Source organism: Micromonospora sp. NPDC127501, assembly GCF_040302185.1.
Classification (GTDB): Bacteria; Actinomycetota; Actinomycetes; order Mycobacteriales; family Micromonosporaceae; genus Micromonospora.
The window spans coordinates 55,944-171,286 of sequence record NZ_JBEORJ010000002.1 but is presented as its reverse complement, the minus strand read 5'-3'; the positions used below and the strand labels follow the sequence as shown (position 1 = coordinate 171,286).

General features: G+C 70.9%; 102 protein-coding genes, 1 tRNA gene and 1 pseudogene (2 of these 104 cut by a window edge). 68 read left to right on the top strand and 36 right to left on the bottom strand.

Going from position 1 to position 115,343, the window contains the following annotated elements:
- Together ABTW72_RS04735 and ABTW72_RS04730 are read right to left on the bottom strand one after the other, a co-directional pair.
- A protein-coding gene (locus ABTW72_RS04735; RefSeq protein ID WP_350854329.1) for a HelD family protein crosses the window boundary here: on the bottom strand, window positions 1-1,402 show its 5' portion. 869 nt of this gene lie to the left of the window's left edge; the window shows 1,402 of its 2,271 coding nt (coding positions 1-1,402); the start codon lies at window positions 1,400-1,402; the stop codon falls past the left edge of the window.
- A 660-nt stretch (window positions 1,403-2,062) separates the two neighbouring features.
- Complete coding sequence (locus tag ABTW72_RS04730; RefSeq protein WP_350854326.1) at window positions 2,063-3,313, bottom strand: HNH endonuclease signature motif containing protein; 1,251 nt, start codon at window positions 3,311-3,313, stop codon at window positions 2,063-2,065.
- A gap of 600 nt (window positions 3,314-3,913) precedes the next feature.
- On the opposite strand from ABTW72_RS04730, the gene ABTW72_RS04725 reads away from it, so the two are divergent.
- The 3 genes from ABTW72_RS04725 to ABTW72_RS04715 are packed head-to-tail and all read left to right on the top strand — an operon-like array spanning window position 3,914 to window position 6,741.
- Window positions 3,914-4,498, top strand: coding sequence for a winged helix-turn-helix domain-containing protein (locus ABTW72_RS04725; protein WP_124860830.1), 585 nt, complete (start codon window positions 3,914-3,916; stop codon window positions 4,496-4,498).
- 42 nt (window positions 4,499-4,540) lie between these two features.
- Entirely contained in the window at window positions 4,541-5,938 is a 1,398-nt protein-coding gene (locus ABTW72_RS04720) for an MFS transporter (RefSeq protein WP_350854322.1), read from the top strand.
- Window positions 5,890-6,741, top strand: a complete 852-nt coding sequence (locus ABTW72_RS04715; protein WP_350854319.1) for a menaquinone biosynthetic enzyme MqnA/MqnD family protein — start codon at window positions 5,890-5,892, stop codon at window positions 6,739-6,741. The genes ABTW72_RS04720 and ABTW72_RS04715 overlap by 49 nt, the downstream gene beginning before the upstream one ends.
- 123 nt (window positions 6,742-6,864) lie before the next feature.
- On the opposite strand, the gene ABTW72_RS04710 is transcribed toward ABTW72_RS04715, so the two are convergent.
- Window positions 6,865-7,827, bottom strand: a complete 963-nt coding sequence (locus tag ABTW72_RS04710) for a serine hydrolase (RefSeq protein ID WP_350854316.1) — start codon at window positions 7,825-7,827, stop codon at window positions 6,865-6,867.
- Complete coding sequence (locus tag ABTW72_RS04705; protein ID WP_350854313.1) at window positions 7,827-8,816, bottom strand: serine hydrolase; 990 nt, start codon at window positions 8,814-8,816, stop codon at window positions 7,827-7,829. The genes ABTW72_RS04710 and ABTW72_RS04705 overlap by 1 nt, the downstream gene beginning before the upstream one ends.
- Window positions 8,817-9,187: 371 nt before the next feature.
- Between ABTW72_RS04705 and paaA the strand changes: the two genes are divergently transcribed.
- The 26 genes and pseudogenes from paaA to ABTW72_RS04575 all read left to right on the top strand — a co-directional run bounded on the left by paaA (window position 9,188) and on the right by ABTW72_RS04575 (window position 37,854).
- Window positions 9,188-10,264: a 1,2-phenylacetyl-CoA epoxidase subunit PaaA gene (gene paaA, locus ABTW72_RS04700; protein ID WP_350854310.1), complete on the top strand. Its 1,077-nt coding sequence runs from the start codon at window positions 9,188-9,190 to the stop codon at window positions 10,262-10,264.
- Window positions 10,261-10,545: a 1,2-phenylacetyl-CoA epoxidase subunit PaaB gene (gene paaB, locus ABTW72_RS04695; protein WP_091395615.1), complete on the top strand. Its 285-nt coding sequence runs from the start codon at window positions 10,261-10,263 to the stop codon at window positions 10,543-10,545. Before paaA ends, paaB begins: the two co-directional genes overlap by 4 nt.
- 43 nt (window positions 10,546-10,588) lie before the next feature.
- A complete protein-coding gene (paaC, locus tag ABTW72_RS04690) occupies window positions 10,589-11,314 on the top strand; it encodes a 1,2-phenylacetyl-CoA epoxidase subunit PaaC (protein ID WP_350854306.1) in 726 nt (241 codons plus the stop codon).
- A gap of 23 nt (window positions 11,315-11,337) precedes the next feature.
- Window positions 11,338-11,832: a 1,2-phenylacetyl-CoA epoxidase subunit PaaD gene (gene paaD / locus ABTW72_RS04685; protein WP_350855397.1), complete on the top strand. Its 495-nt coding sequence runs from the start codon at window positions 11,338-11,340 to the stop codon at window positions 11,830-11,832.
- On the top strand, window positions 11,829-12,938 hold the full coding sequence (paaE, locus tag ABTW72_RS04680) for a 1,2-phenylacetyl-CoA epoxidase subunit PaaE (protein ID WP_350854303.1): 1,110 nt from the start codon (window positions 11,829-11,831) through the stop codon (window positions 12,936-12,938). Before paaD ends, paaE begins: the two co-directional genes overlap by 4 nt.
- Window positions 12,939-13,095: 157 nt before the next feature.
- Window positions 13,096-14,286 carry a cyclic dehypoxanthinyl futalosine synthase gene (gene mqnC / locus ABTW72_RS04675; RefSeq protein WP_350854300.1) on the top strand — a complete coding sequence of 397 codons (1,191 nt, stop codon included), beginning with the start codon at window positions 13,096-13,098 and terminating at the stop codon, window positions 14,284-14,286.
- Window positions 14,287-14,526: 240 nt separating this feature from the next.
- Window positions 14,527-15,762 carry a hypothetical protein gene (locus tag ABTW72_RS04670; RefSeq protein WP_350854297.1) on the top strand — a complete coding sequence of 412 codons (1,236 nt, stop codon included), beginning with the start codon at window positions 14,527-14,529 and terminating at the stop codon, window positions 15,760-15,762.
- A gap of 201 nt (window positions 15,763-15,963) precedes the next feature.
- A pseudogene (locus tag ABTW72_RS04665) lies at window positions 15,964-17,019 on the top strand (cell wall anchor protein); the annotation flags it as partial.
- A 790-nt stretch (window positions 17,020-17,809) separates the two neighbouring features.
- Window positions 17,810-18,520 (top strand): demethylmenaquinone methyltransferase, encoded by a 711-nt coding sequence (locus ABTW72_RS04660; protein WP_091395591.1) that lies wholly within the window; start codon window positions 17,810-17,812, stop codon window positions 18,518-18,520.
- Between the two features lie 87 nt (window positions 18,521-18,607).
- On the top strand, window positions 18,608-18,832 hold the full coding sequence (locus ABTW72_RS04655; protein ID WP_091395588.1) for a hypothetical protein: 225 nt from the start codon (window positions 18,608-18,610) through the stop codon (window positions 18,830-18,832).
- Between the two features lie 139 nt (window positions 18,833-18,971).
- On the top strand, window positions 18,972-20,249 hold the full coding sequence (locus tag ABTW72_RS04650) for a geranylgeranyl reductase family protein (RefSeq protein ID WP_112585680.1): 1,278 nt from the start codon (window positions 18,972-18,974) through the stop codon (window positions 20,247-20,249).
- A 135-nt stretch (window positions 20,250-20,384) separates the two neighbouring features.
- Window positions 20,385-20,750: an NADH-quinone oxidoreductase subunit A gene (locus ABTW72_RS04645; RefSeq protein WP_007454588.1), complete on the top strand. Its 366-nt coding sequence runs from the start codon at window positions 20,385-20,387 to the stop codon at window positions 20,748-20,750.
- Window positions 20,751-20,764: 14 nt separating this feature from the next.
- Window positions 20,765-21,442 (top strand): NuoB/complex I 20 kDa subunit family protein, encoded by a 678-nt coding sequence (locus tag ABTW72_RS04640; RefSeq protein ID WP_030486262.1) that lies wholly within the window; start codon window positions 20,765-20,767, stop codon window positions 21,440-21,442.
- Window positions 21,439-22,176, top strand: coding sequence for an NADH-quinone oxidoreductase subunit C (locus tag ABTW72_RS04635; protein WP_350854291.1), 738 nt, complete (start codon window positions 21,439-21,441; stop codon window positions 22,174-22,176). The genes ABTW72_RS04640 and ABTW72_RS04635 overlap by 4 nt, the downstream gene beginning before the upstream one ends.
- Window positions 22,173-23,498 (top strand): NADH-quinone oxidoreductase subunit D, encoded by a 1,326-nt coding sequence (locus ABTW72_RS04630; RefSeq protein ID WP_112638717.1) that lies wholly within the window; start codon window positions 22,173-22,175, stop codon window positions 23,496-23,498. The genes ABTW72_RS04635 and ABTW72_RS04630 overlap by 4 nt, the downstream gene beginning before the upstream one ends.
- Window positions 23,495-24,694, top strand: a complete 1,200-nt coding sequence (nuoE, locus tag ABTW72_RS04625; protein WP_350854288.1) for an NADH-quinone oxidoreductase subunit NuoE — start codon at window positions 23,495-23,497, stop codon at window positions 24,692-24,694. The genes ABTW72_RS04630 and nuoE overlap by 4 nt, the downstream gene beginning before the upstream one ends.
- Window positions 24,691-26,007, top strand: a complete 1,317-nt coding sequence (gene nuoF / locus ABTW72_RS04620; protein WP_112585688.1) for an NADH-quinone oxidoreductase subunit NuoF — start codon at window positions 24,691-24,693, stop codon at window positions 26,005-26,007. The genes nuoE and nuoF overlap by 4 nt, the downstream gene beginning before the upstream one ends.
- On the top strand, window positions 26,007-28,514 hold the full coding sequence (locus tag ABTW72_RS04615) for an NADH-quinone oxidoreductase subunit G (RefSeq protein WP_091395568.1): 2,508 nt from the start codon (window positions 26,007-26,009) through the stop codon (window positions 28,512-28,514). Before nuoF ends, ABTW72_RS04615 begins: the two co-directional genes overlap by 1 nt.
- Window positions 28,511-29,863, top strand: a complete 1,353-nt coding sequence (nuoH, locus tag ABTW72_RS04610; protein ID WP_350854283.1) for an NADH-quinone oxidoreductase subunit NuoH — start codon at window positions 28,511-28,513, stop codon at window positions 29,861-29,863. Before ABTW72_RS04615 ends, nuoH begins: the two co-directional genes overlap by 4 nt.
- 1 nt (window position 29,864) lies before the next feature.
- Complete coding sequence (nuoI, locus tag ABTW72_RS04605; protein ID WP_112585694.1) at window positions 29,865-30,506, top strand: NADH-quinone oxidoreductase subunit NuoI; 642 nt, start codon at window positions 29,865-29,867, stop codon at window positions 30,504-30,506.
- A complete protein-coding gene (locus ABTW72_RS04600) occupies window positions 30,503-31,273 on the top strand; it encodes an NADH-quinone oxidoreductase subunit J (RefSeq protein WP_350854280.1) in 771 nt (256 codons plus the stop codon). Before nuoI ends, ABTW72_RS04600 begins: the two co-directional genes overlap by 4 nt.
- Window positions 31,273-31,590, top strand: coding sequence for an NADH-quinone oxidoreductase subunit NuoK (nuoK, locus tag ABTW72_RS04595; protein WP_091395556.1), 318 nt, complete (start codon window positions 31,273-31,275; stop codon window positions 31,588-31,590). The genes ABTW72_RS04600 and nuoK overlap by 1 nt, the downstream gene beginning before the upstream one ends.
- A 12-nt stretch (window positions 31,591-31,602) precedes the next feature.
- Window positions 31,603-33,528, top strand: coding sequence for an NADH-quinone oxidoreductase subunit L (gene nuoL / locus ABTW72_RS04590; RefSeq protein WP_238679890.1), 1,926 nt, complete (start codon window positions 31,603-31,605; stop codon window positions 33,526-33,528).
- 64 nt (window positions 33,529-33,592) lie between these two features.
- Window positions 33,593-35,128, top strand: a complete 1,536-nt coding sequence (locus tag ABTW72_RS04585; protein WP_112585696.1) for an NADH-quinone oxidoreductase subunit M — start codon at window positions 33,593-33,595, stop codon at window positions 35,126-35,128.
- Window positions 35,125-36,678 (top strand): NADH-quinone oxidoreductase subunit NuoN, encoded by a 1,554-nt coding sequence (gene nuoN / locus ABTW72_RS04580; RefSeq protein ID WP_210785495.1) that lies wholly within the window; start codon window positions 35,125-35,127, stop codon window positions 36,676-36,678. Before ABTW72_RS04585 ends, nuoN begins: the two co-directional genes overlap by 4 nt.
- Before the next feature lie 90 nt (window positions 36,679-36,768).
- Entirely contained in the window at window positions 36,769-37,854 is a 1,086-nt protein-coding gene (locus ABTW72_RS04575) for a polyprenyl synthetase family protein (RefSeq protein ID WP_350854275.1), read from the top strand.
- On the opposite strand, the gene ABTW72_RS04570 is transcribed toward ABTW72_RS04575, so the two are convergent.
- A complete protein-coding gene (locus ABTW72_RS04570) occupies window positions 37,830-39,059 on the bottom strand; it encodes an MFS transporter (RefSeq protein ID WP_350854272.1) in 1,230 nt (409 codons plus the stop codon). The two genes, ABTW72_RS04575 and ABTW72_RS04570, sit on opposite strands and share 25 nt — an antisense overlap.
- A 154-nt stretch (window positions 39,060-39,213) precedes the next feature.
- Here ABTW72_RS04570 and ABTW72_RS04565 point away from each other — a divergent pair, with 154 nt between their 5' ends.
- Window positions 39,214-39,996, top strand: a complete 783-nt coding sequence (locus ABTW72_RS04565) for an IclR family transcriptional regulator (RefSeq protein WP_124821331.1) — start codon at window positions 39,214-39,216, stop codon at window positions 39,994-39,996.
- Between the two features lie 102 nt (window positions 39,997-40,098).
- Here the strand turns inward: ABTW72_RS04565 and ABTW72_RS04560 are convergent, their stop codons facing one another.
- Entirely contained in the window at window positions 40,099-42,225 is a 2,127-nt protein-coding gene (locus ABTW72_RS04560) for a PhoX family protein (RefSeq protein WP_350854269.1), read from the bottom strand.
- Window positions 42,226-42,452: 227 nt separating this feature from the next.
- On the opposite strand from ABTW72_RS04560, the gene ABTW72_RS04555 reads away from it, so the two are divergent.
- The gene (locus tag ABTW72_RS04555; RefSeq protein WP_091395533.1) at window positions 42,453-42,968 is read left to right on the top strand and encodes a sigma-70 family RNA polymerase sigma factor; all 516 of its coding nucleotides are present in this window, start codon (window positions 42,453-42,455) and stop codon (window positions 42,966-42,968) included.
- Window positions 42,965-43,681, top strand: coding sequence for an anti-sigma factor family protein (locus ABTW72_RS04550; RefSeq protein WP_350854267.1), 717 nt, complete (start codon window positions 42,965-42,967; stop codon window positions 43,679-43,681). The genes ABTW72_RS04555 and ABTW72_RS04550 overlap by 4 nt, the downstream gene beginning before the upstream one ends.
- Window positions 43,682-43,791: 110 nt before the next feature.
- Here the strand turns inward: ABTW72_RS04550 and rarD are convergent, their stop codons facing one another.
- From rarD to eccE, 4 genes are all read right to left on the bottom strand, one after another.
- Entirely contained in the window at window positions 43,792-44,718 is a 927-nt protein-coding gene (gene rarD / locus ABTW72_RS04545; protein ID WP_350854264.1) for an EamA family transporter RarD, read from the bottom strand.
- The gene (locus ABTW72_RS04540; RefSeq protein ID WP_350854261.1) at window positions 44,715-45,212 is read right to left on the bottom strand and encodes a GNAT family N-acetyltransferase; all 498 of its coding nucleotides are present in this window, start codon (window positions 45,210-45,212) and stop codon (window positions 44,715-44,717) included. Before ABTW72_RS04540 ends, rarD begins: the two co-directional genes overlap by 4 nt.
- Window positions 45,213-45,339: 127 nt before the next feature.
- On the bottom strand, window positions 45,340-45,726 hold the full coding sequence (locus ABTW72_RS04535; RefSeq protein ID WP_091395522.1) for a phage holin family protein: 387 nt from the start codon (window positions 45,724-45,726) through the stop codon (window positions 45,340-45,342).
- A 62-nt stretch (window positions 45,727-45,788) separates the two neighbouring features.
- Window positions 45,789-47,750: a type VII secretion protein EccE gene (gene eccE, locus ABTW72_RS04530; RefSeq protein ID WP_350854258.1), complete on the bottom strand. Its 1,962-nt coding sequence runs from the start codon at window positions 47,748-47,750 to the stop codon at window positions 45,789-45,791.
- A gap of 290 nt (window positions 47,751-48,040) precedes the next feature.
- Here eccE and ABTW72_RS04525 point away from each other — a divergent pair, with 290 nt between their 5' ends.
- Window positions 48,041-48,361, top strand: a complete 321-nt coding sequence (locus tag ABTW72_RS04525; protein ID WP_091395516.1) for a WXG100 family type VII secretion target — start codon at window positions 48,041-48,043, stop codon at window positions 48,359-48,361.
- Between the two features lie 21 nt (window positions 48,362-48,382).
- Window positions 48,383-48,676 carry a WXG100 family type VII secretion target gene (locus ABTW72_RS04520; RefSeq protein WP_112585712.1) on the top strand — a complete coding sequence of 98 codons (294 nt, stop codon included), beginning with the start codon at window positions 48,383-48,385 and terminating at the stop codon, window positions 48,674-48,676.
- A 106-nt stretch (window positions 48,677-48,782) separates the two neighbouring features.
- Here ABTW72_RS04520 and mycP read toward each other — a convergent pair whose 3' ends face one another.
- Window positions 48,783-50,006, bottom strand: a complete 1,224-nt coding sequence (gene mycP / locus ABTW72_RS04515) for a type VII secretion-associated serine protease mycosin (protein ID WP_350854253.1) — start codon at window positions 50,004-50,006, stop codon at window positions 48,783-48,785.
- A 152-nt stretch (window positions 50,007-50,158) separates the two neighbouring features.
- Here mycP and ABTW72_RS04510 point away from each other — a divergent pair, with 152 nt between their 5' ends.
- Window positions 50,159-53,020 (top strand): SseB family protein, encoded by a 2,862-nt coding sequence (locus tag ABTW72_RS04510; protein ID WP_350854250.1) that lies wholly within the window; start codon window positions 50,159-50,161, stop codon window positions 53,018-53,020.
- The gene (locus ABTW72_RS04505; RefSeq protein WP_030334177.1) at window positions 53,017-53,382 is read left to right on the top strand and encodes a UCP033725 family protein; all 366 of its coding nucleotides are present in this window, start codon (window positions 53,017-53,019) and stop codon (window positions 53,380-53,382) included. Before ABTW72_RS04510 ends, ABTW72_RS04505 begins: the two co-directional genes overlap by 4 nt.
- Before the next feature lie 4 nt (window positions 53,383-53,386).
- Here the strand turns inward: ABTW72_RS04505 and ABTW72_RS04500 are convergent, their stop codons facing one another.
- From ABTW72_RS04500 to acs, 4 genes are all read right to left on the bottom strand, one after another.
- Window positions 53,387-54,319, bottom strand: a complete 933-nt coding sequence (locus ABTW72_RS04500) for an alpha/beta fold hydrolase (protein ID WP_112585718.1) — start codon at window positions 54,317-54,319, stop codon at window positions 53,387-53,389.
- A gap of 200 nt (window positions 54,320-54,519) precedes the next feature.
- The gene (locus ABTW72_RS04495) at window positions 54,520-56,973 is read right to left on the bottom strand and encodes an immune inhibitor A domain-containing protein (protein ID WP_350855394.1); all 2,454 of its coding nucleotides are present in this window, start codon (window positions 56,971-56,973) and stop codon (window positions 54,520-54,522) included.
- Between the two features lie 333 nt (window positions 56,974-57,306).
- Window positions 57,307-60,102, bottom strand: coding sequence for an immune inhibitor A domain-containing protein (locus ABTW72_RS04490; RefSeq protein WP_350854246.1), 2,796 nt, complete (start codon window positions 60,100-60,102; stop codon window positions 57,307-57,309).
- 267 nt (window positions 60,103-60,369) lie between these two features.
- The gene (gene acs, locus ABTW72_RS04485; protein WP_350854244.1) at window positions 60,370-62,334 is read right to left on the bottom strand and encodes an acetate--CoA ligase; all 1,965 of its coding nucleotides are present in this window, start codon (window positions 62,332-62,334) and stop codon (window positions 60,370-60,372) included.
- A gap of 558 nt (window positions 62,335-62,892) precedes the next feature.
- Here acs and ABTW72_RS04480 point away from each other — a divergent pair.
- Window positions 62,893-63,639 carry a Fic family protein gene (locus tag ABTW72_RS04480; protein ID WP_350854241.1) on the top strand — a complete coding sequence of 249 codons (747 nt, stop codon included), beginning with the start codon at window positions 62,893-62,895 and terminating at the stop codon, window positions 63,637-63,639.
- A 143-nt stretch (window positions 63,640-63,782) separates the two neighbouring features.
- Here the strand turns inward: ABTW72_RS04480 and ABTW72_RS04475 are convergent, their stop codons facing one another.
- Window positions 63,783-64,586 (bottom strand): HAD family hydrolase, encoded by an 804-nt coding sequence (locus tag ABTW72_RS04475; protein WP_350854238.1) that lies wholly within the window; start codon window positions 64,584-64,586, stop codon window positions 63,783-63,785.
- A gap of 539 nt (window positions 64,587-65,125) precedes the next feature.
- Here ABTW72_RS04475 and ABTW72_RS04470 point away from each other — a divergent pair.
- The 8 genes from ABTW72_RS04470 to ABTW72_RS04435 all read left to right on the top strand — a co-directional run bounded on the left by ABTW72_RS04470 (window position 65,126) and on the right by ABTW72_RS04435 (window position 71,995).
- Window positions 65,126-66,316, top strand: a complete 1,191-nt coding sequence (locus tag ABTW72_RS04470) for a serine hydrolase domain-containing protein (protein ID WP_350854235.1) — start codon at window positions 65,126-65,128, stop codon at window positions 66,314-66,316.
- 235 nt (window positions 66,317-66,551) lie between these two features.
- Window positions 66,552-67,655 (top strand): septum site-determining protein Ssd, encoded by a 1,104-nt coding sequence (gene ssd / locus ABTW72_RS04465; protein WP_350854232.1) that lies wholly within the window; start codon window positions 66,552-66,554, stop codon window positions 67,653-67,655.
- Complete coding sequence (locus ABTW72_RS04460) at window positions 67,652-68,863, top strand: TadA family conjugal transfer-associated ATPase (RefSeq protein ID WP_350854229.1); 1,212 nt, start codon at window positions 67,652-67,654, stop codon at window positions 68,861-68,863. Before ssd ends, ABTW72_RS04460 begins: the two co-directional genes overlap by 4 nt.
- Complete coding sequence (locus tag ABTW72_RS04455; protein ID WP_350854226.1) at window positions 68,860-70,143, top strand: type II secretion system F family protein; 1,284 nt, start codon at window positions 68,860-68,862, stop codon at window positions 70,141-70,143. Before ABTW72_RS04460 ends, ABTW72_RS04455 begins: the two co-directional genes overlap by 4 nt.
- Before the next feature lie 218 nt (window positions 70,144-70,361).
- Window positions 70,362-70,943, top strand: a complete 582-nt coding sequence (locus ABTW72_RS04450; RefSeq protein ID WP_350855392.1) for a type II secretion system F family protein — start codon at window positions 70,362-70,364, stop codon at window positions 70,941-70,943.
- 22 nt (window positions 70,944-70,965) lie between these two features.
- On the top strand, window positions 70,966-71,133 hold the full coding sequence (locus tag ABTW72_RS04445; protein ID WP_081883916.1) for a DUF4244 domain-containing protein: 168 nt from the start codon (window positions 70,966-70,968) through the stop codon (window positions 71,131-71,133).
- Window positions 71,134-71,186: 53 nt separating this feature from the next.
- Window positions 71,187-71,576, top strand: coding sequence for a TadE family type IV pilus minor pilin (locus ABTW72_RS04440; protein WP_350855389.1), 390 nt, complete (start codon window positions 71,187-71,189; stop codon window positions 71,574-71,576).
- Window positions 71,576-71,995 (top strand): Rv3654c family TadE-like protein, encoded by a 420-nt coding sequence (locus tag ABTW72_RS04435; protein ID WP_502892156.1) that lies wholly within the window; start codon window positions 71,576-71,578, stop codon window positions 71,993-71,995. The genes ABTW72_RS04440 and ABTW72_RS04435 overlap by 1 nt, the downstream gene beginning before the upstream one ends.
- A 132-nt stretch (window positions 71,996-72,127) precedes the next feature.
- On the opposite strand, the gene ABTW72_RS04430 is transcribed toward ABTW72_RS04435, so the two are convergent.
- The 3 genes from ABTW72_RS04430 to ABTW72_RS04420 form a co-directional block, all read right to left on the bottom strand.
- A complete protein-coding gene (locus tag ABTW72_RS04430) occupies window positions 72,128-72,706 on the bottom strand; it encodes an LURP-one-related family protein (protein WP_350854223.1) in 579 nt (192 codons plus the stop codon).
- A gap of 168 nt (window positions 72,707-72,874) precedes the next feature.
- Entirely contained in the window at window positions 72,875-73,084 is a 210-nt protein-coding gene (locus ABTW72_RS04425) for a hypothetical protein (RefSeq protein WP_328651309.1), read from the bottom strand.
- A 99-nt stretch (window positions 73,085-73,183) separates the two neighbouring features.
- A complete protein-coding gene (locus ABTW72_RS04420; protein WP_502892166.1) occupies window positions 73,184-75,556 on the bottom strand; it encodes a DEAD/DEAH box helicase in 2,373 nt (790 codons plus the stop codon).
- Between the two features lie 188 nt (window positions 75,557-75,744).
- On the opposite strand from ABTW72_RS04420, the gene ABTW72_RS04415 reads away from it, so the two are divergent.
- The 9 genes from ABTW72_RS04415 to ABTW72_RS04375 all read left to right on the top strand — a co-directional run bounded on the left by ABTW72_RS04415 (window position 75,745) and on the right by ABTW72_RS04375 (window position 86,081).
- Window positions 75,745-76,101 carry an STAS domain-containing protein gene (locus tag ABTW72_RS04415; protein ID WP_091395433.1) on the top strand — a complete coding sequence of 119 codons (357 nt, stop codon included), beginning with the start codon at window positions 75,745-75,747 and terminating at the stop codon, window positions 76,099-76,101.
- Window positions 76,098-76,535: an ATP-binding protein gene (locus ABTW72_RS04410; protein WP_030334228.1), complete on the top strand. Its 438-nt coding sequence runs from the start codon at window positions 76,098-76,100 to the stop codon at window positions 76,533-76,535. Before ABTW72_RS04415 ends, ABTW72_RS04410 begins: the two co-directional genes overlap by 4 nt.
- A 316-nt stretch (window positions 76,536-76,851) precedes the next feature.
- Entirely contained in the window at window positions 76,852-79,212 is a 2,361-nt protein-coding gene (locus tag ABTW72_RS04405) for a sodium-translocating pyrophosphatase (protein WP_350854217.1), read from the top strand.
- A 103-nt stretch (window positions 79,213-79,315) separates the two neighbouring features.
- Window positions 79,316-79,855 carry a hypothetical protein gene (locus tag ABTW72_RS04400; protein ID WP_091395429.1) on the top strand — a complete coding sequence of 180 codons (540 nt, stop codon included), beginning with the start codon at window positions 79,316-79,318 and terminating at the stop codon, window positions 79,853-79,855.
- Window positions 79,852-80,580: a hypothetical protein gene (locus ABTW72_RS04395; protein ID WP_502892165.1), complete on the top strand. Its 729-nt coding sequence runs from the start codon at window positions 79,852-79,854 to the stop codon at window positions 80,578-80,580. Before ABTW72_RS04400 ends, ABTW72_RS04395 begins: the two co-directional genes overlap by 4 nt.
- 440 nt (window positions 80,581-81,020) lie before the next feature.
- Window positions 81,021-83,852, top strand: a complete 2,832-nt coding sequence (topA, locus tag ABTW72_RS04390; RefSeq protein ID WP_350854214.1) for a type I DNA topoisomerase — start codon at window positions 81,021-81,023, stop codon at window positions 83,850-83,852.
- A gap of 206 nt (window positions 83,853-84,058) precedes the next feature.
- Window positions 84,059-84,688 carry a TetR/AcrR family transcriptional regulator gene (locus ABTW72_RS04385; RefSeq protein ID WP_350854211.1) on the top strand — a complete coding sequence of 210 codons (630 nt, stop codon included), beginning with the start codon at window positions 84,059-84,061 and terminating at the stop codon, window positions 84,686-84,688.
- Window positions 84,685-84,984: a hypothetical protein gene (locus ABTW72_RS04380; RefSeq protein ID WP_350854208.1), complete on the top strand. Its 300-nt coding sequence runs from the start codon at window positions 84,685-84,687 to the stop codon at window positions 84,982-84,984. The genes ABTW72_RS04385 and ABTW72_RS04380 overlap by 4 nt, the downstream gene beginning before the upstream one ends.
- A complete protein-coding gene (locus tag ABTW72_RS04375) occupies window positions 84,981-86,081 on the top strand; it encodes a GDSL-type esterase/lipase family protein (RefSeq protein ID WP_350854205.1) in 1,101 nt (366 codons plus the stop codon). The genes ABTW72_RS04380 and ABTW72_RS04375 overlap by 4 nt, the downstream gene beginning before the upstream one ends.
- Window positions 86,082-86,118: 37 nt before the next feature.
- Here the strand turns inward: ABTW72_RS04375 and ABTW72_RS04370 are convergent, their stop codons facing one another.
- Complete coding sequence (locus ABTW72_RS04370; RefSeq protein ID WP_350854202.1) at window positions 86,119-87,435, bottom strand: D-arabinono-1,4-lactone oxidase; 1,317 nt, start codon at window positions 87,433-87,435, stop codon at window positions 86,119-86,121.
- Between the two features lie 226 nt (window positions 87,436-87,661).
- Here ABTW72_RS04370 and ABTW72_RS04365 point away from each other — a divergent pair, with 226 nt between their 5' ends.
- Complete coding sequence (locus ABTW72_RS04365) at window positions 87,662-88,267, top strand: TetR/AcrR family transcriptional regulator (RefSeq protein ID WP_350854199.1); 606 nt, start codon at window positions 87,662-87,664, stop codon at window positions 88,265-88,267.
- A 50-nt stretch (window positions 88,268-88,317) separates the two neighbouring features.
- Here the strand turns inward: ABTW72_RS04365 and ABTW72_RS04360 are convergent, their stop codons facing one another.
- On the bottom strand, window positions 88,318-89,526 hold the full coding sequence (locus ABTW72_RS04360; RefSeq protein WP_350854196.1) for an amino acid deaminase/aldolase: 1,209 nt from the start codon (window positions 89,524-89,526) through the stop codon (window positions 88,318-88,320).
- Between the two features lie 307 nt (window positions 89,527-89,833).
- Between ABTW72_RS04360 and tmk the strand changes: the two genes are divergently transcribed.
- The 6 genes from tmk (at window position 89,834) to ABTW72_RS04330 (ending at window position 95,781) form a co-directional block, all read left to right on the top strand.
- Window positions 89,834-91,933 carry a dTMP kinase gene (gene tmk, locus ABTW72_RS04355; protein WP_350855380.1) on the top strand — a complete coding sequence of 700 codons (2,100 nt, stop codon included), beginning with the start codon at window positions 89,834-89,836 and terminating at the stop codon, window positions 91,931-91,933.
- The gene (locus ABTW72_RS04350) at window positions 91,933-93,195 is read left to right on the top strand and encodes a DNA polymerase III subunit delta' (protein ID WP_350854193.1); all 1,263 of its coding nucleotides are present in this window, start codon (window positions 91,933-91,935) and stop codon (window positions 93,193-93,195) included. Before tmk ends, ABTW72_RS04350 begins: the two co-directional genes overlap by 1 nt.
- A 122-nt stretch (window positions 93,196-93,317) precedes the next feature.
- A complete protein-coding gene (locus tag ABTW72_RS04345; protein WP_007454690.1) occupies window positions 93,318-93,647 on the top strand; it encodes a YbaB/EbfC family nucleoid-associated protein in 330 nt (109 codons plus the stop codon).
- A gap of 1 nt (window position 93,648) precedes the next feature.
- Window positions 93,649-93,954 carry a type VII secretion target gene (locus ABTW72_RS04340; RefSeq protein ID WP_112725261.1) on the top strand — a complete coding sequence of 102 codons (306 nt, stop codon included), beginning with the start codon at window positions 93,649-93,651 and terminating at the stop codon, window positions 93,952-93,954.
- Window positions 93,954-94,634 carry a hypothetical protein gene (locus tag ABTW72_RS04335; RefSeq protein WP_350854185.1) on the top strand — a complete coding sequence of 227 codons (681 nt, stop codon included), beginning with the start codon at window positions 93,954-93,956 and terminating at the stop codon, window positions 94,632-94,634. The genes ABTW72_RS04340 and ABTW72_RS04335 overlap by 1 nt, the downstream gene beginning before the upstream one ends.
- Before the next feature lie 307 nt (window positions 94,635-94,941).
- Entirely contained in the window at window positions 94,942-95,781 is an 840-nt protein-coding gene (locus ABTW72_RS04330; RefSeq protein ID WP_350854182.1) for a PSP1 domain-containing protein, read from the top strand.
- 150 nt (window positions 95,782-95,931) lie between these two features.
- Here the strand turns inward: ABTW72_RS04330 and ABTW72_RS04325 are convergent, their stop codons facing one another.
- Window positions 95,932-97,686, bottom strand: a complete 1,755-nt coding sequence (locus ABTW72_RS04325) for a metallophosphoesterase family protein (RefSeq protein WP_350854179.1) — start codon at window positions 97,684-97,686, stop codon at window positions 95,932-95,934.
- A gap of 144 nt (window positions 97,687-97,830) precedes the next feature.
- On the opposite strand from ABTW72_RS04325, the gene ABTW72_RS04320 reads away from it, so the two are divergent.
- A tRNA-Thr gene (locus tag ABTW72_RS04320) sits at window positions 97,831-97,904 on the top strand.
- Window positions 97,905-97,921: 17 nt separating this feature from the next.
- Here the strand turns inward: ABTW72_RS04320 and ABTW72_RS04315 are convergent.
- From ABTW72_RS04315 to ABTW72_RS04305, 3 genes are all read right to left on the bottom strand, one after another.
- Window positions 97,922-98,572 carry a tyrosine-type recombinase/integrase gene (locus tag ABTW72_RS04315; RefSeq protein ID WP_350854176.1) on the bottom strand — a complete coding sequence of 217 codons (651 nt, stop codon included), beginning with the start codon at window positions 98,570-98,572 and terminating at the stop codon, window positions 97,922-97,924.
- Window positions 98,573-98,675: 103 nt separating this feature from the next.
- A complete protein-coding gene (locus ABTW72_RS04310; protein ID WP_350854173.1) occupies window positions 98,676-99,125 on the bottom strand; it encodes a pyridoxamine 5'-phosphate oxidase family protein in 450 nt (149 codons plus the stop codon).
- Between the two features lie 310 nt (window positions 99,126-99,435).
- Entirely contained in the window at window positions 99,436-99,696 is a 261-nt protein-coding gene (locus ABTW72_RS04305; RefSeq protein WP_350854170.1) for a tyrosine-type recombinase/integrase, read from the bottom strand.
- A gap of 751 nt (window positions 99,697-100,447) precedes the next feature.
- Here ABTW72_RS04305 and ABTW72_RS04300 point away from each other — a divergent pair.
- Window positions 100,448-100,939 carry a hypothetical protein gene (locus tag ABTW72_RS04300; protein ID WP_350854167.1) on the top strand — a complete coding sequence of 164 codons (492 nt, stop codon included), beginning with the start codon at window positions 100,448-100,450 and terminating at the stop codon, window positions 100,937-100,939.
- 170 nt (window positions 100,940-101,109) lie between these two features.
- Here ABTW72_RS04300 and ABTW72_RS04295 read toward each other — a convergent pair whose 3' ends face one another.
- Together ABTW72_RS04295 and ABTW72_RS04290 are read right to left on the bottom strand one after the other, a co-directional pair.
- Window positions 101,110-101,412 carry a hypothetical protein gene (locus tag ABTW72_RS04295; RefSeq protein WP_350854164.1) on the bottom strand — a complete coding sequence of 101 codons (303 nt, stop codon included), beginning with the start codon at window positions 101,410-101,412 and terminating at the stop codon, window positions 101,110-101,112.
- A 376-nt stretch (window positions 101,413-101,788) separates the two neighbouring features.
- On the bottom strand, window positions 101,789-102,007 hold the full coding sequence (locus tag ABTW72_RS04290; protein WP_350854162.1) for a hypothetical protein: 219 nt from the start codon (window positions 102,005-102,007) through the stop codon (window positions 101,789-101,791).
- 128 nt (window positions 102,008-102,135) lie between these two features.
- On the opposite strand from ABTW72_RS04290, the gene ABTW72_RS04285 reads away from it, so the two are divergent.
- The gene (locus tag ABTW72_RS04285; protein ID WP_350854159.1) at window positions 102,136-102,378 is read left to right on the top strand and encodes a hypothetical protein; all 243 of its coding nucleotides are present in this window, start codon (window positions 102,136-102,138) and stop codon (window positions 102,376-102,378) included.
- Window positions 102,379-102,484: 106 nt separating this feature from the next.
- On the opposite strand, the gene ABTW72_RS04280 is transcribed toward ABTW72_RS04285, so the two are convergent.
- The 5 genes from ABTW72_RS04280 to ABTW72_RS04260 form a co-directional block, all read right to left on the bottom strand.
- On the bottom strand, window positions 102,485-103,729 hold the full coding sequence (locus tag ABTW72_RS04280; protein ID WP_350854156.1) for a glycosyltransferase: 1,245 nt from the start codon (window positions 103,727-103,729) through the stop codon (window positions 102,485-102,487).
- A gap of 29 nt (window positions 103,730-103,758) precedes the next feature.
- Window positions 103,759-104,370, bottom strand: coding sequence for a tetratricopeptide repeat protein (locus ABTW72_RS04275; protein ID WP_350854154.1), 612 nt, complete (start codon window positions 104,368-104,370; stop codon window positions 103,759-103,761).
- Complete coding sequence (locus ABTW72_RS04270; protein WP_350854151.1) at window positions 104,370-104,762, bottom strand: hypothetical protein; 393 nt, start codon at window positions 104,760-104,762, stop codon at window positions 104,370-104,372. The genes ABTW72_RS04275 and ABTW72_RS04270 overlap by 1 nt, the downstream gene beginning before the upstream one ends.
- A 1,871-nt stretch (window positions 104,763-106,633) precedes the next feature.
- Window positions 106,634-107,509: a patatin-like phospholipase family protein gene (locus ABTW72_RS04265; protein ID WP_350854149.1), complete on the bottom strand. Its 876-nt coding sequence runs from the start codon at window positions 107,507-107,509 to the stop codon at window positions 106,634-106,636.
- Window positions 107,510-107,590: 81 nt separating this feature from the next.
- Window positions 107,591-108,235, bottom strand: a complete 645-nt coding sequence (locus ABTW72_RS04260; RefSeq protein ID WP_350854146.1) for a class I SAM-dependent DNA methyltransferase — start codon at window positions 108,233-108,235, stop codon at window positions 107,591-107,593.
- A gap of 97 nt (window positions 108,236-108,332) precedes the next feature.
- Between ABTW72_RS04260 and ABTW72_RS04255 the strand changes: the two genes are divergently transcribed.
- Window positions 108,333-108,890 carry a DUF4240 domain-containing protein gene (locus ABTW72_RS04255; protein ID WP_350854143.1) on the top strand — a complete coding sequence of 186 codons (558 nt, stop codon included), beginning with the start codon at window positions 108,333-108,335 and terminating at the stop codon, window positions 108,888-108,890.
- 94 nt (window positions 108,891-108,984) lie between these two features.
- On the opposite strand, the gene ABTW72_RS04250 is transcribed toward ABTW72_RS04255, so the two are convergent.
- The gene (locus ABTW72_RS04250) at window positions 108,985-109,869 is read right to left on the bottom strand and encodes a class I SAM-dependent methyltransferase (protein WP_350854140.1); all 885 of its coding nucleotides are present in this window, start codon (window positions 109,867-109,869) and stop codon (window positions 108,985-108,987) included.
- A 100-nt stretch (window positions 109,870-109,969) separates the two neighbouring features.
- Entirely contained in the window at window positions 109,970-110,587 is a 618-nt protein-coding gene (locus ABTW72_RS04245; RefSeq protein WP_350854137.1) for a pyridoxamine 5'-phosphate oxidase family protein, read from the bottom strand.
- A 167-nt stretch (window positions 110,588-110,754) separates the two neighbouring features.
- Here ABTW72_RS04245 and ABTW72_RS04240 point away from each other — a divergent pair, with 167 nt between their 5' ends.
- Genes ABTW72_RS04240 through ABTW72_RS04230 form a run of 3 tightly spaced genes read left to right on the top strand, consistent with a single transcriptional unit; the run spans window position 110,755 to window position 112,924 of the window.
- Entirely contained in the window at window positions 110,755-111,258 is a 504-nt protein-coding gene (locus ABTW72_RS04240; protein WP_350854134.1) for a DUF2231 domain-containing protein, read from the top strand.
- Window positions 111,258-111,809 carry an Hsp20/alpha crystallin family protein gene (locus tag ABTW72_RS04235; RefSeq protein ID WP_350854131.1) on the top strand — a complete coding sequence of 184 codons (552 nt, stop codon included), beginning with the start codon at window positions 111,258-111,260 and terminating at the stop codon, window positions 111,807-111,809. The genes ABTW72_RS04240 and ABTW72_RS04235 overlap by 1 nt, the downstream gene beginning before the upstream one ends.
- An 8-nt stretch (window positions 111,810-111,817) precedes the next feature.
- Complete coding sequence (locus ABTW72_RS04230; RefSeq protein WP_350854128.1) at window positions 111,818-112,924, top strand: glycosyltransferase family 9 protein; 1,107 nt, start codon at window positions 111,818-111,820, stop codon at window positions 112,922-112,924.
- 1 nt (window position 112,925) lies between these two features.
- Here the strand turns inward: ABTW72_RS04230 and ABTW72_RS04225 are convergent, their stop codons facing one another.
- The gene (locus tag ABTW72_RS04225; protein WP_350854125.1) at window positions 112,926-113,804 is read right to left on the bottom strand and encodes a glycosyltransferase family 2 protein; all 879 of its coding nucleotides are present in this window, start codon (window positions 113,802-113,804) and stop codon (window positions 112,926-112,928) included.
- Window positions 113,801-115,343, bottom strand: partial view of a D-glycero-beta-D-manno-heptose 1-phosphate adenylyltransferase gene (gene rfaE2 / locus ABTW72_RS04220; RefSeq protein ID WP_350854123.1) — the 3' portion only. Its footprint extends 293 nt past the window's final position; the window shows 1,543 of its 1,836 coding nt (coding positions 294-1,836); its start codon lies beyond the right edge, outside the window; it ends in the stop codon at window positions 113,801-113,803. The genes ABTW72_RS04225 and rfaE2 overlap by 4 nt, the downstream gene beginning before the upstream one ends.

The window sequence follows — 115,343 nt, the reverse complement described above, 5'->3', positions numbered from 1 at the left end:
CTTCCGGGGTGAGCGCCGGCCAGACCGCGTCCAGGAAATCGAGCACCGGCCGGCAGCGGCTCATCCGGCGCAGCCAGGCATCGCTGGGCGACTCCGCACGCCGCGCCTCGGCCTGCCGTTGCAGCAGGCTCACCACCCGTGCCTGGACACGTTCCCGACCCGTCCCGTACGGCAGCCCCTCCCGACGGGTCTCCTCGACGATCCGGTGCAACGGCTCCACCCCGATCCGCCAGCGGAACGAGCCGTCCGACACGGTGATCGACTCGGTCGGAGTGCCGATCTGCCCCTGCACCGCGCGCCGCAGCACGCTCGCCATCCGTACGTCGTGTTTGAGCGCGGCCACCTCCGGCGCCTCGACCGCCCGAACCTCCACCCGGGAGATCAACTCCTCCACCGTGGCCTGCTCGACCTCGACCTCACCGAGCGCCGGCAGCACCGCCGCGATGTACGACAGGAACGCCCTGTTCGGCCCGACGATCAGCACACCCGCCCGCCGCAACCGCTCCCGATGCAGGTAGAGCAGGTAGGCGGCCCGGTGCAGGCCCACCGCCGTCTTCCCCGTACCCGGCGCGCCCTGCACACAGATCGAGTCCGCGAGGTCAGCCCGGACCAGCTCGTCCTGCTCCGGCTGGATCGTGGCGACGATGTCCCGCATCGGCCCGACGCGCGGACGCTCGATCTCGGCGGTGAGGATTCGACTGGTCGTACCGAGCTCTTCGCCCCGATCCAGCCGCTCATCCTCGAAGCTGGTCAGCACACCGTTGCTGAACCCGAACCGCCGCCGAACCGCCACCCCCTGCGGATCCCGCACGCTGGCCCGGTAGAACGAGCGGGAAACCGGTGCCCGCCAGTCCAGCACCAACGGCTCGCCACGCTCATCGGTGACATGCCGCCGCCCCACGTGATACCGCCGACCGTGATGATCGCCGCTGGCGTCGGGTGCGGCAGGGTCGTCGGTGGGCCTGCTGCCTGTGGGCCTGTCACTCGTGGTGCCGCTGCTCGTGGTGCCGCTGCTCGTGGTGCTGGTGTCGGTGGTGCTGTTGTTCGTGGTGCCGCTGCTCGTGGTGCCGCTGCTCGTGGTGCTGGTGTCGGTGGTGCTGTTGCTCGGGGCGCCGGCGAAGTCGAGGCGGCCGAAGAAGAGCGGAGTGGTCGGGTCGTCGGCCAGCTCGGCGACCCGCCGGGCCAGGGTGCGGCCGAGCGTTTCGGCCGCGTACGCGTCGCCGGCCACCTGGTCACCGGTCGCGAAGAGAGACTCGGCCCGCTCGCGCATCCGACCCAGCGCAGCCCGCGAGGTGGTGAGGTGTGCACGCTCGGCGGCCAGGTCCGCGTCGAGGTCGAGGTCGGTGGCGGTGGCGGTGTCGGCGTCGGTGTCGAGCTGGGTGTCGAGGTCAAGTGCGGGCATGCTGACGTCCCATCGTTCACATCTGCTGCGCGCTCGCGTGTCCGGGGGCGGATGGCCGGCCGCCCGGCGCGAAGACGTCCGTTCCGGTGCAGCTCACCTCGGCCGTCAAGCGGCCTGCAACCCTACGCTCCCCAGCCCGACGCATCCAGCGAATTACCGACGCGAGCACCCATCCGAGACGGCGTGTTGCCTGCCCGGGTGCCGCCGGGCGATCACGCCCCGCCTCGCGCAGTGCTTTCTCATGCCGTGACCACCGCGACGCCGGTGATCGGCTCGGCTTTCAGGAAGTCGCGGTGTCTGGGCCGGTGCGACGCTCGGTTTCCAGGAAGCCGAGTCGATCAGCGGGAGACGCGGCTTGCTGCGGCAGAGACAGCAGGATGTCGCCGGTCGCCGGTCGCCGGTCGCCGGCCGCCGGTCGTGGTGCCGGGCCGGTGGCGTCGTGGTGGCGGTCGTGGTGCCAGGGTCCGTCGTGGTGGCGTCGTGGTGCGGGGCCGGTCGTGGTGGGGGGCCGGTCGTGGTGGCGGTCGTGGTGCCGCGCCGGTCGTGGTGGCGTCGCGGTGCCGGGTCCCGTCGTAGTGGCGTCGTGGTGCCGGGGCCCGCCGCGGTGACGGGGGCGGTCGTACGGCGCGGTCGCGGGCGGCGTGGGCATGGTTGGCGGCATCAGCAGCGCAGGTGGTAGAGGTTGCGACGCGGGGTGCGCAGCGGGTCGAGCCAGCTGGGCGGGAGGAATTCAGGTCGACCGTCCGCTGCGAGACGGACCCTCCAGTCGCCGCGATGGATGAACCGGTGGTGGTAGCCGCAGAGCAGCACCGCATTGCCGAGCGCCGTCACCCCACCGTCGGCCCAGTGTCGGATGTGGTGACCGTCGCACCATCTCGGCGGTCGATCACAACCAGGGAAGGCGCAACCGCCGTCCCGCAGGACCAGCGCGCGCCGCAACGGACCCGTGAAGAGCCGGCGCTGCCGGCCGACGTCCAGGACCTGACTGTTGCCGTCCAGTACGACCGGCAACACGCCCGCATCGCAGGCCAGGCGGCGCACCGCACCGGGGGTGAGGCGCGTGCCGGTTTCCAGTGTTGCGGCGCGTACGCCGTTGACCAGTTCCTCCAGCGAAACGGTCACCACCAGCTGAGGACGGTCGCCGCCGTTGTCGGGCAGCTGACCGGTGCGTAGCGCCAGTCGGCAGATCTCACCCAACGCATCGGCGCGGCGCTGACCAGGACTGCGGTCATCGTGCTCACCGGCTGGGGCGCAGAGCGGATCGATCGCCTCGCGCAGCAGGCTCGCGGTTTCGGTGTCGAGGTTGCCGCTGAGGCGTACCTGGCCGTTCTGTTGCTCGGAGAGCGTGACGTGCCGGCGGGCCTCGGCCCGCTCGGTAGCCCGCTCCAGAGCCTTCAACTCAGCCTGGTCGGCCAACTCCGGGGCGACGTGCGCGAGGACGCGCTCGCCGAGCCGGCTCAGGCTTGTCGGATCGAAACGGTCGGCCCAGGTGATCAGTAGTTGGGTGGCCTTGTCCGCCACCTCGGGACCGGCTTCGGCCGGGAGGGCGGCGACCGTCTCGGCCACCACCCGGCCCTGCTCGACGGTGAGGGCACCGCTGAGCAGCGCGTCGCGCACCGCTGGCGGGGCGGCGTCGATGGTGGTGGCGAGCTGGACCAGTTGGCGTGCGCTGCGACCCGAGAGCCGCAGCCGCTCCCGAAGCCAGACGGCGGTGGACGAGGCGCCCTGGGCGATCGCCACCCCGCGACCGTCCAACTCGCGAACCAGGCCGAGCTGAACGGCGGCCAACCGCTGTGCCAGCACCTGAGTCGCATCGAGAGAAGCAAGCAGCACGTCATCCGAGAGCGCCCAGAGCGCGGTCTCGGCGCAGTCGTCAACTGCACCGCCCACCTGCGCCAACGCCTCCAACATGCAACCAGAATAGAACTGGTGTACGACACTTTGGAGTCATCCTGATCAATGAGCGGAACTACATTTCGTCGATCATTGGGAGCTCGCTTGCCGCGCCTCGCTTGCCGCGCCTCGCTTGCCGCGCCGGCTCGCGCGTCCGCCGAAGCCGTCCGCCACGCCCTGCCGCCGCGCCCTGCCGCCGCGCCGTGAAGCCGCCGCGCCGCGTCGCCACGCCGCGTCGCCACGCCGCGTCGCCGCGCCGCGTCGCCATGCCGTGAAGCCGCGGCGCATCGCCATGCCGTGAAGCCCCGCCGCATCGCCACGCCGTGAAGCCGCGCAGCGTCGCCGCGCCGCGCCATGAAGCCGCCACGTCGCCGTAGAGCCGCCGCGCCGTGAAGCCGCCACGCCGCCGTGAAGCCGCGCCGCGCCACGAAGCCGCGCCACGAAGCCGCGCCGCCGCGCCGCCATGCCGCGCTCGCCGTTCAGGCCACATCGCCGAGCCGTGCCTGCCGTCAAATCCGCCTGCTCGCTGCCGAAGGTAAGGGCGTGGCCGACGCGCGGTGGTCCGAGCGGGACGCGGGGGTGATGGCAGGTTGGGGTGCCTGCCGGGATCATGGGCCTATGACCGAGGCCCGCTCCGATTCGCGCCGGATGACGATCAGCGACCCCCAGGTGATGCGGGCGATGGCCCATCCGGCTCGTATCGCGATCATGGAGTACCTGAACAGTCGCGAGAGTGGTGGGACTGCCACCGAGTGCGCCGAGATCGTTGGGCTGTCGCCGAGCGCAACCAGTTATCACCTTCGGGCGCTGGCGAAGTTCGGCCTGGTTGAGCAGGCGCCGAGCCGGGGGGACGCGCGCGAGCGGTTGTGGCGTGTGCCGAGTGTGAGTGTGCTGGTCGAGGCGGGTCGTGATGCCGGGCCCGAGGCGCGTGCGGCCGAGCAGGCGCTGGTGGAGGCGCATGCGGTCCGGGCCATGGAGCGGACCCGGGACTGGTTGCGGCGCGCCGGGGACGAGCCGGCCGAGTGGTACGACACGGCCCTGTTCACCGACACGCTGTTGCTGCTCACCGCCGACGAGTTGGCCGAGTTGAACGAGGCGGTGCTGGCGCTGCTCCGGCCGTATCACCCGCGGCGGCGGCAGGGTGACCCTCCGCCGGGCGCGCGCACGGTAGCGGTGCAGTACCGGACGGTGCCGCTGGCATAGCCAGGCTTGCATGAATCAGTTGTGAAGGATTATTTTCGAAGCATGTCCTTCATAACTGACGAGTCGCGCTGGTCGGACGTCTGGATCGCCGCCGCCGCTCGAGGCACCACGATCTGCGGCGACTTCCTCGCTGCGACCGCGCTGGCGCTGGCGCTGCAGGGTGCCGGTGCCGGCGGCCTGGCCGTGTCGGGGCTGCTGCTGGCCGCCACCCTGCCCCTGGTGGTACTCGCCCCACTCGCGGGCCGACTCGCCGACCGGACGGACAGCCGTACCCTGCTGGTGACCATCGGGTTCGGGCAGGCCGCAATCTGTGCGCTTCTCGCCGTCGTCGAGCAACCAATCCTGGTGGTCGGGCTCGTCGCCCTGCTGGCTTGCGGGCTCGCGGTGACCCAACCCTGCCTGGCCGCGCTGCTGCCGGCGATGGTCCGCCCGGCCGACCTGCCGCGAGCCAGCGCGATCAGTCAGACCGCCGTCTCGCTCGGTGCGCTCGGCGGCCCGGTGCTGGCCGGCCTGCTGGTGGGACAGTTCGGCACCCGCGTACCGCTGCTTCTCGATGCCGTGACGTACCTGGCGCTCGTGGTTGCGGGTCTGCTGCTGCGGACCCGACGCGGCGGCCGGCGGCCCGCCGCGAGCAGCGAGGTCGCCGCGAGCAGCGAGGTCGCCGCCAGGCAGGCCACCGCAGCGAACGGCCCGGCCGTCTCGGGCGGCGTGGCAACCCCGGGGGGTACGGAGGTCGGCTGGCGGCTGCGCCGCGATCCGTTGATGCTCGTCATGGTGGTGAGCACTGCCGTGGTGATTGCGGCGATCGGCGGCATCAACGTGATCGAGGTCTTCTTCATCCGGGAGACGTTGCAGGGCTCGGCGACCACGTACGGCCTGGTCAGTGCCGCATGGATGGCCGGCATGCTGCCGGGGACCTGGCTCGCCGTACGAGTTGCCAGGCGGCTCGGCGACGACGGCGCGTTGGTACGCGGGGTGCTGGCCACTCTGGCCGTGTGCAGCCTGATGGTGTTGCTGGCGGCGACGGTGCCGGCGGCAGGTGTGTTGGTGCCGCTCTGGCTGGTGGGCGGTGCGGCCAACGGTGGCGAGAACGTCTTCGCCAACCTGCTCACCGCTCGGCGGGTACCGGAGGCGATGCGCGCCCGGGCGTACGCCAGCTACGGCGCGGCGGTGCAGGGTGGCTCGATGGCGGGCTTCCTGATCGGCGGGGCGTTGCTCGCGGTCGTTCCGCCTCGGCCACTGATCGCCGGTGCCGGTGTGGTCGGGCTGCTGGTGGTGCTGGCCTTCGTGCCGTTCGTAACCGCTGCGGCACGACGGGCGTCAAGTGCGGGCTTGGCCACTCCGAGCCGGCCCGCCGAGCCGGAGCCAGCCGCCGGGGATACGGTCGGGCCATGGCTGAGCGCATCGCACGCCCGCGGGTCGGGCACATCCAGTTCCTGAACTGCCTGCCGATCTACTGGGGTCTGATGCGCTCCGGTGCCCTGCTCGACGTCGACCTGCACAAGGACTCGCCGGACCGGTTGAGCGCGGCGCTGGTCGCCGGCGACCTCGACATCGGCCCGATCACGCTCTTGGAGTATTTGAAGCACGCCGACGAGCTGCTGCTCCTGCCGGACCTGGCGGTGGGCAGCGACGGGCCGGTGCTCTCGGTCAACATGGTCTCCACTCGACCCCTCGGCGAGTTGGACGGCGCCCGGGTGGCGCTCGGCTCGACCTCGCGGACCGGCGTCATGCTGGCTCAGCTGCTGCTCGCCGAGCAGTACAACGTGCGGCCCGAGTACTTCCGCTGCCCGCCGGACCTGACCCAGATGCTGCTGGAGGCCGACGCCGCCGTGCTGATCGGGGACGTGGCGCTGCGGGCGTACTACGAGGCACCGCAAAAGGGCCTCACGGTCACCGACCTCGGGCAGGCGTGGCGGGAGTGGACCGGGCTGCCGATGGTCTTCGCCGTCTGGGCGGTCCGGCGCGACTTCGCCGCCGCCCATCCGGGCCTGGTGAAGGAGGTGCACGAGGCCTTCCTGCGCTCGCGGGATCTCTGCCTGGCGGAGTTGGACCAGGTCGCCGAGGCGGCTGCCCGCTGGGAGACCTTCGACGCGGAGACGCTGGCCACGTACTTCCGTACCCTCGACTTCTCCCTCGGCGACCGGCAGGTCGCCGGGCTGCGCGAGTGGGCCCGACGGGCCGCCGCCATCGGCGAGGCCCCGGCGCTGCCGGAAGGCGGCCCGGAGTTCTTCGCCGGCTGACCGCCACCGCCGGGCCCGCCACCGCCGGGCCCGTCAGTGTGCCGGCCCGTCAGTACGCCGGGCCGGCACAATCCAGGCCACCAAAAACCTCTGCCCAGAGCGGCCGGCGTCAGCCTGAGGGGCTCAGGTGCCGGGGCGGAGCAGTGCCTCGGTGATCTTCTCGCAGTTCTTCATGCCGTAGTCGTAGCCCATGTTGATCGGGTACTTGACCATCACGCCCATCGTCCAGGTGTCACCGATGGCCAGGCAGTTGATGTGCATCTCCTGCTCCCTGGTCCGGTCGATCCACCCGTTCTTGATGGCGATCTTCTTCTGCTCGGCCGCCGGGAAGGCCTTGCGGATCCCGAAGTCGCCGGCACCGCGAACCAGCTTCATCTCGTTGAGCAGCCACTTGGTCCACTTCGGCCCGGCGGCGGTGCCGGTGACGATGCAGTTGCCCATCCGCGCGGTGTCCCGGGGTGAGAGCGCCGTCCGGCTCCAGCCGCCGTCGGGGGCCACGCTGCTGTCGGTCAGCTTGCACATGGAGATGAGCCGCTTGATCGAGGCGTCCCGGCCGACCTGGTTGTAGAACTGTTCGGCCCGCGTGTTGTCGCTGTCCCGGATGATCCGCGTCGCGTCGGCGAGCTTCGCGTCGCTCGGGGTCTGGCCGGCGTCGGCGGCGCGCCGCAGGTAGTCGGCGACGATCCAGGCCTTGATCATCGAGGCGGTCGTGCTGGTCTCGCCCATGTTCTTCGAACCGATGATCTTTCCGGTTCGGCGGTCGAGGACGCTCCAGGAGTACCAGCCCTCGATGTCCAGATCGAGGTTCCTGGCCACGAAGGGCAGCGGCTCCAGCGACGGGCTGGGGCTCGGTGACGGCGAGGACGGCTGGCGGGCGCTGCGGTCGGTGCCGGCGCCGGTGGGGCGGTCGCTGGAGCCGGAGCCCGCGTCGCCCCACTTGGCCGCGGCGGACGACTCGAACGGCGACCCGGGCAGCAGCCGCAGCGACACCAGGACCAGCCCGATCAGGATGACCGCGATGGCGATCAGCCGAATCGGGGAGGCCTCGCCGCCGTTGCGGCGGTCGACCCGACGGTTGCCGGCCATCAGAGCTTTCCGACCGGCTGCTGCGGCACCTTGAGGGCGGCGCCCGGCTGCGGGGTGACCAGTTGGGTGGCCACACTGGCGCAGACCTTCGCGCCGTAGTCCAGACCGGTCCTGATCGGGTAGCGCAGCATCACGGCGAGACTCCACTTGCTGGTGACGGCGAGGCAGTTGACGTGCCAGTTGCCGTCGCCGTAGATCGGGGTCCAGCCGTTCTTCATGCTGACCGGCCCCTGGGAGGTGATCGATTTGGGTAGACCGTCGATGATCCCCCAGCGGCCACCACCGGATGAGACCCGCTGGTCCTTGGCCGCGGTGGTGCCCTTGACCTTGCTCATCTGGTCCAGCACCCACTTGGTCCACTTCGGGCCGGCAGCCTTGCCGTCGGCGATGCAGTCGCCGACCCGAACCGCGTCGCGGGGGGACATCCTGGTGAAGCTCCAGTAGCCGGTGTACGGCTTGACGTTGCCGCGCTTGGTGTCGGTCAGCCCGCAGATCTTGATCGCCCGCTGGATCACCGCGTCGGGGACGCTGCTCGACGAGGGCTTGTAGGAGCCACCCGCAGCGGCGTGGATCTTGTTGGCCGCTCCGTCGTTGCTGTCGACGATGGCGAGCCGAGCCATCTCCTTCATCGCTGCGGGGGGCTCCCTGTCACCGAGCTGTCGCAGGTAGTCGGAGACGATCCACGCCTTGATCATCGACTCGGTGGAGCTAGTCGCTGTCATGTTCGGCGACCCGGAGATCTTGCCCGTCTTCCGATCCAACAGAGCCCACGAGAAGAACTCACCCTTGAAGCTCACCGACACCGGGCCGGCGGCCAGAGTGGGCGGCGGTGGTGGGGTGGGCGCGGGCGCGGCGACGCTCGACGTGCCGCCTCCGCCGCCTCCGCCGCTGTTGTCGCTGGCGAGTCGGGCGTACGCGGTGGGCACCAGTAGGACGCCGCCGAGCACGACCGCCGTGATGGCGAGCACCAGGGTCACGCGAGATCGCATGAGTGGGTGAACTCCAGGTGTCAGGGCCGGGGGGACCGGCTTGTCGTCGGGACGAATCGGGTGCGATCGCCGAGGCCGGGGGAGGTGGCCTCTGTGGAGATGTCGATGTCGGCAGCCGATCGGTTGTCCGGCAGAAGTCTACGTCCGGACCGGCGGACCGCCAGGGTTCGACACTAGGCAACCTGCGATAAAGGCGAGTTATGGGGCCGCTATGAGGTTTTTGCAGGGATTCACCTTTGTTTCGTGGGCTAGGTCACGGCGATATCACGGTGTCCAAGTAGCGCAAAGCACTCATCCGCTCACAGATGGGATGCCCGGATTCCTGTTACACCCCCTGGTGCAACGCGGCGCAAGCTGTAACACTTAGCCTCATGTATGGCAACGACTTCTCCGCCCCGGACGGCGCCACCGACGAGGCGCCCGGCGGCCTGCTGGGCGAGGTCGAGGCCGCCGAGGCCGAGCTGCGGGCAGCCGCGGCGCGCGGGCGGCGCGGCGGGCCCGCGCCGGACGAGGACCTGGCGGCGTACTTCGCCGAGGTGGTCGACGCCGAGCAGAAGATCGAGCCCCGCGACTGGATGCCCGACGCGTACCGGCGGACGCTGATCCGGCAGATCGCCCAGCACGCCCACTCCGAGATCATCGGCATGCAGCCGGAGGGAAACTGGATCAGTCGGGCGCCGTCACTCAAGCGCAAGGCGATCCTGCTGGCCAAGGTGCAGGACGAGGCGGGTCACGGCCTCTACCTCTACGCCGCCGCCGAGACCCTCGGCATCAGCCGCGACGAGCTGGTCCAACTGCTGCTCGACGGCCGCCAGAAGTACAGCTCGATCTTCAACTACCCCACCCTCAGCTGGGCCGACGTGGGCGCCATCGGGTGGCTGGTGGACGGCGCGGCGATCGTCAACCAGGTCCCGCTCTGCCGCTGCTCGTACGGGCCGTACGCCCGCGCCATGATCCGGGTCTGCAAGGAGGAGTCGTTCCACCAGCGGCAGGGCTACGAGATCCTGCACACCCTGGCGCACGGCACCCCCGCGCAGCAGGCGATGGCCCAGGACGCGGTGGACCGTTGGTGGTACCCGTCGCTGGCCATGTTCGGCCCGCCGGACGGCGACTCCACGCACTCCGCCCAGTCGATGGCCTGGAAGATCAAGCGCTTCTCGAATGACGACCTGCGTCAACGCTTCGTCGACATGTGCGTCCAGCAGGCCGAGATCCTCGGGCTGCGCATCCCCGACGCGGACCTGCGCTGGAACGACGAGCGGCAGGCGTACGACTACACCCAGCCGGACTATGCCGAGCTGATGCAGGTGATCTCGGGCGACGGGCCGTGCAACAGGGAGCGGATGGCCCACCGCCGGGCCGCGCACGCCGACGGCACCTGGGTACGCGAGGCCGCCGCGGCATACGCCGCGAAGCGGGCGGGACAGAAGGAGACGGTCGCAGCATGACGCAACACACCCCGCTCTGGGAGGTCTTCGTGCGGGCCCGGCGCGGGCTGTCGCACACGCACGTCGGCAGCCTGCACGCCCCCGACGCCGAGCTTGCCCTGCGCAACGCCCGCGACCTCTACACCCGTCGCCAGGAGGGCGTGTCGATCTGGGTGGTGCCGGCCGGTGCGATCACCGCGTCCAGCCCGGACGAGAAGGACGCCTTCTTCGACCCGGCCGCCGACAAGGTCTACCGCCATCCCACGTTCTACGAGGTGCCGGACGGGGTGGCCCACCTGTGAGCGAGCGGAGCGGACTAACCAGCCAGCGCAGCGAGGTGACGGCGTGAACGGGCCCTTCGACTTCACCCTCGCTCTCGCCGACGACGCGTTGATCGCGGCCCAGCGGCTGGCCGAGTGGACCACCCGCGCGCCGGAGATGGAAGAGGACATCGCGCTGGCCAACATCGCCCTCGACCAGCTCGGCGCGGCACGCCTGCTGCTGTCGTACGCGGGCGAGCTGGAGGGCGCCGGCCGCGACGAGGACGCGCTGGCGTACCTGCGTGACGACCGCGAGTTCCGCAACGCGCTACTGGTCGAGCTGCCCAACGACGACTTCGCGGTGACGATGGCGAAGCTGTTCTTCCTGGCGGCGTACCAACTGCCGTTGTACACGGCACTGGCCGGCTGCGCGGACGAGCGGTTGGCCGCGATCGGCGCGAAGGCGCGCAAGGAGTCGGCGTACCACCTGGACCACGGCGCGCTGTGGGTGAAGCGGCTCGGTGACGGCACCGAGGAGTCGCACCGTCGGATGCAGGCGGCCGTCGACCAGGTGTGGCCGTACACCCACGAGTTGTTCACCGCGGACCCGGCGGCGCCGGTCGACCCGGCCACCCTGCGGCCGGCGTTCGACGAGGTCGTCGGCCCGGTGCTGGCCGAGGCGACGCTCACCCGGCCGGACAGTGCCTGGGCCCCGGCCGGTGGGCGGGCCGGTGTGCACACCGAGCACCTGGCCTACCTGCTCGCCGAGATGCAGGTGCTGCACCGCGCCCACCCCGGAGCGAAGTGGTGAGCGCGAGGAGCGCGAGTCCCACGATCGCGAACGTCACCGGCGGGGCGAGCGCACGGGAGGCCGCCGCGAGCGTCGTGGACCCGGAGATCCGGGTCATCACCATCGACGAGCTGGGCATCCTGCGGGCGGTCGAGGAGGATCCGGCCAGTGGCCGGGTCACCGTCACCATCACCCCGACCTATACCGGCTGCCCGGCGATGGATGTGATCCGGGCCGACATCCGTCGCGCGCTCACCGCTGCCGGCCACCCGGACGCTGAGGTCCGGACCGTCTACAGCCCACCGTGGAGCACCGACTGGATCTCCGAGGGTGGGCGGGCCAAGCTCGCCGCCGCCGGGATCGCCCCGCCGTCCCCGGTGCCCACCCCCGGCGTCGTGTCGCTGACGCTCGCGGTCCGCTGCCCGCAGTGCGGTTCGCCGGAGACCGAGCAGGTCAGCCGGTTCGGCTCCACCGCGTGCAAGGCGTTGTGGCGGTGCCGTTCCTGCTCCGAACCCTTCGACCACCTGAAGGCGCTGTGACTGTCACCATCACCCGCCCGGTTCGCCGCCGGCCGGTCTTCCACCCGCTGTCCGTCGCCGCCGTCGATCGGCTCACCGACGACTCCGTGGTGGTCACCTTCGCCGTACCCGAGGAACTGCGGGAGACCTTCGCGTTCCGCGCCGGTCAGCACCTCACCGTGCGGCGAGCTGCGGAGGACGGCACGGACGTGCGCCGGTCGTACTCGATCTGCTCCACCCCCGACGACCTGGCCCGGCACGGCCGGTTGCGGATCGGGGTGCGGGAGATCCCCGGCGGTGCCTTCTCGGCGTTCGCGTGCGGGGCGCTGCGCGGTGGCGACACCGTCGAGGTGCTGCCGCCGTTGGGCACCTTCACCACGGCGTTCGCGCCGGACCGGGTGCGGCACTACGGCGCGGTCGTCGCCGGCTCCGGCATCACGCCGGTGCTCGGGCTGGTCGCGACCGCTCTGGCCGTAGAGCCGGCCAGCACCTTCACACTGGTGTACGGCAACCGCACGGCGAACACGGTGATGTTCGCCGAGGAGTTGGCCGACCTTAAGGACCGTCACCCCACCCGGCTGCACCTGGTGCATGTCCTCTCCCGGGAACAGGGCGAGTCGCCGCTGCTCTCCGGTCGGATCGACGCCGAGCGGCTGGGCCGGTTGCTGGGCACCATCGTGCCGGGCGACCTGATCGAGGAGTGGTTCCTCTGCGGCCCGTACGGCATGGTGGTCGACGTCCGGGACGTGCTGACCGCACGCGGGCTGCCCGAGTCGGCGGTGCACACCGAGCTGTTCCACGTCGACACGCCACCGGAGCCGGTGCGCCGACCCGTCGACCAGGTGGGCGCCGGGGCCGAGGTCACCATCGTCCTGGACGGCCGGTCGTCGAGCTTCACCATGGGCCGCGAGGAACGGGTGCTGGACGCCGCGCTGAAGGTCCGGGGTGAGCTGCCGTACGCCTGCAAGGGTGGCGTCTGCTCGACCTGCAAGGCGAAGGTCGTCGACGGCGCGGTCACGATGGCCCGCAACTACGCGCTGGAGCCCGACGAACTGGCCGCCAGCTACGTGCTGACCTGCCAGTCCAGCCCGACCACCGACAAGCTCACTGTCGACTACGACGCCTGATCAAGCACCCATATCGCAGATCTTGGACACTTTCCGTCACGCCTGAACGGAAACTGTCCAAGATCTCGGCCGGTCAGGCCGGACGTCGAACTGGGGTGCTCGTCACCGGCAACGGAGGGGCGCGTCGGCCGCCGAGCGGGCGACGTAGGCTCGGGGTGTGACGGTGAGCCGGGAGATCGACGACATCCTGCAGCGCGGCGCGGACGGCGGGCGGATCACGCCCGAGGAGGCGCTGCTGCTCTACACCGAGGCGCCCTTCCACGCGTTGGGCGAGGCGGCGGACGCGGTGCGTCGGCGACGCTACCCGGACAACGTCGTCACCTACCTGATCGACCGCAACATCAACTACACGAACGTCTGCGTGACGGCGTGCAAGTTCTGCGCGTTCTACCGGGCGCCCAAGCACAAGGAAGGGTGGACCCACCCGACCGAGGAGATCCTGCGCCGCTGCGGCGAGGCGGTCGAGTTGGGTGCCACCCAGGTGATGCTCCAGGGCGGGCACCACCCGGACTACGGCGTGGAGTACTACGAGGAGCTGTTCTCCTCGGTCAAGCAGGCGTACCCGCAGCTGGTCATCCACTCGATCGGCCCCAGCGAGATCCTGCACATGGCCAAGGTCTCCGGGGTGAGCCTCGACGAGGCCATCGCCCGGATCAAGACCGCCGGCCTGGACTCGATCGCCGGCGCCGGTGCGGAGATGCTGCCCGAGCGGCCCCGCAGGGCGATCGCTCCCCTCAAGGAGTCGGGCGAGCGCTGGCTGGAGGTCATGGAGCTGGCCCACCGGCAGGGCATCGAGTCGACCGCCACCATGATGATGGGCACCGGCGAGACGCACGCCGAGCGGATCGAGCACCTGCGCATGATCCGTGACGTGCAGGACCGCACCCGCGGTTTCCGGTCCTTCATCCCGTGGACGTACCAGCCGGAGAACAACCACCTGAAGGGCCGCACCCAGGCGACCACCTTGGAATACCTGCGCCTGGTCGCGGTGGCCCGGCTCTTCTTCGAGACCGTGCCGCACCTGCAGGCGTCCTGGTTGACCACCGGCAAGGACGTCGGGCAGCTCGCGCTGCACATGGGCGTGGACGACCTCGGCTCGATCATGCTGGAGGAGAACGTCATCTCCTCCGCCGGTGCCCGGCACCGCTCCAACCTGCACGAGCTGATCGGCATGATCCGCTCGGCGGACCGGATCCCGGCGCAACGCGACACCCTCTACAACCGGCTCGCCGTGCACCACACGCCGGCCGACGACCCGACCGACGAGCGGGTGGTGTCGCACTTCTCCTCGATCGCGCTGCCCGGCGGTGGCGCGGGGAAGTCCCTGCCGCTGGTGGACGCGCACTGACCGCTCGACTCCGCGACCTCCGACGGCCCGCCAGCTGAACGGTCACCCACGGATGCCGATTCGGTGATTCTTGCGCCGGCGGCCACTGTCGATCCGGTACAACAACCGCCATCAATCCGGACAATCCTCGAGTCACTCGCATCATCCCGGCCGGCTTCGCCCAGGTCGGGGCTGGCGGGAGTGATCGAGGCCCGCTAACGTCCCCGCCCGTACCTTTTCTCTAGCCTGCGGGGGCCTTTCATGATCTTTCGTAACCGGCCGCTGGCGCGGCTCGGCGCGGTCGCGCTGCTTGCTGGCGGCCTGTGCGCGATGGCTGCCACGCCAGCCACTGCCGCACCCGACGGTGCCGACCTCTCGATCAAGGCCGTCGTCGGCACGAAGGTCGCCGAGGGACAGCAGGTCAAGACGGCGTTCGCCAAGGTCACGAACAGTGGCCCGGGCACGCCGAGCGCACTGGTGGTCAAGGCCGACACGTCGCAGATCGATTGGGACACGATGGCGGTCTTCCCGGCCGGCGGCGACTGTAGCGGCGAGGGCGCCGGCAAACCCGTGCTCTGGACCTGTGTCGTGGCACCGGAGGACATCCCCGGGCCAGGGGAGACCGTTGAGCTGCCGATCGTGCTGATCAAGCGGACGGTGGCAGTCGACGAGCCGTACTCCGCGCCGATCACCGTGACCATCGAGTCGCCGAGCGACACCACACCGGGCAACAACTCGGCCACCGCTCGCATCGAGGTCAGCGACGAGAGCGGCGTCGACGTGGGCGTGATCGCGACCGACGTCAAGACCGCGCTCCGCCTGGTCGACGGCGTGATGACGGAACAGGCTCCGCTGTACGCGGGTGACAACGCCGTCTTCGTCGGTGAGATCGTCAACCAGGGCGACAGGATCGCCAAGGGTCTCGAGTTCACTGTGCAACTGCCGAAGGACGTCACCTTCACCGAGCAGTACGAGGCCTGCGAGTACTCCGCCGACAAGCGCACCGCGACCTGCACCGACAAGGAATTCCTGTTCGGCGAGGCCGTCGGAGCGCTGATCACCTTCCCGATCGTTGTGGCGGCGGGCGTGACGGCTCCGGCCGCGCTGCCGGACGGCTCGCTGGCCGCCAAGGCGCTCGGCGTAGCCCCGGTCGGTACCCCGGTGCCCGGGGCGGCCCGCCGGAGTGCGATCAAGAACGTCAAGGCGGTGGCCGAGGCTGAGCGTGTCACCGACGTGGACCCGTCGGACGACCGGGACGACTTCGCGGTCATCGTGGCCGCCAAGGCCGGCTCCGGCGGCGGCGACAACCCCGGCGGCAGCCCCGGCGAGGGTGGCCAGGGTGGCTCCGGCGGCGGCCTGCCCGTCACCGGTGTGCAGGCGGGCCTGATCGGCGGAATCGGCGCGGCGGTGCTGATCACCGGTGGTGTGATGGTGCTGGTCGCGCGTCGTCGCCGGGTGGTGCTGGTGACGCCGGCCGACGAGCGTACGGCCGGCTGAGGCGGTCCTCCATCGACCCATGAGGGTCGTTCATATAACGCACGGCAGTACGGGCGGGATGGGTGACCATCCCGCCCGTACTGTCTGCCCAGCTCGGAACGGACGGATGAAAACGGGTCGGCCTGCTGGCGTGGAAGTTCGGCCTCCGATAGCGTCCGCTCGTTCCGCAACCATTCTTTCTTCCCTACCCCCGGGGGACTGATGACAGCGTTCCACCGCTCGACGCTGGTGCGCGCCAGTGTCGTGGCGCTGCTCGCGGCCGGCGGCATCGCCGCCGTGGCCGCTCCCGTGCTGGCGGCCGAGGAGGCCGATCTGGCCCTGGTGCCGCTCAGCTACAACCTGGCCAAGGGTGTCACGGAGGCCAGGAGCAAGCCGTTCAAGTTCTCGGTCGACAACACCCGGAGCAAGGAAGACGCCAAGGGCGTCAGCTACACCGTGGACACCAGCAAGCTGAAGACGAACAAGGTCCGGGTCGTGGTGCCCGACGGCTGCCGGGTGAACGGCAAGAAGTTCACCTGCCGCCTCGGCGACCTGGCCGCCGGCACCAGCGAGGACTTCGGCATCCCGATCTTCTCCACCGGTGGTGAGGGCGCCGCCGGCACTCTGGTGGTCACCATCCGCTCGGCCACCGAGGACCCCAACGAGGACGACAACAAGGTCGAGCACGACATCACCGTCACCGAGCCCGGGTACGACCTGACCAGTTGGGTGCAGGACGTCAACGCGAACGTCGTGGTGAACGGCGTCAACGGCGATGACCCCGACCTTCGGCCGGTGCGGCCGGGCGAGACGGTGCCGGTCGACTGGGCGGTCTACAACGACGGCAGCCGCAAGGCCACCGGCCTCGCCTACGTGCTCACCCTCCCGGCGGGCGTCACCTTCGACACCCTGCCGGACACGTGCACCACGCAGACCTTCGGCGTCGTTCAGGCGCTCTGCCAGGACGACGGCGCGGTGATCCGGCCCGGTGACTACTACACGGCGGACATCAAGGTGACCGTCGGCAAGGACGTCACCGAGCCGGTGCTACGGGTCGGCGAGCTGGTGGCGCACGGCCTGGACGCGGCAGCCGGCGAGCCCGAGGAGCAACCGCGGCGGGCCAGCACCGCCCAGCGGAAGGCCTTCACCGAGGTCGACGAGGGCGACAACCAGGCGATCTTCGACGTCTTCGTCGACCTGGCCGTCGACCCGACGCCGACGCCCACGCCGACGGTCACCCCGACCGGGTCGCCGACGCCGACGCCGACGGTCACCCCGACCCCGACGGAGACGCCGACGCCGACCGAGACGCCGACCCCGACCCCGACGGTCACCCCGACGGAGACGCCGACGCCGACGGAGACGCCGACGCCGACCCCGACGGTCACCCCGACGGAGACGCCCACGCCGACGGAGACGCCCACGGTCACCCCGACGCCGACGGTCACCCCGACGGAGACGCCCACGGTTACGCCGACCCCGACCGCGACGCCGACGGTCACCCCGACCGCGACGGTCACGCCGACTGCGACGCCGACCGCGACGGTCACGCCGACTGCGACGCCGACCGCGACGGTCACGCCGACTGCGACGCCGACCGCGACGGTCACGCCGACCGCGACGCCAACCGCCACGGTCACGCCGATCCCCAGCGGTACGACGACGCCGGGTACGACCGTCTCGCCGGGTTCCGGTGGCGGTTCCGCCGGTGGTGGCGCGGGCGGTGGCGGCCTGCCGGTGACCGGTGTGCAGGTCGGCCTGATCGGTGGCATCGGCGTGATCATCCTGCTGGTGGGCGGGGCGCTGCTGGTGCTCACCCGTCGCCGCAAGGTGGTTGTGGTCTCGCCGACCGACGAGAAGTCGACCGACTGACACCGGCGCCCTGATCAGCGGCGCGCGCGAGACGCGACCGCGAAGGGTGCGATGGCGGCAGGCGTTCTGACCGAGGTGTCACGGACGCGGGCACTAGGAGAGGGCGGGGTGGGCGACCACCCCGCCCTCTCGCGTACGGCGTGCGTGCCGCCCACCCAGCGAACGTCGGTTGGCGGGCGGCTGGCAGAGTGAGGGGGTGAGCCGTACCCCGCAGGGCCAGCGCGCCAGTCTGGACAAGCAGCCGCACGAGGTCGCCGCGATGTTCGACGGCGTGGCAGAGCGTTACGACCTGACCAACACGGTGATCTCGCTGGGCCAGGATCGCTCCTGGCGCCGGTCCACCCGGGCGGCGCTCGGGCTGCGGCCGGGCGAGCGGGTGCTGGACGTGGGTGCCGGCACCGGTGTCTCGACGCGCGAGCTTGCCCAGTCCGGGGCGTACGCGGTCGGGGTCGACCTGTCACTCGGCATGCTGCACACCGGCAAGCGGGCCCGGCCCGAGGTGCCGCTGCTGGCGGGAGACGCGCTGCGGCTGCCGTTCGCCGACGCCAGCTTCGACGCGGTGACCATCTCCTTTGCGCTGCGCAACGTCAACGACACCGACGCGGCGTTGCGTGAGCTGGCCCGGGTGACCCGGCCGGGTGGCCGGCTGGTGGTCTGCGAGTTCAGCACCCCGGTCAACCCGGTCTTCCGGACGGTCTACCTGTCGTACCTGATGCGGTCGCTGCCGGCGGTGGCCCGCACGGTGTCGAGCAACCCCGAGGCGTACGTCTATCTCGCCGAGTCGGTCCGGGCCTGGCCGGCGCAGTCCGCGCTGGCCGGCCGGGTGGCCGCGGCCGGGTGGGGGCGCGTGGCGTGGCGCAACCTGACCGGTGGCGTGGTGGCCCTGCACCGGGGGATCCGCGAGTAGCGACGGTTCCGGACCACCCGGTACGGACATTATTCAGGTTTCGTTAATGTCGGGCTTTAGTCCACTTTGCCCGGTACGCTCGATCGCATGACCGGAGCAGACCCGGCGGACCCGGTGGCCGCCACCGACGACGACGCGGCCGAACTCATCTCCCAGTTGCGCGAGTTGGCCGGGGCCGACCCGGTGGAGGTCCGGCAGGTGGTCGCCGAGGTGTTGGCGGCACTGGACCGGGCCGCGGGTGGGGCGCTCCGTGAGCATCTACCGGAGACAATTCGGGTCGACGCGGGCCTCGACGCCTCCAGCCCGGCCTGACACCTGACCGCTGTGGACGGTGGTTGGCTGTCACATCGGCGAGTTAGGTACCCCTGATCCTGCGCTGGTATGACGCCGGTCATACACTCGTCCCGTCTGGCTTGTGAAGCATTTCACGAGCGTGCGGGAGGAGGCGCGAATGACCGCGGTGGAACACGACGCCGACGTCATTGTCGTGGGCGCCGGTCCCGGTGGGTCAGCGACTGCGTACCACCTGGCCCGGCACGGCGTACGGGTGCTGTTGTTGGAGAAGACCGAGTTCCCCCGGGAGAAGGTCTGCGGCGACGGGTTGACCCCGCGCGCGGTGCGCCAGCTCATCCGGATGGGTGTGGACACCTCGCCCGAGGCTGGCTGGCTGCACAACCGCGGCCTGCGGGTGATCGGCGGCGGGGTGCGCCTCGAACTGGACTGGCCGGAGCTGGCCAGCTTCCCCAACTACGGTCTGGTGCGCACGCGCCTGGACTTCGACGACCTGCTCGCCCAGCGGGCGGTGGCCGCCGGCGCGAAACTGCGGACCAGCGTCAACGTGCTGGGCCCGGTGCTCGACGGCGATGGCCGCGTCACCGGCGTCGAGGCGGAGGTCGGGCCGGGCAAGGAGCCCACCACCTTCCACGCCCCGCTGGTCGTCGCGGCGGACGGCGTCTCGGGCCGGTTCCCGCTCGCGCTCGGGCTGGCCAAGCGGGAGGACCGGCCGATCGGTGTGGCCGTCCGCCGCTACTACCGCTCGCCGGCCAAGCACGAGGACAACTACCTGGAGTCCTGGCTGGAGCTGCGCAGCAAGGACAGCGGCGACAACCTGCTGCCCGGGTACGGCTGGATCTTCGGCCTCGGTGACGGGCGGGTCAACGTCGGGCTCGGCGTGCTCAACTCGTCCTCGGCGTTCGGCAAGACCAACTACCGCCGGCTGCTCACCGACTGGCTCGCCAACACCCCGGAAGACTGGGGGATGACCGACGAGACCAACGCCGACGGCCCGATCCTCGGTGCCGCGCTGCCGATGGGCTTCAACCGGGTGCCCCACTACACCCGGGGCGTGCTGCTGGTCGGCGACTCGGGCGGCATGGTCAACCCGTTCAACGGTGAGGGCATCGCGTACGCGATGGAGTCCGGCGAACTGGCCGCGGAGGTCATGGTCCAGGCCCTCGCCCGGCCGGCCGGCCCGGAACGCGAGCGCGCGCTGCTGGCGTACCCGAACGAGCTGAAGGCCCGGCTCGGCGGCTACTACCGGCTGGGCGGCATCTTCGTGAAACTGATCGGCCGCCCCGAGATCATGCGGATCGCCACCAAACACGGCATGCCGCACCCGACGCTGATGCGTTTCGTGCTCAAGCTGTTGGCCAACCTGACCGACCCGCGCGGCGGGGACGCGATGGATCGGGTCATCAACGCGATGACGAAGGCCGCCCCAGCCGTATAGGTAGGACGGCATCGGCGCTGGTCACGGCGCCGATGCCGACAAAGATCGACCCCCGCCGACTGCCACTGCGAGGGACGTGAATAGTGTGATTTTCGTCAAGCACCGAGGGCAGGGAAGGACGAGCAGGAGAAAACGATGTCGCTCTCGCCTTACGCACCGATCATCGGGCTGTTCGCCCTCGCCGCGGCGTTCTCGCTGTTTTCCGTTGGCGCCGCCCGCTTCGCCGGTCCCCGTCGCTACAACAAGGCCAAACTCGAGGCTTACGAGTGCGGCATCGAGCCCAGCCCGCAGCCGGTCGGCGGCGGGCGGTTCCCGATCAAGTTCTACCTGACGGCGATGCTCTTCATCGTCTTCGACATCGAGATCATCTTCCTCTACCCCTGGGCGGTCTCGTTCGACGCTCTGCCGATCTTCGGCTTCGTGGAGATGGTCCTGTTCATCGTCGCGGTCTTCGTTGCGTACGCCTACGTGTGGCGGCGCGGCGGCCTGGACTGGGACTGAGGAAGGAACGTCAGATGGGCATCGAGGAGAAGCTTCCCGCCGGCGTCCTGCTCACCTCGGTGGAGAAGCTGGTCAACTGGTCTCGGAAGTCGTCCGTGTGGGGCGCCACCTTCGGCCTGGCCTGCTGCGCCATCGAGATGATGGCCGCCGGTGGTCCGCACTACGACATGGGCCGCTGGGGCATGGAGGTCTTCCGGGCGTCGCCCCGGCAGGCCGACCTGATGATCGTGGCCGGCCGGGTGAGTCAGAAGATGGCTCCGGTGCTGCGCCAGATCTACGACCAGATGGCCGAGCCGCGCTGGGTGCTCTCGATGGGCGTCTGCGCCAGCAGCGGCGGCATGTTCAACAACTACGCGATCGTGCAGGGCGTCGACCACGTGGTGCCGGTCGACATGTACCTGCCCGGCTGCCCGCCCCGGCCGGAGATGCTCATCGACGCGATCCTCAAGCTCCGCGAGAAGATCATGTATGAGCCGCTGGGCCCCAACGGCCGCAAGATGCTGGCGGCCCGCCAGGAGCGCGGCGACGTTCCGGTCGTGCCCTACGGCTCGATGCCCTCCTCGTACCGCAGCGACAAGGCCCGCCGCGCCGAGTGGACCCGGGCGGTCCGCGAGGGCCGCGAGGAGCAGCTGCGCATCGAGAACTGGATGAACGCTCAGAACCACCTCCACCCGCAGGCAGGCCCGAAATGACGTCACCCACGGACAAGCCAAACGACGGCGGAGTGCCGCTGCCGGTGGTGCCGGCCGGCGCCAGCAGCACCGCCCCCGCCGAGTACCCGCCGGCCAGCCCGGCGGGTCGCGGGATGTTCGGCAACCAGGGCACCGGCGACGTGTCCGGCTACGGCGGCCTGGTCCGCCAGCGCCAGCCCATCGAGGAGGCGTCCCGGCCGTACGGGGGCTACTTCGACGAGGTCCGCGACGCGCTGGAGGAGGCGTACCCGGCCTTCAACGACGCGATCGAGAAGGTCGTGGTCGACCGGGGTGAGCTGACCCTGCACGTACGCCCGGAGCGGATCGCCGAGGTGTGCCAGGTGATGCGGGACGACCTGGCGCTGCGGTTCGAGCTGTGCTCCTCGGTCTCCGGTGTGGACTACCTGGGCGCCGACGAGCGCCGGTTGCACGTGGTCTACCTGCTCACCTCGATGACGTACCGGCGCCGCGTCCGGCTGGAGGCCGCGGTCTCCGTCGAGGCCCCGCACCTGCCCAGCGTGACCGCCGTCTACCCGACGGCGGACTGGCAGGAGCGCGAGGCGTACGACATGTTCGGCATCGTCTTCGACGGCCACCCCAACCTGACCCGGATCCTCATGCCGGACGACTGGGAGGGCCACCCGCAGCGCAAGGACTACCCGCTCGGCGGCGTCCCCGTCGAGTACAAGGGCGCGGAGATCCAGCCGCCGGACACGCGGAGGTCGTACCAGTGACGACGTCGAACTACGCCAGCGAGCGCGAAACCGACGAGGGTCGGGTCTTCACCGTCACCGGTGGGGACTGGGACACGATCGTCTCGGGCACCGACCCGATCAACGATGAGCGGATCGTGGTCAACATGGGTCCGCAGCACCCGTCCACGCACGGGGTGCTGCGGCTGATCCTGGAGCTGGAGGGCGAGACGGTCCGCGAGGCCCGCTCGGTCGTCGGCTACCTGCACACCGGCATCGAGAAGAACCTCGAATACCGCAACTGGGTCCAGGGTTCGACGTTCGTGACCCGGATGGACTACCTCGCCCCGATCTTCAACGAGACGGCGTACGCCCTCGCGGTCGAGAAGCTGCTCGGCATCACCGACGACATCACCGAGCGGGCCACCACGATCCGCGTGCTGATGATGGAGCTCAACCGGATCTCGTCGCACCTGGTCTGGCTGGCCACCACCGGCATGGAGCTGGGCGCGATCTCGATCATGTTGTACGGCTTCCGCGAGCGGGAGTACATCCTCGACATCTTCGAGACCATCACCGGCCTGCGGATGAACCACGCGTACGTCCGGCCGGGCGGTGTGGCGCAGGACGTGCCGGACGACGCGATCGTCAAGATCCGCGAGTTCCTCAAGATGATGCCGAAGAAGCTCAAGGAGTACGAGGACCTCCTCTCCGGCCAGCCGATCTGGACGGAGCGGACGAAGAACGTCGCGGTGCTGGACGTCACCGGCTGCGTGGCTCTCGGCATCACCGGCCCGGTGCTGCGCTCCGCCGGCCTCGCCTGGGACCTGCGCAAGACCATGCCGTACTGCGGCTACGAGACGTACGAGTTCGACGTGCCGACCCACCCCGACGGCGACGTGTGGGGCCGCTACCAGGTCCGGCTCGCCGAGATCCGGGAGTCGATGAAGCTTGTCGAGCAGGCGCTGGACCGGCTCCGTCCGGGCCCGGTGATGGTCGCCGACCGCAAGATCGCCTGGCCGGCGCAGCTCGCGATCGGCGTGGACGGCATGGGCAACTCGCTGGAGCACGTCGCGAAGATCATGGGTCAGTCGATGGAGTCGCTGATCCACCACTTCAAGCTGGTGACCGAGGGCTTCCGGGTCCCGCCCGGCCAGGTGTACGTCGCCATCGAGGCGCCCCGCGGCGAGCTGGGCGTCCACGCGGTCTCCGACGGTGGCACCCGGCCCTACCGGGTGCACTACCGGGAGCCGAGCTTCGTCAACCTGCAGGCCCTCCCGGCGATGGCCGAGGGCGGTCTGATCGCCGACGTGATCGCCGGCGGCGCCTCGTTGGACCCGGTGATGGGTGGGTGTGACCGATGACGACGACTTTCACTGACGAGACCCGGGAGCGGGCGCGCGAGATCATCGCCCGTTACCCGGCGGACCGGTCCCGCTCGGCGTTGCTGCCGTTGCTGCACCTGGTGCAGGCCGAAGAGGGGTACGTCTCCCCGGCCGGGGTCGCGTTCTGTGCCGAGGTGCTGGGGCTGAACAAGGCCCAGGTCGGCGCCGTGGCGACCTTCTACACGATGTACAAGCGCAAGCCGACCGGTGACTTCCTGGTCAGCGTCTGCACCAACACGATGTGCAACGTGCTCGGTGGCCAGGAGGTCTACGACACCCTCGCCGAGCACCTCGGCGTCGGGCACGACGAGACCACCGCGGACGGCACGATCACGTTGGAGCACGCCGAGTGCCTGGCGGCGTGCGACTACGGCCCGGTGATGACCGTCAACTACGACTTCTTCGACGGCGTGGACGCCTCCACCGCTGTCGGTGTGGTCGACGAGCTGCGGGCCGGCGGCCGGCCGATGCCGACCCGGGGTGCCCGGCTCTGCACCCTCAAGGAGATGGCGGTGCAGCTCGCCGGTTTCGCCGACGAGCGCGACGGTGCGGTCGCCGACGGCGGGCCGGGCGAGCCCACCCTGCGCGGGCTGCGGCTGGCCCAGCAGCACGGCGTCTCGGTGCCGGGCTTCGACCCGAACACCCCGATCCGCAGCAAGGCCGAGGCCGACAAGGCCGCCGCCGAGGCGAAGGCGAAGGCGGAGGCCGCCAAGCCGGCGCCCGTCGAGGCCAGCGCCGCGCCGGTCAAGGGTGGCGACGGGGCGTCCGCTCCGACGGGGGCGGCCGGGGTCGCCCAGCCGGCGAAGCCGGCAGCTGCCACCGGGCCGGCGAAGCCGGCAGACGCCAGTGGCAGCACCACCCGGGACGTGAAGGCACCGGACGACAAGTCGCCGCAGGTGCGTACCGCCGAGACCCGGCAGCCGGACGCGGACACGGCAGTGCCGGACGCGCCCGGCACGAAGGTCCCGACGGACGGCAGCGGCACCGCGCCCGCGGCTGGCGACGCGCAGTCGGCCGAGGCCGCCGGCGTGGCGGCCAACGCGCCGGCCGGCGACGGCAAGCCCGCCGGCGACGAGGCCGGGGCGCAGGAGCGCAACCTCACCGAAGCGAAGGCTGGGACGGACGCCGACGGCGCCGGACCGGCGGACGCGAACGAAACGGGGGCCCAGAAGTGACCACTCCCCGCCCGGAGACGCTGGCCAAGCTGACGCCGGTGCTGACCAAGCGCTGGCTGTCGCCGGACGCCTGGCGCATCGGCACGTACGAGCAGTTGGACGGCTACGCCGCGCTGCGCAAGGCGCTCAAGGCGCACCCGGACGACCTGATCCAGCTGATCAAGGATTCCGGGCTGCGGGGCCGAGGCGGCGCCGGCTTCCCCACCGGCCTCAAGTGGGGCTTCATTCCGCAGGGCGACGGCAAGCCGCACTACCTGGTGGTCAACGCCGACGAGGGCGAGCCGGGCACCTGCAAGGACCTGCCGCTGATGACCCACGACCCGCACGCGCTGGTCGAGGGCGTCATCATCGCGTCGTACGCGATCCGGGCCGCCCGCGCCTACATCTACATCCGGGGCGAGGCGGTGCACGCCGCGCGTCGGCTGCGCAACGCGGTCCAGGAGGCGTACGACAAGGGGTACCTGGGCCGGAACATCCTGCGCAGTGGCTACGACCTGGAGTTGGTGGTGCACTCCGGCGCCGGGGCGTACATCTGCGGCGAGGAGACGGCGCTGCTGGACTCGCTGGAGGGGTTCCGGGGTCAGCCCCGGCTGCGCCCGCCGTTCCCGGCCACCCACGGCCTGTACGCGAGCCCGACGGTGGTGAACAACGTCGGCACCATCGCCAGCGTGCCGCCGATCGTGCTCGGTGGGGCCGACTGGTGGAAGAGCATGGGCACCGAGAAGTCCTCCGGGCCGATGATCTACTCGCTCTCCGGCCGGGTCGCCAACCCGGGCCAGTACGAGTGCTCGATGGGTGTCACGCTGCGCGAGCTGCTGGAGTTGGCCGGTGGCATGCAGCCCGGCCACAACCTGCGGTTCTGGACGCCGGGCGGCTCGTCCACCCCGCTGCTCGCCGCCGAGCACCTGGACGTGCCACTGGACTTCGAGGGGGTGGCGGCGGCCGGCTCGATCCTCGGCACCACGGCCACCCAGATCTTCTCCGACCAGGACTGCCCGGTCTACGCGACGTACCGGTGGCTGGAGTTCTACCACCACGAGTCGTGCGGCAAGTGCACTCCGTGCCGCGAGGGCAACTACTGGATGGTCCGGGTCTACCGGCGGATCCTCGCCGGTCAGGGCACCCACGAAGACCTGGACACCCTGCTGGACACCTGCGACAACATCCTCGGCCGCTCGTTCTGCGGTCTGGGTGACGGCGCGACCAGCTCGGTGACCTCCTCGCTTCAGTACTTCAAGCAGGACTACCTCGACTACATCGAGGGTCGGACCGCACCCAAGCTGTCGGAGAAGACCCTGGTAGGGGCGCACTGATGACCGACGTAGCCAAGCAGACCGAGACCGTCACCCTCACCATCGACGGCGTCGAGGTCACCGCCCCCAAGGGGACGCTGCTGATCCGGGTCGCCGAGCAGATGGGCACCGAGATCCCCCGGTTCTGCGACCACCCGCTGCTGGCCCCGGCCGGCGCGTGCCGTCAGTGCCTGGTCGAGGTGGAGGGGCAGCGCAAGCCGGTCGCCTCCTGCACCCAGACCGTCGCCGACGGCATGGTCGTGCGTACCCAGATCACCTCCCCGGTGGCCAAGAAGGCGCAGGAGGGGGTGATGGAGCTGCTGCTGCTCAACCACCCGCTGGACTGCCCGATGTGTGACAAGGGCGGCGAGTGCCCGCTCCAGAACCAGGCGATGTCCACCGGTCGCACCGACTCGCGCTTCCACGAGCACAAGCGGGAGTACGAGAAGCCGATGGCGATCAGCAGCCAGGTGCTGCTGGACCGCGAGCGTTGCGTGCTCTGCCAGCGGTGCACCCGGTTCTCCGAGGAGATCGCCGGCGACAAGTTCATCGACCTGATGGGCCGGTCGTCCGCCGAGGAGATCAACATCTACCGGGACGACGCCTACGGCGAGGAGGGCGACGCCGGGGATGTCCCGTTCAACTCCTACTTCTCCGGCAACACCGTGCAGATCTGCCCGGTGGGTGCGCTGACCGGTGCCCAGTACCGTTTCCGCGCCCGCCCGTTCGACCTGGTTTCCAGCCCGAGCGTCTGCGAGCACTGCTCGGCCGGCTGCGGGCAGCGCACCGACTGGCGGCGTGGCAAGGTGCTGCGCCGGCTGGCCGGCGACGAGCCGGCGGTGAACGAGGAGTGGAACTGCGACAAGGGTCGCTGGGGTTTCCAGTACACCCGGGCCGCCGACCGGCTGACCACTCCGCTGGTCCGCGACGAGCACACCGGTGAGCTGCGCGAGGCGTCCTGGAGTGAGGCGCTCACCGTCGCCGCCGAGGGGCTGCACATCGCTCGGGAGAGCGGGCAGGGCACGGCGGTGCTCACCGGCGGTCGGCTGACCGTCGAGGACGCGTACGCCTACGCCAAGTTCGCCCGGGTCGCGTTGAACACCAACGACATCGACTTCCGGGCCCGCCCGGTCTCCCGCGAGGAGGCCGACTTCCTGGCCAGCTCGGTCGCCGGGGTCACCGACGTCACCTACACCGACGTGGAGAACGCGCCGGCGGTGGTGCTGGTGGGCCTGGAGCCCGAGGAGGAGTGCCCGATCCTCTTCCTGCGGCTGCGCAAGGCGTACCTGAAGAAGACCCTGACGGTGTACGCGCTGGCGCCCTTCGCCACCCGCGGCCTGGAGAAGCTCGGTGCCAAGCTGGCCCGGGTGGTGCCGGGCGAGGAGGCCAGCGTGCTCGCCGAGCACGCCACTGTCAGCGAGGCGCTGAGCGCACCGGGCGCGATCCTGATCGTCGGCGAGCGGTTGGCCACCGTGCCGGGTGGGCTCTCCGCCGCGGCCGACGTGGCCCGGCGTACCGGCGCGAAGCTGGCCTGGGTGCCGCGGCGCGCGGGTGACCGTGGCGCTGTCGACGCGGGCTGCCTGCCCAACCTGCTCCCCGGTGGACGCCTGGTCACCGAGCCGGCCGCCAGGGCCGAGCTGGGTGAGGCGTGGGACATCCCGGCCGGGGTGATCCCGAGCCAGGCCGGGCGCGACACCGACGGCATCCTGACCGCGGCCGCCAACGGGCAGCTCGGCGCGCTGGTCGTCGGTGGTGTCGATCCGGCCGACCTGGCCGACCCGCGACTGGCCGAGTCCGCCCTGGACGCGGTGCCGTTCCTGGTCAGCCTCGAGCTGCGCGCCAGCGCGGTGACCCGGCGGGCGAACGTGGTGCTGCCGGTCGCCCCGGTGGCGGAGAAGGCCGGAAGCTTCCTGGACTGGGAGGGCCGGCTGCGTCCGTTCGAGGCGGTGCTGAACACCGCCGCGATGACCGACGGTCGAGTGCTCGACGCGCTGGCCGCGCTGCTCGACGTGCGTCTCGGCACTGCCGACGTGCTGAGCGTGCGCCGCGAGCTGGGCACGCTGCCGGCGACGCGGATGTCCCGGCCGGCCGCGCCGTCGGTCGCACCGGGCCGGGTGCCGCAGCCGAACGCCGGGGAGGCCGTGCTGGCCACCTGGCACCAGCTGGTGGACCTCGGCACCCTGACCGAGGGCGACGAGAACCTCGCCGGGACCGCCCGTCCGCCGGTGGTCCGGCTGGGTAAGGGCACCGCCGAGGCGCTCGGTGTGGTCGACGGTGACGCGGTCACTGTCGGCACCGACCGAGGGGCGCTGACCCTGCCGGCGGAACTCACCGAGATGCCGGACGGCGTGGTCTGGCTGCCGACCAACTCACCCGGCTCGACCGTGCGGCGCAGCCTCGGGGCGACGTCCGGCGCGGTCGTCCGGATCTCCGTCCCCGCACCGAGTACGGCCATCCCGGCCGGACGCGTTGCGGCCGACGAGACCGGTCTCCCGGGTCCGCTCCTCAACTCCGGGGGTAACCAGTGAGTCCGATCTACCTGGCCCAGGATCCGACGCTGGCCGACTTCGGCCGGGATCCGTGGTGGCTGGTTCTCGGCAAGATTGTCTTCGCGTTCGCCTTCGGTCTGCTGGCCACCCTGCTCGGCGTCTGGTTCGAACGGCGCGTGGTCGGTTACATGCAGGTGCGGCCCGGCCCCAACCAGGTCGGCCCGTTCGGCCTGCTGCAGACCCTCGCCGACGGCCTGAAGATGGCCTTCAAGGAGGACATCCTGCCGAAGGCGGCCGACAAGGTCGTCTACTTCTTCGCCCCGACCATCTCGGTGATCTGCGCGGTCACCGCCCTGTCGGTGGTGCCGTTCGGCCCGATGGTCAGCATCTTCGGTCACCACACGCCGTTGCAGGTCACCGATGTGCCGGTGGCGGTGCTGCTGCTGCTCGCCTGCTCCTCGATGGGCGTGTACGGCATCGTGCTGGGTGGCTGGGCCTCCGGCTCGACGTACCCGCTGCTGGGTGGTCTCCGGTCGAGCGCCCAGATGATCTCCTACGAGGTCGCCATGGGGCTCAGCATCGTGGCGGTCTTCATGACCGCCGGCACGATGAGCACCAGCGGGATCGTCGCCGCTCAGGGCGACGGCACCCAGCTGACCGTCTTCGGCCAGACCGTCCCCGCGCCGGGCTGGTACGCGATCCTGCTGCTGCCGAGCTTCATCATCTTCTTCATCGCCACCGTGGGTGAGACCAACCGGGCGCCGTTCGACCTGCCCGAGGCCGAGTCCGAGCTGGTCGCCGGCTTCATGACCGAGTACAGCTCGCTGAAGTTCGCGCTCTTCATGCTCAGCGAGTACGTCGCGATGGTGACCATGTCCGCGGTCACCACCACGCTGTTCCTGGGCGGTTGGCGAGCGCCCTGGCCGATCACCATCTGGGAGGGCGCCAACTCCGGTTGGTGGCCGATGCTCTGGTTCTTCGGCAAGGTGATCGCGCTGGTCTTCGTCTTCGTGTGGTTGCGTGGCACGCTGCCCCGGCTGCGGTACGACCAGTTCATGCGGCTCGGTTGGAAGGTGCTGCTGCCGATCAACCTGGCCTGGATCCTGGTCCTGTCGGGCCTGCGCTCCATCGAGGACTGGGACACCCGCGGCAAGGTGATCGCCGTCGGCATCCCGGCCGGCATCCTGCTGCTCGCCACGATCTTCTGGCCCAGCCGGCGCCCGAAGCCGACGCCGACGACGCAGGAACAGGTCGACAACCGGCCGCACGGGAGCTTCCCGCTGCCACCGATGGATCTTCAGGTACCACCGAGCCCGCGCATCACGCGCGTGGTCGCCGAGCGGGAGCCGGCCAACATCGTTGCCGGCTCGGACTCCAGGGAGGTGTGACGTGGGCGCGATCACCGGAACGTTCAAGGGATTCGGTGTCACCTTCTCGCACATGTTCAGGAAGGTCGTCACGACCGACTACCCGTTCAAGCCGCCGGTGTCGGCGCCGCGCTACCACGGGCGGCACATCCTCAACCGGCACCCGGACGGCCTGGAGAAGTGCATCGGCTGCGAGCTGTGCGCCTGGGCCTGCCCGGCGGACGCGATCTACGTCGAGGGTGGCGACAACACCGACGAGCAGCGCTTCTCGCCGGGTGAGCGGTACGCCAGCATCTACCAGATCAACTACGCCCGCTGCATCTTCTGCGGGCTGTGCATCGAGGCCTGCCCGACCCGTTCGCTCACCATGAGCAACGAGTACGAGTTGGCCCGGGACAACCGGCAGGACCTGATCTTCACCAAGGAGCAGTTGCTCGCGCCGTTGCTGGAGGGCATGGAGCAGCCTCCGCACCCGATGCGGCTGGGTGACAGCGAGAAGGACTACTACGTCGGCGCGCTGGACAACCCGGGCACCTCGGCCGGTGCGGAGACGTCCCCGATGGGCCCCGGCCGCTACCAGGTCGAGGAGCACCCCGGCGTGACGTTCCCGGGCGCCGAGCAGGCCGCCCAGCGGGTGGCGGCCGGCAAGGGAGAGGAAGCATGACCACGTCTACGGTGCTCGCCGCGGCGGGTTCGGTCTCCACCGGTGAGGCGGTCACCTTCTGGATCCTCGCCCCGCTCGCGCTGATCGGCGGGATCGGGATGGTGGCCGCGCGCAACGCCGTGCACTCGGCGCTGTGGCTGGTGCTGACCATGCTCTGCCTGGGCGTGTTCTACGTCCTCCAGGCCGGTCCGTTCATCGGCATGGTGCAGATCATCGTCTACACCGGCGCGATCATGATGCTCTTCCTCTTCGTGCTGATGCTGGTCGGTAGGGACTCCACGGACTCGCTGATCGAGACGCTGCGCGGCCAGCGGGTCGCCGCCATCGTGCTCGGCCTGGGCTTCGCCGGCCTGGTCGGCACCGGGCTCTACCAGGCACTGGACCGGACCAGCACGGTCGGTCTGGAGCAGGTCAACGCCGAGGGGAACGTGCAGGGCATCGCCCGGCTGCTGTTCACCAAGTACGTCTTCGCGTTCGAGTTGACCTCGGCGCTGCTGATCACCGCGGCGGTCGGTGCCATGGTGCTGGCCCACATCGAGCGGCGTAAGCAGGACAAGATCGACCAGGTGTCGACCATGAAGGCACGCTTCGCCCCGGGCAACTACCCCGGCCCGAAGCCGGGCCCCGGCGTCTTCGCGACCTCCTCCTCGGTGGCCACCCCGGCCCGGCTGCCCGACGGCCGCCTGACCGACCGCAGCACCCCGGCGATCCTTCCGCAGCGCGAGCTGACCGCCGAGGAGACCTCGCTGAAGGGGACGGACAAGTAATGGAATCGTTCTTCTCGGTCGAGCCGACCTACTACCTGGTGCTCGCCGCGGTGCTGTTCACCATCGGCGCCGCCGGGGTGCTGGTCCGGCGCAACGCGATCGTGCTGTTCATGTGCGTGGAGCTGATGCTCAACGCGGCCAACCTGACGCTGGTCACCTTCAGCCGGATCAACGGTGACCTCAACGGCCAGATCATGGCGTTCTTCGTGATGGTGGTGGCGGCGGCCGAGGTCGTGGTCGGGCTCGCGATCATCATGTCCATCTTCCGGACGCGACGCTCGGCGAGTGTCGACGACGCCAACCTGCTCAAGTACTAGAGGGGTCCACCGGTGGAAGAGACTGTGGAATACGCCCAGGCCACGGGGCTGCTTGGGGGCGTCTGGCTGCTGGTGGCGATCCCGCTGGTCAGCGCGGCCATCCTGCTGCTGCTCGGCCGCCGGGCCGACCGCTGGGGGCACTGGTTGGGCGTCGCCGCCATCGGCGCCGCGTTCGTGCTCGGTCTGAGCTTCTTCTTCCAGCTGCGTGGCCTGGAGAACAAGTCGGTCGAACTGAGCCTCTGGGACTTCATCGCTGTCGGTGATCTGCGCGTCGACTTCGGCCTGCTCTTCGATCCGCTGGCCGCGGTCTTCGTACTGCTGATCACCGGGGTGGGTTTCCTGATCCACCTGTACGCGGTGGAGTACATGTCGCACGACGCCGGCCGTCGTCGGTTCTTCGCGTATTTCAACCTGTTCGTCGCGGCGATGCTGCTGCTGGTGCTCGGCAACAACTACGTGATGCTGTACTTCGGCTGGGAGGGCGTCGGTCTGGCGTCGTACCTGCTGATCTCCTTCTGGACCGAGCGGCCGAGCGCGGCCACCGCCGGCAAGAAGGCGTTCCTGATGAACCGGGTCGGCGACGCCGGCCTGGCCATCGGCATCTTCATCATGTTCGCCACCCTGGGCACCACCCAGTACGACGAGGTGTTCAACGGTGTCGGCGCGCTGACCGGCACCACGGTGCTGGTCCTCGGCCTGTTGCTGCTGCTCGGGGCGGCCGGCAAGTCCGGCCAGTTCCCGCTCCAGGCGTGGTTGCCGGACGCGATGGAGGGCCCGACCCCGGTGTCGGCGCTCATCCACGCCGCCACCATGGTCACCGCGGGCGTCTACCTGATCGCCCGGTCCAACCCGATCTTCTCGGCCAACTCGACGCTGCAACTCGTGGTGGTCAGCGTCGGCGCGCTCACCCTGCTGATCGGCTGCATCATCGGTGCGGCCAAGGACGACATCAAGCGGGTGCTCGCCTGGTCGACGGTGAGCCAGATCGGCTACATGTTCCTCGGTGTCGGCCTCGGTGGCGCGGCGTACGCGCTGGCCATCGTGCACCTGCTGGCGCACGGCTTCTTCAAGGCCAACATGTTCCTGGGCGCCGGCTCGGTCATGCACGGAATGAAGGACCAGGTCGACATCCGCCGCTTCGGTGGGCTGTCCAAGTACATGAAGATCACCTGGTTGACCTTCATGATGGGCTGGCTGGCCATCATCGGCATGTTCCCCTTCTCCGGCTTCTTCTCCAAGGAGCCGATCATCGTGGCCGCCTTCGAGCGGGAGGACTGGACCGCCTGGCTCTTCGGCGGTGCGGCACTGCTCGGCGCCGGACTCACCGCGTTCTACATGACGCGGCTGTTCGTGCTCACCTTCCACGGGCCGAAGCGGTGGACCGAGGACATCGAGCACCCGCACGAGTCGCCGAAGCTGATGACCATCCCGCTGATCCTGTTGGCGGTCGGGTCGGTCGGGGCCGGCTTCCTGCTCGCCACGTCCGTTCCGGACTGGCTGACGGAGACCGCCGGGCTGGGTGGCGAGCACGCGGAGCACGCGGCGGTCCTCTCGCACACCGTGATCACCATCCTGTCGCTGCTGGTCACCGTGCTCGGTGCCGGGCTCGCCTGGTTCCTGTTCCGGGCCGGCACGGCCACCGCGCCGCAGCCGGCCGGGGTGCTGGTCACCGCCGCCCGGCGCAACCTCTACACCGACACGGTCAACGAGGCGGTCTTCGAGAAGCCGGGCATCTTCCTCACCCGGGCGCTGGTGTACCTCGACAACCGGGGCATCGACGGGCTCGTCAACGGGCTCGCCGCCGCGGTCGGTGGGGGCTCGGGTCGCCTCCGTCGGATGCAGACCGGCTTCGTCCGCTCGTACGCCACCTCGATCCTGGCCGGTGCGCTGCTGGTGATGGCGGCGTTCCTGGCCGTGCAGGCGGGGTGGTTGGCGTGATCGACCTCAATACGCCCGCCCCCGCCGGCGGACCACGCAGTGACGACGGAGGTAAGGCCGCATAATGTCCAACTTCCCGTTCCTCTCGGTGCTCACCGTGGCGCCGCTGGTGGGCGCCCTGGTGGTGGCCTTCCTGCCGCGCCACCGCCCGGAGCTGGCCAAGCAGGTGGCGTTCGCCTGGTCGCTGCTCGTGCTGGTGCTCTCGGTGGTGATGTGGGTCAGCTTCAACGCCGGCGGTGACCGGTTCCAGTTCCGCGAGTCGTACTCCTGGATTCCGAACTGGGGGGTCAGCTTCACCTTCGCCGCGGACGGCATCGCGCTGGTGATGCTGATGCTGATCGCGGTACTGGTGCCGCTGGTGATCCTGGCGTCCTGGCACGACGCAGAGTCGTCGAAGCGTTCGGTGCCCGTCTACTTCGCACTGCTGCTGGTCCTCGAGTGCACGATGATCGGCGTCTTCGCGGCCGCCGACGTCTTCCTGTTCTACGTGTTCTTCGAGGTCATGCTGGTGCCGATGTACTTCCTCATCGGCAGCTACGGCGGCCACCAGCGGCAGTACGCGGCGGTGAAGTTCTTCCTCTACTCGCTCGTCGGCGGTCTGTTCATGCTGGCCGCGGTCATCGGGCTGTGGGTGGTCGGCGGGAAGACCTTCGACTGGCAGGCTCTCTCGCAGGTCGACATCAGCACCGGCACCGAGCGGTGGCTGTTCCTCGGCTTCTTCCTCGCGTTCGCCATCAAGGCACCGTTCTTCCCGTTCCACACCTGGTTGCCCGATGCCGGTGGCGCCGCCCCGGCGGGCGCGGCGGCGCTGCTCGTCGGCGTGCTGGACAAGGTCGGCACCTTCGGCATCCTGCGCTACTGCCTGCCGCTGTTCCCCGAGGCGTCGAAGTGGTTCGCACCGTGGGCGCTGGCTCTGGGCGTGATCGGCATCGTCTACGCCGCGCTGCTGGCGGTCGGCCAGAACGACCTCAAGCGGCTGGTGTCGTACACCTCGATCGCGCACTTCGGCTTCATCGGCGTGGGCATCTTCGCCTTCACCACCCAGGCCGGCACCGGCGCGGTGCTCTACATGCTCAACCACGGGCTGGCCACCGGCCTGCTCTTCCTGGTGGTGGGCATGCTGATCTCCCGGCGTGGTTCGGCGCTGATCAGCGACTTCGGTGGCGCCGGCAAGCTCGTCCCGGTGCTCGCCGGGGTGCTCTTCTTCGCCGGTCTCGCCTCGCTCGCGCTGCCCGGAACGGCGCCGTTCATCTCCGAGTTCCTGGTGTTGATCGGCACCTTCACGGTGAACAAGCCGGTCGCGGTCATCGCCACGCTCGGCATCATCCTGGCCGCCGCGTACGTGCTCTGGATGGTGCAGCGCACCACCCAGGGCACCCTCAACCCGGCGCTGACCGAGGTCGACGGCATGCGCCGGGACCTCAACCTGCGCGAGAAGGTCGTGGTCGCCCCGCTGATCGCGCTGATCGTGCTGCTCGGCTTCTTTCCCAAGCCGGTCACTGACGTGATCAACCCCGCCGTCCAGGCGACCATGGACGACATCGGCAGAACCGACCCGGCGCCGTCCGTGGGCGGCACCGTCCAGGAGGCGGCAAAGTGACCGAGTTGAAGCTGCCGTCGATCGACTACGCGGCGATCTCTCCGATCCTGATCATGCTGGGCACGGCGCTGCTCGGCGTGCTGGTCGAGGCCCTGGTGCCTCGTCGCTGGCGGCACGTCGTGCAGTTGACGCTGGCGCTGCTCGCGGTGCTCGCGGCACTGACCATGGTGGTCCTCAGCGCCGATGAGCGGATCATCACCGCGGGCCAGGCGCTCGCGATCGACGGTCCGACGCTCTTCCTCCAGGGTGCGATCCTGGTGCTGGCGGCGATGGCGCTGCTGCTGATCGGTGACCGCTCGGTCGAGCGGGGCGGGGCGTTCGTCGCCCAGGCCGCGGTGACCGCGGAGTCGGCCGACGACCGGCGGCAGGCCGAGGGGCGCAACGGTCTCACCGAGGTCTACCCGCTGACCACGTTCGCGATCGGCGGCATGCTGATCTTCGTGGCGGCGAACGACCTGCTGACCATGTTCATCGCACTGGAGGTCTTCTCCCTGCCGCTCTACCTGCTCTGCGCGCTGGCCCGTCGCCGGCGCCTGCTGAGCCAGGAGGCGGCGATGAAGTACTTCCTGCTCGGCGCGTACGCCTCGGCGTTCTTCCTGTTCGGCGTGGCCCTGATCTACGGCTTCACCTCCGGCATCCCGGGCCGGACGGCCGGCGTCGACTTCGCCACCATCCACGCGGCGGTGGGCGAGTCGCCGGCCAGCCCGGTGCTGCTCTTCGCCGGCATGGCGCTGCTCGCCATCGGTCTGCTCTTCAAGGCAGCGGCGGCCCCGTTCCACGTCTGGACCCCGGACGTCTACCAGGGCGCCCCGACCCCGGTCACCGGGTTCATGGCGGCCTGCACCAAGGTCGCCGCGTTCGGTGCCCTGCTGCGCGTCTTCCAGGTCGCGTTCGCCGACGCCAACTGGGACTTCACGCCGGTCCTCGGCGCGGTGGCGGTGCTGACCATGCTGGTGGGTGCGGTGCTCGCGGTCACCCAGACCGACATCAAGCGGCTGCTCGCGTACTCCTCGATCGCCAACGCCGGCTACCTGCTGGTCGGTGTGTTGGCACCCAGCCGCGACGGGCTCGCCGGCACGATGTTCTACCTGGTCGCGTACGGCTTCTCGGTGCTGGCCGCGTTCGCCGTGGTGACGCTGGTACGGGACGACGACGGCGAGGCCACCCACCTGTCCCGCTGGGCCGGGCTGGGTCGACGGTCGCCGTTCTTCGCCGCGCTGTTCACGTTCATCCTGCTGGCCTTCGCCGGTATTCCGCTGACCAGCGGCTTCACCAGCAAGTTCGCCATCTTCGGGCCGGCGCTGGAGGGTGGCCAGGCCTGGCTGGTGATCGCCGGTGTGCTGACCAGCATGATTCTCGCGTTCCCGTACCTGCGGGTCGTGGTGATGATGTGGCTCTCCGAGCCGGGTGAGTCCACCCCGACCGTCACGGTGCCCGGCGGGCTCACCTCCGCCGCGCTGATGATCGGTGTGCTGGCGACCCTGGTGTTGGGTGTCGCCCCGGCGCCGCTGCTCGATCTGGCTGCCGGAGCCGCCGAATTCGTTCGATGACCGAAGGATCGATCACCGGGGGTCGGCACGTGTTCACGTGCCGGCCCCCGGTGCGTATCCCCGGGCCGGAGCAGGTCGAACGGGTGTGGCATGGTTGATAGCGTGGTGAAACCGGCGGGCGAGCGTTCAGGTGCCTCCGGCTCCGGCGGTCGTCGGGGTCGGGCGAGCACGAGTCAGTTCGGCGCGCTTGGCCTCAACCTCGCCGATCCTCGTGTCGAGGCGTCCGTGCTGGGTCTTCTGGACACGGTCGAGGTCGAGTTGCGGGCCAGCGTGTCCAGCGCCGACCCGTTCGTCACCGAGGCCGCCCGGCACCTCGTGGAGGCCGGCGGGAAGCGGTTCCGGCCGTTGCTGGTGGCGCTCGGCGCCCAGTTCGGTGACCCGACCGGCGCGCAGGTGGTCCCGGCCGCCGTGGTGATGGAGCTCACGCACCTCGCCACCCTCTACCACGACGACGTGATGGACGAGGCCGCCGTCCGTCGGGGCGCCCCGAGCGCGAACTCCCGGTGGACCAACTCGGTCGCCATCCTGGTCGGCGACTATCTCTTCGCCCGCGCGGCGGACATCGCCGCCGACCTAGGCCCCGAGGCGGTCCGGTTGCAGGCGCGCACCTTCGCCCGGCTGGTGCACGGCCAGATCGCGGAGACGGTCGGGCCGCGCGCCGACGACGACCCGGTGGCCCACTACCTGCACGTGATCGCTGAGAAGACCGGCTCGCTGATCGCCACGTCCGCCCGGTTCGGCGGCATGTTCGGTGGTGCCGCCCCGGAGCACGTGGAGGCCCTCGCCGGGTACGGCGAGACGATCGGCGTCGCCTTCCAACTCTCCGACGACCTGCTGGACATCGCCTCCGAGTCGGTGCAGTCGGGCAAGACCCCCGGCACGGACCTGCGCGAGGGTGTCCCGACGCTGCCGGTGCTCTACGCCCGCGAGGCGGACGACTCCGACGCGTCGTCGGTGCGCCTGCGGGAGATCCTGGCGACCGGCCCGCTGACCGACGACGCGCTGCACGCCGAGGCGTTGGGGCTGCTCCGCGAGAGCCCGGCGCTCAAGCGTGCCCGGGAGACCGTGCGCAGCTACGCCGAGGAGGCCCGCGCGCAGCTCGCCCCGCTGCCGCCCGGCCCGTCCCGCAGCGCGCTCGAGTCGCTCTGCGACTACATCGCCGACCGCACCAGCTGATCCACGCCCCGGCCCGCTGCGGCGGCGGCGCGCGTCAACAGTCGGCTGCCGACGAGCATGAGGGCGGCGGCGAGCAGCATCGCCACGGCCGCGATGGTCCACATCGCCGGGTAGCCGAGGTGGGCGGCGAGTGGGCCCAGGCTCAGCGGGCCGAGACAGCCGCCCGCGTACACCCCGGTCTGTGTGATCGAGGTGGCGGCGGCCGGTGACTGCGGGTGGAGCCGGACCACCGCGAAGTTCATCAGGCCGGGCCAGGCCCAGCCCAGGCCGAAGCCGAGCACCACGCCGACCACCAACGGCACCGAGCCGGTCAACGCCAGCAGGCCCAGCCCGACCGCGCCGACGAGCAGCATCGCGGCGATGAGGGCGACGTGGCCGGTCTCGCGGCGGTCGGCCAACCAGCCGGCGCCCACCCGAGCCGCCACGCAGACCGCGCTACCCAGGGTCAGGGTGAGGCCGGCGAGGCCCGGCGACAGACCCCGGGCCGCGGCGGAGTCCACCAGGAAGGTGCCCAACGAGTTGGCCGCGCCCGAGGCCAACGTCGCCGCCGCGCCGATCACCACCAGCGCCGCCGTCGCCCGCCCGGCACGCGTGGAGCCGGCCCGCCGGGCCAGGCCGGGCAACTGTCGGGGTACGGCGGCCAGCGTCGTCAGCGCGGCCACGGCGGCGGCCACGAACGCCCAACGCCAGCCGGCGGTGAGCGCGATGGTGGGCACCGCCACCCCGGCCAGCAGGGTGGAGACCGGGATGGCGGCCTGCTTGACACCGAACGACAGCCCCTGCCGCCGGGCCGGCACGTGCTGGGCCAGCGCGGCGTTGCTGGCCAACTGGCCGAGCGCGTTCGCGGCGGCGCTGAGCGCCAGCAGGCCGACCAGCACCGGGTACGACCGGGCGAAGGCGGCCACGGCCAGCATCGACCCGGCGGCCAGCAGGATGCCGCAGCGGGCCACCAGGGCCGGCCCGTACCGCTCGACCAACCGCCCGGAGGGCACCGAGGCCAGCGCGCTGACCCCGAAGTAGACGGAGACGGCCAGGCCCAGGCCGGCCGGCGAGAAGCCGAGGTCCGTGCCCATCTGCACGGCGAGACCACCGAGCAGGAAGACGGGGAGTACGCAGGCCACCGTGGTGACGACTGCGCCGGCGCTGGCCCGGACCGGGCGGGGTTGGGCAACGGCCGGATCGGGGGTATTGGAGGTGTCGGTCATCGTTCGGCAAACCTACGCGAGCCCCGCTCACCGCACTCCTGGTGACCGACGGGGCACAAGCTGTGGATGGTGATCTGGCATCCTCGACCCGAACAGGCATTTCGCACCGGGCCTGTTTTTCATATGGTGTAAGTCCCCGGCGGCGGAGGTGGTTGTGCGCGACCCCTTGGCAGAACCTTCGGACCTGATTCGCAGCGTGTCCCGAGCGCTACGGGTGCTGGAGTCGGTCGGTCGCGCCCCGAAGGGCCTGACCGTCAAGCAGATCGCCCGGCGCTGCGAGCTGACCGTGGCCACCACCTACCACCTGGTCCGCACCCTCGCCTACGAGGGCTACGTGATCCGTCGCGAGGACGGCACGTACATCGTGGGGTTGGAGGTGGCCGACCGGTACCGGGAGCTCGTGACGGCGTTCCGGGGCCCACCGGCGGTCGGTGAGACGCTGCGGCGGGCCGCCCTGGACACCGGCTACAGCCACTACCTCGGTCGGTTCGTCGGCGGTCAGGTGGCCCTCACCGCAGTCGCCGAGGGGCACCGCTCGCCCTACCTGGAGGATCTGGTCCCCGGCTTCGACGAGGGGGCGCACGCGACAGCGCTCGGCAAGTCGTTGCTCGCCACCCTCACGACCGACCAGCGCTACCGCTATCTGCGCGAGTACGGCATGCGCCCGTTCACCACCGCCACGCTGACCACCACCGAGAGTTTCGAGGCCGACCTGGCCGCGGGCGACCGGCGTGGCATGCAGCTGGAGATGGGGCAGTTCCGCCAGGGGGTGGCCTGCGCCGCGGTGCTCGTCGCACCGGACAAGGACATGGAACGCCGCGTCGTGCTGGCCTGCGCGTTGCCGGCCAGCGAGATGATGACCTCCGCACGGGTGGTACGCGCCAAGCTGCTCACCGTGGCCCGCAGCGTGGCCGACGGCATCGCCTCCGACAACTGACCGCCGAGAGGCCCTCTCCCGGGCTGGGAGAGGGCCTCTCGGGGCGGTCCAGCGCCGGACCGCCGGAGCAACGTCAGCGGCCGCTCGGCCGCGGATGCGACGTCAGCTGCCCACCGGGCCACCGTCGAGGCGCCAGGTGACCACCACGCCCGGCTTGGCGTAGTCACCGTCCGGCCAGTTGGAAGCCGGGTTCTCCACCGAGGCTCCGGTGATCTCGCCCGGGTGCTGCACGGCGACGAAGACCGAGCGGTTGTCGCCGGTGATGAACGGGCCGCAGGTCTCCGCGCCGAGTGGCACGGTCAGGAACTGCTTGAGGTGACCCCGCTCCGGACCCTCCACGGCGGTGGCGAACAGGCCGTCGTTGCTGCCCAGCGCATTGCCGTCGGTGGAGATCCAGAGGTTGCCGGTGGCGTCGAAGGCGACGTTGTCCGGGCAGGAGATCGGGGAGACCTTGGTCTTGTCGTACCCGGCGAAGAAGGTCGACGGGTCGGTCGGGTCGCCACAGACGATCGGCAGCGACCAGCCGAACGTCTCCGAGGTGTTGTCGTTGCGATCCTCGACCAGCTCCAGGATCTGCCCGTGCTTGTTGGCGTTGCGCGGGTTGGCCTCGTCCGCCTTCGGGTTGCTGCCGACGCCCCGGTTGGTGTTGTTGGTCAGCGCCACGTACACCTTGCCGGTGAGCAGGCTCGGCTCGACGTCCTCGGGGCGGTCCATCTTGGTCGCGCCGACCTTGTCACCGGCGAGCCGGGTGAAGGTGAGCACGTCCGCGGCGGTCATCCCGTCGACGAACGACCGGTTGCCGCTGACCAGCCTGATCCAACGACCCCGACCGTTGAACGCGCCGTCGGCGGGCAGCTTGCCCGAGCCGTCGATTTCGGCGGCGCTGGTCTGGTCGAGCTTCGCCACGTAGAGCGTGCCGGACTCCAGCAGGGTCAGGTTGTGCTTGCGGGCAGCCCAGGAGTTGCCCTTCATGAACTTCTTGTCCGAGACGAACTTGTAGAGGTAGTCGAACCGCTCGTCGTCGCCCATGTACGCGACCACGTGGCCGTCCTTCGCGACGATCACGTTGGCGCCCTCGTGCTTGAACCGGCCCATCGCGGTGTGCTTGCGCGGGCGGCTCTCCGGGTCGAACGGGTCGATCTCGACGACCCAGCCGAACCGGTGTGCCTCGTTGGGGTGCTTCGCCAGGTCGAAGCGCTCGTCCGCGCGCTCCCACTTGCGGCTGCCGCTGGGGTAGCGGGCGGCGGTGCTGATGCCGTACCGGTCCAGCTTCGGCTTCAGCTCGGCCGGGACGCCGTCGGCGCCCACGAAGTACTGGTTGAAGTTCTCCTCGCCGGAGAGCACAGTGCCCCACGGGGTCACGCCACCGGCGCAGTTGTTCAGCGTGCCGACGACAGTGCGGCCCCTGGGGTCGGCGGCGGTCTTCAGCCAGGCCGAGCCGGCGGCCGGGCCGGTCAGGTCGAACTTGGTGCTCAGGGCGGTGACCCGCCGGTTGTACGGCCGCGGGCCCTTGCCGACCGGCTTCCACTGCCCGGTGCCCGCGACCCGCTCAAGCTCCACCACGGACATGCCGTGCGCGGCCATGGCGGTGCGCAGCTGCTCCACGGAGAGCCCGTCCAGGCCGGGGAAGCCCGGGAACATGAGGTCCTCGTTGGTGTACTCGTGGTTGACCACGAGCAGCGCCCGCTTGCCCTGCTTGTCCAGCGGCAGCACGCCCACGAAGTCGTTGTTGTAACCGAACTGCTTGGACTGCGCGGCGGCGGTCTGGTGGTGCAGGTCGAACTCCGGCGCGCCCGGCAGCACCGGGTCACCCCACTTGATCACCACGGCGTGGTCGTAGCCGTTCGGCACGACCAGGGTGTCCAGCTTGTTCGGTGGGATCGGCTTGAAGGTCAGCGCACCGCTGCCGACCCCGGTGCCGGGACGACCGAAGCCGAAGTTCTCCGGAACGTCCGGGGCGGTCGGGGCCGCCATGGCCGGGGCCGCCCCGGCGAGCGCGCCGGCTGCCGCGCCGCCGAAACCGAGCACCAGCGCGCCGACCGCGCCGGCCCGGACCACGCCACGCCGCGACACCTCGGCGTTCACCACGTCACCGAAGTACGCGTTGTCGGAGGTGTTCGGGACCGGGTGGTCACAGGCGTTTCCGCACCGGTACAGACAGGTCATGGCATCACGGGTGCCATGGCGGGTGCCGTTCAACAGGGGGAGCAGCCGGGGACGGTCGCTCATGGGGGAGGCCTCCAGAGAAGTCGGTGGCACGACAGGCGACGTACCAGCCGGACGCTAGGAGGACGTGGTGAGCGCTCGTCAGCCGCGATGTGAACCGGGCATGAACACCTGCGTCGGCGGCAACCGACACGCAACCGGTCTGACCTCGGGCTGAACCGATCGGCGTGACAGCACGTATTCCCGAGCGAACGCACCGCCGGACGCGCGCCGGAAGCGAGGAGACCGCCATCAGCGACCACGACGCCCAACTGCTGCGCGCGCTGCACGACGAGCACGCGGAGGCGCTGTACGCCCATGCCCTGCGGCTGGTCAACGGGGACCGGCAGCGGGCCGAGGACCTGGTGCAGGAGACGCTGCTGCGGGCCTGGCGACATCCGGAGTCACTCGACCCGACGCGCGGATCGGTGCGGTCCTGGCTGTTCACCACCGCGCGCAACCTGGCCATCGACGCCTGGCGGCGACGATCCACCCGGGTCGGCGAGGTGTTCACCGACGATCTGCCCGAACCGCCCGAGGCGATCGACGAGGCCGAACGGGCGGTGGAGGCGTGGACCGTCGCCGAGGCGCTGAACCGGCTCAGCCCGACCCACCGGGAGGTGCTGGTCGAGTGCTTCTACCAGGGGCGGTCGGTGGCCGAGGCGGCGTCCCGCCTGGGCGTACCGCCAGGGACCGTGAAATCCCGCACCCACTACGCGCTGCGGTCTCTACGGTTGGTCCTGGCCGAGATGGGGGTGACGGGATGACCCGGTGCGAGTTCGCGTACGACGACGGCGCGTACGTGCTGGGCGCCCTGGCTCCGGCCGAACGGGCGGCCTACGAGCGGCACCTGGGCGGCTGCGCCTCGTGTCGGGAGGCGGTCGCCGAGATCGCCGTCCTGCCCGGGTTGCTCGGGCGCCTCGACCCGGCGGGGTTGGAGCAGATCCTGCCGCCGCCGGCCCCGCCCCGGGTGCCCGCGCTGCTCGACGAGGCCCGGCAGCGCCGTCGTCGGGAACGCGCCGCGGACCGGCGACGGTACGCACTGACCACACTGGCCGCCGCCGGGCTGGCGCTGCTGGTCGGTGTGGGCACCGCCGTGGCGCTGCCTCGACCGGTCGACCAGTCCCGGCCGCCCGGCGCGCAGGGCAACCCGGCACCGCAGGTGTCGATGGTGGCCATGCGACCGGTGGCCGCCGCCGGGCCGGTGCACGCCGACCTCGGGCTGACCGGCACCAAGTGGGGCACCGAGGTGAGGATGCGTTGCGGGTACGACGCGCGGACGAGCTACGGCAAGGCGTACCCGTTCCGGCTGGTGGCGCGTGGTCCGAACGGTGCCACCGAGCAGATCGGCTCCTGGCTGGCGGCTCCCGGCGACGACCTCAGCTTCACCGGCGCGACGAGGTTCACCGACGCCGAACTGGTCAGCGTGGAGCTGCAGAAAGCCGACGGCACGCCCCTCCTCACCTACGCCGTCCCCTAACCCCACCCCGCCCACCCCAGGTCCTCCGCGATCTTGCACTATCTGCCCTTCCATAAGGGGCGCGGCGGGCATATCGACGACCGAAACTGCAAGATCGCGGGGTCAGGGGGTCAGGGGGTGGGGAGAGGGGTGGGGACGTTGGTCGGTTGGTGAGGCTGGCGGGTGCGGCGGGAGGTTCGGACGGCGTCGGCGGTGAAGACGATCAGGGCCAGCCAGACCAGCGCGAAGCCGGCCAGCCGGGCCGGCGGCATCGGCTCGTGGAAGATCAGCACCCCGCAGCCGAGCTGAAGGATCGGCGCCAGGTACTGGACCATGCCGAGGCTGCTCAGGGGCAGTCGGTTGGCCGCCCCGGCGAACAGCAGCAGCGGAATCGCCGTGGCCGCGCCGGCCAGCACCAGCAGTGCGGTGTGCCCGGCCGAGACGTGCCCGAAGGTCAGGTCGGCCTTCGCCGTCAGCCAGCCCAGGTAGCCCAGTGCGGGCAACGCCAGCACCGCCGACTCGACGAAGAGCCCTTCCGCCGCCGGCAGCCCGAGCCGCTTCTTCACCAGGCCGTAGCCGGCGAAGCTGAACGCCAGGGTCAACGCCAGCCAGGGCAGCCGGCCGTAGTCCACGGTGAGCACCGCCACCGCCGACGCGCCGATCCCCAGCGCCACCCACTGCGCCGGGCGTAGCCGCTCCCGCAGCACCGTCACCCCGAGCAGCACCACTACCAGCGGGTTGATGAAGTAGCCGAGCGCGGTCTCCACCACCCGGTCGGAGTTGACCCCGTAGATGTAGGTGCCCCAGTTGACAGCGATCAGCGCGGCGGCGGCGACGATCCCCGCCAACGCCCAGGGGCGGCGCAACAGCGCCCGCAGGAAGCCGACGTTGCGCAGCGCCGCCAGCAGCAGGGCCACGAAGAGCACCGACCAGACGATCCGGTGGGCCAGGATCTCCAGCGGGCCGGCGGGTCGCAGCAGCTTCAGGTAGAGCGGAAAGAAACCCCAGAGCAGGTACGCGCCGAGGCCGTAGAGGTATCCCAGGCGGAGTGGCGTCACGCTTCCACCGTAAGGGGCGTAGTGCTGCTTTGTTCCTTTCCGGTGATCGGGGTCACCGGGGGCCGCCGGTCCAGCTGCATCCACCGTTGCGGCGCGTCCAGCGGGGTGAAGCCCACCCCCGCGTACACCTGGTGTGCGTCGTTGGTGCAGAGCAGGATCCGGCGTACGCCCAGCTCGTCCAGGTGGTCGCGGACCGCGCCGGCCAGCCACCGGCCCAGCCCGCGACCTCGGGCGGCGCGGTCGACGTACACGTCGCAGAGCCAGGCGAACGTGGCACCGTCCGTGACGACCCGGGCCACCGCGACCTGGCGGCCGTCCTCCGGCCGGTAGATGCCGAACGGCAGTGAGCCGGCGAACGACCGCTCGGTGGTCTTCCGGTCTCGTCCGAGCGCCCAGTACGCGTCGGTGGACAACCAGTGGTGCACCAGGTCCAGGTCGATCCGCGCCGGATCGGTGCTGAGCAGGTGGCCGTCGGAATAGGTCAGCGAGAACATGCCGCGACGCTAACCGCCGGGATGGGCGGTCCGGCCGCCGCATTCCCGAAGTCTGGTCATCGGCCGGCCGGGGCCCCGGCGAGGTCGGAGCCCCGGCCGGACCGGGTCGGTGCTGGCTGGTCGGCGGTCAGTCCCGGTCGAGGACGGCGCCGAGGATCCAGGTCACGATGCTCACGAAGAGGGCGCCGAGCACGGCTGCCGGCCAGAAACCGTCCACCGAGAACGGCAGCCCGGCCTGGTCGGCGATCCAGCTGGTGAGCAGGAAGAGCAGCCCGTTCACCACCAGGGCGATGAGACCCAGGGTCAGCAGGTAGAAGCCACAACCGACGGTCTTGATGATTGGCTGGAGAACAGCGTTGACCACGCCGAAGATCACCGCCACCAGGAGCAGCGTGGTCACCGTCTCGGTGGCCGAGTTCGAATCCAGGGAGATGCCCGGGATGAGGAGCGTGGCCAGCCAGAAAGCCAGAGCTGTGCTGGCCAGCCGAATCAGCAGACCTTTCAGAAAACCCATGGCGGGGATCGTGCCACGGACACCGCACCGACGTAACCCGCCGGCTGGCCGTCCCGGTGGATTCAGCCGCGCGTCGGCGGCCCGATCAGTTGCGCCTCGATCGGAGTGGGGGAGAGCAGCGCCCAGCGCAGCGCCCGACGGTTGACCACGGCCACCATGTCCTCCCGGATCCGGGTCAACCACTCGGCCGAGCCGCCCAGCCCCAGCGCGGCTCCGGCCAGGGGGGCCTCGGCGGAGGTCAGTGGCTGGAGCAACGCCAGGTCGGCCCGGCTCAACGCGTCCACATCGGCCGGGGTCAGCTCGTCGCGTACCACCAGGGTGGCCCGCCACGGCGGGCCCGGCGCGGCCTCGGCCGCCACCGGCCCGGCGTCGACGATCAGCAGCAACGGACGCAGCGCGGTGCCCACGCCGTCGGCGACCGCCCGACCGGGAGGGAGCAACGGGATGGTGCCGCCCGGCGCGCCAACTCCTCGGGTGAACGGCTCCCAGGCGCGTGGCCGGGCGGTCTGCACCACCACCAGGGCGCCGAGTGCCAGGGCGCGCAGGGCCACCAGCTGGGCTGCCCGCACCCCGCCGACCAGCAGCACGCGGGTGCTCTCCGGCCGGAACAGTCGTACGGTGACGGCGCGGCCGTGCCGGTTGGTGCCGACCATCATTCCCGCGTCGCCCAGGGACAGCTCCCAGTCGTCCACCGTCGAGCCGGGTCGCGCTCCGGGCGTCGGTGGGCGGGGCTGCGCCCCGGGTGCCGTCAGCGCCAACGGCAGCGTGGCGGCCAGCCCGCCCAGGTGGGCGCCGTCAAGTCGTCGCAGCTTTCCGCCCAGGTCGGTCACCATGCGGACCAGCGCCTCGGTGGCCGCCGCCAACTCGGCCGCCGTCCCTGCGGCCAGGCGTACGGTCAGCTCGGTCGGCACTCCGCTGGCCGCCGGCGGACCCGACGACGTCGACATCGTCGGCGACGGGCCCGAGCAGATCGACACGGTCGTGGCCGTCGCCGGCAGCGCGAGCAGGCGGGGCACCAGGCGGCGTCCAGCCGCAGCGCCCGCGTCTGGCCAGTGGAGCAGACGGAAGGTGGCCTGGACGAGGGTGCCGGACCGGATCGCCGGCCAGGACTCCCGGACCGGTTCGCCGTCGTGGTGGGCCAGCTCGCCCAGGACGCGCAGCGCCGCCGGCACCCCGAGCGGCCGCGCGGCCAACGGCCCGAGCCGGCGGACGATCCGGCGGACCGTGCCGGCGAGTACCCGGCGCAGGTCCTCCTCGGACCAACCGTTCACCCGCAGCACCCGGACCGCCACCACCGCCCGCTCGCGCCCGGGGAGCCGCCCGTCGGTGAGCTGCCGGTACGACGTGCCGACCGTGCCACCGGCGCTGGGCACCGGCGCCGGCGCACCGGCGAGCAGCAGTTGGACCAGCAGCGGGGGCTGGTCCGGCCCGGTCGGGGGGAGTAACGCGGCCGGGGCGGGAATCGCCTGGGACACGTCGCCCAGCAGGTCGCCGGGGTCGCCGAGCTCCAGAAGCGCGACCATGCCGGTGGTGTCCTCCAGGACGGCCGCCGGCCCACCGGTCAACTCGGTCGAGCGGACCACCGTGCCCGGGGCGACCAGGTCGAGCAGTTCGGCCGCGTCGGCCGGCACGGTCAACGCCCGCCGGCGGGTGAGGTGCCCGATGGCGGTGCCCAGCCACTCGAACAGCCACCGCCCCCGCACCGGCACCCAGGCGGCGGCCACCAGCAGCACGGCCACCAGGACGGCCGCCGCGACGACCGGTGCGGGCCGGCCGAGGGCGACGAGCACGAGCGCCGCCGCGACCTGTGCGGTGACCAGTTGGCCGGCTCGCGCTCCGGCAGCCGCACGACGGCCGAGCGCGACCCAGTGGGCCACCGGCGACCGGCGACGGGGGGCGTGCTGACCGACCGACAGCGGGCCGTGGTCGGTGGGTCGGCCCGGCCCGTCCACCTGCGGGGAGGCACCTGCCTCGGACCCGACCGGGGTCGGCGGGTGCGGCCCGCCGGTGGTGATCGCCGGCACCGTGCCTCCTCGACCAGTGGGGACCGGGTCGGGCGGCCGGCCGCCCTCCGGCGGCCCGTCACGCGCCGCGACGTGGCTGCGGCACATCGTAAGCGACCGATGGCCGCCTCGGTTGTCCACAGGGGAAGCCGGTGGGGTAGCAGAACCGCTACGAGGTCGCTACCGTCAGCCACGAAGTCCTTCGCTGACCCGTGTCTCAGTGCTCGACGACCGGGCCAAGCGACGACGCGTCGCCCCGGGGTGGGCGCGTCGACGGCCAGGTGCGATCCGAGAGACGAGGTGACGTCCGGATGTCCCAAACCAAGGCAGAAGCAGCGGTGATGCAGCAGACTGCCGCGAAGTTCGAGCAGGTGGACCAGTCGTTGCAGTCCATGCTGACCGGCCTGCTGGCCGAGCTGGAGGTGTTGCAGCAGGCCTGGCGTGGCGCTGGTGGCCGGTCGTTCGAGCAGGTCAAGCAGCAGTGGTCACAGGACCAGGCGGCGCTGCACCGCGCGCTGCGCGAAACCGCCGGTGCGATCCGCACCGCCGGTCGGCAGTACCACGCGTCCGACGACGAGGTGGCCAGCCGGGTGGCCGGCACCAACCGCGGCGGCATCCAACTGCCGCTCTGATCCCGCTGGGGAGGGAATCCGATGGACCATGGTGTGCTGGTCGTCAACTTCGCCGCGCTGCAGCAGGCCGGCGCTGACATTCAGAAGGCGTTGAACACCCTCGACGCGCAACTCGGCCAACTCGAACGCGACGCCGCCCCGCTGGTGGCGAGCTGGACGGGCGAGGCGCGGCAGGCCTACGAGCAGCGGCAGGCGCGGTGGCGTTCGGCCTCGCAGGACCTGCAGGGGATGCTGCGTGACATCAGGTTGGCGGTGAACGACTCCGCCACCGACTACCTGGACACCGAGAAGAAGAACACCGGGCTGTTCCAGTGAACGATGTGGGCCGGGAGCGCTGACCGTGTCCCGGTCAGCGCCCCGCCCGCAGCCGGTCGGCGGTCAGGGCCGTGCGCGGGCGGGCTCAGGCCGTGCGCGGGCGGGCTCAGGCCGGGCCGGCCGGGCGCCAGCGCCGACGGGCGCCCCGGGGTACCACCAGGGCGAGCAGCGCCACGGTCACCGCCGTGATGCCGGCCACCGCGCCGACCAGCAGGGCTCGGTCCCGTGCGGCCGCCCGGCGGGCCTGGTGGGCGAGCTGCACCGGGTCGGCCCGATCATCGGCGAGGGCGGCGACCGGCCGTGCGCCGGCCGCACGGCCGCCGCTGGTCTCGGTGACCGCCCGGTAGGGGTTCAACACGCCAGCGCCATATGCGCCGCCCCGGCCCGCGCCCGGAGCTGGATCGGCGGTGGCGATGATCCGCTCCGCCACCTGCGCGGCGGTCAGCTCCGGCCGGTATTCCCGCAGCAAGGCGGCGGTGGCGGCCACGAAGGGTGCCGCGTAACTGGTGCCTTCGACCCGATGGTGGCCAGCACCGGGTGCGGCGGTCAGCACCTCGCTGCCCGGGGCCACGAGGTCGACGTAAGGGCCGGTCTGCGAGAACGTCGCCCGCCCGCCGTCCGCCCCGATCGCGCCCACGCCGAGCACCCCGTCGTAGCCGGCGGGGAACGGTCGGGGGTCCCCGCTGCCGTGCAGGTTGCCGGCGGCGGCCACCAGCACCACGTCCCGGTCGACCGCGTACCGCACGGCCGAACGGACCTCCGGGTCGTCCGCGTACAGCACCACGGACAGGTTCACCACGTCGGCGTCATGGTCGACCGCCCACCGGATGGCCCGGGCGAACTCGTCGGCGCTGACCGTGCGCCCCGACTCCCGCCCCTGCACCACCTGCTGCTCACTCACCCGCACCGGCAGGATCCGGGCACCCGGTGCCAGGCCGCGGAAGGCGACGTCGGGCCGGGGTGCCGCGACGATGATGCTCGCCACACCGGTGCCGTGCCCGGCGCAGTCCCGACCGCCGTCCCCGCCGGGGTCGAGCAGGTCTGCGCCGGCCAGCACCCGCCCAACCAGCTGCGGGTGCACCCGGTCCACCCCGGAGTCGACCACCGCGACGGTTACCCCGGCGCCGGTGGCCAGCGGCGCGAGCCGCGCCGGGTCGTACCGTTGCTGTGGCCAGGGCCTGGCCGCGACCGGCCGGACGGGGGCGAGGGGGGTCGCGCAGGCCGGTGCCGCCCGGAGCCCGGCGGTGGCGGCGACGGTCGGAAGGGCCGGTACGGTCAACAGGCTGGCGGCCAGACCTGCAAGGACCGGGCGCGTGATCGATCGGGACATCGACACCCTCCGTATCGTGTCGGCTCCGGAACGGGATGTTATCCCCTCCTCCGCGTCCTGGCAGGCCACCGCCAGCCTGCCATTGTGATCTTGGTACCACCTTGTAGGTTGTACGCGATACCTGTGGCCTGTTCTCGGAAGGGGAGGTGGCCGTGACCGCATGGGAGCCGGCCACGGAGGCCGAGGTGGCGATGCGCGACGCGCTGCGCGCCAACGACCAGGAGCTCTACTTCCGGCTCCTGTCCCGCACCGATGTGCTGCTGCCGGTCTCCGCGCCGACGCAGCCCGGCCAGCCACCCGCCGGATGGGGCACCTGGACCACCGGCGGTCGGACCCACGTCCTGGCCTTCACCTCCGCAGCCGCCCTGCGGGCCTGCCTCGGCGATCACGCCGGCAGCAACCGACGCATCCCCTTCGCCGATCTCGCGGCCAGCTGGCCCAACCACGAGTGGTGGCTGGCCGTCAATCCGGGTCTGCCGGTCGAGGGCTACCTGCCGGCCTGGTTCGTGTCGCAGCTCTCCCGAGGCGACGTGCGACTGCCCGGCCGTGCCATGGGTGCCCGCGCTCGCCTGGAGCGGGCCGAGACGTTGGCCCGCACCCGGCCCGGCATGCCACCGAGGGACGCCGCGCCAGCCGCTGGACCGCCTCCGGTGACGGGGGCGGCCTCGTCCGGGCCCGAGAGTGCTCCGCTCACACCCCGAAGGCCCGCGCGGAGCCCGGCCCCTCGGGTGGATGCCCCACCGGTGCCGGGTCCGGCGCCCCGGCCACCCGTCCCCGCTGAGCTGCCGCGCCGAGGCGGCGAGGAGGACCTGCCCGCCGCCGGTCAGCGGCACCCGACCGAGCCGCCCCGGCCCGCGCCGGGCAACGGAGCGCTGCCCCGCACCGGCCGGCCGTCCCGGTTCACCCCGTTGGCGACCGCCGGCCCCACCACCGACCAGGCCGGGCCGGGCATGGGCTGGCCGGCAGCGACCCGGCCGGGCGACGTCGACGGCCCCGCCCCGGGCAACGGCAACGCTGGCCCCCAGGCCGCGCCTCGGCGTTCCTTCTTCGACCCCAGCCCGACCCGCGACCCGGCCCCGAGCGGGGGACGCCCCGGTGACCGGGCGGCCCCGCCGACCCGGTTCGGGCGAGGCAGCCAGCCCTTCCCTCGCCGTCGCCCAGCCGACGTGCCGGCCGACGAGACCGCGACGCGGGCCTTTCCGATGGCGGCGGACCCGGCAGCCACCCAGCCGATACGACGGCCGGAGGGCGGCCTCGGCGCGTCCCGAGGGATGGACGCGCCACCATCCGGCGAGGAGATCACCCAGCCGCTGCCGCCGCGCCGGCACAACCCTCTGGCCGAGGAGCCCACCCGCGCGTTCCGGATGACCGGTGAGCCTCCGCTGGCCGGCGCGCCTGGGCGGCCATCGGCGGAGGAGACGCAGGCGATTCCCCAGGATCGGCCGGGCCGGTTCGAGCCGGCGGAGGAGCTGCCGGTGTCCGTCGCGGAACCGGTCTCCGGGCCGCCCGCGCCGCGCCGCGGCTTCACGCCCATCGTCATCGAGGGCACCATCATCGAGTCCCGCGACCTCACCGACCCGGTCGGGAGCAGCGCGCCGGTCGACGCGCCCCGGCGGCCCAGCCCCGCCGAGGCCGCCCCGCCGCCGTTCGGCTCGACACCCCCCGGTCCGGGCCTGTTCGGTCCGTCGTCGCCCAGCCCTGCCGAGGCCGCCCCGCCGCCGTTCGGCTCGACGCCCTCCGACCCGGGCCTGTTCGGTCCGTCGTCCTTCGGTTCCAGCGCATCCGGGCCCACGTCGTTCAGCCCCGGTCAGCCCGCCGCGAGCCCGTCCGCCCCGCACCCCGTGGTTCCGACCGAGGTCGGCGCTGCCGGCGGTGGCCTGGGCGACCCACGAATCGACGGCCGCGTCGACGCCCCGCTGCGTGACGACCGCGCCGACAGTGCTGTTTCGTGGGCCGGCCCGGCCGCTACGGACCAGGGCGGCGGCGGGAGCGTGATCGCGGAGGACGGTCCGCACCCGCCGGCCGACGAGCCGCCGCCGGTCGAGTTCGAGCCGGCCAACACGGTCGAGGAGGACCTGCTCAGCGCCGCCGGGTCGGGCAGCACCGACACGTTCCTGTCCACCCTGCTGCTGGCCCGGGTGCTACTGCCGGCGGCACCGGAGTCGGTGCGGGGAAGCCGCCCCGGGGATCCCGGCTTCGTCTGGCGTACGGGGCAGCTCGACGGCGAGACGTACGTGGTGGTCTACACGTCCTCGGAGCGCCTCGCCGACCATGTCGAGGGGGACGTCGACACGGTCCGGGTGAAGTTCGCCCAACTGATCCGGCGCTGGCCCGACGAGGACTGGTCGTTCGCCGTCAACCCGGGCACGCCGGTGGGTGCCAAGTTGCCCGGCGAGCAGATCGTCGCGTTGGCCAACTGGGCCGCCGAGGTGGGGCTCGGGGACGACCTGGAAGTCGACCAGGTGGAAGCGCCGGCCGTGGCCGAACCCGCCGCCCGTCCCCGGTACGCCCCGGCGGCGGTCGACCCGACCCGGCCGACGGTCATGCAGAAGGCGATCGCCCCCAGCCAGCTCGCGTACTACCTGGATCGTGGGTACGACCGGGTGTCCGGGTTCGTGCACCGGGCCGGTGAGCTGTCCCACCTGACCACACCGGCTCAGCTGCACGGGGCGCTGGGCCTCAGCTACCCGGGCTCGCCGTTCGCCCCGGACGCCGAGGAGATCTACGTGCTGCGCTGGCCGGCGCACCGGCCGAGCCTCTACCGCATCCCGTACGGCGGTCAGAACGAGCCGGCGATGCGGGCCATGGAGGGTTGGGTCATCGAACGTCCGCCCTTCCGGGGTAACGGCTTCGCCCCGGGTGAGAGCAGCGACGTGGTGGCGGAGTTCAAGGTGGACAGCGCACGGCTGCCGCACGGCGCCCAACTCTGGCGCATCGGCGCGGACGGCAGCGAGCGCGTGGTCGCTGAGCTGGACACCGACTCGGTCACCTGGCGACGGGTCGGGGAGGCGTGATGCGCGACGGTTACGTGGCCCGCTGGCAGGGCCGGGAATACCAGGCCAGCCCGGACGGCGACGACATCCGCCTCTACCAGCCCGAGCCGGGTGAGGGCTTCGAGGAGGTCCGCGCGGGCCGTTACGTCCGGGTGCTGCCGGCGAGCGAGATCGAGGACCTGGCGTACGTGCGGACCACCTGCACCTGGAAGGGGCAGCCGTTCATCGTGCTCGGTGAGCACGACGCCTGGCTGCGGGTGGAGTACACCGGCGGTCGCTGGCCGGTGGCCGAGGCGATGCGGCTGGAGGTCTTCGACTTCGGCGTGTACCAGGGTTGGGCGCCGGCCGCCGAGGTCACCGACCTGCGGGAGCAGCGGGTCTGAGCGGTCAGGTCTTCGCCCACCGCAGGATTTCGCCGAGCACCAGCTCCGGTGCCTCCAGGTGCGGGAAGTGCCCCACCCCGTCGAGCAGTCGCCACTCGTACGGGGCGACGACGTACCGGCCGGAACCCAGCGCGGTGCGGGGCAGGGAGGCGGCGTCCAGGGCGCCGTGCAGTTGCAGGGTCGGAGTGGACAGCGGCTTCTGCATCAGGCGGACGAACCGGTAGCCGTGCAGTCGCAGCAGCGAGCGGAACGCCCAGCGGTAGCCCTCCAGCGCGCAGAACGCGGCCTGCGGGATGCACATCGCCTCCCGGCACCGCTCGGCGTACGCCTCGAAGTCCGGCCCGGCCACCCACTGTGGACCGCCCCAGCGGCGCATGATCTCGCCGACGGCCGCAGCCCCGTCGCGGGTCAGGACGTGCTCGTAGCGGGGTAGCTGGAACTTCAACGCCGGGGTGGAGGCGGTGAACTGCCCGCGCGGGTCGGCGAAGATGGCGGCGCGCAGTCGCAGCGGGTGTGGTGCCCCCAGCACGACGAGCCGGCGGACCAGGGACGGGTGGAACGAGGCCACCGTCCAGGCCACCATGCCACCGAGGCCGCTGCCGACGATCGTCGCGGATCGTTCACCGAGCGCGCGGATCAGTCCGGCGATGTCGGCGGCGAGGGTGTAGCCGTCGTACCCCCGGGGTGGTTTGTCGCTGGCGCCGTAGCCGCGCAGGTCGACGGCGACCGCCCGGAAACCGGCGTCGGCGATCGCCGGCAACATCTGGTGCCAGGCCCACCAGTGCTCGGGGAAGCCGTGCAGGAAGAGCACCATCGGCCCGGTGCCGCCCTCGACCACGTGGAACCGGCTGCCGTTGGCGCCGACGAAACGGTGCGTCCACGGCCCCTCGGTGAGGACACAGGACTCGTCGACGGCCCCGCCGCGCTGGTCGGTCATGGCAGACAGCCTATGACCCGGTTGCCGCAGGCGACCCTGGCGGTCGCGTTGAACAGGGGAAAGCCCCGGGTTGCCCCGGACCGGCACCAGGGGGAACCGGCTCGACCAACTCGGTCCGGGCCATCCGGAGGTGTCGCAGAAAGGGCGACGCCCGGGCAGATGACCTGCCCGGGCGTCGCTGGTTGGTGCGGGATCAGTGGTCAGCTGACCCGGATCTTCATCGAGGTGCCGTCCTGCTCCAGAACCTTGATCTTGACACCGATCGCGGGGAGCTTGACGCCGTGGTTCGGCAGCTCCTCGTAGAAGTACTTCTTGGTGTCGTCGAACAGCGGCTCAGCGGCCTGGCCACGGATGTACTGCGGCTGGCTGTTGAGGTGCAGGGTGAACGAGTCGGCCTTCTTCAGGCTGAACGGTGCGTCGTACACCTGGACGCGGGCGCGCCACGGGTCCCCGGTGAGGTTGTAGATCGGGCGCGGGTGCGCGTCGATGTACAGGTTGCGACCCTCACCCGGGTGACCGCCCGGGTTGGACTCCGACGCCGGGGCGGTGTTGTTGTCCGACCAGCGGGTGTTCCAGTACGAGATGAGCAGACCCTCCTGGTACGCGTAGTGGTCCACCCAGTCCGGGCGGGTGTTCGCGTAGCCGAAGAAGTACGGGCCGGTCTTCAGGTACTTGTCGTACGAGACGTACGACCGGTTGCCGGCGATGTAGAAGTTGTCGAACAGCCGGGTGTAGGTCGCCCCGACCACCTGGAACTTCTCCAGAGCCCAGCCGGCGTCGGTCTCGGCGCCGTCACTGAGCACGGTCTGACCGTCGGCGGTCACGGTGATCGCGTCACCGAAGAAGCCGCCCTCGGAGACGCCGCCGTCGGTGACGTAGTGCAGGCGGACCTGCGCCACCTTCCCGGCGACCGAGGTCAGCGGGATGTTGATGTCCGCCCAGGCGCCCTCGCTGCTGCCGGCGAGGGCCGGACGCCCCGCGCCGTCCTTGCCGATCGGCGCGCCGTTGACGGTGCCGTCCAGGTCGGTCCAGGTCTTACCGCCGTCAGTGGACGCCTCGAAGTAGAGGTAGTCGTAACCGGCCTCGATGCTGTACTTGCCCTTGAGCGACATCGCCGCTGCGGACTTGCCGGTGAGGTCGAACGTCCTCGTCATCTTGCTGTCGAGGTTGTCCTCGTTGCCGGAGAAGTACTGCTTGGCGCCCTCGAAGGGCGCGCCGTAGTTGAACGTGTACTCCCGCTGCGGGAGCACGACCACGGCGGCCTGAGCCTTCTCCGAGTTGTACTCCTGCGGGCCGAGCTCGAGCGAGCGCTTCTGCCCCGCCACGATGACCTCGTAGTCGAGCCAACCGAGCTGGAGCTTGTTCCACGCGCCGAGGTCGCCGCCCCGGTCGCCGATGCCGACGTCGTTCTTCGCGGCGAGCCGGCTCTGGGCCATCAGGGTCCAGTGCTCGTTGCTGTTGTCCGCCGGGCCGTAGTCGTCCGGCAGGCCCAGGTCGTGGCCGTACTCGTGGTAGAAGACGCTGCGGCCACCGTTTTCCGGCTGGATCGTGTAGTCGCGGATCCAGACGCCGGTGTTGCCGATCTGGGTGCCGCCGATCGGCAGGTTCGGCGGGCCGACGGGCGAGCTGTTGAAGGCCGACCAGCGGTGGCTCCAGATGGCGTCCTCGCCCTGCTGCGGGTCACCGTCGGCCTGGTCGCCGCCGGAGTGGACGATCTGGAAGTGGTCGATGTAACCGTCCGACTCGTTGAAGTCGCCGTCACCGTCGTAGTCGAACCGGTCCCACTGGTCGAAGGACCGCATCTCGGCGGCGATCTGCGCGTCCGTCCGGCCCTTGGCCTTCTGGTCGACGACCCACTGGTTGGCGGCGTCGCGGACCAGGTCCCAGGTGTTCGCGCAGACGTTGTCGGGGCAGACGGCCAGATCGTCCCGCGGGTCCGGCTTCTGGCCGGGCTTCGGGTCCGGGATCGGGTCGTCGGAGCGACCGTAGCGGGCCTCGTTGTACCGGACCTTGACCCAGTCGGTCACCTCACCGTCGACGGTGTAGCGGCCCGAGGACTGGGCCTCGTAGTACTGCTTGAGCGACTCGTCGCCCGGGTTGGTGCCGAAGTAGAGCTGGCGGAAGTGCTCCGGGCTGAAGTCCGGCTGCCAGATGGTGGAGTTGTCCACGGCCCGGTTGGGCTCGGGGATCTTGTTGTGCAGCGGACCCTCGAACGTCGCCGGTCCGGCGATGTCCGGGTTCATGTCCTTGTCCGGGTAGGACGGGTGCCGCTCGTCCCCGAACTCGGCCAGGATCACGAAGATCTTGTCGGTCCGCTCGCGCTTGAGCTCGACGTACTGGTCCTTGGTCTTCTTCGCGCCAGCGGTGGTGCGGGCGTTGGCGCCCGTTCCGGCCGCCTTGCCGACCTCGCCGACCTTGACGACAGTGCTTCCGTTGCGCTCGATCGGCTTGCTCCGACCGCTCAGCACGTCGCTGAGCCCCTGCTCACGCAGTGCGCGGCGCTTCTCCTCGAGCTTGTCGGGGAGTTCATCCTTCAGCGCCTGTGGTTCGGCAGCGGCCGGTGCTGCGGCCGGCAGTTTGGGCTGAGGCGCCGCCGAGGCGGACGGGCCGAAAGCCAGGCCTGTCGCCGTCAGTGAGAGCCCGAGCAGACCCACTGCGACTTTGCGCACGTGGTACCTCCGGTGTGAGGGAACCGGCCCAACGGGGGTACGGGCCGGTGGGAGATCGATCCCACTAGTGGGACCATTGGTGAACATAGTTACTGGCGGGACGGGTGGGAAGAACCTCGCGTCGATTTGTTGCAAGTTTTTGTTGGGAATGCTTTTCACCGTCACACCCCGCCGGTTCATCAGCCACGCTGACCAGCGCGCCCCCGGACGCGAACGTATACAACGACATTTTTCGATCAACCTGATCGCACATACGACAGTGGGGCCGGCAGCGTCCCCGCCACCGGCCCCACCGTCAGTTGTCGATCCGTGAAACCGTTACTTCTTCGCCGGGGTCACGTAGATCATGGCCGACGAGTTGTCCCCGGCAGCCTTCTTGATCGTCAGCGAGACGCCGTAGTTCACGCCCTGGTCGCCGGGGTTACCGGTGCCCAGAACGATCGCGCCGCCGCCCAGGGTCACGCCGTAGAACTCCGGCGCGGGGCTGCCGTCCGGGTGGGTGACCCGGGTGGTGTACGGCGCGTTGCCGCGCGACGGCAGGACCACCGACGCGTCGTTGTCCCGGGCGTAGGCGGCGCCATCGCGCATCTCGATGCCCGGGTAGTAGCCCTTGGCGTCGGTGAACGCCTTCACCGGCGGGAGCCCCTTGAACTTCGTGCAGTACGCGCTGTACGGCTCGTCGGCCGCCTCCAGGCACTCCGTGAACGGGTACGTCCGCTGAAGCGTGAAGGCCGCGTTCGACGACTGCGGGCGGCTGGGCAGGTTGTCCGTCACCGACGGGTCCTTCACCGCTGCCTCGCCGGTACGCCGCAACGGGTCGAAGTGCGAGTCGACGATGAGCAACCCACCCTTCGCGCCGTAGCTGGGCAGTGCCGTCATCTGCCCGGTGACGTGGTTGACGTCGCCGAGCGCGGTGTCCCGGTACCAGACCAGCATGCCCGGGGCGTTGTAGGAGATCCGGTCGACCTTCCACGCCTCGTGCGAGTAGATGGTGTCGTAGGCGTACTTCAGACCCTTGTCGAAGCCGTCGAAGTTGCGCCACTCCGCCAGGTAGTACTGGGCGTGCACCTCGGTGCCGCTGGAGACCTTCCAGCCGCCGCCGGTGGTGTCGACGAAGGTGCCGCCGGTGGCCGCCCAGCCGTTGGCGCCGCCCTCGACGTCGTCACTCCAGGTGGTGGCGCCACCGCCGGTGACCGAGAAGTCGTCGACGAACCAGTTGCGCTCCTCGAACGCCTCGTCGGTGGCCAGGCGCAGCCGCACCTGGACCGTCGTGCCGGCGTACGCCGACAGGTCGACGTAGTCGTGCCGCCAGCCGTCGGTGCTGCCGGTCAGGCCGTACTTCTTGCCGCCGAAGTCGTTCATCCGGCCGTTCGGGTCCGGGTAGCCGTCCGGCGTGGTGACCACCGTGCCACCCTCGTCGTACACCTTCTGCTCGGTCCAGGTCGTACCGCCGTCGGTGGAGAGCTCGACGAAGCCGTAGTCCCAGTCCTCCTCGATGATGTAGTTGTTCCACATCCAGAACTTCGAGTCGGCGGCCGCCGGCACGTCGACCGAGCGGCTCAGCTTGACGTCGGCCCACTCCTGGTCGTTGTTGCTGTGCCACATCTTGGTGCCGCTGTGCGGGGTCGCCAGCGTCGTCACCTTGTCCGGCAGGTCGACCTTGATGCCGTCCTCGGAGTCGATCGGGGTGCGCGACGTCTGGCCGAGCTTCACCTCGCGCGGGTTCGACCCCGGGCGGATGGTCAGCGGGTCGGCCCAACCGAGCACCCACTTGTCCCAGATGCCCATGTGCGTCGGCAGCGCCTGGAAGATCTCACCCGAGTGCGAGCCCGAGGCCATCAGGTCCCAGAAGTCCACGTCGGAGTCGGCGTTGCCGGACGTGTCGTAGAGGTCCGGAAGACCCAGGTCGTGGCCGAACTCGTGGGCGAAGACGCCGACGCCGGCGTCCTCCGGCTGCACGATGTAGTTCGACGCCTTCAGGTTGGTGCCCGGGATGGTGTAACCACCGGCGACCGTGGAGGAGTGCGCCCACACGGCGTACACACCCTCGGCGCCGCCGCCGCGGGACTTGCCCTGGCCGGCGTGCACCAGCACGAGGTGGTCGATCACGCCGTCCGGCTCGAAGACGTTGCCGTCACCGTCGCGGTCGGCCTGGTCCTCGATGTCGTAGTCGGCCCACGGGAAGTTCGGGTCCTTCGCGACGAGCGCGTCGATCGCGTCGGTCGCCAGGCGGCCCGCGCCGGCCGGGTTGTCCGGGTGGCCGTTCATCGACTGCTCACGGCCGGGAACCCACGCGCCGGTCTCGTCCTGGAAGCAGCGGTTGGCCGCGTACCAGCCCTCCGAGTGCGGCACGGTGATCCACGGGCTGGCCTGCCCGTCGACCGTGTACGCGTTCTTGGACATTTCCAGGTACATGTTGTGCATGGTGCGACCGGACAGGTCGATGCCCTTCTTGCCGTCCGGGCCCTTCAGGTCGGTGCGGACCCGCTCGGTGATGCCCTTCTTGCTGTAGAGCATCTTGTTGTAGTGCTGCGGCGAGAAGTCCGGCACCCACATCGAGTTGTTGTCCTCGTGGGGCAGTCGCGCCGGGTCTGGGATCTTGTTGTGCTTCGGGCCGTTCTGGACCGTGCCGGGGACGCAGGTGCGGTCCTCGAACACCGTCTTGGGGACCATCACACCGGTGAAGTCGTCGTTGGCCTTGTCGTTGAACTCCACCAGCAGCGTCAGCAGCTTCGCCGTCTGGGTGGTCGGCGCCTTCTTGAACTTGCGGGGGTTCTGACCCGTCTTCAGCGACTTGGCCTCGTCCTTGGCCAGCTGCCGTGCGGTCACCGGGTTGCCCCGGGCGTGCTTGCGGTCGAACGCGCGCGCGGACTCGGCGGCAGGAGTGTAGATGCCACCCTTGCCCTTCACCTCGCGGCCGGTGGTGTCCGGCTGCACCTCGGGCTCGGCGTAGTTGATGTAGTGCTCGTCGGCGCCGATCACCGCCTGGGGGGTGCCGGAAGGCGACTGGGCTGCCGCGCTGCCACTCACGGTCAGTGACGTGGCCGCGAGGGCGATGGCGGGCAGTGCGACGAGTAGTCGTCGCCGCGCCCTGGACTGCGGTTTGTGGTTCATGCCGCTCCGTTTCTCGGGCATGGGGAGGAGGACGTTGGCGTGGCCGACCATCGATGTGATGTGTGTCGAACTCTTCCAACCTGCGTGAACCTAAAGCACAACCGGCCGAAAGGACAGAGGTGATCTACGCCTGTGCCCGTTCAGCTTCTCCCGACTCCCCCGACCGACCGATGTGACAGTGGCGAGGCGGCACGAACCGTACCCGTAAGACATGACGGAGGGTGGCGGTCCGCGCGGACCGCCACCCTCCAATGAGTACGCCTACCGTCAGTCCTCGTCGGACTTCGTACCGCTCATCCCCGAGGAGATCAGGTCCATCACCGAGGAGTCCTGCAACGTGGTCACGTCGCCCAGCGACCGGTTCTCCGCCACGTCCCGCAGCAACCGGCGCATGATCTTTCCGGAGCGGGTCTTCGGCAGCTCCGGCACCAGCATGATCTGCCGCGGCTTGGCGATCGGGCCGAGCGTCTTCGACACGTGGTTGCGCAGGTCGGCGATGAGCTGCTCGCCCGCGTCACCAGCGATGTCCGTGCTGCCCCGCGGAATGGCGAACGCGACGATCGCCTGACCGGTGGTCGGGTCGGTCGCGCCGACCACCGCCGCCTCGGCCACCGACGGGTGCGACACCAACGCCGACTCCACCTCGGTCGTCGAGATGTTGTGCCCGGACACCAGCATCACGTCGTCCACCCGGCCGAGCAGCCAGATGTGCCCGTCGTCGTCCTTCTTCGCACCGTCGCCGGCGAAGTACATGCCCTGGAAACGCGACCAGTACGTGTCGATGAACCGGTCGTCGTCGCCCCAGATGGTGCGCAGCATCGACGGCCACGGCTCGCGCAGCACCAGGTAGCCGCCGCCACCGTTCGGCACCGACTGGCCCTGGTCGTCCACCACGTCGGCCACGATGCCCGGCAGCGGCGTCATCGCCGAACCCGGCTTGGCCGCGGTCACCCCGGGCAACGGCGAGATCATGATGGCGCCCGTCTCGGTCTGCCACCAGGTGTCCACCACCGGCAGCTCGCCCCGGCCGATGTGCTGCCGGTACCACATCCAGGCCTCCGGGTTGATCGGCTCGCCGACGCTGCCCAACAGGCGCAGCGACGACAGGTCGAAGCCCGCCGGGATGTCGTCGCCCCACTTCATCATCGTCCGGATCAGGGTGGGAGCGGTGTACAGGATGCTCACCCCGTACTTGTCGATGATCTCCCAGAACCGGCCCTTGTGCGGCGTGTCCGGGGTGCCCTCGTACATCACCTGGGTGGCGCCGTTGGAGAGCGGGCCGTACACGATGTAGGAGTGCCCGGTGACCCAGCCGATGTCGGCCGTGCACCAGTAGACGTCCGTCTCCGGCTTCAGGTCGAACACCGCGTGCGTCGTGTACGACGCCTGGGTGAGGTAGCCGCCGGTGGTGTGCAGGATGCCCTTCGGACGGGCCGTGGTGCCGCTGGTGTAGAGGATGAACAGCGGGTGCTCGGCGTCGAACGGCTGCGCGGTGTGCTCGGCCGACGCGGTCTCCACCGTCTCGTGCCACCAGTGGTCCTTCTCCGACCACGCCACGTCCTCGCCGGTGCGGCGGACCACGAGCACGTGCTCCACCGACGGGGAGCTCGCCACCGCCGCGTCCACAGTGGGCTTCAACGCCGACGGCTTGCCCCGCCGGTAGCCACCATCCGCGGTGATCACCACCTTGGCGCTGGCGTCCTGGATCCGGTTGCTCAACGAGTCGGCCGAGAAGCCACCGAAGACCACGCTGTGCGCGGCGCCGATCCGGGCGCACGCCAACATGGCAACCGCCGCCTCCGGGATCATCGGCAGGTAGATCGCCACCCGGTCGCCAGCGGTCACCCCCAGGTCGGTGAGCGCGTTCGCCGCCCGGCAGGTCAGCTCGTGCAGGTCCGCGTACGTGATGGTGCGGGTGTCTCCCGGTTCGCCCTCCCAGTGGATCGCCACCTTGTCGCCCCGGCCCGCCTCGACGTGCCGGTCCAGGCAGTTGTACGCGACGTTGAGCTGCCCACCCACGAACCACTTCGCGAACGGCGGGTTCGACCAGTCGAGCACCTCATCCCACTTCTTCGACCAGGCCAGCCGATCCGCCTGCTTCGCCCAGAAGGCCAGCCGGTCGGCCTCAGCCTCGGCGTACGCGTCGATGGTGACGTTGGCGTGCGCGGCGAGTTCGGCCGGCGGGGGGAACTGGCGCGTCTCGTTCAGCAGATTGGCCAATGCCTCGCTCATGCCGTGACTCCTCATCCTCGGGGTGACCTGGGTCTCGATGGCACGAGGGTAGTCGCGGGGTCTGCGACCGGCCACGGCTGCCCACTGCGTCGCGCCGAGTGGCCCCCGCCGCGCGCCCGGCGGCCCGTCCCCGCCGGGGTCGCTGCGCGCGATGCCTTGATCAACACGGATTCACGGAAGTCGCGGTGTCCAGGCCAGGCGGACACCGCAACGTCAATGAACCCGTGATGACCTTGCCGGAACTGCCGCGGCGGGTCGGCTGTGTGGCCGCGGCGGTCGGTTGTGCGGCCGCGCCGGGTCGGCCTTGTGGCTGCGGCGGCCGGCTGTGCGGCTGCGCCGGGGCGGCTGTGTGGCCGGGTCGGCTGTGCGGCCGCGCCGGGTCTGCTGTGCGGCTGCGCCAGGCGCGCAGGCTCTCCTCGATCGTGGCCGCGCCGAGGCGGCTCGCGGCGGGTGGGGGCGAAGCTGCGCCGGGTGAGGTGCCGCGCCGGGCGGGTGGTCCCTGTCGCGTTGCGGGCGGGTGCGGCCCACCGGGCCGGGCCGGGTCGCTAGCGTGGCGGGGTGACCACCGACCCGCTCGCCCCGTTGCTCGCGCTCGCCGACATCACCGCCGCCGTCGAGCAGGCCCGCGCGCGGTTCGACCAGGCGCTCGGGCACCGGGCGCTGCGCCGGCACGGTGGACAGGTCGCCGCCGAGGTCAGCCTTCGCTCCGCGGTGGCCAGCGCGGCCCTCGAGGGTGCCGGGCATGAGCGTGAGGCGGTCCGGGCCGGCACCGTCACCGACCCGGTGCTCCAGGGAGCGCTGCGGGTCGCCGGAGCGCTGCCGGGCCTGAGCGAGCTGTGGCCGAAGGCGCCCCGCCAGGCGCTCGCGAAACTGCACGTGCTCGCCGCACGGGACCTGGTGTCGGAATCCGAGCTGGGCCGCCCGGTCGCCGACCCGGTGGTCGCCACCCGGCTGGACGGGCTGGCCGGCCTCGTCGCAGGCGGCACGAAGGTCTCCCCGTTGGTGCTCGCCGCGGTCGTACACGGGGAGTTGCTGAACCTGCGTCCGTTCGCCGGGCCGTCCGGCGTGGTGGCCCGTGGGGCCGCCCGGCTGGTGCTGCTCGCCAGTGGCCTCGACCCGCGTGGCCTGCTCCCCGTCGACGTCGGGCACCGCGAGCGGGAGCCCGAGTACGTCGGCGCGGCCGGTGCCTTCGCCACCGGCACCCCGGACGGGCTGCGCTCCTGGCTACGCCACTACATGGCCGCCGTCGAGGTCGGCACCGACCAGCTCACCGCCATCGGGGACGAGATCCTCGCCGCCGCCTGAGCGGCGATCGGTCCCGCCGCCCCGGACCGGCCCGTCCTTGCGGTGCCGATCATGGAGTTGTGGTGCACCGCAAAGGATGCCAATTGGTCGGAGACGCCCACCACAAGCCCATGATCGACCTGGACGGGGGTGGGGCGGGTCGGTCAGGCGGTGGTGGCGGCTCGGGTTCGGCGGTGCCTGCCGTACCAGGCGATGCCGATGGCCACGCCCACCCCGACCCCCAGGGCCGCCGCGGCCACCGGGACCGCGGGACGTTCCCGCCACCGCCGGCCCAGCGGGATCGGGTGCCGGAACTCCAGCACCGGCCACGCGTTCTCCGAGGCCAGCTTGCGTAGCTGCCGGTCCGGGTTGACCACGCTGGGGTGGCCCACGCACTCCAGCAGGGGGCGGTCGCTGTACGAGTCGGAGTAGGCGTACGAATCAGCCAGGTCGTAGTCCCGGGCGGCGGCCAACTCGCTGACCGCCTCGACCTTGCTCGGACCGGCCGCGTAGAACTCGACCTCGCCGCTGTACCGACCGTCCCGCACCGTCATCCGGGTGGCGATCACGTCGGTCACCCCGAGCAGCTCGCCGATCGGCCGGACCATCTCCTCGCCGGACGCCGACACCAGCACAACGTCCCGCCCAGCGGCCTGGTGCTCCTCGATCAGGGCGGCGGCTTCGGCGTACACGTAGGGGTTGATCAGCTCGTGCAGCGTCTCCGCGACGATCTGCCGGACCTGCTCCACCTGCCAGCCCTTGCAGAGCGCAGCCAGGTAGTCCCGTGTTCGGGCCATGGTCTGCTCGTCGGTGCCGCCCAGCCGGAACATCAGCTGCGCGTACGCCGACTTGACCACGTCACGCCGGGTGATCAGCCCATCCCGGTAGAACGGCCGACCGAACGCCAGGGCGCTCGACTTGGCGATGACGGTCTTGTCCAGATCGAAGAAAGCGGCACTTCGGCCCACGGCGCGAAAGTCTAGCCGGATGGTCTATCGTCGGCGGGTGCCCGGGGTCATGCCACCCCTCAGACCTGCGGGCTCTCCGCTCCGCGTGATCACGCTCACACTCTGCGAGGAGATTTTCGCAGTGAGTGGAGGCAGCACCACTCGACGTGACGGGCCCGCTCAGGCAGACTTGTCCGTACGACGAGCTTTCACATCCTCGAAACAGGCAGACCCTCAGCGGTTGCACCCCCCGTGACCGCTGAGTGGTTCGGCTCGACCCCCCCGGAGCCGAACCTCCGACGACCCCCGTCTCCCCCCGACGGGGGTCGTCCCTTTTCGTGGGAGCGCGCCACCGCTGCAAGCGCGCCGGCTGTTGGCCTGTGGCCACAGGGCTCGATGCGCGACACACCTCCGCAACATGAGGCGCGCTCGTGCGATGAAGCGGGGGCTGTCGATGAGCGGTACCCGCTCGGACGAGGTCTCCTCCCAACTCGTCGCGGACCGTGCGATCGCCGCCCGCCGTGTAATTTGCCAAACGGGACGAGCTGAGGAGGAAACACGTGGCTTCTGGTGGCTTCTCGTCGAAACGGCTGGCTCGGCTGCAAGGGTTGCTTGACCGCCACGTCGAGTCCGGCTTCGTCCCGGGCATGGTGGTCGTCCTCGCCCGGCACGGCGAGGTGCACGTCGAGGCGACGGGTCATCTCGCGTTCGAGGGCCCCGGGTCGCGGACGCCGATGGCGATGGACACGATCTGTCGCCTGGGCTCGATGACGAAGCCGATCGTCGCCGCGTGTGCGATGGCCCTCGTCGAGGACTGCACCCTCCGACTCGACGATCCGGTCGACGATCTCCTCCCGGAGTTGGCGGACATGAGGGTGCTCGCCGATCCCCACGGCCCGCTGAACGACACCGTCCCGGCGGAACGCCCGATAACGCTGCGGGACGTCCTGGACGGCACCCTTGGCACCGGCATGGTCCCCGCCGAACCGGGAACGGTGCCGATCGCCGACGCGCTGGACGCACTCGAATATCAGTCGCCGGACGAGTGGATCCGCCAGCTCGGTGACCTTCCGCTCGTCCACCAGCCGGGTGAGCGCTGGATGTACGACACCGCCGCCAACGTCACCGGCGTGCTCATCGCCCGGGCCACCGGCATGTCCTTCGGGGATGCCGTCCGTGAGCGGGTCGGCAAGCCGTTGGGAATGGCCGACACCGCCTTCAGTGTGGGTAGCGAGAGCATCGGCCGGTTCGCGACGGCGTACGAGCAGGACAACGCCGCCACCGGCGAGCCGGTTGTCGAGGACGCCCCCGACGGGCGGTTCAGTCGACAGCGGATGTTCGAGTCCGGCGGCGGCGGGCTCGTCTCGACCGCCCAGGACTACCTGGCCTTCGCCTCGGCGCTGCTCGCCGGCGGCGCCCACGGCGGCGAGCGGGTGCTGTCGCGACCGGCGGTGACGCTGATGACGAGCGACCACCTGACCCCGACACAGAAGGCCATCTCCGGGTTCTGGCCCGGATACTTCGACGCCATCGGCTGGGGTTTCGGAATGTCGGTCCGGACCCGCCGTACGCATCTCGGGCCCTCGGTCGGCAGTTACGGATGGCCCGGCTTCTACGGCACCGCCTGGTACAACGACCCCGCCGAGGACCTGACCACGATCGTGTTCATGCAGCGGGCGCACGCGGGCGACCAGCGGTTGCCGATGTGGCACGACTTCTGGACCACCGTCTACCAGGCGATCGACGACTGACTGGCCGCATGCCTGACGGCTGACTTCGGGGTCGCTCCTTCCGGGAGCGGCCCCGCTGTCTTTCCCGCAGCGGCAGTAGCTGCGAACTTGCCCGCACTCGTAGCAGATCAACTGCCTCGGCGGGGGTTTTCCACAGCCCACCAGGTTGTCCACAGGCGACCACATCGGGACGGGTCGTGGGGCGGATTCCGAGCACTGTCGACGGCATACCAGAGCCCGACCGCTGGAGGCCGCGATGCCACCCCGTACCACGGTTCCGCCGATCCGCCGGCTCCCGCTGGTCGTCACCGGCGACGACGATCTGCTCGATGATGTGCTCCGGCTCGCCGCCGTCGGCGGGACCGAGGTGGAGCTCGCCCGCGACCCAGCGGCTGCCCGCACCCGGTGGCTTCCCGCGCCCCTGGTGCTGCTCGGCGCCGATCAGGCGCAGGCCTGCCTGCGCGCCCGGTTGCCGCAGCGACCCCGGCTGGTGCTGCTCGGCCGGGCTGGTCAGCTCGACCCTGGCTGGCAGATCGCCGAGCTGATCGGGGCCGAGCACGTCGCCACGCTGCCGGCGGCGGAGCCGTGGTTGGTGGATCGGTTCGCCGAGCATGATCCGGACCGTCCGGCCGGTGTCGGCGCCCGGGTCGTCGCGGTCCTCGGTGGTCGAGGCGGTGCGGGCGCGAGTGTGCTCGCCGGTGGTCTTGCGGTGACCGCCGCCCGGGCCCGGCTGCGCACCCTCCTGGTCGACGCCGACCCGCTCGGCGGTGGCCTCGACCTCGTGCTGGGCTGGGAGCAGTTGGAAGGCCTGCGCTGGCCGTCGCTCACCAGCGCCGACGGACGGGTGGACGCCCCGGCGCTGGTGCAGGCCCTGCCCAGCCGGGGTGATCTCGTGGTGCTCTCCTGGGACCGCGGCGAGATGCTGCCGTTGCCGGCGACGGCCATGGCGGCGACCGTCGACGCGGCCCGACGGGGGCGGGACTTCGTGGTGATCGACCTGCCCCGACAGTTGGACGACGCGGCCGTGGTGGCCCTGCAAGCCGCCGACCAGGGGTTCGTCGTCGTGCCGGCCGAGTTGCGGGCCACCGCTGCGGCCACTCGGGTGGTGGCCGCCGCCGCCCCGCACTGCGCTGCGCTCTCGGTGGTGGTGCGCGGGCCTGCGCCAGGGCGGTTGCGGGCGTCCGAGGTGGCACGCGCGCTGGGCCTCCCGCTGGCCGGCACGTTGCGCCCCGAGCCGGGGCTCTGCCGTGGGCTGGAACGGGGCGAGGCGCCGGCCGCCGGGGGCAAGGGCCCACTCGCCGCGCTCTGCCAACGGATCGTCACCGACCTCACCGGCGTGCCGGCTACGGGTGCGGCATGACCGCCGGGCCGGAGGACGGCACGCTCGCCGCCCGGGTACGGCAGCGGATCGCCGCCGCCACCGCCCCGGTCACCGCCGCGGCCATCGTCTCCGCGGTACGGGCCGAGCCCGCCGCCGCAGTACTCGGTGACACCGCCATGCTGCGGATCGCCGACCGGGTGCGCGACGATCTCGTCGGCGCCGGGCCGTTGGCGCCACTGCTCGCCGACCCGGAGGTCACCGACGTCCTCGTCAACGGCGTCCGGGTCTGGGTCGACCGCGGGTCGGGGCTGCACCAGGTCGCCGTCCCATTGGGCTCGGTGGAGGACGTCCGCCGGTTGGCGCAGCGCCTGATCGCCAGCGCGGGGCGACGGCTCGACGACGGCTCCCCGTACGCGGACGCGCGGCTTCCCGACGGCACCCGACTGCACGCCGTGCTGCCGCCGGTTGCGACCGAAGGTCCCTACCTGTCGCTGCGGACCTTCCGACACCGGCCGTTCACCCTCGACGAGTTGGTGCGCCAGGGGACAGTGCCGCGACCGCTGGCACCACTGCTCGCCGCGGTCGTGGCGGCCCGCTTGGCGTACCTGGTGACCGGGGGCACCGGCTCGGGCAAGACGACATTGCTCAACACCCTGCTGGGGATGGTGCCGGCCACCGAACGGATCGTGCTGGTGGAGGACGCCGCCGAGCTGCGTCCGGGGCATCCGCACGTGGTGGGGCTCCAGGCTCGTACCGCCAATGTGGAGGGAACGGGCGTGGTCAGCCTGGCGGACCTGGTCCGTCAGGCGTTGCGGATGCGCCCGGACCGGCTGGTGGTCGGGGAGTGCCGGGGCGGTGAGGTGGTCGACCTGCTGGCCGCGCTCAACACCGGTCACGACGGGGGCGCCGGCACGCTGCACGCCAACACACCGTCGGACGTGCCGGCCCGGTTGGAGGCCCTGGGCATGTTGGGTGGGCTGCCTCGCGCCGCGCTGCACGCCCAGGTGGCCGCCGCGTTGCAGGTGCTGTTTCAGGTGCGACGCAGCGACCGGGGTCGCGTCCTGGAGTCGGTCTGCCTGCTGCTGCCCGAGGGGCCCGAACGGATGGTGACCGTGGTGCCCGCCTGGGTGCGCGGCAGTGGGCTCGGGCTCGCGGCTCGTGCCCTCGGGGCGCTGCTGCGGGAGCGTGGGGTGGCGGTGCCGCCCATCCTCAGCGAACCCTGGCCCGGATCGGCGGGTCCGGCATGACTGTCGAGACGATGCTGGTGGCGGCGCTGCTCCTGCTCGCCGCTGCCCTGGTGGCGTGGCCCATGCGGAGCATTCGGGCCCGTCGACGTCGCGTGCTGGCACCGGGACGGAGGGCCGGCGTCGTCGATCCGGATGACGCCCTGGTGCAGTGGATCAGGGAACTCGGTCGCACGCCGGACGGGCCGGTCGACGGCACCGGCGCTGCCCCGACCTCGGGTCATCCGGTCGGCATCGCGGTCGAGTCGGCAACTACCGGGGGTGCCAGCGGAAGGCGTACGGCACTCGGCTGGCCCGACCGGGACGTCACCCGCAGCCCGAGGTGGCCGGGAGCGGCAGGCGGTTTCACGCGTCCGGAGGGCCCGACGCGCCCGCCGGCCCGTCGGGATCCCCGACGCCCGACCGGCACCGGCCGCCCAGAGGTGGACCCCACCATGCTCGACGCCGAACGACGGCCGAGCGCATCGGCGGCCACGATCACGCTCGGTGTCAGCGGTGTGGACGTAACCGGTCGGAACGACGTCCCCGGTCCGGCAACCGCAGATGGGCACGGCGACCTGGACGCCGGCAGTTGGGGCGACGCGTCCGCCGGGTGCGCGATCGCCGATTGCCGCGCCCACGGGCGCGTAGGCCCGACCGACAGAAGACCGCGTACGCCTTCGTTGTTGCGCATCTCGCGATCGACGGCCCGGGTGCTGCCGGTGGTCGGTCTGCTCGGTGGTGGTGTGGGTGCCGTGGTCGGCGGTCCGGTGGCCGCGGTCGCGATGGCCGGGTACGGCACGCTGGCCGTGCGCGCCGCGCTGCGTTGGCGAGTGAACCGGAGCGCCGAGCGGGACCGACGACGTGGGCTGGACCAGCTCTGCGGCCTCGCGGCGGACTTGCGGGCCGGCCTGCCCGTCCCACACGCCCTCGACGTCACCGCCGTCGGGAGTGACGGGGCGAGCCGCTTACGTCAGCTGACCTCGGCGGCGGTGCGGTTGGCCGACCGGACCGGCGCGCCGCTGGCGGAGCTTCTGGAGCGGATCGAGGCGGACGCTCGGGCGACCGACCGGGGTCTGGCAGCGGCGGCGGCCCAGGCGGCCGGTGCCCGGGCCACGGCCTGGCTACTGGCGGCCCTGCCGGTTGGCGGGATCGGGCTGGGGTACGGCATCGGCGTCGACCCCATGGCGGTGCTCCTGCACAGCACGGTCGGCGGCGCTAGCGCGATTGTGGCGATCGCCCTCCAGGTCGTGGGCCTCCTCTGGGCGGAACGGTTGGGCGCGGCACCGGGGCGGGCCGGATGACGGCCCGCGGCCCAGCCGGCCAGTCCAACTCAGCCGGCCAACGCAGCTCTGGGAGCCAACACAGCTCTGGGCGCCAACACAGCTCGGGGAGCCAACGCGGCTGGGCCGGCCAGCGCAGCCCAGCCGGCCGGCCCAGCTCGGCGAGCCAAGCCAGCTCAGCGAGCCAGGCCAGCTCGGCGAGCCAGCCCAGCTCAACCAGGCGGCGACGGCCGGACGCGATCCGGCTCGTGGCGGTGCTGGCTGGGCTCGCCGTGGCCGTCGTCGTCGAGGGCTGGCTCGGGCTGCTCGGCGCTCTCCCGGCCACGTTCCTGCTCGATGTCCTGTTGCGGCGGATCGAGTCGCCCGCTGTGCGTAGGCGACGGCAGCAGGAGGCCACCGACCTCCCGCTTGCCGCCGACCTTCTGGCGGCGGCGATGCGGGCGGGCGCCCCGGTGGACCGGTCGGTGTTGGCCGTCGCCGAGGCACTGGACGGACCGCTCGCCGGCCGGTTGGCCCGTGTTGGCCGCACGCTGCTGCTTGGCGGTGGCCCAGCGGAGGCATGGTCCGCGCTGGACGGAGTGCCGGGCGCGGAGCGCCTGACCGCAGCGGCGTTGCGCTCGGCCAACAGTGGTGCCGCCCTGGCCGGCGCACTGACCCGGCTCGCCGACGACCTGCGCGCCGACCGGGCCACCGCTGCCGAGGCATCGGCCCGCCGGGCGGGTGTGCTCATCGTCCTGCCGCTGGGGCTCTGCTTCCTGCCGGCGTTCATTCTCGCCGGACTCGTGCCGGTGATCGTCGCCGTTCTCGGCGATGTGCTCTGACCCATCGAGAAGGGAAACAGTCATGCGCAAACTCATCGCTCGCCTGCGCGGCGATGCCGGAATGAACACGGCCGAGTACGCCGTGGGCACCCTCGCGGCGGTCGCCTTCGCCGGGATCCTGCTGAAGGTGCTGACCTCCGGCAACGTTCAGTCGGCGCTGACCGCTGTCATCGACCGGGCACTGAAGTGATCGAGCGTCGGCGGGCCGGCCGCGATCCAGGGTCGGGCGTTCCCGGGCTGGCGGTGCGCGGCGGGCGGAGACTTCGCGTCCCCCCGCGGACCGTTGGCGGGGACCGGGGGTCCTTCACCGCCGAACTGGCGGCCGGCCTGCCGGCGCTGCTCCTGCTCCTGCTGGCCGGCCTCACCGCGGTCAACGCCGTCAGCGCACAGGCGGGCTGCCTGCACGCGGCCCGGGAGGCTGCGCTCGCCGCCGCCCGGGGCGCGGACGGCAGCGCGGAGGGTGGCCGGGCGGCGCCGCCGGGGGCGGCGGTGTCGGTGTCCGTCGACGGCGACCGGGTGCAGGCGACGGTACGGGCACCCGTCCGGACGTTGGGCGGCCGGCTACCGCGGATCACCGTGGCCGCCACCGCCGTCGCCGCCGTCGAACCGGGCACTCACGAGGGGAGCTGGTAGTGCCACGACCTGGCGATCCGTCACACCGCGCCGGTCACCCACCGGCTTCGGAAGAGTTCGTTGATGGCCGGCCGGACCGGCAGCGAGGTGGCGCGATTGTCCTGCTGCTGGCGATGGGGCTCGTCTTCGTGGTGTTCGGGACGTTCGGCGCGGCCATCGTCGCTGCCGGAATGGCGCGCCAGCGGGCGGCCGTAGCAGCCGATCTCGGTGCGCTGGCCGGGGCGGCCCGAGCGCTCGACGGCGACGCTGCGGCTTGTGCATCCGCGTCCGACCTCGCCAATCGCAACGATGGCCGGCTGGTCGGCTGTCACCTCGACGGGCTGGACGTGCTGGTGACGGTCGAGGTGGCGTTCACGCCACTACCCGGCTTGAGTCGGGTGGCTTCGGCGAGCGCCCGCGCCGGCCCGGTCCGGGGCTGACCCTCGCGGTGGCCCTGCGGCCTGCCGGCCGGGGACTGGTCGAGGGCCAGGTCCCGGCCGGCTGCCGAGGATTGGGTGGCGCGACGGCGACCACCGAGGGTCACCGCAGCGCCCTGGTCCGGGCCGGGTGTGTCAGCGGGCCTGGAGCGCGTCGAGGGCGACGGCCATCGCGATGACCAGGCGACGGTCGATCTGCGGGTTCTGCACCTCGACGACGTACTTGTCGCGCAGGCCCCACTTCTTGACCACGGTGAAGACCGGCTGGCCGTTCGCGGTGAAGTCGAAGTGGTACGGCAGCCAGGACAGCGAGTCGACGAACCGACGCAGCAGCGCCACCGGCATGCTGCGCTCCTGGCCCGTCACCTGCGGCAGGCCGCTCTGCTCGACGTGCCAGGTGGACCGCAGCAGCGACTGGGCGAAGTCCTTGCGGAACAGGCCGATCGGGTTGCCGGCCGCGTCGGTGACGTCGTACGTGGCGCCGAGGTCGATGCGCTGGCGGGCCTTGAAGCCGAGCAGCGGCTGCTGCTTGGAATCGTCCGTGTAGATGGTCACCTGCTCCTTGAAGGCGAGCCGCTTCTGCTGCGCGAACGCCAGCAGCTCACCCTCGGTGCCGTCGGGGGAGACCGCCCGGACCTCGTACTGGTTGACCATCATGCGCAGGCGCTGGCGGATGTGGAACTGGTGCTGGCCCTGCAAGTTGTCGAGCTGCATGTGTACTCCTCTGGGGTTGGTGCGCCGGAGTCTCGCACAGCCCGACAACCGTCGCGCCCCCTGCTATCCATGATCAGTTGCTGCTGGGTAGCCGTCGAGGTAGCCAGACGGACGACTACCCAGCACGGAGTGATCACTGGTGCCCTAGCAGGATCACTCCGGAAGACCTCAGCGACTGTCGACGGAGGTCGCGGCCCGCAGCGACCAGGTGTTGAGCACCTGGTGGATGCCGCGCAGCCGCTCGTTGATCTGTTCCAGCCGTTCCGCCTGGGCCAGGGCGGCCAGTGCCGACCCCAGCGCGATCTGCTGGTCGAGGGTGAGATTGTCCTGGTCGATGGTGTAGAGCAGGTCGACGGTCTCGGCGATGGTGTCGGCCACAGCTTCTCCTCGGGCACGGGGGGGCGATAGCAGCATTGGCATCGATGGAAGCGCTCCCACACCATTGTGCCCCGTGCCATGCCGATTCATGCAAGCCGCTCAGTCCGGCAGGTTCGTCAGCACCACGTCGAGCACCCGGATCGCGTCCGGCTTGGAGAGGGGGTTGTTGCCGTTACCGCATTTCGGTGACTGCACGCAGGACGGGCAGCCGGCCTCGCAGCCGCACTCCGCGATCGCGTCCCGGGTGGCCCGCAGCCACGCCGCCGCCGTCCCGTACGCCCGCTCGGCGAACCCGGCGCCACCCGGATGCCCGTCGTAGACGAAGACGGTCGGCGCCTCGGTGTCCGGGTGCAGCGCGGTGGAGATCCCACCGATGTCCCACCGGTCGCAGGTCGCCATCAGCGGCAGCAGACCGATCGCGGCGTGTTCGGCGGCGTGCAGCGCACCCGGCACGTCGGCCGGCTGGACCCCGGCGAGGGCCAACGACTGCGGTGACAGGGTGAACCAGACCGCCACCGTGCGCAGCTCCCGGGTGGGCAGGTCGAGCGGCCGGGTGTCGATCACCTCGCCGGTGGCGATCCGCCGCCGCTGGTACGACACCACCTGGCTGGTCACGTCCACCTCACCGAGGAACATGCCGACCGGCCCGGCGTCCACGTAGGAGCGCACCGACACCACGGACAGGTCGGTGACGTCACGGGCGTGGGTGGACCAGTCCGGCTCCTCGGCGCGCACCAGCGCGCAACCGTCGGCCAGGTCCAGCTGGTCGACCACGTACGAGACGCCCTGGTGCAGATAGACGGCACCGGAGTGCAGCAGGAAGTGCGACGAGCCGCCGTCGACGGTGCCGAGCAGCCGGCCGGTCGACGACTCCACCACGGCGACCGGGGCACCGCCCTCGCCGCGCAGGTCCACCTCGGGCCGCTCCCGGTGCCGCCAGTACCAACCGGTGGGCCGCTGCCGCAGCGCTCCCGCAGCGACCAGTTCGTCGACCGCCTCCTTCGCCCCGTCGCCGAAGAGCGCCAGGTCGGCCGGGGTGAGCGGCGCCTCCACCGCGGCGCAGGCGAGCTGCGGTGCCAGCACGTACGGGTTGGCCGGGTCGAGCACCGTCGCCTCCACCGGCGCGCCGAAGATCGCCTCCGGGTGGTGCACCAGGTAGGTGTCCAGGGGGTCGTCCCGGGCCACCAGCACCGCGAGGGCCTCCTGCCCGGAACGCCCGGCGCGGCCCGCCTGCTGCCACAGCGACGCGCGGGTGCCCGGGTAGCCGCAGATCAGTACCGCGTCGAGCCCGACCAGGTCCACGCCCAGCTCCAGCGCGTTGGTCGAGGCCAGGCCGAGCAGGTCGCCGGTCAGCAGGGCCCGTTCCAGCTCGCGCCGCTCCTCCCGCAGGTAACCGCCGCGGTAGGCGGCCACCCGGTCGCCGAGCCCCGGCACCGCGTCGTCCAGCGCTCGACGCGCGTTGGCGGCCACCACCTCGGCACCCTTGCGGGAGCGGACGAACGCGAGGGTGCGTACCCCCTCGGCGACCGTGTCGGCGAGCAGGTCCGCGGTCTCGCGCAGCGCCGACCGGCGGACCTGGTGAAGCTCGTCGTGCTCGCCCGTCGCCTGCGGCGGCACCGGAGAGGAGGCCGACGAGTCGGGTGGCAGCAGCGGCGGTTCCCAGAGTGCGAAGGTCACCCCGCCGCGGGGGGAGGCGTCCTCGGTGACCGCTGTCACCGGCAGGCCGGTCAGCCGTCCGGCCGCGGTGGCCGGGTCGCTGGAGGTGGCCGAGGCGAGCACGAACACCGGGGTGGCCCCGAACCGGGCGCACTGCCGACGCAGCCGACGCAGCACGTGCGCGACGTGCGAGCCGAACACGCCCCGGTAGGTGTGGCACTCGTCGATCACCACGTACGCGAGGCGGCGCAGGAAGCCGGACCACTGGGCGTGCCCGGGCAGGATGCCGTGGTGCAGCATGTCCGGGTTGGTCAGCACGAACCGGGAGTGCCGGCGGATCCACTCCCGCTCGGTGCGCGGAGTGTCCCCGTCGTAGCAGGCGGGGCGGACCCCCTCCAGCTCCAGCGCGGCGACGGCGCGCAACTGGTCCGCGGCGAGGGCCTTGGTCGGCGCCAGGTAGAGAACCGTGGCCCGGGGGTCGGCGAGCACTGTGGCCAGGGCGGGCAGCTGGTACGCCAGCGACTTGCCGGACGCGGTGCCGGTGGCGACGACCACGTGCTGGCCCTCGTACGCCAGGTTGGCCGCCTCGGCCTGGTGCTGCCAGGGTGCGACCACGCCGCGCCGGGTGAACGCCGCGCGCAACTCCTCCGATGCCCACGACGGCCACGGCGCGGGCACCCCGGCGCGGGCCGGCACCCGCTCGACGTGGGTGACCGGGTCGGCGGCGCCCCGGGCGCGTAGCCGGCGCAGCAGGTCGGCCGGCGTTGGCCCGGGGCCGGGACCAGCGGATACGGTGGCCGCGGACGACGACTCCAGGTCGTCGCGCGGGGTGCCGCGCGCGGAGCTGAAGTCGTTGGAGGTCACGCCCTGCACTCTCGCACTGGTGTTCGGAGATGAAAAGTCGGACACCGGGGTAAGGGGAAGCCTCCGCTGGCGTCCGCAGGCCGTCCCGGCGGTAGTGGTTAGATGCCCACGAGAGTTTACGGCTCTGGCGAGGAGGACCGATGGAGCTGTCACTGGCGACCCGCACCGTGGGCGAGCACACGGTGCTCGAGGTCGGTGGTGAGGTGGACGTCTACACCGCGCCCCGGCTCCGGGAACGACTCCTCGAACTGATCGACGGTGGCGCCCGTCACGTGGTCGTCGACCTCGGTCGGGTGGATTTCCTCGACTCCACCGGGCTGGGCGTGCTGGTCGGCGCGCTCAAACGGCTCCGCTCGGCGAGCGGTTCGTTCGCGCTGGTCTGCGACAAGGAGCCGTTGCTCAAGATCTTCCGGATCACCGCGCTGGACCAGGTGTTTCCGCTGCACCCGACGGTCGACGCGGCGATCAGCGCCGACTCGGCGGGCGCCGGCGCGTGATGGCGACAGTCAAGCTTTCGTTCTCGCCCGCTCCGGTGCACGTGCGCACCGCCCGTCTGGTCGGCGTCGCCGTTGCCCGGCGGGCCGGGGTGCGGGAGGACCTGCTGGACGAGGTGCGCCTGGCCATCGGTGAGGCGTGCACGCGGGCGGTGGCCCTGCACCGGCAGTACGGCCTGGCCGACCCGGTGCTGGTGGAGATGTCCGACGGTGGCTCGTACGCCGTGCGGGTGGTGGACCGGGCGCCGATCGAGGCGGGTATCGGTCTGACCGCGCTGCCGCCGGACGAGCTGGCCAACGAGTCGCTGACCGATGAGGCGCTGACCACCGGCGTGGGCTTCGCGCTGCTCGCGGGTTTCGTCGAGGACCTGCAGGTGCGTCCGGTCGACGAGGGCATCGGCACCGAGGTACGGATGGTGTGGCCGGTCGGCCGCTGACGAGTTCCGCTGCGTAGGCCGCGTCCCCTGCTGGGGATGCGGCCTTCTTTGCATGGATGGGGCCCTATATCAGATTTCGTTTCATAACACAGCGACGAAGATCATCGCGACACGGTGCCACCTGGGTGTGACCTCCAACACTGCGGAGGGCTACAGTACCCGGGTTGTCAGCAAGTGACCTATCCCGCAGCCAGCGGGTATGGGTGTTCATCGCTGGTCCGCTGGTGGGTTGGCGCGCGCTTGCGAGTCCGCATCCAGGCGTCGGTCAGTGCGTCTCCACTCACCGGCGCGATTGTTCGGTAACAGGAGGACACAGATGTCCGAGACCTTGGCCGCCGACGGCGGCGGGCTTTCCCTTACCGGAAGCAATGTCACCTACGTCGTCATCGCCGCGGTTGTCGCGCTGGTGGCACTCGGTTTCGCTGCCGCCCTGACAAAAACGGTGCTGGCCGCTGGTAAGGGCACCGAGAAAATGCAGGAGATCTCGGGGGCGGTCCAGGAGGGCGCCTCCGCCTACCTGCTCCGTCAATTCCGCACTCTGGCGATCTTCGTCGTCGTCGCCGTCGTGCTGCTCTTCCTGCTTCCGGTGCACGACACCGATGGCAGTGAGCTCGCTGTGAAGATCGGCCGCTCACTCTTCTTCGTGGTGGGCGCCCTGTTCAGCGCGTTCATCGGCGGCGCCGGCATGTGGTTGGCCACCCGCGCCAACCTGCGCGTGGCCGCCGCCGCACGGGAGCGAGTAGGCGGCCGCGAGGCCGCCATGAAGATCGCCTTCCGGACCGGCGGCGTCGTCGGCTTCCTCACCGTCGGCCTCGGCCTCTTCGGTGCGGCGCTGGTCGTCCTGGTCTACCGGGGTGACGCGCCCACCGTGCTGGAGGGCTTCGGCTTCGGCGCCGCGCTGCTCGCGATGTTCATGCGGGTCGGCGGCGGCATCTTCACCAAGGCCGCCGACGTCGGCGCCGACCTGGTCGGCAAGGTCGAGCAGGGCATCCCCGAGGATGACCCGCGCAACGCCGCCACCATCGCCGACAACGTGGGCGACAACGTCGGTGACTGCGCCGGCATGGCCGCCGACCTGTTCGAGTCGTACGCGGTCACGCTGGTCGCCGCGCTCATCCTCGGCCGTGCCGCCTTCGGCGAGCAGGGCCTGGTCTTCCCGCTGATCATCTCCACCATCGGCGTGCTGATCGCGATCGTCGGCGTCTTCATCACCCGGCTGCGCGCGTCCGACCGTAACGGCCTGACCGCGATCAACCGGGCCTTCTACCTGTCCGCGGTGCTCTCCGCGGTGCTGGTGGCGATCGCCGCCTACGCGTACCTGCCGGCGACCTTCGGCGAGTTCGACAGTGGCCTCACCGACGCCACCGGCAACCCGCGACTGGTGGCCATCGGCGCGGTCGTGATCGGCATCGTGCTGGCCGCCGCGATCCAGGCGCTGACCGGCTACTTCACCGAGACCAACCGGCGGCCGGTGCAGGACATCGGCAAGAGCTCGCAGACCGGTGCGGCGACAGTGATCCTGGCCGGCATCAGCATCGGTCTGGAGTCGGCGGTCTACTCGGCGCTGCTGATCGGTGCCGGCGTCTTCGGCGCCTTCCTGCTCGGCGGCAGCTCCATCACGCTGTCGCTGTTCGCGGTGGCGCTGGCCGGCACCGGCCTGCTCACCACGGTCGGCGTGATCGTCGCGATGGACACCTTCGGGCCGATCTCCGACAACGCCCAGGGCATCGCCGAGATGTCCGGCGACATCGACGAGCACGGCGCTCGCACGCTGACCGAGCTGGACGCGGTCGGCAACACCACCAAGGCGATCACCAAGGGCATCGCGATCGCCACGGCGGTACTCGCCGCGACCGCTTTGTTCGGCTCGTACACCGACACGCTCAGCAGCGCGTACGCGACGGCTGGTGTGGGCGACGTCGGCAACGAGATCCTCAACGCGCTGAACGTGGCGAACCCGCGCAACCTGGTCGGCCTGATCATCGGTGCGGCGGTGGTCTTCCTCTTCTCCGGGCTGGCCATCAACGCGGTGTCCCGCTCGGCCGGTGCCGTGGTGATGGAGGTCCGCCGGCAGTTCCGTGAGCTGCCCGGCATCATGGACGGCACCCAGCGCCCGGAGTACGGCAAGGTCGTCGACATCTGCACCCGGGACGCGCAGCGCGAGCTGATGACCCCGGGCCTGCTCGCCATCCTGGCGCCGATCGCTGTCGGCTTCGGCCTCGGGCCCGGCGCGCTCGCGGCGTACCTGGCCGGTGCGATCGGTGCCGGCACGCTGATGGCGGTGTTCCTGTCCAACTCCGGTGGGGCCTGGGACAACGCCAAGAAGCTGGTCGAGGACGGCGCGTACGGGGGCAAGGGCTCCGAGGCGCACGCCGCCACGGTCATCGGCGACACCGTCGGCGACCCGTTCAAGGACACCGCCGGCCCGGCGATCAACCCGCTGATCAAGGTGATGAACCTGGTCTCGCTGCTGATCGCGCCCGCCGTGGTGGCCTGGAGTGTCGGCGACGACCGCAACGTCGGCCTGCGGGTCGGCATCGCGCTGGTCGCGACGGCGATCATCGTGGCGTCGGTGGTGTTCAGCAAGCGCAAGGGCATCGCGATGTCCGACTCGGACGCCGATGGCAACACCGGCGCGGGTAGCACCGATCACCGCCCGGAGACGGTCAACGCCTGATCCAGGAACAGCCCGGGGTCCCCGGTCGACGTAGCCGTCGACCGGGGACCTCGGGCCGTCCGGCCCGATGCCACACCTGGCCAAAGGCCGTACGCTGCAACGCATGCGTACGTGCCGGGCGTCTGCCGCCGGAAAGCTCACGGTGGTCCTGGCCACGATCGTCGTCCTGGCCGGCTGCGGCGGAGGTCCCAGCCCACGGGCCTGGGCGGCCTCGGTCTGCGGTGCTCTCACCCCGTGGCGCTCCGAGATCAACAAGCTGACCAGCAGCACTGACGAGCAGATGACCGCGCAGACCACGCCGGCGCAGGCCAAGGAGAACCTGGTGCGGCTCTTCGATGGGGCGGAGCAGGCCAGCGAGGCCGCGCGCCGCAAGGTGGAGAAGGCCGGCATCCCGGAGGCGGAGAACGGCGAGGCAATATCCGCGGGTTTCCGCAGCTCACTGGGGAAGATGCGGGACGCGTACGGTCGCGCCCGGGACACCATCGACGGCCTGGGCACCGGCGAGCCGACCGCCTTCTACGACGGCGTACGGGCCGCCGTGGAGACCCTCAACAAGGAGTACGACGCCAGCGCGCTGGACACCAGCAAGCTCAACTCCGAGGAGTTGAAACAGGCATTCGACGAGGTGCCGGAGTGTCGCTGAGCGGGCTCGGTGACACCGGGAAGGCGCAGCCTCCCCCGGCGCTGTTCCCCGCGCCCGAGTCCGACACGCCCACTCCCGGGCGACGCCGCGGCGGCGCGCCGCAGAACCGTTCGTCGCAGGACGGCTCAGTTCAGAACGGCCCACCCCAAACTGACGACGCGGGCCGGCAACTTGTCTTCTTCGGCGCGGACGCGGCCGAACCGACCGTCGCCGACCTGGCCGGGCTGCTCGCCGGGCCGGGTGAGGTGGTCCGGATGGGCGGCACCGCCCGGCTCTCGGTGCAGGTGGACGCCGCATGGCGGGTGCACGTGCTCGTCGCCGAACTGGCGTCGCGTGGGCTGGCAGCGAGCTGGGAGCCGACCGAGGGCGCGCGACACGCCGTTCGTACGTCGTACACCCGGGTCCTGAAGCCGCTCGCGGCCGCCTGGCTGCACGGCCCGCCGCCCGCCTTTCATCTGACCGGCCGGCGGTTGCGGTTGTGGCTCGCCGCCGCCGGAACGCCGGAGCCTCCCGACGGCTTCCTGTTACGGCTGGGCGCGGACGACAAGCAGTGCTGGGAGTCGATCGGCGACGCGCTCGCCGCGGCCGGGCTGGCGGGGACGCTTGTCGACCCGGGTGAGGGCGGTCCGGCGTACCGGATCACCGGCCGCCGCCGGCTGGCCCGGCTCGCCGAGTTGGTCGGCGGCGCGCCGAGCGCCGCGCCGGCCGCCGCCTGGCCAACCTGACCGCACCCCCGCCGGCCGTGTCGATCACGGAGTTGTGGTGGGGACGTATTGCTCGTCCGGGGGGAAAACGCCCACCATAAGTCCATGATCGACCCGGCGGGGGGCGGCTCGGGACGGCGGCGCCCGGGTGTCCGGTGCCGGACAGCCGGCGGGTTGATCCAGGCGGAAAACGGGCGGCTCGGGCCTCGGTCGTGGGTCCGCCATCGTCACAGTGACCCGCTTCGAGCCCTACCCACGGTGTACGGTGGCGCCGTCCGGCAGTGCCGAGCGCGGCGGGGCGGCGTCGACCGCCGCCTTGAAGCGGTTTGCGGCCCGCGAAACCCGAAACGCGGGCGGCGCGTTACGTTGGACATCCGGACCGCCGGTGCGACGGCGGGGTCGAAAGCGGTCGCTGTCCGGGCGCCGGCAGGCCACGAGCAGGAGTGAGGTCGGGGAGAGACGTGCCGAGCAACGCTGGAACCACCCGTCTGGTCATCGTCGAGTCACCGGCGAAGGCCAAGACGATCTCGGGCTACCTTGGCCCGGGGTACGTCGTGGAGGCCAGCTTCGGTCACGTCCGCGACCTGCCGCGCAACGCCGCCGACGTGCCGGCCAAGTACAAGAAGGAACCCTGGGCCCGGCTCGGGGTGGACGTCGACAACGGCTTCCAGGCGCTCTACGTCGTCTCCGCGGACCGTAAGCAGCAGATCAGCAAGCTGGTGAAGCTGGCCAAGGAAGTCGACGAGATCTTCCTGGCGACGGATGAGGACCGCGAGGGCGAGGCGATCGCCTGGCACCTGGTCGAGACGCTCAAGCCCAAGGTCCCGGTCAAGCGGATGGTCTTCCACGAGATCACCAAGCCGGCGATCCAGGCGGCGGTGGCCAACCCCCGGGAGATCGACCGCGATCTGGTCGACGCCCAGGAGGCGCGCCGGATCCTCGACCGCCTGTACGGCTACGAGGTCTCCCCGGTGCTGTGGAAGAAGGTCATGCCGCGGCTCTCGGCAGGCCGGGTGCAGTCCGTGGCGACCCGCATCGTGGTCGAGCGGGAGCGGCAGCGGATGGCCTTCCGCACCGCCGAGTACTGGGACATCCTGGCCACCCTCGCGGTGGCCAACGCCGGCGAGGGTCCGCGTGCGTTCAACGCCACCCTGATCGCCCTGAACGGCGACCGGATCGCCACCGGTAAGGACTTCGAGCCGACCACCGGCCGTGTCCGGGCCGGCGCCGGCGTCGTGCACCTCGACGAGAGTGGCGCCCGGGGTCTCGCGGCCCGACTGGAGGGGCGGCCGTTCACCGTCACCCGGGTCGAGGAGAAGCCCTACCGTCGCCGCCCGTACGCGCCGTTCATCACCTCGACCCTCCAGCAGGAGGCGGCCCGCAAGCTGCGCCTGTCCTCGCAGCAGACGATGCGTACCGCGCAGCGCCTGTACGAGAACGGCTACATCACCTATATGCGTACCGACTCGGTCAACCTGTCGGAGACCGCCATCTCGGCGGCCCGCCGACAGATCGTCGAGCTGTACGGCGAGCGCAGCGTTCCGCCGGAGCCGCGCCGCTACACCGGCAAGGTGAAGAACGCGCAGGAGGCGCACGAGGCGATCCGCCCGGCGGGGGACAACTTCCGCACCCCGGGCGAGGTGGCCAAGGAGCTGTCCGCCGAGGAGTTCAAGCTCTACGAGCTGATCTGGCGGCGCACCATCGCCTCGCAGATGACCGACGCGGTCGGCTCCAGCGTGTCGGTGCGGATCCGGGCGGTCTCCACCTCGCAGGAGGAAGCCGACTTCGGCGCGACCGGCAAGACCATCACCGACCCGGGCTTCCTGCGCGCCTACGTCGAGTCCAGCGACGACGAGAACGCCGAGGCCGAGGACGCCGAGCGCCGGCTGCCCACCCTGGTCAAGGACCAGCCGCTGACCGCCGACGAGCTGGCCGCGCAGGGCCACCACACCCAGCCGCCGTCGCGCTACACCGAAGCGTCGCTGGTCAAAGCCCTGGAAGAGCTGGGCATCGGCCGCCCGTCCACCTACGCGTCGATCATGCAGACGATCCAGGACCGGGGGTACGTCACCAAGCGCGGCCAGGCGATGATCCCGACCTTCCTGGCCTTCGCGGTGATCGGGCTGATGGAGCGGCACTACCCCCGCCTGATCGACTACGACTTCACGGCCACCATGGAGAACGAGCTGGACGAGATCGCCGGCGGTGACCACGCGGCGGTCGACTTCCTCACGGCGTTCTACTTCGGCAGCTCCAACGGTGCCGGCGACCAGGACATCGCCCGTTCCGGCGGGCTCAAGAAGCTGGTCACCGAGAACCTCAGCGACATCGACGCCCGCAGCGTCAACTCCATCCCGCTCTTCACCGACGACGACGGCCGCGAGGTCGTCGTGCGGGTCGGCCGCTACGGGCCGTACCTGCAACGTGAACTGCCCGGCGGTGAGCAGCCGGCACCGGCTGCCGAGGGCGAGGAGGGTGGCTCCCAGGGTGACCGGGCGCCGATCCCCGAGGGCCTGGCCCCGGACGAGCTGACTCCGGAGAAGGTGCACGAGCTGTTCCTGGGCGGCAGCGGCGAGCGCAAGCTCGGCGACGACCCCGGCACCGGCGAGCCGATCGTGCTCAAGTCCGGCCGGTTCGGCCCGTACGTGTCCAGCGGCGAGCGGAAGTCGTCGCTGCTGCGTACGCAGACCCCGGACTCGCTGACCCTGGAGGAGGCGCTCAAGCTGCTCAGCCTTCCCCGGCTGATCGGTGTCGCGCCGGACGGCGTCGAGGTCTTCGCCAACAACGGTCGCTACGGCCCGTACGTCAAGCGGGGCGAGGAGTTCCGTTCGCTGGAGTCCGAGGACCAGATGTTCACTGTCGGTCTGGACGAGGCGCTGGCTCTGCTGGCCGCTCCGAAGGCCCGTGGACGGCGAGCCGCGGCACCGCCGTTGCGCGAGATGGGCGTGGACCCGGCGACCGAGAAGCCGTTGGTGATCAAGGACGGCCGGTTCGGTCCGTACGTGACCGACGGGGAGTTCAACGCGTCGCTGCGGCGCGGGCAGACGCCGGAGGCGCTGACCATCGAGGAAGCGTCCGAGATGTTGGCCGAGAAGCGGGCGAAGGGTCCGGCGCCGCGAAAGAAGGCGGCGGCGAAGAAGGCGCCCGCGAAGAAGGCCACTGCCACCAAGAAGACGGCCGCCGCCAGCAAGTCCACGGCCGCGAAGAAGACCACCACGGCCAAGGCGACGGCGGCGAAGAAGGCTCCGGCGAAGAAGGCCGCCCCGCGCAAGGCCGCGACCAGCACGGAGTAGCCCTCCGCGCCGTCTGATCCGTCAGGTGGCGCTGGTCCGACGCTCCAGAGCTTGGACAGTTCCCGTTCCGCCCGAACGGGAACTGTCCAAGCTCTTTTTATGGTGTTTCGGGTCATGCGAGAGGGTGCTGCCTTCGCGATTTCGCCGGTACCGTCGTACCGTATGGCCATGCCGACGATCCGAAAGCCGCGCCCGCCGAGGTCGAGATGACCCGCAAGAGGCGCGCGGGCGGTGGGAAGCGGGATGCCGTTCTCGACGCCGTGGCGGGCGTGCTGGCCACCCGCGGGTACGAGAACACCCGCTTCACCGACGTGTCCGTGGCCGGCGGCGTCGCGATCAGCACCCTGCAGACCTACTTCGGCTCCCGCGAAGACATGATCATCGAGGCCATGCAGGTGTTCACCGACCGGGAGGTGGAGGCCCTGCGGGCCGTCTCCGCCGCCGAGCCCGATCCGTGGCGACGACTCGTCGCGTTGGTCGACCGGAGCCTGCACAACTCGGAGAGCACCCGGCAGGTGCTGGTGGAGTTCTGGCGCTCCGCCATGCGTGACGACGAGCTGCGCGACTACAGCGCCACTGTGCAGGAGCGGTACCGGGCGCCCTTCCTGGCCGCCGTCCGGGAAGGCGCTGCCCAGGGTGCGTTCACGCTGGCCCACGACGCCGAGGCCGTGACGGACCTCCTGCTCTCGGCACTGGCCGGTCTGATCATCTCCCGCGTCCAGCACCACCCCACCCCGGCACCCGCGGATTTCCGCGATGTTCTCCTGACCCAGCTCCGGCTGATGCTGGGCGTCAACGACTCCGAGTCAGCACCCGAACGGATCGAGGCACGATGACCACCGTCGAAATCACCCGTTTCCGCGTCCCCGCCGAGCGCACGGACGCCCTGCTGGCCGCGAGGCCGGGGATGCTGCGCGACTTCCAGGCCGACCGTGCCGGCTTCCTCGGCGCGCGACTGATCCAGCTGCCGGCCGACGAGTGGCTGGACATCGTCTTCTGGGGCTCGTCCGAGGACTACGCCGAATCCCGCCGCCGGGGCGCCAACCTGCCCGGCATCCAGACCTTCTTCTCCCTGATCGAGTCGGTGATCAGCATGGAGGAGGGCACCACGACCGACCCGGACCAGCCATGATCTGGACCGCCGGTTTCCGTACCGGGGTGCTCAGTCCGTACGAGCGGCTCCAGTTCAGCGAACCCCGTAGCTTCGCCGACCAGACCGTTCGTCAGGTGCTGCACCTGGCCGGCGGCGGGGAGGCCTTCCGGGTACGGCTGACGAACCGCTACGGCCGCACTCCGTTGACCATCGCGGCTGCCACGGTCGCCGTCGGTGGCCAGCGGGTCGCCCTCACCGTCGACGGCGTGGAGCGTCACGTCATCCCGGCGGGTGAGGAGGCCGTCAGCGACCCGGTGGACATCCCCGTCGCGGCCGGCACGGATCTGGTGCTGAGCCTCTATCTTCCGGAGCCGACCGGTCTGGCCACCCATTCGCACAAGCCGGCCGAAGTCGCCCGGATAGCCGACGGCAACCACGTCACGTCGCCCGTACTGATGGGGGCTGAGCAGGTCGAGGCCAGGTTCTACCTCGCGGGCGTCGACGTGCTCGCCCCCCGGGACACCGCGGTCGCCGTGGCCTTCGGCGACTCCTGGTTCGAAGGGGTCGGCACCACGACGAGCGCGAATCGTCGCTCGGTCGACGTCCTCAACCGGCGTCTCAAGCGTGGGTGGGTCGTCAACCAGGGCATCGCCGGGAACCGTCTCCTGCGCGACGGCGTCGGCGATCACGCGCTGGCGCGCTTCGACCGCGACGTTCTCTCCATCCCCGCCCTGACCCACGTCCTGGTCCACTTCGGTATCAACGACCTCGGTCTTCCGGTCATGTTGGGCGAGCCGCCCGTCACCGCCGACGCCCTCGTCGAGGGCTTCCGTGCGCTGGCCGGCCGCGCCCACGACGCCGGTCTGCGAATCGTCGCCGCCACCATCGGCCCGTTCGCGGGCGCCGGCCCGGAGATCAGCACCCCGGCGGGCCTCGCCACCCGACGCGAGGTGAACGACTGGATCCGTACGACGGACGCCTTCGACGCCGTCTTCGACGTGGCGAGCGCTGTCGCGGACCCGCACGCCCCCGACCACATCCACCCGGCGCTGGACAGCGGCGACGGCATGCACCTGAACGACAGGGGCGCGGAGGCGATGGCCAACGTGGTGAACCTGGACGACCTCGCGCTCTAGCGCCGGTCACCGCGATGGCGCGTACCGACGGGAGCCGTCAGACCCCGAGGACGTGGTTCAGGTGGGCGTTGGTGAAGACGCGGTGGGGGTCGAGCCGGTCGCGGACGGCCTGGAAGTCCGCGAAGCGGGGGTACGCCGTGGCCAACGAGGCGGCGTCGCGGTAGTGCAGCTTGCCCCAGTGCGGGCGACCGCCCAGCCCGGCGGCCACCTGCTCGAAGGCCCGGAAGTACGGCTCGTACGGCATGCCGACGTACTGGTGCACGGCGATGTAGGCGTTGTCCCGGCCGTAGCCGTGCGACAGCCAGATGTCGTCGGCGGCGGTGAATCGCACCTCCACCGGGAAGAGCACCTTGAACGGCAGGCCGTCCACGATCCGCTGGAGCGCGGCGAGCGCCTCGGGCAACGCTTCGCGGGGCAGGCCGTACTCCATCTCCACGAAGCGGACCCGGCGCGGCGTGCAGAAGACCCGGTCGGAGCGGCCGGTGTACTGGCGTTCGGTGAGCGCGCGGGCGGAGACCGCGCTGATCCCCGGGGCCAGCGCGGGCACGGCCCGGCCCAGTCGGCAGGCGCCGGCGAACACCCGGTTGGACAGGAAGTCGTCGTCCACCCAGCCGCGCCAGCGGGACAGCGGCCGGTCGTTGGCGGGCACCCGGTCGTTGGCCTTGACCTGGACCCGGGAGGTGTACGGAAACCAGTAGAACTCGACGTGGTCGTGCCGGCCGATCAGCTCGGGCAGTTCGCCGAGCACGTCGGCCAGTTCGGCCGGTCGTTCGTGGGCGCGCAGGACGAAGGCGTCCACGCAGCGCAGGGTCACCTCGACCAGGACGCCGAGCGCGCCGAGTGACACCCGGGCGGCGGCGAGGACGTCGGGATGCTCGTCGGCGGAGCAGCGCAGCACCTCGCCGGTGCCGGTGACCACTGTGATCGCCTCGACGAAGGTGGAGAGGCACCCGTACCCGGCTCCGGTGCCGTGGGTGCCGGTGGAGATCGCCCCGGCGACGGTCTGTGCGTCGATGTCGCCGAGATTGGGCAGTGCGAGACCGTGCCGGGCGAGCAGGCCGTTGAGCGCGTGCAGGGTCATGCCCGCCGGCACGGTGACCAGTCGGTGTGCGACGTCTACGCTGACCATGGTGTCCAGGTCGGACAAATCCATCCGACGGTCGTCGGCGAGCGCGACGGCGGTGAACGAGTGGCCGCTGCCCGTCACCCGGATCCGACCGCCGTCGGCGGCGGCAGATCGGACGGCTTCTGCGACATCGGTCGGCGAGCCGGGGCGCAGGATCGTGCTGGCGCTGCCACGCTGGTTCCCGGCCCAGTTGGACCATCCAGCCCCGAGCGGTGCGGTGCGGACCATGCGCGCTCCTCATTCATGAATATGAACTGACTTCATATCAGGAACGTTCTAGCTGGTAAATACCGCAATTGCGATCCGCTCGTTGTACCGGTAGTCACGGACTCGTGACGTGGAGATATGTTCATCCGTCGAAGGGGGGTGGCGCAGAGTGTCCACACCAGCCGCCACGACCGGGCCGCTGCGCCGCGTACCGGTGCAAGGTCGAAGTGTCGCGCGGGTACAGCGCATGTTGGATGCCTGCGCCGAACTCGTCGACGAGGTGGGGTACGAGGGGCTGACCACCACCCTGCTCGCCGAGCGGGCCGAGGTGGCGATCGGGTCGGTCTACCAGTTCTTTCCGGACAAGCGGGCGATCGTGCAGGCGTTGACCCTGCGGACCATGGAGTCCTACCTCCAGCGCCTCGACGAGCGGTTCGCCTCCGACGAGATGACCCACTGGTGGGACGGCGTCGACGCGGGCATCGACGAGTACATCACGATGCACCGCACCGTCCCCGGCTTCCGTACCCTGCACTTCGGCGACGTGGTCGACCTGCACCTGCTCGACGAGCAACGGGACAACAACGGCGTGATCGCCGACCAGTTGGCCCGGGTGCTCACCGAGCGTTTCGGGCTCACCGACGTGCCCAAGCTGCGCTTCGTGCTGGAGATCGCGGTCGAGGCGGCGGACGCGCTGATCAAGCTCGCCTTCCGCCGGAAGCCCGAGGGCGACGAGCGGGTGCTGCTGGAGGCGAAGGCGTTGATCCGGGAGTACCTGCACCGCCAGGTGGACGGCCCGGACACCGGCCGAGCCACCGTCGGCAAGCATGCTGAGGCGCCCCAACCGGCCTGAGCCGGCGTGGGGCGCGGGCCCCGACCGGCGGTGAGGGCGGCTGTCCGGTCTCAGAGGAACGCCTGTCCCTCACCCCGGTAGGTGGGGACCGTCGCCACCACCGCGTCCCCCTCGATCAGGTGCAGTTCGTTGACCCGCTCACACAGCTCGCCTGCCTTGGCGTGCCGGAACCACACCCGGTCGCCGACGTTCAGCCCGGCCGCCGCCGCTCCGGACAGCGGGGTCTGCACCTCGCCGGCGCCCTCGGTGCCGACCAGCTTCAGCCCCGCCGGTAGCCACGGTCGGGGCAGTCGACTGTCGGCGGCCGGGCCGGAGGCGATCCAGCCACCGCCGAGCACCGTCGCCAGCTCCGGCGTCGGTCGGCGGACCACCGCGCAGGCGAAGAACGCCGCAGGGGTGGGCCGCCAGGCGCGGTACGCGTCGAACAGCGTCGGCCCGTACAGGCCCGATCCCGCGGTGATCTCGGTTACCGCGGGATCGGCGCTGGTCGCGGCCACACTGCCGGTGCCACCGCCGTTGACGAACTCCAGGTCGGCGTGCTCGCGTACCGCTGCGACCGCCGCGCCACGGCGGGCCAGCAACTCGCGGTACGACCCGCGCTGGGCCAGCCTGATCGCGCCCGCCAGCAGCGTCTTGCCCGGCGGCGCGTCACCCAGGCCGGCGATCTGCGCCTCGTACGACATCAGCCCGACCAGCCGGAAGCCGGGCCGACCGGCGACGGCGGCGGCGAGCGCGCCGGCCGCCCGAGCGCTGTGCACCGGTGAGCGGCGGACGCCGACGTGCACCCGACCGCGCAGCGGTCGCCAGGAGGCGTCCAGATCCAGGCAGAGCCGTAGCTCGGCGCGCTGCCCAGGTGCCGTGACGGCGTCGATGAGGTCGAGTTGGCCGGTGCCGTCGATCATCAGGGTGATCGCGGCGGCGAGCGTCGGGTCGGCGCCCAGCTCGGCGAGGGCGGCCCGGTCCGCGCTCGGGTACGCGACCAGCACGTCGTCGCTGACGCCGGCGCGGACCAGCCAGATCGCCTCGGGCACTGTGAACGCCATCACGCCATGCCAGCCGGGCCGCGCGAGGGCCCGACTGATCAACTCCCGGCTGCGGACCGACTTGCTGGCGAGGCGGACCGGTTTTCCCGCGGCGCGATCGGCCAGGGCGACCGAATTGGCGTCGAAGGCGGTGAGGTCGACCACCGCGTACGGGGGGTCGAGGTGGGCAGTCGCCCGATCCAGGCGCTCGCGAAGTTTGTCGCTTTCGATGGCCACGTGTGCACGCTAACTGTCTGACGGAAAATGCGAAATACCCTCGCGTACGTCCGGGCTGCGGTCGGTAGCTCCGGCGGCCTAGGCTCAGCGAGCAGGAGAATGTCGCCCGGGGGGTGGCCCCCACCGGGTCTAGAGTGTTGCACCGGAGGTGCCCAGCGATGGGCCGGCACGTGGAGGTACGGCCATCGAAAGCCAGAACAGCGGCGAGTCGCCCGGCGTGTCGCGCCCGGGTGACCAGTCGGACAACGCCGCCAAGCAGCCCAGCGGCGGTCAGGTCGATCCGTCCGGTTATGCCGCGATCCGGTCCGTGCTGCGCATCCGGCCGTTCCGCCGGCTCTGGATCGTGCTCGGCGCCGCCTCCTTCGGTGACTGGCTCGGCCTGCTGGCCACCGCCCTCTTCGCCGCCTCGCAGGTGCAGGGCAGCACCGCCCAGGGCGCCGCGTTCGGCGGGGTCACCGCGATCCGGCTGCTGCCCGCGCTGGTGCTCGGCCCGGTGGCCGGCGTCTTCGCCGACCGGTTCGACCGGCGCTGGACGATGGTCATCTGTGACCTGCTGCGCTTCGTGCTCTTCGCCTCCATTCCGCTCTACGCCCTCAGCGGCGCCGCCGGCGGCCTGGTGGTCGGCTGGGCGCTGATCGCCACCTTCCTGATCGAGTCGCTCACCCTGCTCTGGATCCCGGCCAAGGAGGCCGCGGTTCCCAACCTGATCCCGCGGGCCCGGCTGGAAGCGGCCAACCAGCTCACCCTGATCACCACGTACGGCCTCACCCCGGTGGCCGCGGCCATCGGCCTCGCCGTGCTCGACCGTGGCGTCCGTGGTGCCGTCGGCGGCGAGCTGCCCTCCTGGGCCGAGCCGGCCCAGCTCGCACTCTGGTTCAACTCCTTCTCCCGGCTCGCCACCGCACTGGTGGTGGCGTTCGGGATCAAGGAGATCAGCGAGGCGCAGCGCGGCGAGGCGGAGCGTGCCGAACAGAGCATGTTCCGGCAGTTCTCCGAGGGCTGGAAGTACATCGGTCAGACCCCGCTCGTCCGCGGCCTGGTGCTGGGCATCTTCGGCGCGTTCGCCGGTGGCGGCATCGTGGTCGGTACGGCCAAGTTCTTCGCCAACTCGCTGGGCGCCGGTGACGCCGCGTTCTCACTGCTCTTCGGCGCGATCTTCGTCGGTCTGGCGCTCGGCATCGGGCTCGGTCCGATGGTCGTCAAGGAGATGTCGCGGCGTCGCTGGTTCGGCATGAGCATCGTGCTGGCCAGCGCCGCCGTGATGACCCTCGCCTTCGCCATCCACCTGTCCATGGCGATCGTCGGCGCGGTGCTGGTCGGCGCCGGCGCCGGGATGGCCTTCCTGGCCGGCACCACCCTGCTGGGTGGGGAGGTGGCCGACGAGGTGCGCGGCCGGGTCTTCGCGGTGGTGCAGATCGGCACCCGGCTGGTGCTGATCCTGGCCATCGGGCTGAGCAGCGTGTTGGTCGGTGTCGGCGGCTCGCGCAAGCTGGAGATCGCCGATCTCGGCATCTCCGTCTCCTCCACCCGACTGCTGCTGCTCGCCGCCGGTGCCGCCGGCATCTTCGCCGGGATCAGCGCGTTCGGCCAGATGGACGACAAGAAGGGCGTACCGGTCCTCGCCGACCTGTGGGGCTCCATCCGGGGCCGTCCGCTGATGCCCTCCGAGCCGTTCGTCTCCGCCGGGCTCTTCGTGGTCTTCGAGGGCGGCGAGGGTGCTGGGAAGTCCACCCAGCTCACCGCGCTCTCCGAGCGGCTGCGCGGCCACGGTCGAGACGTCGTGGTCACCCGCGAGCCGGGGGCCACCGGCGTCGGCCGGCGAATCCGGTCGCTGGTGCTGGACACCTCCGGCGACGACGCGCCCTCTCCCCGCGCCGAGGCGCTGCTCTACGCCGCCGACCGCGCGCACCACGTGGCCACCGTCGTCCGGCCCGCGCTGGTCCGGGGCGGCGTGGTGATCAGTGACCGGTACGTCGACTCCTCCCTGGCGTATCAGGGCGCCGGCCGGACGCTGCCCGTCGACGAGGTCTCCTGGCTCTCCTCGTGGGCCACCGGTGGGCTCAAGCCCGACCTGGTGGTGCTGCTGGACGTCGAACCGCGCACCGGCCTGTCCCGGGTGGCCTCGCGCAACACCGGCACCGACCGGCTGGAGGCCGAGTCGGTCGCCTTCCACGAGCGTGTCCGGTACGCGTTCCTCGACCTCGCCGCCGCCGACCCGAAGCGCTACCTGGTGCTCGACGCGTCCCGGCCGGCCGACGAGATCACCGGGCTGGTGGTCCGGCGGGTCGAGGAGATGCTCGGCAAGCCGGGCGGCATCGTGCACCCGCGGCCGGCGCAGGGCCCGGACACCTCGGTGCAGCCTGAGTTATCCGACGCGGAGCTGGTGACGATGGAGCACAAGACCTGATGCCGGACGTCTTCGCCGACCTGGTCGGTCAGGACGAGGCGGTGGTCGAACTGCGGCGCGCCGCAGCCGCGGCAGCCGCCGTGCTGCGTGCTGGCGCGGCCGCGTTGGTCACCGCCGGCCCGGCCAGCGGTAACGAGTCCGCGGCCGACGACGCCGCGACCGGCGGGCTGGACCCGGCCGCCGGGATGACCCACGCGTGGATCTTCACCGGGCCACCCGGCTCCGGCCGCTCGGTCGCCGCACGGGCGTTCGCCGCCGCACTCCAGTGCGTGCACGGCACCGGCTGCGGTGAGTGCCCCGGCTGCCACACCACCATGGGCGGCAGCCACGCCGACGTGCGGATGGTGGTGCCGGAAGGGCTCTCCATCGGCGTCGGCGAGATGCGCGCGCTGGTGCTCCGCGCTGCCAGCACACCCTCCGGCGGGCGCTGGCAGGTGGTGGTCGTCGAGGACGCCGACCGACTCACCGAGGCCGCCGGCAACGCGCTGCTCAAGGCGATCGAGGAACCCCCACCGCGGACGGTCTTCCTGCTCTGCGCCCCGTCCACCCACCCGGACGACATCTCGGTGACCATCCGGTCGCGCTGTCGGGTCGTACCCCTGCGGCAGCCGCCGGCCGCCGCGGTGGCCGAGGTGCTGGTTCGTCGGGACGGCATCGCCCCCGACGTGGCGCAGTGGGCGGCGGCGGCCGCGCAGGGCCACGTGGGACGGGCCCGCCGGCTGGCCCGCGACCCGGAGGCCCGCAAACGACGTGAGGCGGTGCTCGCGGTGCCCCGCCGGTTGACCGGTGTCGGCGCGGCGTTCGACGCGGCGTCGGCGCTGATCGAGGCGGCCGAGGCGGAGGCCGAGGCGTCGGTCACCGAGGCCGACACGACCGAGCGGGCGGCACTGGAGACCGCGCTCGGCGCGGGCGGCACCGGCCGGGGCGCGGCCGGCGCCATGCGAGGCGCTGCCGGGCAGCTCAAGGAGCTGGAGAAGCGGCAGAAGTCCCGGGCCACCCGGGCCCAGCGCGACGCTCTGGACCGGGCGCTGGTCGACCTCGCGGGCTTCTACCGGGACGCGCTCACCATGGCGCTGAGCGCACCCGTCGCTCCGGTGCACACCGACACGGCCACGCTGGCCGGCGCCGGCGCGCAGAAGTGGGACGCCGAGGGGGCGCTGCGCCGGTTGGAGGCCGTGCTCGCCTGCCGTGCGGCGATCGAGGCGAACGTCAAGCCGCGGATCGCGGTCGAGGCGATGATGCTCGCCCTCTGGAAGGGCTGACGCGCACTTTCCGGCCGTTGTCCACAGGCATCGACAGGCCCGATTGCGGTGCGGTACGGTCCCTGTGCCGTGGTGACGGTGGCACCACACTGAGTGATGGATCACCCGGGAGGAGTCGGCCGATGCCGCGGGGGGAGATCGACGAAGCCTGGATCGAGGAGGCGGTGCGACGCTACCGCCGGATCGAGTCCCTCCAGGCCGAGTTCGACCAGGCGGTGTCGACCGTCGAGGTGACCGTCCGCTCGCCGGACGGCCTGGTCGAGGTGGTGGTCACTGCCGGTGGACGGATCACCGACGTCCGGTTCCTCGGGCCGCTGCACACCCGCAGCCCGCGCGACGTTGCCGGTTCCGTGCAGGCCGCGGTCACCGCGGCGGCCGACGCCGCCGAATGGGCCCGGGAAAAGCTGCACAACGAGACGTTCGCCGCCTACCGACCGCTCGCGGGGGCCTGAGATGGACACACTGCGCGCGCTCTCCGCCCGACTGGACGAGGCGAGCGCCACGCTCACCGTCGTTTCGCACACCGTCACCGCCAGCGATCCGGCCCAGGCCGCGTTCGGCGCCGACGCACCGGGCCGCCCGGGCGAGATCGGTCGGGCGCTGCACCGGCAGTGGACCACCGCCACCGACGACCGGGCCCGGGAGGCCCGCGCCGCTGCCGGTCGACTGGCCGCCGCCGCAGCGGCCGTGCGGGAGGCCGCCGACCGCTACGCCGAGGTCGACCGGGCGGCCCGCCGCCGGCTCACCGGGGAACCGTGATGGACGCGCTGGACCGGCTCGCCGAGCCCGGCCTCGACCTGCTCCGCCGGGTGGACAGGCTGATAGCGGCCGGCGTCCCCGAGGGGCACCGGGTCTGGCCGCTGCTGCGCCGCATGCAGGTGCTGCCGGGCGACGCGGTCCGCGGCTTCCTCGACCTGCACCCGGTGCCGCTCGCCAGCGCCGGCCACGCGGTGCGCCGGCTCGTCCGGGGGTACGACGACGTCTCCGCCGCGCTCACCGACTCGGTGCTCTGGTCCGGTCCGGCCGCCACGGCGTACGGGCAACAGCGGGCGGCGCTGCTGCGCCACCTCGACGAGGGGCCGGACAGCCTGGTCGGGCGACTCGAATCCACCGCCGGTTACGCCGACGCCCTCGCCGACTGGGTGGAGGGCAGCCGACTCGCACTGGCCCGCACCCTCGCCGACGTGCTCCGCTCGGCCGAAGCGGTCGCCGTGGTCGCCTCCACCGCCACCGGTGCGTCGACGCGCCCCGGGCCGGTCGGGCCCGGTGTGGCCGACGCCGCCGAGATCGCCGCACGGGTGCTGGCGGTGCTCTGCGTCGCGTACGACGGTGCGGAGACGCTGCTGCGCCAGTGGGCGCCGAGCCTGGCCGAGACCGCGTGGCGTCCGCCAACGGACGGACGACCCCGCTACGACCAGCCCACCCGGGTCGGCTGGTAACCGAGCCCGGCCCTCCGGCCGTGGCGGTGTCGCCCCGGACAGGCCACGGCGTCGCTCGCGGGCGCCTGACCTGAGCCGGCGCCCACGGCGACGCCGTGGTCTTCCCCCTGCACCCCCCGCAGGTCTGCCTCCACTCAACGCCGCCGAGGCCCGTCTTGTCTCCTGCCCGGCCCCGGATTCAACCGTCCGGGCGAGCAGCAACGGCACGACGGGACGCCCGGCAATAGGTCAAGTCGACCGTCATGAATGGCAGCGGGACGTAACCGGCCGGTGCGCCTTGCGCCGTGACCCGTCGTAGGGTGGGGGGATGGGCATGCTCTGCGCGGTCAGCTTCAACCGGTACGGGCGGCTCTACTACCTCGACCCGGGCGAGTTACGTCCGCAGGTGGGCGACCGGGTGCTGGTGCCCACCGATGACGGGCCCGAGGTGGCGGAGTGCGTGTGGGCCGCCCAGTGGGTGACCGAGGACACCGACGGCTTCCCCCGCCTGGTCGGGCTGGCCGGTGACGACGACCTCCTCCGGGACGAGGCGTTGCGTCGGCGCAAGGCCGAGGCGAAGGTGGCCGCGAAACGGCTGATCCGCGCGCACGGCCTGCCGATGAAGGTGGTGGCGGTCGACCATGTGCTCGGCTCCGCCGAGAGCGGCGGTGAGCGCAGCACCGTGTACTTCACCGCCCCGCACCGGGTGGACTTCCGGTCCCTGGTCCGCGACCTGGGCGCGACCCTGCACTGTCGGGTGGAGTTGCGCCAGCTCTCCGCACGCGACTCCGCACGGGTGCAGGGCGGCATCGGCTCCTGCGGTCGGGACCTGTGCTGCGCCACGTTCCTCACCGACTTCGAGCCGGTGACCATCCGGATGGCGAAGGACCAGGACCTACCGCTCAACCCGTTGCGCATCTCCGGCGCGTGCGGCCGGCTGATGTGCTGCCTCAAGTACGAGCACCCGCTGTACCAGCGCTTTCAGGAGACCGCCCCGGCGGTCGGCAGCCGGGTCTCCACCCCCGAGGGTGACGGCCGGGTCGTCGGCCACAGCGTCCCCCGCGACGCGGTGACCGTACGCCTGGACGCCGACGGCTCCCGCTGCTCCTGCTCCCGAGCCTCCGTCTGCGCCCCCCGCCAAGCCCACGACCAGCACTACACCCCCTAACCCCGCCCGCCCTTCCCCCTTCCCCCCGGCGCCCTCCCTCCCTCCGCCGCCCAGTCCAGTTGATCAAGAAGTTTGCGTCAGGAATCGGGTCCGTCGTGACGCAAACTTCTTGATCAACTTTGTGGTCAGGGGGTGCGTGGGGTGGGTGGGTTAGTGGAGGACTGTGGGGGGTTCGGTTAGGTGGGGGGTCAGGGGGGACTTGGGGATCAGCCAACTTTGGGTGGGGGACTGGTCGGGGTTCACCTGCCAGTCGCGGGCGACCCGGTCCACCCCCAACGGGTAGATGGTCAACGTGCCGTCCGGGTCGATGCGCAGCCGCAGGAACGACTTGGAATCCTCGATGCCCTGGCCGGCGAAGAGTTCATTGACGTTCACTCCGAAGGAGCCGGCCACCAGCAGGTACGCCGCGACGAGTTGGCTGGCGACCAGACCGATCACCGGGCCGTAGAGCACCGCCGCGGCGACCGCCGGCAGCGGCCACGGCCAGTCGTAGAACGGCAGCGCCAACCAGACCCAGGTGCCGGCGGCGCCCAGGGCCACCTGCGCCACGCCGTGGCCGACGCCGAGGATCCAGTGCCGCGCGTGGCGTTTGCCGCTCGCGCTCGGCGGCTTGGCGAACAGGGCCGCCGCGATCACCGTCACGAGCACCATCACCACCAGCGGGACGCTGAACAGCCGCTGGTTGGTGCTGTCGGCCCAGTTCGCCGTCGCACCGGCCATGGCCAGCATCAGCAGGGTGTGCAGGGTGCCGAGCAACGTGGTGAAGCCGGGATTGCGCAACGGCAACCGGGGGAAGATGCCCCAGCCGTAGCGGCGCGACCGCGCGGCGTCCGGGTAACGGGCCACCAGGTCGTACGGCTGGGCGGAGCTGGCCTTGCGGGCCAGCGTGTCCCGCGGTGGCACCTCGATGCGCTCTGGCAGCTTGTGCGTGGGGTAGAGGTACGCCCCTCCACCACCGCAGGTGATCAACTCCCGGTCCGGCCCGGAGTAGCGGGCATAGTGGTGCAGGTCGCCCGAGAGCAACAGTCGCACCCGCGCCCCGGTCGGATCGATGATCGTGCGGATGAAGTAGTCGATCGAGTCGTACGCCGTGGGGTTGTCGGCGGCCTTGACCCAGGTCGGCGCCGGCGCCGCGATGATCACCTTGGACTCCGGCCCGAGCCGCCGGGCCACCTCGTCGAAGTAGGCCAGCTGCGGGTCGTCCAGGTACGAGCCGGACTGGTCGTCCACGCCGAGCAACCACCAGTCGGCCGGCAACTCCACAGCAAAGTACGAGCGGGACTGCCCGGTGCCCCAGCCAGCGAAGTTGCGGTCCCGGGAGCGGACGAACAACCGCAGGAAAGCGGTGAGACCGTCGTACCAGTCGTGGTTGCCCGGCACCGCGAAGAGCGTCGGCTTCTCGGCCGGCGCAACCGGCAGGGCGGCCTGGTAGGGGCCCTTGCACCGGTCCTCGTACGCGGCGTAGGCCGCCGACGGGTACACCTGGTCGCCGCCCATCACGAGGGTCTGCGCCCGGGGCAGGCGGTGCCCGTCGACGGTCAGCTCGGGTTGCGCCAGCAGGTACGCCACCGAGTAGGTGGCGTTGAAGCCGTCACCCAGGTCGGCCACGTAGTCGAGCCACAGCCCGCCGTCCGGCCCGACCTGGTGGAAGACGCCGTCGCCGAACGCGTTCTGCAACTCGCGCTTGTCAAGGTACGCCCCGAAGAGCACCGCCAGCAGCGTCCGGATGCCGGTGCTGATCAACAGGAACGGCGCCAGCCACGGCACCGGCTTGCGCGGTGTGAAACCCAGCTCCAGCGGGTCGGTGCTACGCGGCCGATGGGCGGCGCGTTCACCGGCCGGCGCACGGTCAGGGCGTTCGGTGGGCTCGACCTGACGTTCGGGATGGTCGCGTTCGTCGCTCACCCGCCGCAGCGTAGTGCCGGACCCGATCATCCGCTGTCCGGTAAGCGTCCAGATGGCGGACGATGTCCGGTTGGTGCTGGCGGGCGCGACGGGGGTATCCCGTTCGGTCGGTGCCGCCGGGGTGCCGTACACTTGCTGATCGTTGCCGCCTTAGCTCAGTCGGCTAGAGCGACGCACTCGTAATGCGTAGGTCGACGGTTCGATTCCGTCAGGCGGCTCGGTACAGAAGCCCAGGTCATCGGCCTGGGCTTCGCCGTTTCCCAAGGTCGACGACACCGCCGCCGACCGTGCCAGTCCGCAAATAGTCCGCATCCCGCGCCGCGACCGCCTCGTCCAGCCAATTGGCGACCGCGTCCAGGTCGTCACCGAAGAGGCCCGCGTACACGTCCAGGGTCATCGACGCCGAGGCGTGCCCGAGCATCCGCTGCACCGCCTTGACGTTGGCGCCCGCCGCCACGGCCAGACTCGCCGCCGTGTGCCGCAGGTCGTGGGGAGTCAACCCGTCCAGGCCGACCGACGCAGCAGCCGGCGCGAAGATCCGCGAACGGAAGTTGGTGTTGCGCAGCGGCCCACCGTGCGGAGCGGTGAACACCAGATCCTCGCGCCGCTTCCCGGCGACGTGTGCCGCCAGCTCGTCGACGAGGAATCGCGGGATCGGCACCGACCGGCGCTGGTGGTTCTTCGGCGTGCCCTCCACCAGCTCGCCGCCGACCTCCGCGAAGGCCACCGCCACGGTCACCCGACGCCGCAGCAGATCCAGCCGGGACACCCGCAGCGCCGACGCCTCGCCCCACCGCAGCCCGGTGTAGGCCAGAAACCGCACGAGCAGACCGTACCGACCGCACGCCTCCGCGAGCATCGCCACCTGGTCGTGGTCGAGGAACACCGGTTCTTCCGGTGGGGCGCTCCACCTTGTCCCCGTCCGGGGAGGCTGGACGGTCTGGCGACTGCCCGACGAGGAGATCCGCTGAACAGAGGCGAGGCGTAGATTACTTGCGCCTGACGGTTCTCACTGCCTGGCCAGGACGCCAAGACCTTACGACTAGTTCATCGGCCTCGACCGACGTAAACACCGCTTCTTCAAGCTCCAAGCGGAAGGCGTGGAACCCGCCCGGCGGCTCGCCACCCGAGGTGTAGGTGGCCTTCTCGCTGCCGGTTACCTCAATCGCCAGTCCGGCGACCTTGGCATCACCGCCTTTGGCGGGGTGAGCATGGATCGCACACCGACCGTCGCGTTGAAGATCGCGCGCCTTGACCGCGTTGAGCATCGATCCGAACGACAGGTCCGGTCCCTGAAAAGCCACCTCTGACCCGCTGACGCGAGGTGACCCGTCCCTCCGTAGCGTTGCGAGGACGTGTGTCTCAGCTTCCTCAAACCGTGCCCGGATCAGCCTCGCGAGCTCGGCCGCCTCACTCTCGAACTGCCTCCAAGTAGCCATGACTGCCAGTGTGGCTGCGAGCACTGACAGAAAGATGGCCCAGAGGCGCCGCAGTCCGCATCTGGTCCGCAAGAGGTCGACGGGCGGCGGGGGAGTGGTGAGAGGTGCCGAGAGATGTTTCCGCTGGTAGGAGGCCACTCGGCCAGGTCGCCGGGTCGCCCGTCTTGATCTCGTAATGCGTAGGTCGACGGTTCGATTCCGTCAGGCGGCTCCATAGAAAGGCCCAGGTCACCGGCTTGATCGCCGATCATGACCTGGGCCTTTTGATTGCCGCCGCTAGGGCGAGCAGCCAAGAGAGCAGCCGATCTACTCACCGGACCACAGCGCCCCTTCCAGCCGTGCCGCAGCTTCCCGCGCGACCTCGGAGGCCACGTGTGCGTAGATGTTGAGAGTGACGCTGATGAGAGTGGCCGAGGATCTCCATGACCACGCGGGCGGGCACGCCCTGGGCGAGAAGGACGCTGGCCGCCGTGTGCCGCAGATCGTGAAGACGGACCTGCCGTAGGCCAGCCGCCGGGTGATTTCTCGGAACGACCGGTAGTCGTTCATCACTTCGTCGTAGATCCGGCAAAGTTCGACTTCTACGCCATGGATTGCTACCGGCTGGCAGGCGGGGATCGCCTAGCGGAGATGTACGCCGGGCAGGTGATTCGGTCGTCGACGGACCCGGATGGCACCGAGCGTAAGCCGACGCGCATCGCAGAGGCGCGGGTCACGCTCGGGGTAGTCGCTGCCCGGTCAGGCGACCTTGAGCTGGCGGTCGCTCACGGACGTCGGGCGTTGGAGGGTGACCGCAAGTCGTTGCCGTCTCTATTGATGTGCTCCAGGTAGTTGGCGACGCTACTGCGGGGGCGTTACCCGAACGAGCCGGAGGCCCTGTCGTACTTGGACGAGGTTCGGACCCTTAGCCCGAGCTGACGTCGGGTTCGCTCTCGCCTGTGCTGGCCTGACTGGGACGACCGCCGACTCCGGGACGCGGTCGGCTCTCGTGCCAGGACACCAGGCGGGTCGGGCGCCACATGTGGGTGCGCGACCGTCGCATCGGGCTCGGGCATCTGGCCCCGATTCCGGTAGTTGGACACGGTTGCCACCTTGGCCCGAGGTGTGCGGCCACGTCGGTGCGGCGTCTCGTCCAGGCTGACGGAAGTCCCTGGCGTGAGCACTCCCGTGACGCAGCCACGCAACCACCGGAGTGCAAGCCAGCGGCCGGACTGCCGGCGTGCCTAGTCCCACCACATCCTTGACGGATCCGTCCCAGCGCATGCTTGACAGTCGACCTTGATGCGCAAGACTACGGGCCGCCGATGTCACAGGAGGATGGCGTGGATTCGTTGGACTTGGAACTCTTCGCGGACTACCACCAGATCCACCTGAGCGACGAGGGGTCAACGGGCGACCTCAGCGAGGCATGGACCGGCCAGGCTGCTGTCGACCGACTGGCCGTAGTCGATGACGCGGTAGCCCTCGGCACGTCGGTCAACGTTACGGTCGCCGTCAGAGTTGATGTGCTGGACGCCCCGCCTGCCGACGACCTCGCCGACTACGACCATGTAGTCGAGGGAGGTATGCAGGTTCAGTCAGGCCGAATCGTCATCATGGGCTGCACCGACTACGAGCCGGACGCTGCGAGGTTCCGGGTGCCGCCGGGACCGGTTCGTGTCCGGGCGGCGAGTAGCAACCTGGCCGAGGCAGAACGCTTGGGGATCGACTCCGACGAATCCCCACAGACGATGGAGCGGCTGCGGGTGCAGGTGTGGCCCGCCCCGCCCGGGCAGCCGGTTGTGTTGAAGCGCTGGGAGCCGTCGGTCGCTTAGCGACGCTAGCGACTCAACACTGTTGGCGACGCGATCATGTCAAGCGTCTGGTGGGACGCGAGTGTCAAGCATCTCCAGTGAGGGGGCAGCCGGACTGCCGGCGATGTCGGGTCTCAGGCGTGCGTGACAGATCAGTCTCGGGACATGGGTGACACGTCCGGATAGATGATCTACCGATCATGGCCGCGGATGTGCATGCCCTGGCTAGTTGGGGTTTGCAGGGACTTCGATGTGGATTGGCTCTTGATGAGGCCGACGGTGTCCACCAAGGCTTGGTCAACGCCGACGAGCTCGAGCATCAAGTTTGGCCAGCACATCCACGGCAGGGTGCCGGGGGATGAACGCGCCGCGAGCGACGTTCGTAGCCCACCCAACGCCTTTTCGCCCTCCACCTTGGCAAGAGGGCCGGACAGCGCCACACGATTGCGCCGCTTGCGGGCCGGTGGTGGTGGCGGACAACCGATCGCATCCACACCCGAACTTAAAGCGTCGCCGCCAGCAGATCGGAAAGCTCGCGGGAGGCCTGATCCGTCACGCCGCGATTGTCGCAGTGCTGCCCGCAATCATCCACGGCAGACTTGCCGCCACCAGTTCTCATCCAGTCCTCAAGAGTTTGAGTCTCGACCGTCGAGAGTGAGAGCTACCGAGAAGGGTTCCGCGGGCCAAGCGCGGTTCGTGCAGGTAGACCGAGGTGGGCAACCTGATCTCGTAATGCGTAGGTCGACGGTTCGATTCCGTCCGGCTCGGCACAGAAGCCCAGGTCATTGGCCTGGGCTTCTGCCGTTTCCTGAGGCTGATCACGGCGCCACCACCGCAACACTGGACGGCACCACGTAGGTCCCAGCCCTCTTACCGCAGCATGTCCGCGTCGCCCGTTTCCTGATCGACAGCCACCCGCAGTGGCCATCCGAAACTGACAACGTGGCAACGCCGCGCACCGGTCACGGTCACCACCTCCTCGACGGTCACCCCCTGCACGGTCGGCGGTTCGCGCAGGTCCTGACGGTCGCCTAGGCGGCGGGCCAGGAAGCGCATCGCGATCTGGACCGCCTCGTCAGTGTCAACCACGAGACGACAGTACGTAGTGGAGGTCCAACCCGGCCATCCATGGACCGTCGCCTCCGTCGTGTTCCGACCCCACAGTCGGCCGTGAGGGCTGCCTGGTGCTCGGACACCGCACGTGATGTCATCTGCGCATGAGCGTGCCGCAGTCGGTTGAGGCGTTGTGCGACGAACTACGTCGGCGCGCAGGTTCGGGTCATCAGGTAGACCTTTGGGTGCCCGACGACCTGTCGCATGGGGGTACGGCAGCACCTGTCGAGCCGACCGGGATCGCCATGGCCATCATCGTCGACACCGCGTTGTCGCTTGACCTGTGGCCGGAAGGCTTCACCCAGGGAATCGGTGGGCGCACGTACCACTACAGGCGCAACGACTGATCCCGGTCAGCGATGGACCGCGGGTGGGCGACGTGAAGTCGTGATCCACGTTCCCGAGCGATCGGTTCGACGTGGCGGGCTCTGTCTGTCAGGGCCCGCGCGGTGGTCATATGTTCAGTAGGCCGCCGTTGCGCAGGGCATCATCCTTGATCGCGATGAGATTCGCGGAGACGTACGGGATGTTGTGCGCCTGGTGCCATTCGCTCGGGAAGTACGTGACCAGCCGCGACGCCTGGAATCGGCATTTGATTTCAGGTACGAACCGAGAATACTTGGCGTCCGTGAAGTACCAGAACGAATTTTCGTTGTAGAACGCCACATGCGTGGGGTCCTGGTAGGCGCCTCGACCGTCGGTGCTGGGGGTCAGCGACAACAGCATCCCGTTCGGCGCGAGCAGTCGGTACAGCTCGTTGAACAGCGCGATCTTGTCCGGGATGTGTTCCAGGAAGTCCACCGCCCGAATGACTCCGACGCTGTCGTCCGGCAGGTCGACACCTTTCGTGATGTCGCAGACGATGTCCACACCCGATGCGTCGTGGTAATCCAGCCCGAGATACCCTTCCGGCTTGTTGTGAGCGGCGCCCAGGTCGAGCGCCAGGAGTCCCTGCCGACGTGACCAGGCCAGCGCATTGTGTTGAATGTTCCGGTCGTAGATCTCCACCGTGCGCTGCTGGATGCGAGCGTTGACATCTGGGATGCGTTGTGTGTTCTTGGCATGCATACGTTGGAGGTACAGGCATTTCTGAATGTGATGGAACTCGCTCACCTGGTACATCCGAGCCATGAGATCGGCATCGTCCGCAACGTCGAGCGATTCGTCGTACCCGCCGACCTTCTCGTAGATGTCCCGACGGAACGCCCGTACGTGGTTCGGTGCGTACCAGATGTAGCTCACATTGTGTGGCGTCGGCGGCAGCGCCCGACAGACCAGAACTTCGCGGCCGTCCACCTTGTCGTCGTAGTGCCGCCAGCCGAACGAACTCGCGAAACGGTCTTCAGAGCGGCCGCCGTCCTCCTGGATCTGCGCGGTGTCGCTGTAGACGAACCCCACCTCAGGGTTGGAGTCGAAGGCGTCGACGATCTCTTGCAGGCAGTCGCTGCTGAGCAGGTCGTCGTCGTCCAACTCGACCAGGATGTCACCGGCAGCCTCGGCGCAGGCGTACCCCTTCACTGCGCCGACGCCGTTCAGGTTGTCCTGGACAATGAGCCGGATCCGATCGTCGTGCCTCTCGGGCCGCCACCGCGACCCCTGATTGAGGATGACCACCCATTCCCAGTCGGTGAAGGTCTGCGCGACGAGCGATTCGAAGCATTCGTCGATGAAGCGGGTGCGGTTGCTCCCCGTGAACACCGTTACGCGAGGTCTGCGCATTGAGCCAATCACCGACCCGCCGGAGTCGAAGACCGGTCGGTAGGAGTTGTACGGTACTTCGCGGGAACGGCCGAGGTGAGCCCCTTGTCCAGACGGATCGCCGCCTTGAAGGCGTCCCGCGCTGCCGCGTCCTCACCGGACTGGGACAGCAACATGCCCAGTCGGAGGTAGGCGGTCGACGACTTGTCGTCGATCGACACGACCTTGCGGTAGATGTCTATCGCCGTCGTCGGCGCCTTGCCTTCCAGTGCGATGGCCTTGTTGTAGAGGGCCGGCTTGTAGTTGGCGTCGGCCGCCAGTGCCTTGTCGTAGTTACTGATCGCCTCGTCGGCCTGGTTGCGCGACTGGGCGATGTAGCCCAGGTTGAACCAGGCGAACTTGTTGTCGGCCTCGGCGTCCAGCAGCTTCTCGAAGGTGGCCTTCGCCGCGTCGAAGTTGCCGGCCTGGCCCTGCTCGACACCGAGCTTGAGCAGATCCGCTGGCGTAGTTTCGGTGCCGCCGTTCGTCTTGCCGGCGTTGTTCGTCTGCGGCTTTTCAGCAGGCTTGTCGCTGCATGCCGTGACTCCGGTCAGCAGAACCGCACCGCAGGCGAGCGACCCGAATATCTGACGCATGTTCATTACTCCTCCTCGACGGTAACGGGGCGGTTCGACCCGCTGTTCGGCCGGTTGGCCTCGCTACTGTTGGACGTCGCCCGGCCCGACGTGTTGGACGGAGCCGTCAATACCAGCGGTGTCGCGAGTGAAATGCAGGAGACCCAGATGTCGGCGCCTCCGCCGGTGAAGGTGAACTGGTAGCCACTGCTTGAGAGTGGCTGGATGAGCACCGGGTTGACGCCTGCTCCCGAGAGCTGATAGCCGGTTCCGACAGCAATGTCTCCGGGCTCGCAGCCGAAATCGACAGGGGTGTCTGCGATCACGGTCAGCGGGCCTTGAATGTAGGCGGCCTCGATTCCGTTGCCCGCCACGCCCTGCGGGCCTTGGGCGCCCGTGGCGCCCTGGGGTCCTGGCACGCCCTGAAGTCCTTGTGCCCCCGTGTCTCCCTGGGCCCCCTGCGCACCTTGGGCGCCTTGGAAACCTTGAGTTCCGGTGGCGCCTTGTGCGCCTGCGTCGCCCTGAGCGCCGGTGGCGCCCTGGAAGCCTTGTGCGCCCGCGTCGCCCTGTGGGCCTTGAGCGCCGGTGGCGCCTTGGGCGCCTGCGTCGCCTTGCGGGCCTTGGGCGCCGGTGGCGCCTTGTGCGCCCGCGTCGCCCTGAGCGCCGGTGGCGCCTTGGAAGCCTTGGAAGCCTTGGGCGCCTTGGGCGCCCGCGTCGCCTTGCGGGCCTTGGGCACCGGTGGCGCCTTGGGCGCCTGCGTCGCCTTGCGGGCCTTGGGCGCCGGTGGCGCCTTGTGCGCCCGCGTCGCCCTGAGCGCCGGTGGCGCCTTGGAAGCCTTGGGCGCCTTGAGCACCCGCGTCGCCCTGTGGGCCCTGAGCGCCAGTCGCACCTTGAGCGCCCGCGTCGCCTTGCGGGCCTTGAGCGCCGGTGGCACCTTGTGCGCCCGCGTCGCCTTGCGGGCCCTGTGCGCCATTCGCGCTTTGAGCACCCGCCTCGCCCTGCGGGCCCTGAGCGCCCGCGTCGCCCTGAGCCCCGGTGGCGCCTTGGAAGCCTTGAGCGCCTTGTGCGCCCGCGTCGCCTTGCGGGCCTTGAGCGCCGGTGGCGCCTTGGGCGCCCGCGTCGCCCTGTGGGCCTTGAGCGCCGGTGGCGCCTTGGAAGCCTTGGGCGCCCGCGTCGCCTTGCGGGCCTTGGGCACCGGTGGCGCCTTGAGCGCCCGCGTCGCCTTGCGGGCCTTGGGCACCGGTGGCGCCTTGAGCGCCCGCGTCGCCTTGCGGGCCTTGGGCACCGGTGGCGCCTTGGGCGCCCGCGTCGCCTTGCGGGCCTTGGGTCCCGGTGGCGCCTTGGAAGCCTTGAGCGCCTTGTGCGCCCGCGTCGCCCTGTGGGCCTTGAGCGCCGGTGGCGCCTTGAGCGCCCGCGTCGCCCTGCACGCCTTGAGCGCCGGTGGCGCCTTGGAAGCCTTGGGCGCCCGCATCGCCTTGCGGGCCCTGGGCGCCGGTGGCGCCTTGGGCGCCCGCGTCGCCCTGCGACCCTTGAGCCCCGGTCGACCCTTGAGCACCCACGTCGCCCTGGGCGCCCTGGGGGCCTTGAGCGCCGTGCTTGTCGTGCGGGTAGTCCCCCTTGTCCTTGTCGTGACCGCCCCAGGGGCTCTGCCAGCCCTGCGGACCGTAGTCCGTTTGTCCGTCGGGGTACTGGTCCCACGAATCGTGGGGTCCGTCGCCGTCTTGGCTGACAGTCGACCAGGATGACGGCCACCCGCCGTGTTGGCCCAGCGGACCAGGCGTACCGATGTGTACGTCCTGTGCGGACGGCTTCGTTTCTACCGGCTGCCCTGCGGTTGCGGGCCCACCCGTCATTCCGACTACCAGTAGGGCGGAGCTCAGCCCTGAAGCGGTCCGGCCGTGGTTGCGGCTGCGCCGCGGCCGTCGGTTGTTGCTCATGACCCCTCCAGAGCCACCCTGGATACACCCAGAGCTACCTACTAGTCACCTGACGTCATTGTTGGGCGAGTCGTAGCGTATTCGACTGATTGATCGGTCGAGAGGGGTTTTGACCGTACTTGGGTACATTTAGGAAAAGGCGGAACTTACTTGCGATAGGGCATAAGCACTGGCCATCGCGTTGCGGACCCCGATCCTAAGGACTCGTCACGTTCGGCGGTGGCTGACCGCCAACGAAACGACCCGAGGGTTGGTCCGGGACCAGGGCGGCCCGCGGTAGGTGCGGCGCCCATGCTGGGAAGCTGCCACCTCGTTGTCGTGTACGGAACGACGGCACGCGAAGGCCTGGGGTGTCAGCCTCGCGCTTCCCGTCCCGGCGTTGTCTCCGCAAGTGCGGCGGCCACCCGGGGCGCCTCGCGTCGGCCCTGCTCGCGGGCTGCCGCCACGAGCGCGGGCGCGACGGAGCGGTCCATCACGGTGGTCCCCTGCGCTCGTTTGGAGGCCGGGTCCCGGAGCAGCAACTCCACCCGGCGACCCGTTCCCAGCGCGGCTCGCTGCTTGTCGATGCGCGCCCAGGGCCCGATCGCGGCGGTGCTCGGCGCGAGGGCGATGACCGGGCCGTTTCCGGGGGCGAGGTCGAGGTTGAGGGTCGACCGCATGCCGCCGTCCATGTAGCGGCGGTCGCCGATGCTGACCGGGGCCGCGGAGATCGGCATGGCGCAGCTCGCCGCGACGGCGTCCACCAGGGGGACGCCGTCGTGCCGGGTGATGGTGCGGCTCGCGCCGGTCCCGGTGTCGACGACCACGATGCGAAGGTCCACGTCGTCCGGCCAGGCGTGGTTGGGCAGTCGGGCCTCGGCTATCCGGCGCTGCCGGGACGGGTCGTCGATGCGTGCGGCGAGGGCGAGTCGACCGAGGCGGCGAGCGGCCTGCTCGGGGGTGCGCGCGAACAGTTGTGCCCGCGCGAGCCGAAGCAGGTGGAGAAGGCCCGGTGCGGGTGAGGTTTCGTGGGCGAGACCGCCGCGTTGGCGCTCGAAGAGTTCCTCGAGTGGGGTGCCGCTGGCGAGCTGAGCGCCGACAACGGCACCGGAGCTGGTGCCGACGAGGACGGCCTCCGGGGCAACTGTCACTCCCTCGTCCGCGAGCCCCGTGAGGATGCCGACTTCCCAGGCGATGCCGGCCACTCCACCGCCACCGAGCACCCAGATGGGCCGCGCGTCGTTCGTCATCAGCCACCTCATTCGGTCGATACTGCAAACGCTGTACGCAGTTTAAGCTAGCAGCGGCGAGGAAGGATTGACAACGGGCGATCAGGGCTCGCGCCGTCCGACGAGGATCCCGCCGAGCCGGCTCTCCGCCGAGGCGACGGTGGTCTGCGAGTCGACAGTGAAGCCGCTCTGGCGCAGCCAGGCGGCCACCTGGGCTGGCTGCCGACGATGGACGCGCACGTTCATCGGGTGCCCGCCGTAGCCCTCGGTCTTGAGGGTCGTCTCGTCGCCCACGTGGAAGCCGAGCAGCAGGGGGCCACCGGGGCGCACCACCCGCCGGAAGTGCGCGAACACTACGCCGATCTGGTCGTCAGGGATGTGGATGAGGGAGTACCAGGCGACCAGGCCGGCGACCGAGCCGTCGGCCAGATCGAGGTCGGTCATCGAGCCGACCTCGAACCTCAGCTCAGGGTGGTCACGGCGGGCCACGGCGATCATCCCGGGCGAGAGATCGATCCCGAAGGCGTCGACGCCGAGCGTGTGCAGGTGGGCGGTGATCCGACCCGTCCCGCAGCCCACATCCGCGACCGGCCCGCCGCCGGCACCCTGCACGAGCTCGGCGAACGATGCCAGGGCTGCTCGTTCGTACGGTGCCTCCGCCAGGAGGTCACGGACCAGGTGCGCGTAGCTGACCGCGACCGTGTCATAGGAGGTGCGGGTCGCTGTCAACCACTCGTCGTCGTCCACCCGGCAACGCTAGAGCAGCGGCACGACAACCGGTCAATGTGGAGGGCCGACGGGGCTGACGGCCGGAAGTGTCGGCGGTGGTCGATATGGTCCGGCGGTGACCGTGACCACCGATGCCCCCGGGACGCTGCCCACCCCCGCCGACGAGGCCCGGCTGTGGGCACTCATCGAGGCGGCCTGGGCCGAGTTGGGCGCCGAGCCCTTGGCGCTGCGGCAGGCCCTCGTCGAGCGGGACCCTGCCGGCGACGACGGGGACGACGATGATGACGGTCCGTCCTGCGCGATCGACGCCTGGCTCGATGCCTTCCTGGAGCACCTCGGGCAGTTGACCGTCGAGCTGACCGGGCAGGAGTTGACGGATCTCGACCGGGTGGTGGAGCGCAAGCTGCACGACATCGATCGGGAGGACATCCACGAGGTGACCGACGGGTCGGACGACGGCTTCCTCTACGCCCGGGGCTTCATCGTGGCCCTGGGGCGGTCGTACTACGAGGCGGTTCTCGCCGACCCCGCGATGGCGCTGCTGGACGCCGACTGCGAAGGCATGTGCTACTTCTTCGCGCACCTGCACAACGACCGGTTCGGTTCCTGGCCGGAGACCGGCTCGGGGATCTCCCGGGAGTCGTTCGGCAACCCGGCCGGCTGGTCGACCTGACCGGAGCCCGGCGAATCAGTCAGGGCCGTGCCGCCCGAAGTGGGGCTGCCTCCGTCGCGGCAGCTCGATGCGCCACGAGTGATCGAGCCGAACCTCACGCCTTCTCAAGCACGATCAAGTGGTACTCCAGCCAGCGCCGTGACAATCCGGCCTGCAACGCTGAACCGCCGATCATGTTGGCCCAGAACGGCATCTCGACAAGACGGTTGCGAAGCCGTGGCAGCAGGGCTGTGGCGCCGACGGCCAGCTTGATCACGCGGTCGCGGGGCCGCCCGAGGTGCAGGTACGGCGTGAGATCCAGGTCCTCGACCAGGCGCAGGCCCGCGCGCTCGGACATGGCGACCAGCTCGGCCACGGTATGCAAGCTTCCGACGCGCCAGCCGGCACGGAACTGGTCGAGACAACGTTCCCGAGCGGCGAGCCCGCGATCCTTCTCGGTCGCCCAGTCGTCGCACAGGATGAGGCGACCTCCAGGGCGCAGCCGAGCCACCAGGGACGGGATCAGGTTCTCCAGCGACGGCGAATGAACGACCGCCTCCACGGCGACCATGGCGTCGTAGTGCGGTTCCGCGGGCAGCTCGGCGAAGTCGGCGCAGATCACGTCACAGCGGTCGGTCAGTCCTTCGCGGTCGAACCGCTTCGCTGCGATCTCGGCCTGCACTCGGCTGATGGTCACCCCGGAGACGAACCCGTCCACCTCGCGGGCCAGGCGAACCATCGTCCCGCCCACACCACAGCCAAGGTCGAGCACCCTTGCGCTTCCCGCCGGGACGTGCCCGCGCAAGCGCTCGATCATGAGGCGGTTGACGGTGTCCATGGCCGCTGCCGTGTTCGCGACGTCCGGCGTCCACACGCCACGATGGATGGCGTCACTGCCCGGGCTCTCGGCAACCAGGAGGAACCGACGCGTGTTGTCGTCGTAGTAGTCAGCGACGCGACCAACATGGCCGGACGCACCCTGCTCAGTTGTCGAGCTCATCGACGAAAGCTATCAGGCGACTGCCAGAGTCATCGCTCTCGGTAAGCAGGGGTTGACGAACCGGTGTCGTCCGACAGTGCGATCCTGTCGTGCGGCGGGGTCAGACGTAGATCTTCGTGGCGTAGGCCGGGCCGTAGTGCCGTTCCAGGTCTTCGAGGCTCTCCGTCGGGGCCTCGACCTCCTTGATCAGGCGTGCCCGGGACGGCAGTGCCTCGGGCTGCCAGGTCTCCGGCCGCCACAGCGCGGACCGCAGGAACGCCTTCGCGCAGTGGTAGAAGATCTGCTCGATCTCCACCACCACGGCGAGCACCGGCCGGTGCCCCTTGACCACCATGTCGTCGAACCAGGGCGCGTCACTGACCAGACGGGCCCGCCCGTTGATCCGCAGCGTGTCGGTCCGCCCGGGAATCAGGAAGAGCAACCCGATGTGCGGGTTGTCGAGGATGTTGCGGTAGCCGTCGGCCCGCCTGTTGCCGGGCCGCTCGGGCAGCGCGATGGTCGTGTCGTCCAGCACCAGGGCGAACCCGGCCGGGTCGCCCTTGGGCGAGACGTCGCAGCTGCCGTCCGCGCCGGCCGTGGCCATCAGACAGAACGGCGAGGCGCCGAGCCACTCGCGGTCCCGTTCGTGCAGCCGGGTGCGTTCCTTGCTGGCGGCCCGCGCGTTCGGCACGCCGAGAAGCTCGCGCAACTCCTCGTGCGAGGTGATCTCCACCGTCACGTTGATCCTCCCTCAGCCGTTGACCCGGTGGCGGGCACCACCGTCGTCAGCCTAGGCCGCCGTGACCAGCGCGAGGTTTGTGCCTGGTTGCCGGGGGTACGGCCTCACCCGACGCGCTCGCCCGCACGAGACCATTCCGCAGGACGCCGACCAGTGGAGGCCGGGAGATGGAGAGCCGACTCAAGGTACTGGGTCACCCAGTCCATCCGATGCTGGTGATGTTCCCGGTCGCGCTGCTGGCCACAGCGGTGCTGTTCGACGTGGTGGACACCGTCGGCGGTCCCGACTTCCTCGGCGAGGTCGCGTACTGGAACATCACCGTCGGCCTGATCGGCGGTCTGCTCGCCGCGGCGGCCGGCTCGTTCGACCTGCTGGCGATTCCGACCGGCACCCGCGCCAAGCGGGTGGGTCTGCTGCACGCGGGCGCCAACGTCGCGGTGATCCTGCTGTTCGCCGCCGTGTGGGCGGTGCGGCTCAACGCGGATTCCCGGGCCGCCGGTGGGTCACTGGTCGCCATCGAGGTGGTCGCGCTGGCGATTCTCGGCATCAGCGCCTGGCTCGGTGGTGAGCTGGTCGACCGGCTCGGTGTGGGCGTCGACAGTGACGCCGGCCTGGACGCGCCCAGCTCACTACGGCCGCCGGCGGCCACCCAGCGGATCGGAGAGGTGTGATGAGCGAGCAGCAGTTCGGCGGCTTCGGCCGGGGGTGGCGCGGCGGTCGGCAGCAGGGCTGGGACCCGATGGGGGAGTTGCAGTCGCTGCGCTCCGAGTTGAGTCGCCTGGTCGGTGGTCGCGGCGGGGCGTCCGACGTCGAGTTGACCGAGACCTCGGACGGCTGGGAGGTCGTCGTCCGGCTGCCCGGGGTGGCGCCGGAGGAGGTGGCCGTCGAGTTGGACGACCGCGAGTTGTGCGTGCGGGCCCGCTCGGAGGCGGAGGTCAACGCCGACCAGGGCATCCCCGGCGGCTTCGAGACACGCGGCTTCGAGTACCGGGTCAACCTGCCGGCGCGGGTCGACCCGGACACCATCGACGCGGTGATGGACCACGGCCTGCTCCGGGTTCGGCTGCCACGGGCGACCCGGCCCGCGCCGCGCACCATCACCGTCGGCCGCACCGGGCCGCGTTCCGGCGACCTCTCCACGGGTACGCCGATGCCAGCCGATCCCGCAGCGGACCGGGAGCTGCACCGCCCGGACACCGCCGGCGAGATCGACCGGCCGTAGCGGGTCGGGTGGTCACCCCGTCCGTGCTCGGTCCGACCGCCGAGCGCCTTCCCGACGTGCGGCGGATCGCCGTGCTGCGCGCCAACGCGCTCGGTGACTTCATCTTCGCTCTGCCGGCGCTGGACGCGTTGCGCAGCGCGTACCCCTCGGCGGAGATCGTGCTGCTCGGGGCGCCGTGGCACGCGAAGCTCTGGCGCGACCGGCCCGGCCCGGTGGACCGGGTGCTGGTGGTGCCGCCGGCAGCCGGCATCCGTACGCCGGAGCCGGGCGAGCCGGAGTCGTCGATGGACGACTTCGTGGCCGCTGCCGCCGGTGCGGAATTCGACCTGGCGGTGCAGATCCACGGCGGGGGTGCCAACTCCAACCCCCTGATCAGTCGGCTCGGCGCTCGGTTGACCGTCGGCCTGCGCACCGACGACGCACCGCCGCTGGACCGGTGGCTGCGCTACGTCTACTACCAGCATGAGGTGATCCGCTACCTGGAGGTGGTGGCGCTGGCGGGAGCGCCGGCCACCACCATCACGCCGACGCTGACGGTGACCGACGACGACCGGGTCGAGGCCGCCGAGGTGCTCGGCCCGGCAAGCCGTCCCCGGGTGGCGTTGCATCCGGGTGCCACCGACACCCGCCGCCGCTGGCCCGCCGAGCGCTTCGCCGAGGTGGCCCGTGCGCTGCACGAGGACGGCTACGAGGTGCTGGTCACCGGCACGCCCTCCGAGCAGGAGGTGGTGGACCGGGTCGTCGCTGCGGCGCAGGTGCCGGTGCGTCCACAGGTGGGCACGCTCAGCCTGGGTGGGCTGGTCGGCTGCTACGCCGACTGCGCGTTGGTCGTCTCGAACGACACCGGCCCGCTGCACCTGGCCGCCGCGGTGGGCGCGCCCACTGTGGGCATCTTCTGGGTCGGCAACCTGATCAACGGGGCCAGCCCGCTGCGGGGTCGGCACCGGCCGATCAGTTCGTGGACTGTGCACTGCCCGGTCTGCGGGGTGGACTGCACACCGGGGATCTATCCGCACCGGCCCGGCGACGGGGAGTGCCCGCACCGGGACTCGTTCGTGACCGACGTACCGGTGATCGAGGTGCTGGAAGCCGCCCGGGAGTTGCTCGCCCCGTAGGTCAGGCCGGCTGCGGGGTGTCCTCGTCGGCGAGGACGACCTCCCACGCCTCCACGTCCCGTTCGGTGACCGTGGTGGGCGACTCCAGGTGGTACGCGCCGCTGGGCAGGATGCCCGCCCCGCCGTGGCGGGCCAACACGGCGAGCTGCGCGGCCACGTCCTCGCCCTGGTGCTTCTCCTGCACCCGACGCCAGAAGTCGAAGCCGCCGGCGTCGACGAGCTTGGCCCGGTCGTAGAGCACGCACCCGCCGATCCAGGAGACCTTGTACGCCCGCCACGCGCCCGGCGGCAGCGCCAACTGCTCGGTGACGTGCAGCAGGTTCGCGGCCGAGTGGATCCGGGCCCGGTTCCACTCCGGGGTGTCGGGTCGGATCCGCTCCGGTGTGGGCCGCCCGACCCACTCCTCGTAGTGGCCGTGCGATTCCGGCCGTACGTCATCGGTGTACGAGAGCCCGTGCACGCCGTTACCGACGAACCCGCAGCCCAGCTCACCGATCGCGGTGACCAGTCGGTGCAGCGCACCCGGTTCCAGCCAGATGTCGTCGTCGAGGCTGAGGACGTACCGGGCGGCCGAGGCGGCGAGCAGGTACGCCCGGTGTTCGGCCAACCCCCGTCGGGGCAGCCGGCGGGTCAGCAGCACCGGGTGGCCCCGGTGGCGCAGCGCCCGGACCATGGTGGCCGCGGCGGGATCCGTGTAGGCCGGATCCCCGTCGGACTGGTCGCTGACGACCACGCCGAAGCCGGGTACCCCGTCCTGGGCGGCGAGCCCGCCCAGGGTGACGGCCAGCTCGGCGGGCCGGTTCCGGGTCGGAATCAGCACGTCCACCAGCCGGTCGGCGCGGAACTCCTCCGGCGTGCCGAGGTCGAGGGGGCGGTTCACGACGCCTGGGTGCGGGTGCGCAGCGACGGGTCGGGCTCCGCGTCGTCGACGTGTGGCGACGGGTCCTGACTGTGCGACCGGATCCGCTCGATGATCGCGGAGGTGGACCGGTCCGGCACGTACCCCAGGGTGCGCACCTGGCCGCCCAGCCGGCGTACCAGCGGCGCCTCCGGCACCAGCTCCGGCGGATAGTCGCCGCCCTTGACGTACACGTCCGGCCGAACCGCCTCGATCAGCGCGGCCGGTGAGTCCTCCTCGAAGACCACCACGTGGTCCACGCAGGCGAGCGCGGCGAGCAGGGCACCCCGGTCCTCGACCGGGTTGACCGGCCGGTCCGGGCCCTTCAGCCGTCGTACGCTGCCGTCCGAGTTGACCGCCACGATGAGCAGGTCGCCCAACGCGCGGGCCTGCTCCAGGTAGCGCACATGCCCGCGATGCAGCACGTCGAAGCAGCCGTTGGTGAAGACCACCGACCGTCCCGCCTCGCGGTACTCGGCGACGATCGCGTCCAGCTCGTCGCCACCGACCAGCGCGGGGTGGCTCGTGGTGCCGGTCGGCTGGTCCAACGCGGCGAGCAGGTCGTCCCGTCGGCACACGCAGGTGCCGGTGTCCGAGACGGTGATGGTGGCCGCGAGCTGGGCGAGTTGGGCGGCGGTGGGCAGGGGCGCGTCGGCGGCCAGGGCCAACGTCATCGCCGCCAGGTACGCGTCGCCCGCACCCACGGCGTGGCTCGCCGGCACCGGAGTGCTGTGGCTGCGTCGTGGCTCCCCGTCGACACCGCCGACCACCGCGCCCTCGGTGTCCAGGGTCACCGCGACCACGTCGGCACCGGTGTGCGCACGCAGCTCGGCCAGGCGTGACTCGGCCAGGACGGCCCGGTCGACGCCCTCTCCGGCCCGGGTGTTCACGGTGACGCCGGTGCCGGTGACGCTGAGCCCGTCGCCGGTGAGGGCGACACGTCCCTCGCCCGGGGTGGGCTCGCCGACCGGCCCCGGGCGGTCGGCCCGGGTCAACTCGGCGGCGGTGTCGTCGGCGCGTACCGCCCCCGGGGCCGCGCCGACGGTCATCTCGGACGGCCCGTCGACGGGGTCGCCGTCCGGGTGTTCCAGGTGCAGTTCGGTCCCACCGGTCGGACGGGTCGTACCGCCCGCGCGGGCCAACAGCCGGGTCGCCTCGGCGAAGCTGGGGGTGACCACTGTCGGCGCGAGGCCCCGCCAGTCGGCCAGGTCGTGGGCGTCCAGCGCGACTGTGGCGTACCGCTGGCGGTTCTCGACCAGCCACGCGCGGACCGGCGCGGGCAGCGCGCCCAGGCCGTAGTCGCAGACCACCAGGGTCGGCGCCTCCCCACCGGCGGCGGCGCGCAACTCCTCGGTGGCGCAGCTCAGGGCGGTGAGCAGCCGGCTGACCCCGTCGTGGTCCAGGGCGTCCTCCGGGTCGCCGGAGTCCTCACGCAGCAGGATCTGGTTGCCGGCCAACATTCGCCGCTTGACCGGGGTGGGTCGCCCGGGCTGGTTGACAGTGCGGTCCCAGACGCTCGCG

Bases quoted from the DNA above. Each gene is read 5' to 3' on its own strand.
- ABTW72_RS04730 (WP_350854326.1), bottom strand. From the start codon at position 3,313: ATGTTGGAGGCGTTGGCGCAGGTGGGCGGTGCAGTTGACGACTGCGCC.
- ABTW72_RS04725 (WP_124860830.1), top strand. From the start codon at position 3,914: ATGACCGAGGCCCGCTCCGATTCGCGCCGGATGACGATCAGCGACCCC.
- ABTW72_RS04720 (WP_350854322.1), top strand. From the start codon at position 4,541: ATGTCCTTCATAACTGACGAGTCGCGCTGGTCGGACGTCTGGATCGCC.
- ABTW72_RS04715 (WP_350854319.1), top strand. From the start codon at position 5,890: ATGGCTGAGCGCATCGCACGCCCGCGGGTCGGGCACATCCAGTTCCTG.
- ABTW72_RS04710 (WP_350854316.1), bottom strand. From the start codon at position 7,827: ATGGCCGGCAACCGTCGGGTCGACCGCCGCAACGGCGGCGAGGCCTCC.
- ABTW72_RS04705 (WP_350854313.1), bottom strand. From the start codon at position 8,816: ATGCGATCTCGCGTGACCCTGGTGCTCGCCATCACGGCGGTCGTGCTC.
- paaA (WP_350854310.1), top strand. From the start codon at position 9,188: ATGTATGGCAACGACTTCTCCGCCCCGGACGGCGCCACCGACGAGGCG.
- paaB (WP_091395615.1), top strand. From the start codon at position 10,261: ATGACGCAACACACCCCGCTCTGGGAGGTCTTCGTGCGGGCCCGGCGC.
- ABTW72_RS04670 (WP_350854297.1), top strand. From the start codon at position 14,527: ATGATCTTTCGTAACCGGCCGCTGGCGCGGCTCGGCGCGGTCGCGCTG.
- ABTW72_RS04655 (WP_091395588.1), top strand. From the start codon at position 18,608: ATGACCGGAGCAGACCCGGCGGACCCGGTGGCCGCCACCGACGACGAC.
- ABTW72_RS04650 (WP_112585680.1), top strand. From the start codon at position 18,972: ATGACCGCGGTGGAACACGACGCCGACGTCATTGTCGTGGGCGCCGGT.
- ABTW72_RS04645 (WP_007454588.1), top strand. From the start codon at position 20,385: ATGTCGCTCTCGCCTTACGCACCGATCATCGGGCTGTTCGCCCTCGCC.
- ABTW72_RS04640 (WP_030486262.1), top strand. From the start codon at position 20,765: ATGGGCATCGAGGAGAAGCTTCCCGCCGGCGTCCTGCTCACCTCGGTG.
- ABTW72_RS04635 (WP_350854291.1), top strand. From the start codon at position 21,439: ATGACGTCACCCACGGACAAGCCAAACGACGGCGGAGTGCCGCTGCCG.
- nuoE (WP_350854288.1), top strand. From the start codon at position 23,495: ATGACGACGACTTTCACTGACGAGACCCGGGAGCGGGCGCGCGAGATC.
- ABTW72_RS04615 (WP_091395568.1), top strand. From the start codon at position 26,007: ATGACCGACGTAGCCAAGCAGACCGAGACCGTCACCCTCACCATCGAC.
- ABTW72_RS04600 (WP_350854280.1), top strand. From the start codon at position 30,503: ATGACCACGTCTACGGTGCTCGCCGCGGCGGGTTCGGTCTCCACCGGT.
- nuoK (WP_091395556.1), top strand. From the start codon at position 31,273: ATGGAATCGTTCTTCTCGGTCGAGCCGACCTACTACCTGGTGCTCGCC.
- ABTW72_RS04585 (WP_112585696.1), top strand. From the start codon at position 33,593: ATGTCCAACTTCCCGTTCCTCTCGGTGCTCACCGTGGCGCCGCTGGTG.
- ABTW72_RS04575 (WP_350854275.1), top strand. From the start codon at position 36,769: ATGGTTGATAGCGTGGTGAAACCGGCGGGCGAGCGTTCAGGTGCCTCC.
- ABTW72_RS04570 (WP_350854272.1), bottom strand. From the start codon at position 39,059: ATGACCGACACCTCCAATACCCCCGATCCGGCCGTTGCCCAACCCCGC.
- ABTW72_RS04560 (WP_350854269.1), bottom strand. From the start codon at position 42,225: ATGAGCGACCGTCCCCGGCTGCTCCCCCTGTTGAACGGCACCCGCCAT.
- ABTW72_RS04550 (WP_350854267.1), top strand. From the start codon at position 42,965: ATGACCCGGTGCGAGTTCGCGTACGACGACGGCGCGTACGTGCTGGGC.
- ABTW72_RS04540 (WP_350854261.1), bottom strand. From the start codon at position 45,212: ATGTTCTCGCTGACCTATTCCGACGGCCACCTGCTCAGCACCGATCCG.
- ABTW72_RS04535 (WP_091395522.1), bottom strand. From the start codon at position 45,726: ATGGGTTTTCTGAAAGGTCTGCTGATTCGGCTGGCCAGCACAGCTCTG.
- ABTW72_RS04525 (WP_091395516.1), top strand. From the start codon at position 48,041: ATGTCCCAAACCAAGGCAGAAGCAGCGGTGATGCAGCAGACTGCCGCG.
- ABTW72_RS04520 (WP_112585712.1), top strand. From the start codon at position 48,383: ATGGACCATGGTGTGCTGGTCGTCAACTTCGCCGCGCTGCAGCAGGCC.
- mycP (WP_350854253.1), bottom strand. From the start codon at position 50,006: ATGTCCCGATCGATCACGCGCCCGGTCCTTGCAGGTCTGGCCGCCAGC.
- ABTW72_RS04500 (WP_112585718.1), bottom strand. From the start codon at position 54,319: ATGACCGACCAGCGCGGCGGGGCCGTCGACGAGTCCTGTGTCCTCACC.
- ABTW72_RS04490 (WP_350854246.1), bottom strand. From the start codon at position 60,102: ATGAACCACAAACCGCAGTCCAGGGCGCGGCGACGACTACTCGTCGCA.
- acs (WP_350854244.1), bottom strand. From the start codon at position 62,334: ATGAGCGAGGCATTGGCCAATCTGCTGAACGAGACGCGCCAGTTCCCC.
- ssd (WP_350854232.1), top strand. From the start codon at position 66,552: ATGCCACCCCGTACCACGGTTCCGCCGATCCGCCGGCTCCCGCTGGTC.
- ABTW72_RS04460 (WP_350854229.1), top strand. From the start codon at position 67,652: ATGACCGCCGGGCCGGAGGACGGCACGCTCGCCGCCCGGGTACGGCAG.
- ABTW72_RS04455 (WP_350854226.1), top strand. From the start codon at position 68,860: ATGACTGTCGAGACGATGCTGGTGGCGGCGCTGCTCCTGCTCGCCGCT.
- ABTW72_RS04445 (WP_081883916.1), top strand. From the start codon at position 70,966: ATGCGCAAACTCATCGCTCGCCTGCGCGGCGATGCCGGAATGAACACG.
- ABTW72_RS04430 (WP_350854223.1), bottom strand. From the start codon at position 72,706: ATGCAGCTCGACAACTTGCAGGGCCAGCACCAGTTCCACATCCGCCAG.
- ABTW72_RS04415 (WP_091395433.1), top strand. From the start codon at position 75,745: ATGGAGCTGTCACTGGCGACCCGCACCGTGGGCGAGCACACGGTGCTC.
- ABTW72_RS04405 (WP_350854217.1), top strand. From the start codon at position 76,852: ATGTCCGAGACCTTGGCCGCCGACGGCGGCGGGCTTTCCCTTACCGGA.
- ABTW72_RS04400 (WP_091395429.1), top strand. From the start codon at position 79,316: ATGCGTACGTGCCGGGCGTCTGCCGCCGGAAAGCTCACGGTGGTCCTG.
- ABTW72_RS04385 (WP_350854211.1), top strand. From the start codon at position 84,059: ATGACCCGCAAGAGGCGCGCGGGCGGTGGGAAGCGGGATGCCGTTCTC.
- ABTW72_RS04380 (WP_350854208.1), top strand. From the start codon at position 84,685: ATGACCACCGTCGAAATCACCCGTTTCCGCGTCCCCGCCGAGCGCACG.
- ABTW72_RS04375 (WP_350854205.1), top strand. From the start codon at position 84,981: ATGATCTGGACCGCCGGTTTCCGTACCGGGGTGCTCAGTCCGTACGAG.
- ABTW72_RS04370 (WP_350854202.1), bottom strand. From the start codon at position 87,435: ATGGTCCGCACCGCACCGCTCGGGGCTGGATGGTCCAACTGGGCCGGG.
- ABTW72_RS04365 (WP_350854199.1), top strand. From the start codon at position 87,662: ATGTTGGATGCCTGCGCCGAACTCGTCGACGAGGTGGGGTACGAGGGG.
- ABTW72_RS04350 (WP_350854193.1), top strand. From the start codon at position 91,933: ATGCCGGACGTCTTCGCCGACCTGGTCGGTCAGGACGAGGCGGTGGTC.
- ABTW72_RS04345 (WP_007454690.1), top strand. From the start codon at position 93,318: ATGCCGCGGGGGGAGATCGACGAAGCCTGGATCGAGGAGGCGGTGCGA.
- ABTW72_RS04340 (WP_112725261.1), top strand. From the start codon at position 93,649: ATGGACACACTGCGCGCGCTCTCCGCCCGACTGGACGAGGCGAGCGCC.
- ABTW72_RS04335 (WP_350854185.1), top strand. From the start codon at position 93,954: ATGGACGCGCTGGACCGGCTCGCCGAGCCCGGCCTCGACCTGCTCCGC.
- ABTW72_RS04330 (WP_350854182.1), top strand. From the start codon at position 94,942: ATGGGCATGCTCTGCGCGGTCAGCTTCAACCGGTACGGGCGGCTCTAC.
- ABTW72_RS04310 (WP_350854173.1), bottom strand. From the start codon at position 99,125: ATGGCTACTTGGAGGCAGTTCGAGAGTGAGGCGGCCGAGCTCGCGAGG.
- ABTW72_RS04285 (WP_350854159.1), top strand. From the start codon at position 102,136: ATGAGCGTGCCGCAGTCGGTTGAGGCGTTGTGCGACGAACTACGTCGG.
- ABTW72_RS04275 (WP_350854154.1), bottom strand. From the start codon at position 104,370: ATGAACATGCGTCAGATATTCGGGTCGCTCGCCTGCGGTGCGGTTCTG.
- ABTW72_RS04265 (WP_350854149.1), bottom strand. From the start codon at position 107,509: ATGACGAACGACGCGCGGCCCATCTGGGTGCTCGGTGGCGGTGGAGTG.
- ABTW72_RS04250 (WP_350854140.1), bottom strand. From the start codon at position 109,869: ATGAGCTCGACAACTGAGCAGGGTGCGTCCGGCCATGTTGGTCGCGTC.
- ABTW72_RS04240 (WP_350854134.1), top strand. From the start codon at position 110,755: ATGGAGAGCCGACTCAAGGTACTGGGTCACCCAGTCCATCCGATGCTG.
- ABTW72_RS04235 (WP_350854131.1), top strand. From the start codon at position 111,258: ATGAGCGAGCAGCAGTTCGGCGGCTTCGGCCGGGGGTGGCGCGGCGGT.